The 115,343-nt window shown below is 37.1% G+C and carries 114 protein-coding genes and 6 pseudogenes (2 of these 120 cut by a window edge); 51 read left to right on the forward strand and 69 right to left on the reverse strand.

Annotation, left to right across the window (positions count from 1 at the left end):
* From AC0IWE_RS09450 to AC0IWE_RS09505, 12 genes are all read right to left on the reverse strand, one after another.
* Positions 1-819 carry the 5' portion of an O-antigen ligase family protein gene (locus AC0IWE_RS09450; protein ID WP_471792882.1) on the reverse strand. It extends 399 nt beyond the left edge of the window, so the window shows 819 of its 1,218 coding nt (coding positions 1-819); the start codon lies at positions 817-819; its stop codon lies beyond the left edge, outside the window.
* Positions 816-1,910: a glycosyltransferase family 4 protein gene (locus AC0IWE_RS09455; protein WP_471792883.1), complete on the reverse strand. Its 1,095-nt coding sequence runs from the start codon at positions 1,908-1,910 to the stop codon at positions 816-818. Before AC0IWE_RS09455 ends, AC0IWE_RS09450 begins: the two co-directional genes overlap by 4 nt.
* Positions 1,911-1,916: 6 nt before the next feature.
* Positions 1,917-2,789 (reverse strand): glycosyltransferase, encoded by an 873-nt coding sequence (locus tag AC0IWE_RS09460; protein ID WP_471792884.1) that lies wholly within the window; start codon positions 2,787-2,789, stop codon positions 1,917-1,919.
* A 10-nt stretch (positions 2,790-2,799) separates the two neighbouring features.
* Positions 2,800-3,957: a DegT/DnrJ/EryC1/StrS family aminotransferase gene (locus tag AC0IWE_RS09465; RefSeq protein ID WP_471792885.1), complete on the reverse strand. Its 1,158-nt coding sequence runs from the start codon at positions 3,955-3,957 to the stop codon at positions 2,800-2,802.
* Complete coding sequence (locus AC0IWE_RS09470) at positions 3,954-4,865, reverse strand: oligosaccharide flippase family protein (protein WP_471792886.1); 912 nt, start codon at positions 4,863-4,865, stop codon at positions 3,954-3,956. The genes AC0IWE_RS09465 and AC0IWE_RS09470 overlap by 4 nt, the downstream gene beginning before the upstream one ends.
* Positions 4,798-5,397, reverse strand: a complete 600-nt coding sequence (locus tag AC0IWE_RS09475; protein ID WP_471792887.1) for an oligosaccharide flippase family protein — start codon at positions 5,395-5,397, stop codon at positions 4,798-4,800. Before AC0IWE_RS09475 ends, AC0IWE_RS09470 begins: the two co-directional genes overlap by 68 nt.
* Before the next feature lie 4 nt (positions 5,398-5,401).
* Positions 5,402-6,379, reverse strand: coding sequence for a nucleotide sugar dehydrogenase (locus tag AC0IWE_RS09480; RefSeq protein WP_471792888.1), 978 nt, complete (start codon positions 6,377-6,379; stop codon positions 5,402-5,404).
* Positions 6,380-6,404: 25 nt separating this feature from the next.
* Positions 6,405-6,701 carry a hypothetical protein gene (locus AC0IWE_RS09485; protein WP_471792889.1) on the reverse strand — a complete coding sequence of 99 codons (297 nt, stop codon included), beginning with the start codon at positions 6,699-6,701 and terminating at the stop codon, positions 6,405-6,407.
* Entirely contained in the window at positions 6,694-7,242 is a 549-nt protein-coding gene (locus AC0IWE_RS09490; RefSeq protein ID WP_471792890.1) for a UpxY family transcription antiterminator, read from the reverse strand. Before AC0IWE_RS09490 ends, AC0IWE_RS09485 begins: the two co-directional genes overlap by 8 nt.
* Before the next feature lie 315 nt (positions 7,243-7,557).
* Positions 7,558-9,849, reverse strand: a complete 2,292-nt coding sequence (locus AC0IWE_RS09495; RefSeq protein ID WP_471792891.1) for a GumC family protein — start codon at positions 9,847-9,849, stop codon at positions 7,558-7,560.
* Positions 9,850-9,870: 21 nt separating this feature from the next.
* Positions 9,871-10,251: a polysaccharide biosynthesis/export family protein gene (locus AC0IWE_RS09500; protein ID WP_471792892.1), complete on the reverse strand. Its 381-nt coding sequence runs from the start codon at positions 10,249-10,251 to the stop codon at positions 9,871-9,873.
* 16 nt (positions 10,252-10,267) lie between these two features.
* On the reverse strand, positions 10,268-10,630 hold the full coding sequence (locus AC0IWE_RS09505) for a polysaccharide biosynthesis/export family protein (RefSeq protein WP_471792893.1): 363 nt from the start codon (positions 10,628-10,630) through the stop codon (positions 10,268-10,270).
* A 705-nt stretch (positions 10,631-11,335) separates the two neighbouring features.
* Between AC0IWE_RS09505 and AC0IWE_RS09510 the strand changes: the two genes are divergently transcribed.
* Complete coding sequence (locus AC0IWE_RS09510; RefSeq protein WP_471792894.1) at positions 11,336-12,013, forward strand: acetyltransferase; 678 nt, start codon at positions 11,336-11,338, stop codon at positions 12,011-12,013.
* A 65-nt stretch (positions 12,014-12,078) separates the two neighbouring features.
* Here AC0IWE_RS09510 and AC0IWE_RS09515 read toward each other — a convergent pair whose 3' ends face one another.
* Positions 12,079-12,468, reverse strand: a complete 390-nt coding sequence (locus AC0IWE_RS09515) for a response regulator transcription factor (RefSeq protein ID WP_025144721.1) — start codon at positions 12,466-12,468, stop codon at positions 12,079-12,081.
* Between the two features lie 44 nt (positions 12,469-12,512).
* A pseudogene (locus tag AC0IWE_RS09520) lies at positions 12,513-13,278 on the reverse strand (DeoR/GlpR family DNA-binding transcription regulator).
* Between the two features lie 158 nt (positions 13,279-13,436).
* Between AC0IWE_RS09520 and AC0IWE_RS09525 the strand changes: the two are divergent.
* The 6 genes from AC0IWE_RS09525 to AC0IWE_RS09550 all read left to right on the forward strand — a co-directional run bounded on the left by AC0IWE_RS09525 (position 13,437) and on the right by AC0IWE_RS09550 (position 22,429).
* Positions 13,437-15,029 carry a glycerol-3-phosphate dehydrogenase/oxidase gene (locus AC0IWE_RS09525; protein ID WP_471792895.1) on the forward strand — a complete coding sequence of 531 codons (1,593 nt, stop codon included), beginning with the start codon at positions 13,437-13,439 and terminating at the stop codon, positions 15,027-15,029.
* A 14-nt stretch (positions 15,030-15,043) separates the two neighbouring features.
* Positions 15,044-16,534: a glycerol kinase GlpK gene (gene glpK / locus AC0IWE_RS09530; RefSeq protein WP_471792896.1), complete on the forward strand. Its 1,491-nt coding sequence runs from the start codon at positions 15,044-15,046 to the stop codon at positions 16,532-16,534.
* 34 nt (positions 16,535-16,568) lie between these two features.
* Positions 16,569-17,306, forward strand: coding sequence for an MIP/aquaporin family protein (locus AC0IWE_RS09535; RefSeq protein ID WP_471792897.1), 738 nt, complete (start codon positions 16,569-16,571; stop codon positions 17,304-17,306).
* 924 nt (positions 17,307-18,230) lie between these two features.
* A complete protein-coding gene (locus AC0IWE_RS09540; protein ID WP_055911771.1) occupies positions 18,231-18,905 on the forward strand; it encodes a 3'-5' exonuclease in 675 nt (224 codons plus the stop codon).
* Positions 18,895-20,343 carry a DUF294 nucleotidyltransferase-like domain-containing protein gene (locus AC0IWE_RS09545; RefSeq protein ID WP_471792898.1) on the forward strand — a complete coding sequence of 483 codons (1,449 nt, stop codon included), beginning with the start codon at positions 18,895-18,897 and terminating at the stop codon, positions 20,341-20,343. The genes AC0IWE_RS09540 and AC0IWE_RS09545 overlap by 11 nt, the downstream gene beginning before the upstream one ends.
* Positions 20,344-20,815: 472 nt before the next feature.
* Positions 20,816-22,429, forward strand: a complete 1,614-nt coding sequence (locus AC0IWE_RS09550) for a discoidin domain-containing protein (protein ID WP_471792899.1) — start codon at positions 20,816-20,818, stop codon at positions 22,427-22,429.
* 85 nt (positions 22,430-22,514) lie between these two features.
* On the opposite strand, the gene rplT is transcribed toward AC0IWE_RS09550, so the two are convergent.
* The 11 genes from rplT to AC0IWE_RS09605 form a co-directional block, all read right to left on the reverse strand.
* A complete protein-coding gene (gene rplT / locus AC0IWE_RS09555; protein WP_025144714.1) occupies positions 22,515-22,859 on the reverse strand; it encodes a 50S ribosomal protein L20 in 345 nt (114 codons plus the stop codon).
* Positions 22,860-22,934: 75 nt separating this feature from the next.
* The gene (gene rpmI, locus AC0IWE_RS09560) at positions 22,935-23,135 is read right to left on the reverse strand and encodes a 50S ribosomal protein L35 (RefSeq protein WP_029279105.1); all 201 of its coding nucleotides are present in this window, start codon (positions 23,133-23,135) and stop codon (positions 22,935-22,937) included.
* A gap of 29 nt (positions 23,136-23,164) precedes the next feature.
* Entirely contained in the window at positions 23,165-23,734 is a 570-nt protein-coding gene (gene infC / locus AC0IWE_RS09565) for a translation initiation factor IF-3 (RefSeq protein WP_055911781.1), read from the reverse strand.
* A 17-nt stretch (positions 23,735-23,751) separates the two neighbouring features.
* Positions 23,752-25,677 carry a threonine--tRNA ligase gene (gene thrS, locus AC0IWE_RS09570; protein ID WP_471792900.1) on the reverse strand — a complete coding sequence of 642 codons (1,926 nt, stop codon included), beginning with the start codon at positions 25,675-25,677 and terminating at the stop codon, positions 23,752-23,754.
* 297 nt (positions 25,678-25,974) lie between these two features.
* The gene (locus tag AC0IWE_RS09575) at positions 25,975-27,063 is read right to left on the reverse strand and encodes an acyltransferase family protein (protein WP_471792901.1); all 1,089 of its coding nucleotides are present in this window, start codon (positions 27,061-27,063) and stop codon (positions 25,975-25,977) included.
* 182 nt (positions 27,064-27,245) lie between these two features.
* Positions 27,246-27,701 (reverse strand): hypothetical protein, encoded by a 456-nt coding sequence (locus tag AC0IWE_RS09580; protein ID WP_471792902.1) that lies wholly within the window; start codon positions 27,699-27,701, stop codon positions 27,246-27,248.
* Positions 27,702-27,711: 10 nt separating this feature from the next.
* Positions 27,712-28,143 (reverse strand): hypothetical protein, encoded by a 432-nt coding sequence (locus AC0IWE_RS09585; RefSeq protein ID WP_471792903.1) that lies wholly within the window; start codon positions 28,141-28,143, stop codon positions 27,712-27,714.
* Positions 28,144-29,311: 1,168 nt separating this feature from the next.
* Positions 29,312-30,049: a (Fe-S)-binding protein gene (locus AC0IWE_RS09590; protein WP_471792904.1), complete on the reverse strand. Its 738-nt coding sequence runs from the start codon at positions 30,047-30,049 to the stop codon at positions 29,312-29,314.
* 24 nt (positions 30,050-30,073) lie between these two features.
* Positions 30,074-31,381 carry an MFS transporter gene (locus AC0IWE_RS09595; RefSeq protein ID WP_471792905.1) on the reverse strand — a complete coding sequence of 436 codons (1,308 nt, stop codon included), beginning with the start codon at positions 31,379-31,381 and terminating at the stop codon, positions 30,074-30,076.
* A gap of 207 nt (positions 31,382-31,588) precedes the next feature.
* Positions 31,589-32,527, reverse strand: coding sequence for a RecQ family zinc-binding domain-containing protein (locus AC0IWE_RS09600; RefSeq protein ID WP_471792906.1), 939 nt, complete (start codon positions 32,525-32,527; stop codon positions 31,589-31,591).
* Positions 32,454-33,482: a RecQ family ATP-dependent DNA helicase gene (locus AC0IWE_RS09605; RefSeq protein WP_471792907.1), complete on the reverse strand. Its 1,029-nt coding sequence runs from the start codon at positions 33,480-33,482 to the stop codon at positions 32,454-32,456. Before AC0IWE_RS09605 ends, AC0IWE_RS09600 begins: the two co-directional genes overlap by 74 nt.
* Before the next feature lie 356 nt (positions 33,483-33,838).
* Between AC0IWE_RS09605 and AC0IWE_RS09610 the strand changes: the two genes are divergently transcribed.
* Positions 33,839-37,066, forward strand: coding sequence for an amidohydrolase family protein (locus AC0IWE_RS09610; RefSeq protein WP_471792908.1), 3,228 nt, complete (start codon positions 33,839-33,841; stop codon positions 37,064-37,066).
* 307 nt (positions 37,067-37,373) lie between these two features.
* Positions 37,374-37,637: a hypothetical protein gene (locus AC0IWE_RS09615; protein ID WP_471792909.1), complete on the forward strand. Its 264-nt coding sequence runs from the start codon at positions 37,374-37,376 to the stop codon at positions 37,635-37,637.
* 122 nt (positions 37,638-37,759) lie between these two features.
* Here AC0IWE_RS09615 and AC0IWE_RS09620 read toward each other — a convergent pair whose 3' ends face one another.
* Both AC0IWE_RS09620 and AC0IWE_RS09625 read right to left on the reverse strand, forming a co-directional pair.
* A complete protein-coding gene (locus tag AC0IWE_RS09620) occupies positions 37,760-38,488 on the reverse strand; it encodes a hypothetical protein (protein WP_471792910.1) in 729 nt (242 codons plus the stop codon).
* Between the two features lie 19 nt (positions 38,489-38,507).
* A complete protein-coding gene (locus AC0IWE_RS09625) occupies positions 38,508-39,962 on the reverse strand; it encodes a B12-binding domain-containing radical SAM protein (protein ID WP_471792911.1) in 1,455 nt (484 codons plus the stop codon).
* 196 nt (positions 39,963-40,158) lie between these two features.
* Here AC0IWE_RS09625 and AC0IWE_RS09630 point away from each other — a divergent pair, with 196 nt between their 5' ends.
* Entirely contained in the window at positions 40,159-40,875 is a 717-nt protein-coding gene (locus tag AC0IWE_RS09630) for a hypothetical protein (RefSeq protein WP_471792912.1), read from the forward strand.
* Between the two features lie 112 nt (positions 40,876-40,987).
* Here the strand turns inward: AC0IWE_RS09630 and AC0IWE_RS09635 are convergent, their stop codons facing one another.
* Complete coding sequence (locus AC0IWE_RS09635; protein ID WP_471792913.1) at positions 40,988-42,178, reverse strand: BaiN/RdsA family NAD(P)/FAD-dependent oxidoreductase; 1,191 nt, start codon at positions 42,176-42,178, stop codon at positions 40,988-40,990.
* Positions 42,179-42,232: 54 nt separating this feature from the next.
* Here AC0IWE_RS09635 and AC0IWE_RS09640 point away from each other — a divergent pair.
* A pseudogene (locus AC0IWE_RS09640) lies at positions 42,233-43,371 on the forward strand (5-(carboxyamino)imidazole ribonucleotide synthase).
* Between the two features lie 183 nt (positions 43,372-43,554).
* The gene (gene purE, locus AC0IWE_RS09645; protein WP_471792914.1) at positions 43,555-44,079 is read left to right on the forward strand and encodes a 5-(carboxyamino)imidazole ribonucleotide mutase; all 525 of its coding nucleotides are present in this window, start codon (positions 43,555-43,557) and stop codon (positions 44,077-44,079) included.
* A 372-nt stretch (positions 44,080-44,451) separates the two neighbouring features.
* Here purE and AC0IWE_RS09650 read toward each other — a convergent pair whose 3' ends face one another.
* Positions 44,452-45,015 carry a YqgE/AlgH family protein gene (locus AC0IWE_RS09650; protein ID WP_055911827.1) on the reverse strand — a complete coding sequence of 188 codons (564 nt, stop codon included), beginning with the start codon at positions 45,013-45,015 and terminating at the stop codon, positions 44,452-44,454.
* A gap of 46 nt (positions 45,016-45,061) precedes the next feature.
* Between AC0IWE_RS09650 and pdxH the strand changes: the two genes are divergently transcribed.
* From pdxH to ruvB, 4 genes are all read left to right on the forward strand, one after another.
* Positions 45,062-45,712 (forward strand): pyridoxamine 5'-phosphate oxidase, encoded by a 651-nt coding sequence (gene pdxH / locus AC0IWE_RS09655; RefSeq protein ID WP_055911831.1) that lies wholly within the window; start codon positions 45,062-45,064, stop codon positions 45,710-45,712.
* Between the two features lie 549 nt (positions 45,713-46,261).
* Positions 46,262-46,663 (forward strand): 3-hydroxyacyl-CoA dehydrogenase NAD-binding domain-containing protein, encoded by a 402-nt coding sequence (locus AC0IWE_RS09660; protein ID WP_471792915.1) that lies wholly within the window; start codon positions 46,262-46,264, stop codon positions 46,661-46,663.
* Positions 46,578-47,156, forward strand: coding sequence for a 3-hydroxyacyl-CoA dehydrogenase family protein (locus tag AC0IWE_RS09665; RefSeq protein WP_471792916.1), 579 nt, complete (start codon positions 46,578-46,580; stop codon positions 47,154-47,156). The genes AC0IWE_RS09660 and AC0IWE_RS09665 overlap by 86 nt, the downstream gene beginning before the upstream one ends.
* Before the next feature lie 31 nt (positions 47,157-47,187).
* Complete coding sequence (gene ruvB, locus AC0IWE_RS09670; RefSeq protein ID WP_055911838.1) at positions 47,188-48,210, forward strand: Holliday junction branch migration DNA helicase RuvB; 1,023 nt, start codon at positions 47,188-47,190, stop codon at positions 48,208-48,210.
* 139 nt (positions 48,211-48,349) lie between these two features.
* Here ruvB and AC0IWE_RS09675 read toward each other — a convergent pair whose 3' ends face one another.
* On the reverse strand, positions 48,350-48,733 hold the full coding sequence (locus tag AC0IWE_RS09675; protein ID WP_463494149.1) for a GxxExxY protein: 384 nt from the start codon (positions 48,731-48,733) through the stop codon (positions 48,350-48,352).
* 123 nt (positions 48,734-48,856) lie between these two features.
* Here AC0IWE_RS09675 and AC0IWE_RS09680 point away from each other — a divergent pair, with 123 nt between their 5' ends.
* Entirely contained in the window at positions 48,857-50,365 is a 1,509-nt protein-coding gene (locus AC0IWE_RS09680; RefSeq protein WP_055912022.1) for a bifunctional GNAT family N-acetyltransferase/carbon-nitrogen hydrolase family protein, read from the forward strand.
* A 63-nt stretch (positions 50,366-50,428) separates the two neighbouring features.
* Here AC0IWE_RS09680 and AC0IWE_RS09685 read toward each other — a convergent pair whose 3' ends face one another.
* Positions 50,429-50,635 carry a hypothetical protein gene (locus AC0IWE_RS09685; protein WP_055911843.1) on the reverse strand — a complete coding sequence of 69 codons (207 nt, stop codon included), beginning with the start codon at positions 50,633-50,635 and terminating at the stop codon, positions 50,429-50,431.
* 137 nt (positions 50,636-50,772) lie between these two features.
* Between AC0IWE_RS09685 and queG the strand changes: the two genes are divergently transcribed.
* Positions 50,773-51,708 (forward strand): tRNA epoxyqueuosine(34) reductase QueG, encoded by a 936-nt coding sequence (gene queG / locus AC0IWE_RS09690; protein ID WP_471792917.1) that lies wholly within the window; start codon positions 50,773-50,775, stop codon positions 51,706-51,708.
* A 547-nt stretch (positions 51,709-52,255) separates the two neighbouring features.
* Here the strand turns inward: queG and AC0IWE_RS09695 are convergent.
* Together AC0IWE_RS09695 and AC0IWE_RS09700 are read right to left on the reverse strand one after the other, a co-directional pair.
* Positions 52,256-54,049 carry a M1 family metallopeptidase gene (locus AC0IWE_RS09695; RefSeq protein ID WP_471792918.1) on the reverse strand — a complete coding sequence of 598 codons (1,794 nt, stop codon included), beginning with the start codon at positions 54,047-54,049 and terminating at the stop codon, positions 52,256-52,258.
* A 167-nt stretch (positions 54,050-54,216) separates the two neighbouring features.
* Positions 54,217-55,170, reverse strand: coding sequence for an exonuclease domain-containing protein (locus AC0IWE_RS09700; protein ID WP_471792919.1), 954 nt, complete (start codon positions 55,168-55,170; stop codon positions 54,217-54,219).
* 184 nt (positions 55,171-55,354) lie between these two features.
* Between AC0IWE_RS09700 and AC0IWE_RS09705 the strand changes: the two genes are divergently transcribed.
* From AC0IWE_RS09705 to AC0IWE_RS09720, 4 genes are all read left to right on the forward strand, one after another.
* The gene (locus tag AC0IWE_RS09705) at positions 55,355-56,869 is read left to right on the forward strand and encodes a DUF3857 domain-containing protein (protein ID WP_471792920.1); all 1,515 of its coding nucleotides are present in this window, start codon (positions 55,355-55,357) and stop codon (positions 56,867-56,869) included.
* A gap of 262 nt (positions 56,870-57,131) precedes the next feature.
* Positions 57,132-57,329: a hypothetical protein gene (locus AC0IWE_RS09710; protein ID WP_471792921.1), complete on the forward strand. Its 198-nt coding sequence runs from the start codon at positions 57,132-57,134 to the stop codon at positions 57,327-57,329.
* The gene (locus AC0IWE_RS09715) at positions 57,330-58,058 is read left to right on the forward strand and encodes a DUF3857 domain-containing protein (protein WP_471792922.1); all 729 of its coding nucleotides are present in this window, start codon (positions 57,330-57,332) and stop codon (positions 58,056-58,058) included.
* Entirely contained in the window at positions 58,024-59,235 is a 1,212-nt protein-coding gene (locus AC0IWE_RS09720; protein WP_471792923.1) for a transglutaminase-like domain-containing protein, read from the forward strand. Before AC0IWE_RS09715 ends, AC0IWE_RS09720 begins: the two co-directional genes overlap by 35 nt.
* Before the next feature lie 221 nt (positions 59,236-59,456).
* Here the strand turns inward: AC0IWE_RS09720 and AC0IWE_RS09725 are convergent, their stop codons facing one another.
* Together AC0IWE_RS09725 and AC0IWE_RS09730 are read right to left on the reverse strand one after the other, a co-directional pair.
* On the reverse strand, positions 59,457-59,945 hold the full coding sequence (locus AC0IWE_RS09725; protein ID WP_471792924.1) for a DUF2867 domain-containing protein: 489 nt from the start codon (positions 59,943-59,945) through the stop codon (positions 59,457-59,459).
* Positions 59,946-59,949: 4 nt separating this feature from the next.
* The gene (locus tag AC0IWE_RS09730; protein ID WP_471792925.1) at positions 59,950-60,906 is read right to left on the reverse strand and encodes an NAD(P)H-binding protein; all 957 of its coding nucleotides are present in this window, start codon (positions 60,904-60,906) and stop codon (positions 59,950-59,952) included.
* Positions 60,907-61,118: 212 nt separating this feature from the next.
* Between AC0IWE_RS09730 and AC0IWE_RS09735 the strand changes: the two genes are divergently transcribed.
* Entirely contained in the window at positions 61,119-61,904 is a 786-nt protein-coding gene (locus tag AC0IWE_RS09735) for a murein L,D-transpeptidase catalytic domain family protein (protein ID WP_471792926.1), read from the forward strand.
* Here AC0IWE_RS09735 and AC0IWE_RS09740 read toward each other — a convergent pair.
* On the reverse strand, positions 61,901-62,344 hold the full coding sequence (locus tag AC0IWE_RS09740) for a hypothetical protein (RefSeq protein ID WP_471792927.1): 444 nt from the start codon (positions 62,342-62,344) through the stop codon (positions 61,901-61,903). The two genes, AC0IWE_RS09735 and AC0IWE_RS09740, sit on opposite strands and share 4 nt — an antisense overlap.
* Before the next feature lie 204 nt (positions 62,345-62,548).
* Here AC0IWE_RS09740 and topB point away from each other — a divergent pair, with 204 nt between their 5' ends.
* Positions 62,549-64,402 (forward strand): DNA topoisomerase III, encoded by a 1,854-nt coding sequence (gene topB, locus AC0IWE_RS09745; RefSeq protein WP_471792928.1) that lies wholly within the window; start codon positions 62,549-62,551, stop codon positions 64,400-64,402.
* A gap of 77 nt (positions 64,403-64,479) precedes the next feature.
* Here topB and AC0IWE_RS09750 read toward each other — a convergent pair.
* The 7 genes and pseudogenes from AC0IWE_RS09750 to AC0IWE_RS09780 form a co-directional block, all read right to left on the reverse strand.
* Positions 64,480-64,875, reverse strand: a pseudogene (locus AC0IWE_RS09750) (C-terminal helicase domain-containing protein); the annotation flags it as partial.
* 65 nt (positions 64,876-64,940) lie between these two features.
* On the reverse strand, positions 64,941-65,555 hold the full coding sequence (locus AC0IWE_RS09755) for a DEAD/DEAH box helicase (protein ID WP_471792929.1): 615 nt from the start codon (positions 65,553-65,555) through the stop codon (positions 64,941-64,943).
* Positions 65,542-66,078, reverse strand: coding sequence for an AAA domain-containing protein (locus AC0IWE_RS09760; RefSeq protein ID WP_471792930.1), 537 nt, complete (start codon positions 66,076-66,078; stop codon positions 65,542-65,544). The genes AC0IWE_RS09755 and AC0IWE_RS09760 overlap by 14 nt, the downstream gene beginning before the upstream one ends.
* 20 nt (positions 66,079-66,098) lie before the next feature.
* Positions 66,099-66,392, reverse strand: a complete 294-nt coding sequence (locus tag AC0IWE_RS09765) for a hypothetical protein (protein WP_471792931.1) — start codon at positions 66,390-66,392, stop codon at positions 66,099-66,101.
* Positions 66,393-66,479: 87 nt separating this feature from the next.
* Positions 66,480-66,863, reverse strand: a complete 384-nt coding sequence (locus AC0IWE_RS09770) for a DUF3037 domain-containing protein (RefSeq protein ID WP_471792932.1) — start codon at positions 66,861-66,863, stop codon at positions 66,480-66,482.
* Positions 66,841-67,632, reverse strand: a complete 792-nt coding sequence (locus tag AC0IWE_RS09775) for a HipA family kinase (protein WP_471792933.1) — start codon at positions 67,630-67,632, stop codon at positions 66,841-66,843. The genes AC0IWE_RS09770 and AC0IWE_RS09775 overlap by 23 nt, the downstream gene beginning before the upstream one ends.
* Positions 67,633-67,925: 293 nt before the next feature.
* Positions 67,926-68,114 (reverse strand): hypothetical protein, encoded by a 189-nt coding sequence (locus AC0IWE_RS09780; protein ID WP_025143481.1) that lies wholly within the window; start codon positions 68,112-68,114, stop codon positions 67,926-67,928.
* 112 nt (positions 68,115-68,226) lie between these two features.
* Here AC0IWE_RS09780 and AC0IWE_RS09785 point away from each other — a divergent pair, with 112 nt between their 5' ends.
* The 3 genes and pseudogenes from AC0IWE_RS09785 (at position 68,227) to AC0IWE_RS09795 (ending at position 69,600) form a co-directional block, all read left to right on the forward strand.
* Positions 68,227-68,535 (forward strand): hypothetical protein, encoded by a 309-nt coding sequence (locus tag AC0IWE_RS09785; protein WP_471792934.1) that lies wholly within the window; start codon positions 68,227-68,229, stop codon positions 68,533-68,535.
* A gap of 119 nt (positions 68,536-68,654) precedes the next feature.
* Positions 68,655-68,890, forward strand: a pseudogene (locus AC0IWE_RS09790) (KTSC domain-containing protein).
* 50 nt (positions 68,891-68,940) lie between these two features.
* Positions 68,941-69,600 carry an endonuclease gene (locus tag AC0IWE_RS09795; RefSeq protein ID WP_471792935.1) on the forward strand — a complete coding sequence of 220 codons (660 nt, stop codon included), beginning with the start codon at positions 68,941-68,943 and terminating at the stop codon, positions 69,598-69,600.
* Between the two features lie 319 nt (positions 69,601-69,919).
* On the opposite strand, the gene idi is transcribed toward AC0IWE_RS09795, so the two are convergent.
* The 6 genes from idi to AC0IWE_RS09825 form a co-directional block, all read right to left on the reverse strand.
* The gene (gene idi, locus AC0IWE_RS09800) at positions 69,920-70,462 is read right to left on the reverse strand and encodes an isopentenyl-diphosphate Delta-isomerase (RefSeq protein ID WP_463494113.1); all 543 of its coding nucleotides are present in this window, start codon (positions 70,460-70,462) and stop codon (positions 69,920-69,922) included.
* Positions 70,463-70,572: 110 nt separating this feature from the next.
* Positions 70,573-71,298 carry a phytoene/squalene synthase family protein gene (locus tag AC0IWE_RS09805; protein ID WP_471792936.1) on the reverse strand — a complete coding sequence of 242 codons (726 nt, stop codon included), beginning with the start codon at positions 71,296-71,298 and terminating at the stop codon, positions 70,573-70,575.
* A 4-nt stretch (positions 71,299-71,302) separates the two neighbouring features.
* Positions 71,303-71,932 (reverse strand): cobalamin B12-binding domain-containing protein, encoded by a 630-nt coding sequence (locus tag AC0IWE_RS09810; RefSeq protein ID WP_471792937.1) that lies wholly within the window; start codon positions 71,930-71,932, stop codon positions 71,303-71,305.
* 95 nt (positions 71,933-72,027) lie between these two features.
* Positions 72,028-72,189: a MerR family transcriptional regulator gene (locus AC0IWE_RS09815; RefSeq protein ID WP_471792938.1), complete on the reverse strand. Its 162-nt coding sequence runs from the start codon at positions 72,187-72,189 to the stop codon at positions 72,028-72,030.
* A 253-nt stretch (positions 72,190-72,442) separates the two neighbouring features.
* Complete coding sequence (locus AC0IWE_RS09820) at positions 72,443-73,321, reverse strand: SDR family oxidoreductase (RefSeq protein WP_463494107.1); 879 nt, start codon at positions 73,319-73,321, stop codon at positions 72,443-72,445.
* A gap of 72 nt (positions 73,322-73,393) precedes the next feature.
* The gene (locus AC0IWE_RS09825) at positions 73,394-73,669 is read right to left on the reverse strand and encodes a hypothetical protein (protein ID WP_055911898.1); all 276 of its coding nucleotides are present in this window, start codon (positions 73,667-73,669) and stop codon (positions 73,394-73,396) included.
* A 278-nt stretch (positions 73,670-73,947) separates the two neighbouring features.
* On the opposite strand from AC0IWE_RS09825, the gene AC0IWE_RS09830 reads away from it, so the two are divergent.
* From AC0IWE_RS09830 to AC0IWE_RS09865, 8 genes are all read left to right on the forward strand, one after another.
* Positions 73,948-74,574, forward strand: a complete 627-nt coding sequence (locus AC0IWE_RS09830) for a LytR/AlgR family response regulator transcription factor (RefSeq protein ID WP_471792939.1) — start codon at positions 73,948-73,950, stop codon at positions 74,572-74,574.
* Positions 74,575-74,780: 206 nt separating this feature from the next.
* Positions 74,781-75,869 (forward strand): sensor histidine kinase, encoded by a 1,089-nt coding sequence (locus AC0IWE_RS09835; protein ID WP_471792940.1) that lies wholly within the window; start codon positions 74,781-74,783, stop codon positions 75,867-75,869.
* A 163-nt stretch (positions 75,870-76,032) separates the two neighbouring features.
* Positions 76,033-76,791, forward strand: a complete 759-nt coding sequence (locus AC0IWE_RS09840; protein WP_463494100.1) for a LytR/AlgR family response regulator transcription factor — start codon at positions 76,033-76,035, stop codon at positions 76,789-76,791.
* A gap of 121 nt (positions 76,792-76,912) precedes the next feature.
* Entirely contained in the window at positions 76,913-77,266 is a 354-nt protein-coding gene (locus AC0IWE_RS09845; RefSeq protein WP_055911904.1) for a response regulator, read from the forward strand.
* Positions 77,267-77,276: 10 nt separating this feature from the next.
* On the forward strand, positions 77,277-77,906 hold the full coding sequence (locus tag AC0IWE_RS09850) for a hypothetical protein (RefSeq protein ID WP_471792941.1): 630 nt from the start codon (positions 77,277-77,279) through the stop codon (positions 77,904-77,906).
* Between the two features lie 126 nt (positions 77,907-78,032).
* Positions 78,033-79,406, forward strand: coding sequence for an exonuclease domain-containing protein (locus AC0IWE_RS09855; RefSeq protein ID WP_463494096.1), 1,374 nt, complete (start codon positions 78,033-78,035; stop codon positions 79,404-79,406).
* Between the two features lie 17 nt (positions 79,407-79,423).
* Complete coding sequence (locus AC0IWE_RS09860) at positions 79,424-79,765, forward strand: MmcQ/YjbR family DNA-binding protein (protein WP_463494095.1); 342 nt, start codon at positions 79,424-79,426, stop codon at positions 79,763-79,765.
* A 274-nt stretch (positions 79,766-80,039) separates the two neighbouring features.
* Complete coding sequence (locus AC0IWE_RS09865) at positions 80,040-80,456, forward strand: VOC family protein (protein WP_471792942.1); 417 nt, start codon at positions 80,040-80,042, stop codon at positions 80,454-80,456.
* A 758-nt stretch (positions 80,457-81,214) separates the two neighbouring features.
* Here AC0IWE_RS09865 and bioA read toward each other — a convergent pair.
* Genes bioA through AC0IWE_RS09880 form a run of 3 tightly spaced genes read right to left on the reverse strand, consistent with a single transcriptional unit; the run spans position 81,215 to position 83,879 of the window.
* Positions 81,215-82,516 carry an adenosylmethionine--8-amino-7-oxononanoate transaminase gene (gene bioA / locus AC0IWE_RS09870; RefSeq protein WP_463494093.1) on the reverse strand — a complete coding sequence of 434 codons (1,302 nt, stop codon included), beginning with the start codon at positions 82,514-82,516 and terminating at the stop codon, positions 81,215-81,217.
* Between the two features lie 6 nt (positions 82,517-82,522).
* Positions 82,523-82,975: an NUDIX domain-containing protein gene (locus tag AC0IWE_RS09875; RefSeq protein ID WP_463494091.1), complete on the reverse strand. Its 453-nt coding sequence runs from the start codon at positions 82,973-82,975 to the stop codon at positions 82,523-82,525.
* Positions 82,962-83,879, reverse strand: a complete 918-nt coding sequence (locus AC0IWE_RS09880) for a cation diffusion facilitator family transporter (RefSeq protein WP_471792943.1) — start codon at positions 83,877-83,879, stop codon at positions 82,962-82,964. The genes AC0IWE_RS09875 and AC0IWE_RS09880 overlap by 14 nt, the downstream gene beginning before the upstream one ends.
* A gap of 183 nt (positions 83,880-84,062) precedes the next feature.
* On the opposite strand from AC0IWE_RS09880, the pseudogene AC0IWE_RS09885 reads away from it, so the two are divergent.
* Positions 84,063-85,261 (forward strand): annotated as a pseudogene (locus AC0IWE_RS09885) (pyridoxal phosphate-dependent aminotransferase).
* 564 nt (positions 85,262-85,825) lie between these two features.
* Here AC0IWE_RS09885 and AC0IWE_RS09890 read toward each other — a convergent pair.
* Positions 85,826-87,070 carry an ABC transporter permease gene (locus AC0IWE_RS09890; protein WP_082458834.1) on the reverse strand — a complete coding sequence of 415 codons (1,245 nt, stop codon included), beginning with the start codon at positions 87,068-87,070 and terminating at the stop codon, positions 85,826-85,828.
* 199 nt (positions 87,071-87,269) lie between these two features.
* On the opposite strand from AC0IWE_RS09890, the gene queA reads away from it, so the two are divergent.
* Together queA and AC0IWE_RS09900 are read left to right on the forward strand one after the other, a co-directional pair.
* The gene (queA, locus tag AC0IWE_RS09895) at positions 87,270-88,319 is read left to right on the forward strand and encodes a tRNA preQ1(34) S-adenosylmethionine ribosyltransferase-isomerase QueA (RefSeq protein WP_055912031.1); all 1,050 of its coding nucleotides are present in this window, start codon (positions 87,270-87,272) and stop codon (positions 88,317-88,319) included.
* A 58-nt stretch (positions 88,320-88,377) separates the two neighbouring features.
* Complete coding sequence (locus tag AC0IWE_RS09900; RefSeq protein ID WP_471792944.1) at positions 88,378-89,043, forward strand: 2-C-methyl-D-erythritol 4-phosphate cytidylyltransferase; 666 nt, start codon at positions 88,378-88,380, stop codon at positions 89,041-89,043.
* Positions 89,044-89,135: 92 nt separating this feature from the next.
* Here AC0IWE_RS09900 and AC0IWE_RS09905 read toward each other — a convergent pair whose 3' ends face one another.
* The 6 genes from AC0IWE_RS09905 to AC0IWE_RS09930 all read right to left on the reverse strand — a co-directional run bounded on the left by AC0IWE_RS09905 (position 89,136) and on the right by AC0IWE_RS09930 (position 92,318).
* Complete coding sequence (locus AC0IWE_RS09905; RefSeq protein ID WP_157255466.1) at positions 89,136-89,294, reverse strand: lmo0937 family membrane protein; 159 nt, start codon at positions 89,292-89,294, stop codon at positions 89,136-89,138.
* 185 nt (positions 89,295-89,479) lie between these two features.
* Positions 89,480-89,701, reverse strand: coding sequence for a DUF2795 domain-containing protein (locus AC0IWE_RS09910; RefSeq protein ID WP_010603503.1), 222 nt, complete (start codon positions 89,699-89,701; stop codon positions 89,480-89,482).
* A gap of 85 nt (positions 89,702-89,786) precedes the next feature.
* A complete protein-coding gene (locus AC0IWE_RS09915; RefSeq protein WP_471792945.1) occupies positions 89,787-90,335 on the reverse strand; it encodes a cob(I)yrinic acid a,c-diamide adenosyltransferase in 549 nt (182 codons plus the stop codon).
* Positions 90,336-90,417: 82 nt separating this feature from the next.
* On the reverse strand, positions 90,418-91,176 hold the full coding sequence (locus tag AC0IWE_RS09920) for an ABC transporter ATP-binding protein (RefSeq protein ID WP_055911925.1): 759 nt from the start codon (positions 91,174-91,176) through the stop codon (positions 90,418-90,420).
* 114 nt (positions 91,177-91,290) lie between these two features.
* Positions 91,291-91,581, reverse strand: coding sequence for an Asp-tRNA(Asn)/Glu-tRNA(Gln) amidotransferase subunit GatC (gene gatC, locus AC0IWE_RS09925; RefSeq protein WP_471792946.1), 291 nt, complete (start codon positions 91,579-91,581; stop codon positions 91,291-91,293).
* Between the two features lie 2 nt (positions 91,582-91,583).
* Positions 91,584-92,318 carry a lysophospholipid acyltransferase family protein gene (locus AC0IWE_RS09930; protein ID WP_471792947.1) on the reverse strand — a complete coding sequence of 245 codons (735 nt, stop codon included), beginning with the start codon at positions 92,316-92,318 and terminating at the stop codon, positions 91,584-91,586.
* 248 nt (positions 92,319-92,566) lie between these two features.
* On the opposite strand from AC0IWE_RS09930, the gene trpS reads away from it, so the two are divergent.
* The 4 genes from trpS (at position 92,567) to kdsB (ending at position 95,326) form a co-directional block, all read left to right on the forward strand.
* The gene (gene trpS / locus AC0IWE_RS09935; protein WP_471792948.1) at positions 92,567-93,565 is read left to right on the forward strand and encodes a tryptophan--tRNA ligase; all 999 of its coding nucleotides are present in this window, start codon (positions 92,567-92,569) and stop codon (positions 93,563-93,565) included.
* 92 nt (positions 93,566-93,657) lie between these two features.
* Positions 93,658-94,272 carry a deoxynucleoside kinase gene (locus AC0IWE_RS09940; protein WP_025144984.1) on the forward strand — a complete coding sequence of 205 codons (615 nt, stop codon included), beginning with the start codon at positions 93,658-93,660 and terminating at the stop codon, positions 94,270-94,272.
* Between the two features lie 64 nt (positions 94,273-94,336).
* Entirely contained in the window at positions 94,337-94,540 is a 204-nt protein-coding gene (locus AC0IWE_RS09945) for a DUF5808 domain-containing protein (RefSeq protein ID WP_463494065.1), read from the forward strand.
* 30 nt (positions 94,541-94,570) lie between these two features.
* Entirely contained in the window at positions 94,571-95,326 is a 756-nt protein-coding gene (gene kdsB, locus AC0IWE_RS09950; RefSeq protein ID WP_471793006.1) for a 3-deoxy-manno-octulosonate cytidylyltransferase, read from the forward strand.
* A gap of 45 nt (positions 95,327-95,371) precedes the next feature.
* Here the strand turns inward: kdsB and AC0IWE_RS09955 are convergent, their stop codons facing one another.
* The 3 genes from AC0IWE_RS09955 to AC0IWE_RS09965 all read right to left on the reverse strand — a co-directional run bounded on the left by AC0IWE_RS09955 (position 95,372) and on the right by AC0IWE_RS09965 (position 96,326).
* Entirely contained in the window at positions 95,372-95,596 is a 225-nt protein-coding gene (locus AC0IWE_RS09955; protein ID WP_471792949.1) for a GNAT family N-acetyltransferase, read from the reverse strand.
* Positions 95,597-95,605: 9 nt separating this feature from the next.
* Complete coding sequence (locus tag AC0IWE_RS09960; protein WP_471792950.1) at positions 95,606-95,788, reverse strand: hypothetical protein; 183 nt, start codon at positions 95,786-95,788, stop codon at positions 95,606-95,608.
* 73 nt (positions 95,789-95,861) lie between these two features.
* On the reverse strand, positions 95,862-96,326 hold the full coding sequence (locus AC0IWE_RS09965; RefSeq protein WP_471792951.1) for a MarR family winged helix-turn-helix transcriptional regulator: 465 nt from the start codon (positions 96,324-96,326) through the stop codon (positions 95,862-95,864).
* Between the two features lie 101 nt (positions 96,327-96,427).
* On the opposite strand from AC0IWE_RS09965, the gene AC0IWE_RS09970 reads away from it, so the two are divergent.
* The 6 genes and pseudogenes from AC0IWE_RS09970 (at position 96,428) to AC0IWE_RS09995 (ending at position 106,081) form a co-directional block, all read left to right on the forward strand.
* A complete protein-coding gene (locus AC0IWE_RS09970; RefSeq protein WP_471792952.1) occupies positions 96,428-96,997 on the forward strand; it encodes a DUF3575 domain-containing protein in 570 nt (189 codons plus the stop codon).
* 58 nt (positions 96,998-97,055) lie between these two features.
* Positions 97,056-97,598 carry a hypothetical protein gene (locus tag AC0IWE_RS09975; RefSeq protein ID WP_463494058.1) on the forward strand — a complete coding sequence of 181 codons (543 nt, stop codon included), beginning with the start codon at positions 97,056-97,058 and terminating at the stop codon, positions 97,596-97,598.
* A 404-nt stretch (positions 97,599-98,002) separates the two neighbouring features.
* Positions 98,003-99,621 (forward strand): annotated as a pseudogene (locus tag AC0IWE_RS09980) (CTP synthase).
* Positions 99,622-99,641: 20 nt separating this feature from the next.
* On the forward strand, positions 99,642-101,435 hold the full coding sequence (gene yidC, locus AC0IWE_RS09985; protein WP_471792953.1) for a membrane protein insertase YidC: 1,794 nt from the start codon (positions 99,642-99,644) through the stop codon (positions 101,433-101,435).
* 230 nt (positions 101,436-101,665) lie between these two features.
* A complete protein-coding gene (locus AC0IWE_RS09990; RefSeq protein ID WP_471792954.1) occupies positions 101,666-104,524 on the forward strand; it encodes a S9 family peptidase in 2,859 nt (952 codons plus the stop codon).
* A 276-nt stretch (positions 104,525-104,800) separates the two neighbouring features.
* Positions 104,801-106,081 carry a nucleoside recognition domain-containing protein gene (locus tag AC0IWE_RS09995; protein ID WP_471792955.1) on the forward strand — a complete coding sequence of 427 codons (1,281 nt, stop codon included), beginning with the start codon at positions 104,801-104,803 and terminating at the stop codon, positions 106,079-106,081.
* Positions 106,082-106,162: 81 nt separating this feature from the next.
* Here the strand turns inward: AC0IWE_RS09995 and AC0IWE_RS10000 are convergent, their stop codons facing one another.
* The 6 genes from AC0IWE_RS10000 to AC0IWE_RS10025 form a co-directional block, all read right to left on the reverse strand.
* Positions 106,163-106,402, reverse strand: coding sequence for a hypothetical protein (locus tag AC0IWE_RS10000; RefSeq protein WP_055911951.1), 240 nt, complete (start codon positions 106,400-106,402; stop codon positions 106,163-106,165).
* A gap of 100 nt (positions 106,403-106,502) precedes the next feature.
* A complete protein-coding gene (locus AC0IWE_RS10005; RefSeq protein ID WP_471792956.1) occupies positions 106,503-106,943 on the reverse strand; it encodes a PaaI family thioesterase in 441 nt (146 codons plus the stop codon).
* Positions 106,944-107,290: 347 nt separating this feature from the next.
* Positions 107,291-109,108 (reverse strand): TonB-dependent receptor domain-containing protein, encoded by a 1,818-nt coding sequence (locus tag AC0IWE_RS10010; protein WP_471792957.1) that lies wholly within the window; start codon positions 109,106-109,108, stop codon positions 107,291-107,293.
* The gene (locus AC0IWE_RS10015) at positions 109,098-109,748 is read right to left on the reverse strand and encodes a TonB-dependent receptor plug domain-containing protein (RefSeq protein WP_471792958.1); all 651 of its coding nucleotides are present in this window, start codon (positions 109,746-109,748) and stop codon (positions 109,098-109,100) included. The genes AC0IWE_RS10010 and AC0IWE_RS10015 overlap by 11 nt, the downstream gene beginning before the upstream one ends.
* A gap of 368 nt (positions 109,749-110,116) precedes the next feature.
* Positions 110,117-111,778, reverse strand: coding sequence for an ABC transporter permease (locus tag AC0IWE_RS10020; RefSeq protein ID WP_471792959.1), 1,662 nt, complete (start codon positions 111,776-111,778; stop codon positions 110,117-110,119).
* Positions 111,771-112,508, reverse strand: coding sequence for an ABC transporter permease (locus AC0IWE_RS10025; protein WP_471792960.1), 738 nt, complete (start codon positions 112,506-112,508; stop codon positions 111,771-111,773). Before AC0IWE_RS10025 ends, AC0IWE_RS10020 begins: the two co-directional genes overlap by 8 nt.
* A gap of 393 nt (positions 112,509-112,901) precedes the next feature.
* Between AC0IWE_RS10025 and AC0IWE_RS10030 the strand changes: the two genes are divergently transcribed.
* Positions 112,902-113,360, forward strand: coding sequence for a MaoC family dehydratase (locus AC0IWE_RS10030; protein ID WP_029274701.1), 459 nt, complete (start codon positions 112,902-112,904; stop codon positions 113,358-113,360).
* A gap of 93 nt (positions 113,361-113,453) precedes the next feature.
* The gene (locus tag AC0IWE_RS10035; RefSeq protein WP_055904701.1) at positions 113,454-113,687 is read left to right on the forward strand and encodes a hypothetical protein; all 234 of its coding nucleotides are present in this window, start codon (positions 113,454-113,456) and stop codon (positions 113,685-113,687) included.
* Positions 113,688-113,919: 232 nt separating this feature from the next.
* Here AC0IWE_RS10035 and AC0IWE_RS10040 read toward each other — a convergent pair whose 3' ends face one another.
* The gene (locus AC0IWE_RS10040) at positions 113,920-114,576 is read right to left on the reverse strand and encodes a hypothetical protein (protein WP_157255339.1); all 657 of its coding nucleotides are present in this window, start codon (positions 114,574-114,576) and stop codon (positions 113,920-113,922) included.
* A gap of 540 nt (positions 114,577-115,116) precedes the next feature.
* Between AC0IWE_RS10040 and AC0IWE_RS10045 the strand changes: the two genes are divergently transcribed.
* Positions 115,117-115,343 carry the 5' portion of a DinB family protein gene (locus AC0IWE_RS10045; protein ID WP_471792961.1) on the forward strand. Its footprint extends 166 nt past the window's final position, so only the first 227 of its 393 coding nucleotides appear in the window; it begins with the start codon at positions 115,117-115,119; its stop codon lies off the right edge, out of view.

Below are 115,343 nucleotides of genomic sequence, written 5' to 3' on the forward strand. Positions count from 1 at the left end.
GATTTCGATATTTTCACCCATTAAATCACCACGTTCTTCTTTTCCTTTTGCGTTTTCAGCACTTTTATTTAGAATATTCTGTTGCTTTTTACCTTCCGAAAACTGCTCTATCGAACTTTGGGCTATGAAAAATACCGCACATAAAGCACCAAAGATTAAAACTGACTTGGCTTTGTAATAGCTTAAAAAAAACAGCCCGGTTACTATTGCAAACGCAACCAGAACCGAACGCTGCATGCCAAAGAAAATCAGGCAGAGCGACAACCCAAATAACAACAGGTTAATTAACCAGCTTCTTTTAAATAATATGGCATTAATGACCAAAAAAGGGGTTAAAGCGGCCATTTGATAACCAAAAGTAAAAATGGTGGTAGAAATACCTGCCGGTGCCTGTAATACATCTTCTTGCACCAATAGCGACCTGATGGGTGCCATATTATACTGGTGATCGATAAACATAATTATTCCTGAGAGCAATAAAACACCAAAGAAAAACCAAACTGCAATATTCATGCGTTTTAGATCGGTGCCAATTACATAGTTAAAAAGCAATGCAAAACAACTTGCAACGATTAAAAGGGCAAAAAAGCCTGTTACATCTGCCTGACCAATTAAGTAAAAAAACAGTGCTGCAATAAAGAAAACAAACAATTCTTTGCCGTAACGGAAAGATTTTTCTTCGGTTCGGTAGAAATAGATTAGCGGCGCGAGGAAAACCATAGGCGCCGGGATTCTAAATACACCCGTCATGAAGATGTTGAATGTGGTTGCATAAACATACGCGAACAACAAAAGGAGAAACATTATTTTTTTCGTCATGACATGATGAGTTGTTCCCAATTGGCAGAAATTCTTTCGATTGAATTTGTTTCGTTAATTAACTTTGCTTTTTCAGAAATATTTTTTCTTAATAAATTGTTATTAAGTATTTTAGCTATCGCTTCTGAAAGTGCTGCTACATCTTCTTTATCAACAAGAAGGCCGTTAATTCCATTGTTAATAATTTCTGAAGGACCAAATTCGCAATCCATTGCAACGCAGGCACAACCCATTCCCATTGCTTCTACCAGTGCATTTGGATAACCTTCATTTCTTGATGAAAGCACAAAAACCTCAGCTTGCGTATAGTAATCCTGAAGGTTAGATTTAAAACCAATTAATTTCACCCGATCTTCCAACTTTAAGGCAACAATTTGCTGCGCTAAACTGGCTTGTTCAGGCCCCACTCCGGAGATCAATAGATCCACATCTGTATGCTGCATACGGCTATAGGCATCAATTAATAAATCGAAACCCTTTTGATGATTTAAACGGCCAACTGCCAGTATAAAACGTTTTTGATTTACCATTGCAGCAGTAGCCTGTTTAAAATTATTGACCGGATTATGAATGGTTTTAAAGTTTTTAAGGGTTTTGAACAGTTTGTTGCGCTTAAACCCTTTGCCCATTTCTCCTGCAGGCAATACAATTGCTTTCGATTTGCTGTAAACCTTGAAAGAAATCCACTGCAATAATTTGTTGTATTTGTTTATCGTGTAGTCGGGTGTAATCCTTTCAGAAACGAGATAAGGAAGTCGCAAAATAAGGCAGCATAATCCCGCCCAAAGGTTGGCTGATGTCATAAAACAAATGGTACAGGCAGGCTTTTCTCTTTTTAAAATTAAGATTAACCTATAAAACGTCAACCAGGCATATTTTAACCTATTGTAAAAATTTTGACTGTTTTTCCTGTTTACCAGATTTACGATTTTTACCCCACTATCCATCTTATATTTAACTTCAGCTGTATTGAGGCAAATCATTGTAACAGTGTAACCTTTGATATAAAATTTATTAGCGATATTACTAATTACCCGCTCTGCGCCACCACCTTCTAAACTGTTGATTACGAAGCATAATTTAGTATTCATCAGGCGTCAGTTTACAATGGTTTTAATGGTTTGGAAAGCGTTTCCAATTGTTTTATGTTTCACTTCGAAAAGGAAATATTTTTTGAAATAGAAATACAGTAATTTAACTTTCTGTAACCCGGTATAAGTAAAAATCCTGGCGATGAGATAGAAATCACTCAACTGCATTTTCTTTAACGGTACATACGCAACAGGGCTCCAAATGCCCCCGCCATGCCTGCGGTAACAGCTCATCACCTCAGGTAGCACATAAATCTTTTTTCCGCTAACCCATGTTGCATACAACTTTAAAAATTTGTCGCATGCATGACACTTCAAAAACCACTCGTTTTTATATAATTCCCTAATCGCTTCTGTATTGCGGTAAACAATGGTTGCCGTACTTGTTTCTACCTGTTTATTAATCATTAAATCACTAAAGCTATACGTTAACGGAACGGGGTTAAAGTTCATGTAAAACAGTTCAGTATCATCAAAATTAATTTCGCGTGTATAATGGCAGCACATAATATAATCAGGATTATTTTCTAAAAAATCTACCTGTTTTTGCAGCTTATTTGGATCTGACCAGTAATCATCACCATCACAAGTGGCCACATATTTACCTTTTGTTGCCAATGCAACCCGGATAACATTTTGCGTGGCACCTATATTTTTCGGTGCTTTTAACCTTTTAATTTTACCAGGATGTTTGGCTGCGTAGGCATCAATAATTTCAGTTGTGCCATCAGTAGAGCAATCGTCTCCGATGATGATTTCGGTATTGAAATTACATTGCTGCATCAAAAAACCATCAAGTGCCTTGGCAATAAATTTACTGTGGTTATAGGTTATGCAAAAAATGCTCACCATTATTTCGGTACTGTCTTCTTTCTTCATTGCAGCCTGGTTAATTGCCGTTAACCGCTATGCCTAAGCTGCCATTAACCAAGGTTCCGTAGTCGGCCAGCTTAACAACTTGTTTTTTGCGGTAATTTTGAGTCCTTAAAATAATTCTGACCACAAGATCCTGATCGGAACTTGTTAGGGTATGATACAATGGCAAACACATAATGCGTTTTGAAATTGAATCGCATATTGGCATATTTATTTTATCAATGTAAGGCAGGGCTGATAAAGATGGGTAGAAATACCGCCTGCAATACACCTGTACCAACTCCAGTTGCTTCATGCAATCGAGCATAATTTCTTCAGATCTAAAGATTACAGGAAAATAAGCATAATTAAAATCGGTATCTGGTTGAATAACCTGAAACTGAGCCTCAATCTTATTCAAACGCATTTCGTAATGCAAACACAGCTCTTTTCGTTTACTAAGGATCTGATCGATGTGCTGCAGGTTGCACAAGCCCATAGCCGCATGAAATTCGGAGTTTTTGGCATTTGTACCCACTTCCGAAAAGGTATCAACCCCACTATAACCGAAATTGCGCATCAGGGCCATTTTCTTTAAAATATCGGGGTTTTGCGTAAATACCGCACCACCTTCAATGGTATGAAACAATTTGGTGGCATGGAAACTTGTTGTGCTAACATCGCCATAGGCGAAAATAGATTTGCCTTTATATTTGGTACCAAAGCAATGTGCAGCATCGTAAATCACTTTTAATCCATGTTTTTTCGCAATGCGGTCTATCGCTTCAATATCGCATGGATTTCCAAACACATGGGTAGCTAGTATTGCGGTGGTATCAGCCGTAATAGCGGCTTCAATTTTATTGGGATCAATATTCAGGGTATCTTCATCTATATCCACAAAAACTGGTTTGCAACCCTGCCAAACAATGCTGCTGGTTGTGGCCACGAATGAGAATGGTGTAGTAATTACCTCTCCTTTTACTTCTAAAGCCTGTATGGCCAACTGTAAAGCTATTGTTCCGTTGGTAACATATAACAAATGTGGCAGCTCAAGGTATTGTTGCAACTTTAACTCCAGTTCGTTTACTAAAGGACCATTGTTAGTGAGCCACTGTCTGGCCCAAATGCTGCTTACGTAGCTTTTAAAATCTGCCTGTTTAGGCAAAAAGGGTTTGGTTACAGGTATCATTGTTTAAGGATTAATTGTTTAAAATCAATTAGTGCAGCCAATCGGAAACTGCTGCTTATACCGAGGTAAAAACTTCCATAGATTATGCTTAAAGCAATAATCCGGAGGAGGTTGTGGATGGTGTAGTGCGTTACATACCAATGATCGAGATAAAAGCAGCCCAAACCCAACAGAATGGATAGCGTTAAAGCAGGTGCGATATCCGAAAGCTGTTCTTTTAATGGATAATTAATGAGTTTACCACTGTAAGTTGAATTGATATAGTAGGCGAAAACGGTAAAAAAAAGCTGAAAATATAAGAGTCCCATTATCCCAAAAGGGATAACGCAGATAATCCCGACTACACTTAGCACCTTTTTTACAACTTCGAGTTTTAAAAACTGCCCGCTATGCCCTTTAACCTTTAAAATATTCAAGTTGTAGGCATGTAAAGGATATAAAATGCCTGCTAAGCATAAAATCTGAAAATATGGTACAGATGGCAACCATTTATCGGTTAAAAGCAGCGAAATCAATGGATGGGCAATAAGGGCCAAAAAAATCAGGATCGGTGCATTCCAAAACAGCACCTGTTGCATTAGCCTTTTATATACCATTTTAAGCTTTACATCATCATTGCTGATGGTTGAAAACATGGGATAGGTAACCTTATTGATCGCGGTGGAGATTATACCGATGGGCAACTGACTTAAGCTATCGGCCCTTGCATAAAAACCCAACTGTGCAGCCGCATAAAACCGACCAATAATTACCGTATATAAATTCTGGTAAACAGTATCAAGCAAGCCAGAAAGCGTCATCTTGTAACCAAAATGAAAGTGCCTGCTAAAACTTCTTTTATTAAAAATCAACCTTGGCCGCCAATCCGAATAATACCAGTGCAATGCTGTAGAAATGCTTGCACTCAATAAAGCTCATCCAAACCAGGCTCCAGGTGCCATAACCATTTTTAGCAAGGTAAACCCCTAAACATCCGCCCAGTATAACAGCAGGGATCTGAATAACGGTTTGCAGCTTAAATTTCATTTCCTTGGTTAGCAAAGTACTTTGGATGCTAAAAAAGGCATTAATTAAAAAGGTTAAGCCATAAACCCTAACAATATCGGTAAGTGCGGGCTGTTTGTAAAAGGCGGCGATTAAAGGTGCGGCAACAAATAAAACACCATACACAATGATGCTGCCCAACAGGTTAAAAAAAAATATGGTAGAAAAATCTTTTTGCCCTGCCCTTCTTGTCCTGATTAAAGACGAGGTTAAACCACTATCCATTAAGGAGTTGCCTACGGCAATAAATATGGAGAGCATGGCAATTAAGCCAAATTCTGCCGGACTTAACAAACGGGCCAATACAATGGTTATGAACAGGTTGATGAATTTAACACTAAACTGCTGCCCAATCGACCATATAATGCCCGATCGCGCTTTATATGTTAAACTCATGATGTTACAATCGAACGGTTTCCATTGATGCTGGCAAAACCGATTTAATGTCGTACACCACACATGTCGGTTTACGCAATTCGGCTATATCCAAATCGTTAAAAGCTTTATGTGCTACTGCAAGCACTATACCATCGTATTTTCTGGTTTTAGAGGAGCCATTTTCGCAGATAACCCCATAACTATGACTGGCCTGATCTGCATTTGCCCATGGATCATGGATAACTACCTTTACTTTATAGGCCTCTAAACGCCTAACGATATCGATCACTTTGGTATTACGTACATCAGGGCAGTTTTCTTTAAAGGTGAACCCAAGCACAAGCACTTCGGCACCTACAATGTGGATATTTCTGGCAATCATTTCTTTAATAATCTGATCTGCCACGTACTTACCCATGCCATCATTTACCCGCCTTCCAGCCAGGATAATTTCAGGATGATAACCTGCTTCCTGTGCCTTTTGTGCCAGGTAATATGGATCTACTCCAATACAATGGCCACCTACTAAACCTGGTTTAAAATTTAAGAAATTCCATTTTGTGCCCGCAGCAGCCAAAACCTCGCCAGTATCAATATCGAGCTGATTAAAAATCATAGCCAGTTCATTAACAAAGGCAATATTAATATCGCGTTGCGCATTTTCGATTACCTTGGCAGCCTCGGCCACCTTTATTGATGAAGCTTTAAAAGTTCCGGCTGTAATTACAGAGCGGTATAAAGCATCTATCTTTTCTGCAGCCTCAGGAGTAGATCCTGAAGTAATTTTTAAAATATTGGCTACAGTATGCTGCTTATCGCCAGGGTTAATCCGTTCTGGAGAATAACCGGCGAAGAAATCTTTATTGAAAACCAGGCCCGATCCCTTTTCTAAAACCGGCACACATTCATCTTCAGTTACACCTGGATAAACGGTTGATTCATAAACAATTATATCGCCCTTTTTTAAAACCCTGGCCACAACAGCACTTGCTTTATACAACGGGGTTAAATCAGGTCTGTTGTTTTTATAGAACCGGGGTTGGTACGGTAACAATGTACACTGAAGAACTGCGTAATTTTTCGATTTCATCTGTACAGTATAAGCCCTTTAAAGTTGTACATTCAAAAGTGAGCACATCATTCAGTTCCGCTTCATTAACTTCCAGAGTACTATCGTAACCCGATTTCAATTCCGCTATCCTGGCCTGGTTAATATCGAAGCCAAAAACCTTGTATTTTTTTGCAAATTCCACTGCCAGCGGTAAACCAACATAGCCAAGGCCAATTACCGTCATCTTCAGGTTTTCTTCATTACTATACATAATGTTGTTGGGTATTTGCGGTTAATGTTAAATTACTTAAGGGCACTCTGGTAACTACTGCGCAATCTAAATGATCGAAAGACATCAGCACATGTTTACCTTGAATCTGGATCACCTCTCCTTCCTGGTTATGAAAAAGCCCGTTACTAATGCGAACACGATCGCCTTTGGATACACCTGTTAAACTCACCACATCAACATCATTGTATGATTCCATAATGTGTTTCAGCTTATCTACTTCGCTATCGCGCACTACCGCAGGCTTACCCATATAGTTGATAAAATTTAATACACCAAGTGTATACCTGATTTTATAGCCATCTCTTTCGTCGATTTTTACAAACACGTATCCGGTAAAAAGCGGCAGACTTACTATTTTCTTCCTGTCTGCCCATTGATTTTCCACATTACGCACCGGGCAAAAAGATTCGAAGCCTTGCTCTTGCAGTAACCGGTCTACTTTTTTCTCCCAGCGGGGACGGGTATAAATCACAAACCATTTTTTTGCGAACGAGGGTTTGTAGTTAATTGAGGATTCCATTTTTGAGGGATTATTAATTTAATTTTCAGTCTATTTGGTACAGCTTCGCTATATCACTTACATGGAGTAGGTAACAAGTTTTATGTTTTTTTGAAGGCTAAATTGTTCAATCTGTCCGTTGGATACAGCTTCGCTATATCACTTACATGACGATTGTTTGTTATTATTAAATTGCGGGAACCGGTTTATTGCAACATGCATTTTACGGTAACCAATTAACCGCTTTAAACAGTTAACCAGTTAAAAATTTTAAATCGTTTGGGGACGTTTTATTTGGTATTGGGTAAGGTTATTCTCTTTTAAAACAAGGTGATTTTAGTTTGCCATGGCATAACCGTAACCTCCATAGCTGTATTTTTGGTTTTTTTCCCTTTTGGCGTCGTTAAAAACAACCATCGGGTTTTTAAGCTTATTGTTATCACAAATATCTTTTAATATGGCCAGTTGATACTTATTGGTATAATTATAACGAACCAGGTAAATGCTTACATCGGCGTATTCGGCAAGGCTAAATGCATCTGCTACCTGGCCAACCGGAGAAGTATCGATAATGATGTAATCGAATCTTTCTTTCAGTTCATCAAAGAGTAAATCCATTTTAGGGCTCATCATTACTTCCGAAGGATTTTCGGGCGATTTACCACAGCCAATTACCGAAATATGATCAGAAACAGCAGTTGGCTTAATAATATCCTCTAAAAAAACAGAATCACTGATCAAATAATCTGTAAGCCCTTTAGTTTGCTTTAAACCAACTTTATTTAAAAGATCGGGTTTCCTCAAATCAAATTCGAGCACAACCACTTTCTTATCCAGCATACCCAAAGTAGTGGCAAGGTTAACGCTGAAAAATGTTTTACCCTCTCCTTTCATACTTGAAGTAACCAGCATTACCCTGTTTTCAATATTGTTAGACATCAGCCCTAAATTCATTCTGATATACCTAAACAGTTCTGATATGGTGGAGCGGTTATCTTTTTGAAAAACAATGGTACTTTTATCCAGGTTATGGGAAAGTTCGCCAAGCATTTTGGCCCCGGTTAGTTCGATGGTACTCGCATCCTGAACTTTATTGTTAAACAACCCTTTTACGTAGATTGCTCCTGCTGGTACGAAAAAACCAAAAATAAAGCCACATAAATAGAATAGTGGTTGTTTCGGACTATCCGGAATGGTATTGTAAGCCGGTTTATCCACTACCTGAGAGGTTGGCACTGTAGCAGAAAGTGATAGGGCAGTTTCCTCTCTTTTTTGTAAAAGGTACTTATACAAACCAGATTTTACACTTTGCTCGCGGCTTCTTTCTATCAAACCACGTTCTATTGTTGGCACCGACTTAATTTTACTGTCGAACTGAGAATAATTAGACCGAAGGTTGCTCCTTTCAATAACAAAGCCCTGTTTAATGCTCAATAAATTTTCTAAAATATTGTTTTTTAACGTAGCCAGTTGCTCAGTGAGGTTTAAAACCAATGGATTTTCTGCATTTGCAGTACGCAACATTCTATTTCTCTCCAACTGGAGGTCGTTAAATTTAGAAATCAATGAATTAAGGATAGGATCTTTTAAGCCCATCGCACTTGGTGCGAGCGTAAACTGACTTTGCCTGCCTTTAAAATAGCCTTCTATTGATTGTAATATCCGCAATTGTACAGATGAATTTTCGAGCAACTGGTTATATTCTCCTGAGCGTGCAGCATTCATCTGTGCATCCATATTGATATCCGTAACGCGGTTTTGCTGTTTGTAACTCTCTACATCTTCTTCAGTACCAGATAAATCGGCCACCAGGTATTTTAACCTGTTATCAATAAACTTAATGGTATTTCTGGCAATGGCGTTCTTATTGTTTACATTATTAATGTTGTACGTTTCAATCAGGTCGTTCAAAATATCTATGCCCCTTTGCGGAACCGCATCATTAAGACTGATGGTGATGGTATTGGCATCTTTAACAACAGGAACAATTTTTAACGAAACCAAGCTGTAAGCCTCTGTCATTTTATAAAGGTTTTTAAACTGCAACCTTATTTTACCGAATTCAGTACCAAAAGCTGGTCCTTTATCTATTTTAACCGCATAATTTTTGTTGTGGATGGTATCTCCATATTTTACAATATTGGTACTTAAGCTATCCTGAAAAAGGTAAGAAATTTCATCCAGGTAAGAAACATTGATTTTTCTGGCATAAGCACCGTTTTTTAAACTAATGGCGGTAACCACTATCGGAGCAGTTTTACCATACAACTCTTTCTCTCTAAAACCTTGCTTTTTAAAATAAGAAGTTTCCAGCTTGAGTTTTTTCAGCACCTTAAAAATTAAATCCCTCGATCTTAAAATTTCTATCTCATTATCAACAGTTTTAACCGTTTGGAACATGTTTAGATCGCTAAAGGCTGTGCTGTTAGACATTGCGGCACCGTTTTTATCATCAGAGATCAATAAAGTGCTGCTTACCTTATATTTTGGCGGCGTAATGTACAAAAACGTATATACCGCAGCCATAGAAACCAATATACTGATTAAGAAATAATGCCAGTTTTTGGCAAACCTGGTTATAGTTTCTGCAAAATCTTTTGCACCAACATTTGTACTTTGTTTAAGCATGATATAGTATTTTAAGAGACGTTAGCGACGAAGAACAGCTGTAATTAATACCGCAACGGCAGATATAGAAGCAATTACTACAGGCATAATACGGGTATTCGGACTATATTCGATCGCTTTCGATTTATCTGGTTCTACGTAAACCACGTCATTTTGCTTGAGGTAAAAGAATGGAGAATTCATCACGTCCTGGTTGTTTAGGTTTAACCTTTTCATTACCCTCTGTCCATTCTGCTGCCTAATTACCAGGATATTTTCTCTTTTGCCATACACTGTCATATCGCCAGCCATACCCAATGCCTCCAGTAAGTTAATGTTATCACCCTGCACAGTAAATGTTGATGGCCTGTTAACCTCGCCAATTACCGTTACTTTAAAATTAACCAGTTGTACATCTACCACAGGCTTTTTAACATATTTATCCAGTTCTCTGGAGATGGTGGCCTGCGCCTAGCTCAAGGGTTAAACCCTCCATCCTAACATTGCCTACAACAGGCAGGTTAATCATCCCTTCCTTACTTACCCGGTAACCTTCTATTTTATAATTGTTATCCGAACTTGGGTTTTTGGTATTTACGGCAAAAAGCACATTCGATTCTTGGTTTAAACTGTTAATGGAAACACTTAAAAGATCATTCTGCTGGATTTTTACTTCCTGCGCAAGCAACTTCTCCTCACCACTTTGTTTGGCCAGATTACTAAAATATACCAGGTCTCTCCTTGGGGCACAACCCGTATTGATACATATGTATATGGCGATTAATAGTATTACTTTTCTCATAACTGAAGTAATGTTTTAATTTACGTTTGATTTATTGAGAACTAAGCTAGGGAATTAAGGTTCAATGTTTTATATACTCTCCTAGGTTGTATTTAAATTGTATAAATTATAGGCAGCATGCACAACATTTTAAATAACGCATTAACACATTACACACGATTTGTGAATTTTCCGGAACAAAAGATGTGAAAATTATGCGGCCGATTTTTACTCAGAAAAGAGCAAAACAGTTTTAAAAATTACTGCTGAAAATAAAAAAATGCCGAAAAATGATTTAACATTTAAAAAAGCTGTTTAATACTACATTTTTTCTGGTGTGTAAAATCCTTTTTTCTGATAAACACTAAAAAATTTGTCTTTCCAGTAGACTAATTTGCATTATTTTCTATCCGCTGCTGCATTGTTCACTACTTTCTGCCTTACCTATGGCTCAAATCACCAATTGTTGTGAAAGCAGTTTCACATCGCATTTGCTAAAAAAACAATTGGGAAAGATAAATGTGATATCCTGCCATTTTAGTTAAAAAGGAGAATATTAGGAATATGAAGGTGATAAATCGTTTAACAGGCAGGCGAATATGAAAAGCGGAAGACCGTGTTACACAATTGTAAAGCTGTAAACAGCATTTTCCAAAATAAGTACAGTATGCTTTTAACCGGTTTAAACAGTGCTTTAATGTATAAATTAGTGAAAACCAAAAAAATATGAAAGTTATTATTTATGGAACAGGAAAAATGGCCGAGTTTATTTGCTATTCATTTATGAACGATAGCAACTACCAGGTTGTTGCCTTTTGTGTTGATGATGCTTATGTTCCGCCAGCCGGAAGCATGCTCTTAAAGTTGCCAATACTAAGCCTTAGCCAGGTGATTAAAGATTTTCCTCCAGATCACCACAAAATGCACATTGCCATAGGCAGAAACAGCGCCAGACAGAGCGTATACAATAAAGTAAGTGATTTGGGCTATACCTTCGCCAATTATATCTCATCAAAAGCAAATGTTTGGCCCGATCTGGTAATGGGCAACAATACCTTTATTGATCAATGCTGCGATATACAGCCTTTTGTAACCATTGGCAATAATTGTATGCTTATTGGTGCCCGCATAGGTCACCATTCTACTTTGCAGCACAATGTGCTGTTATCAGGAAATATTTTAGCAGGTAATGTAACCATTGGCAGTAATTCTTTTTTAGGTATTAATTCTGCCGTGAAAGAAGATATCACCATCGGGAGCCACAACATTATCGGAGCAGGGGTATTTATCAATAAGCATACAGAAGATTATGCCATTGTATCCAATGCTTCGGTACCACAACGCGTAGGTAACTCCAAACGCTTTGTGATGTTTAATAAGGCGCAGGATGTGAAACAGGCCTAAAAATTGACTATAAAAAAAAGGGAAGCCAATTAAAGCTTCCCTTTTTTTATGCGTATAATAATACCTTAAACCTTTGTTCTATTCTCTGAACTTCTTTTCAGCTGCGCATTAATACGCTCCAAAACATCATAAATATCAAATGGCTTGCTAATGTAATCATCGGCAAATGCATCAATAGCTTTTTGTTCGCTATTGTTTTGTGCAGACATTACAATAATCGGGATGTGTTTAGTGAAAATATCCGTTTTTAAATCTTCACAAATTTCTGCTCCGTTTCCATCTGGCAACATTACATCCAGTAAGAAAAGATCAGGCATTGCATCCTGTATATTCTTCTTTAATTCTGCAAAAGATGATGAAAGCTGTAATTCAAAACCCTCTTCCTTTAACAGAATTTCAATAACGTTTCTGATCTCCTGATCATCCTCTAAAATGTGTATTCGTTTTTTTTCCATGTTCAAATTATAATGTTTGGGATTTACCGTTGGCGTGGAATGCGCTACACGATAGTAACAGTAACACCTAAACTCTCTAAATGTTTAACAATTTGTTCAGAAATTCCTTTATCTGTAATAATATGATCTATTTCTTCCAATCCGCATATCTTTCCGAAGCCTCTTTTACCAAATTTGGTAGAATCGGCAAGTACAATTGTTTTTTGAGATACACCGATCATTTTGCGGTTTAAATGTGCTTCCATCGCATTTGTAGTGGTTAAACCAAAATCAAGATCAATTCCATCAACCCCTAAAAACAGTTTGTTAAAATAAAAATCCTGCAATACCTGCCTCAGCATAAGCACCCATTACCGATGATGAACTTTTTCTCAGCAAACCACCCAATTGAATCACTTCTATACTGGGCTCACGCATTAATTCCAAAGCAACATTAAGCGCAGAGGTTACCACCGTTAAATTTGTAGCTGGTGTAATATTTTTAGCAAAATACAATACCGTAGTACCCGAGGCAATAACAATAGAGTCATTATCATTCAATAAAGCCGCTGCGGCAATACCTATCTTGTTTTTCTCGGTAGATTGTATTTTTTCTTTCTCGTTAACAGGCCGGTCTACCGTGTACGGATTATTTACTGTAGCTCCACCATGCGTTCTAAACAACAGGCTTTTATCTTCCAGCAGTTTTAAGTCCTTTCTTATTGTAACAGACGACACTTTCAATTCCTTACATAAATCAACCACGTTTATGTATTGATCACGTTGCAGGCGACTTAAAATAAACTGGTGCCTTTCAGCCAAATTCATCATAGTATATTTAATTAACGTGCCGCAAATTAGCAATAAAAACATTCTTTAAAATATTTTAAAGAAATAATTAATAAATTTTTAACATACATATTATATGATTTCGATTACGATTTCTTATAATTGCGTATTGTTTCGTTTTATTACCTTTACAATCAATAATGAAAAGATTACATCAACCACATATCGCGGAAAACACAAACTGGGACTTAATTATCATTGGTGGTGGGGCTACAGGGCTAGGTACAGCACTTGACGCCGCGAGCAGAGGCCTTAAAACCCTCTTGGTTGAGCAATCGGATTATGCAAAAGGAACATCAAGCCGCAGCACCAAACTGGTACATGGTGGTGTACGTTATCTTGCGCAGGGCGATATTGGATTGGTTAGGCATGCATTAAAAGAAAGAGGATTATTACAGCAAAATGCCAATCACCTCGTTAACAAAGAGGAATTTCTTATCCCCTGTTACGATTGGTTCTCTGTTGCAAAATACTTAACCGGACTTACTTTATACGATTGGCTGGCCGGAAAATACAGTTTCGGCAAATCTAAATATTTTTCTAAAAAAGAAACATTGGCCATGATGCCAGGCATTAAAGCGGAAGGTTTGAAGGGAAGCATCAGGTATTACGACGGAAAATTTGATGACGCCCGCCTCGCCATCAATATTGCACAAACAGCAATGGAAAAGGGTGCATCATTGCTTAATTATACAAAAGTTACCGCTTTGCTGAAAAATGGCGAAACCGTTACCGGCATCGAAACTGAAGATGCAATTACTGGTACGGTAGCAAAATATAATGGCAAAGTAGTTATTAATGCCACAGGGGTTTTTGTTGATGATATTTTGAAGATGAATAACCCCAATTCGAAGAAAATGGTTCGCCCAAGTCAGGGCGTACATGTAGTTTTGGATAAAAGCTTTTTAAACAGTGAATCGGCTTTAATGATCCCTAAAACGTCGGATGGCCGTGTTTTATTTGCTGTGCCTTGGCACGAACATTTACTGGTGGGTACAACCGATACCCCTTTGGATGAACACAATCTTGAGCCAAGGGCCCTAAAAGAAGAAGTAGATTTTATTATGGGTACTGCGGCCAGCTATTTCAACCGTAAACCGCTGGAAAAAGATATATTAAGTGTTTTCTCAGGTCTTCGGCCCTTGGCGGCTCCCACAAATGGTGAAGGGAACAGTACAAAAGAAATCAGCAGAGACCATAAACTGATTGTTTCGGCCAAAGGATTAATTACCATTACCGGGGGAAAATGGACCACCTATCGCCGAATGGCTGAAGAAACAGTTAATCTGGCCATTACACATGCCGGATTGGAACCGAAAGCATGCGTAACCAAAAATTTGAGCATCCATGGCAGCCAGGCGATTAAAGGAAATCATTATTTAGACATTTATGGATCAGATCGAAGTAAAATTGAGGCTTTAATTGTACAAAATCCAAGTCTCGGTGTTAAACTCACCACAAACTTTCCCTATACTGAAGCAGAAGTACTTTGGTTTGCCAGAAATGAGATGGCAGAAACTGTAGAAGATATTTTAAGCAGAAGATTCCGCATACTTTTTATTGATGCACAGGCTGCTAAAGATATGGCACCAAAAGTAGCTTCAATCCTTGCCAAAGAATTATCGGCAGATGAAAATTGGGAACAAAATCAAATTGAAACTTTTAATAAATTAGCCGACGGTTACATTTACCAGTCAGCAAATAAAATAACCGATACGGCTTTAGCCCACTAACCAAATTTCCAGTTATGAGTAAATACATCCTGTCTATCGATCAAGGAACCACGAGCTCGAGAGCAATCATTTTTAATCACAATGGCGAGATTGTTGCCATTGCCCAGCGAGAATTCACACAGATATACCCAAAAGCTGGTTGGGTGGAGCACGATCCGATGGAAATCTGGTCTACACAATTGGCTGTGGTAACCGAAGTTATCGTTAAAGCAGGCCTTACCGTAAGCGATATCGATTCTATTGGCATTACCAACCAGCGCGAAACGACGGTGGTATGGGATAAAGAAACCGGAATGCCCATTTACAATGCAATTGTTTGGCAAGACAGGCGTACCTCTGCCTATTGCGACGAAATTAAAGCGCAGGGTTTAGCACCTAAAATTCAGGAAAAAACAGGATTGATCATTGATGCTTACTTCTCGGCCACGAAAGCCCGGTGGATACTTGAAAACGTAGCCGGTGCCAGAGAAAAAGCTGACGCCGGTAAACTGGCTTTCGGTACTATCGACACCTGGTTGATCTGGAAATTAACAGCCGGAGAAAAACACGTTACCGATGTAACCAATGCATCGCGAACAATGCTTTACAACATTCACACTTTAAGTTGGGATGAGGAGTTGCTTACCTTGTTTTCTATCCCAAAATCAATGTTACCAGAGGTAAAATCATCAAGCGAAGTTTATGGTCAAACAGCAGGAAGAATTTTAGCCGCCAAAATACCTATAGCTGGTATTGCAGGCGATCAGCAATCGGCGTTGTTCGGACAGATGTGCACCGAAATCGGGATGGTAAAAAACACATACGGAACTGGCTGTTTCATGCTGATGAACATCGGATCAAAACCCAAAATATCGGCAAACAACCTGCTTACAACCATTGCATGGCAAATTAACGGCGAAGTAAATTATGCATTGGAAGGAAGTATTTTTATTGGTGGTGCAGTTGTACAATGGCTCAGGGATGAAATGGGATTGATTTCCAAATCCGCAGACGTAGAAACATTGGCTAAAAAAGTTAAAGATACGGATGGCGTTTATGTTGTACCTGCTTTTGCGGGTTTAGGCGCGCCACACTGGGACCAGCACGCGAGAGGAACCATTACAGGGTTAACCAGGGGGACTAACAAATCGCATATTGCCAGGGCGGCCCTGGAAAGCATTGCCTACCAAACCATGGATGTTTTAAAAGCCATGGAGGCTGATGCAGGCGTAAACATTACTGAGCTTAGGGTAGATGGTGGGGCCACAGCCAACAACCTGCTGATGCAATTTCAGGCTGATTTGTTAAGTTGTAAAGTAATCAGACCGGAAGTTACTGAAGTAACCGCCATTGGTGCTGCTTATCTGGCCGGATTGGCTACAGGTTTTTGGAAAAGCATAGATCAGATCCGCTCACAATGGAAAATTGACAGCACATTTATTGCCGAAGAAGGGTTAGACAATACAGCCAGGATAAAAGGCTGGAATAGGGCCGTAAAAGCTGCAAGGGTAAATGCAGAAGACTAATTAGCAAAATTTAAACCGATAAGAATTTAATTTTATGAATGTATATCTCGCAGAATTTATTGGAACAGCACTGATGATTCTTCTAGGAAATGGCGTTGTAGCGAATGTTGTGCTTAAAGATACTAAGGGTAATAGCAGCGGCTGGATGGTGATAACAACGGCATGGGCACTTGCTGTTTTTGTTGGTGTAGTGGTGGCCGGCCCCTATAGTGGGGCGCATTTAAACCCCGTTGTTACCTTAGGTTTGGCTATTGGCAAAGGCTTTAGCTGGGCATTAGTACCATATTACATTATGGCACAGCTTGCTGGTGCCATTACAGGTTCGCTATTGGTTTGGCTGATGTACAAAGATCATTTCGATGCCACAGAAGATCCTGGTTTAAAAGCTGCGCCTTTTGCAACTGCCCCGGCCATTAGAAATAAAGTTTCCAATCTTGCTTCAGAAATTGTTGGCACCTTTGTTTTAATATTTGTGATTTTCTATTTTACAGATGCAAGCATGGGCACCAAAGAAACCGTTACCCCTATCGGTTTAGGTTCAATGGGTGCTATACCGGTTGCATTTTTAGTTTGGGTAATTGGTTTGGCCTTAGGCGGAACAACGGGATATGCGATAAACCCTGCACGGGATTTAGGTCCGCGGATTGTACATTTCTTAATTCCGATGAAAGGTAAAGGAAACAGCGATTGGAGTTATGCCTGGGTACCAATTGTTGGACCAATTATAGGATCTACATTGGCTGCAATTGTATTTTTAATGATAAGTAAGTAGGCATGGTGTAATTCGCTTTTAATTTGATTAGGTGTTTTTTGAGCCTGTAGCAACATCATAATGGCAACACGGTCGTCATTCTCGCGCATGCGGGAATCTTAATGCGGTTGCAAAATTTAAGACTTCTGATTAAATGCTACTAAAAATTTAAAAGACTAAAGACTAAATATTATCATCATTGCGAGGCACGAAGCAGTCTTTTTAGCAAGCATATCAGCATGAAAGATTGCTTCGTCGGCTGAAAAAGCCTTCTCGCAATGACGATCGCCCCAAAAACTTTACGAATAGTGAAATAGAAAAGTGATTAGTGACAATCTTTTTTGTGTTTTTTTAACACGGTCGTCATTCTCGCGCATGCGGGAATCATAATGCGTTTGCTGGTACCGATAGTTGTAAGATTGCTTCGTCGGCTGAAAAAGCCTTCTAGCAATGACGATCGCCCCAAAACCTTACATTTAGTGAAATAGAACAGCGATTTAAGACAATTTTTTTTGTATTTTTTTAACTCGGTCGTCATTCTCGCGCATGCGGGAATCATAATGCGTTTGCTGATACCGATAGTTGTAAGATTGCTTCGTCGGCTGAAAAAGCCTTCTCGCAATAGCGATCGCCTCAAAAACTTTACGAATAGTGAAATAGAACAGCGATTAGTGACAATCTTTTATGTATTTTTTTAACACGGTCGTCATTCTCGCGCATGCGGGAATCTTAATGCGTTTTGCTGGTACCGATAGTTGTAAGATTTGCTTCGTCGGCTGAAAAAGCCTTCTCGCAATAGCGTTCGCCTCAAAAACTTTACGAATAGTGAAATAGAACAGCGATCCAGTGGTTTTCAATTCCTATAATTAATCGTTTATCATCACTAATTAATTACCTTTGAAATACGGTCGAACTGAATAGACAAATTAACCTAAGCATTTAAAATTGCAAAACTACTTTCTGGTTGTTGACACTGAAACATCTGGTCTGCCAAAAAACTGGTCTGCCCCCTATTCTAGTGAAAAAAACTGGCCATACATCGTACAGATTGCATGGATAATTTACGACAGTTCACATCAGGAAATTAAAAGAGAAAACCATTACATCAAGAATACAGGTTTCACCATTGATAAAGCAGCATTAAAAATTCATAAAATTACGCCCGAGTATTTAGCTGTTCATGGAGAAGATAAAGAAAAAGTGATGCTGCAGTTTGCTGCTGATATTGAAATGTACAACCCTTTGGTAATTGGCCACTTTATCGAACTGGATTACCACATGGTGAATGTAGAATTATACCGTATTGGCAAGGAAAATACCTTTAAAAACCTCGTTTTCTTCTGTACCATGAAAGCCAGTGCCCCATACATTACCAATACGGTAATCAGTCACTTAAAATTGGATAAGTTTTATACCATTTTATTTAATGAAGTACCAGAAAATATGCATAGCGCATTATCTGATGCTTTAAATACAGCAAAAATTTTCTTTCACCTTTTAAAAACAGGTGCAATAAGTTTAAACACAGTTTATACCCAGGAGCATACTTTTACATTGGAGAAGAAAGAAGAAAAATTTTCGTTTAAAAGAATTTTACAGGAACTTTTTAATGGAAGATAAATTAGCAGATCAAATTTATACCGCCCGCATTGGCGACATAACTTTCAGAAAAATAGTTAGCTGCCCGCCAGGTACACCCATTTTTGAAGCAGCCATAAAAATGGCAGAACAAAAAACCAGTTGTCTCTTTATAAAATATCAAGATAACTACCTGGGCTTTGTAACCGATATTACCCTACGGGATAATGTGATTGCCAATCAACTCGATACCAACCTATCTATCGACCAGGTAATGGATACCAACATTGTAACCATTACGCCCGAAGCTTACGTGTATGAAGCGATATTGATGATGTTCAGTAAAAAATCGCGTTATCTTTTAGTTAATGATCATGGCAATTATGTTGGTTTTCTGAGCAGGAACAGGCTTTTGAGTGAGCAGGCAGAATCTCCACTGGTTTTCATTCAATCCGTTAAATCGGCTGTAAATACGAGTGATTTAAAATTGAAATGGCAAAAAGTGCCGGGTATTGTAGCACAATTATTGGCTCGCGGGGTACATGCTAAGATTGTTAATGAGGTAGTTACCACCATTGCAGATACCATTTCATTTAAAATTATTGAAGATGTAATTGCTAAACTCGGCCCTCCGCCCGCAAAATTTGTTTTTATGGTTTTGGGAAGCGAAGGCAGAAAGGAACTCAGTCTTAAAACCGACCAGGACAATGCCATTATTTACGAAGATACCGCCGAAGATAAAAGAGCGGCAGTACGCTCGTATTTTCTTGATATGGCTACACAGGTTTCCGATAAACTCAACTTTGTTGGATTTGTATACTGTGATGGTGATTATATGGCTACCAATCCTAACTGGACACACTCGCTTTCGCATTGGAAATACAATTACAAAAACTGGATAGAGGAAGCCCTTCCGGAAGCAGCAGTAAAATTTGCGGCATTTTTCGATTGCCGGGCCATTTATGGCGATTTAACCATTATGGATAGCCTGCGGTTATTTGTTGATGAAGAACTGCAAAAACCTATAGAAAAGTTTTATGTATACCTGGCTAAAAATGCTTTATTATATGAACCGCCGCTCACTTATTTCAGAAACATCAGAACCCAAAAGATCCATAAAAAGGAAGTATTTGATATTAAAACGGCCATGACGCCAATTGTAGATCTGGCGAGAGTGTATGCCTTGCAGAACAGGATTTTTCAAAAAGAGAATACCGGCGAACGTTTAAAAGCATTAAAAGAACTGGGTATTTTTAGTGAAAAACAGTTTAATGAACTTTCCCAATCATATTATTACCTTATGGGCTTAAGGTTAAAACACCAGGCCAATCTGATTATTAATGACCAGGCCGTACCCAATAACTTTATTGAAATTGATTCCCTAACAAAAATTGAAAAGGTAACATTGATCGAAATCTTTAAAATTATACAAAACTTCCAAAGTGGCATCAGGATGAAGTTTACCAACAGTTTAGGTTAACTCAAAACAATCTGACTAACATAGTAAAATACCCATTGCAGCATACATACAAACTATGTAAGCATCCGCATACACGCAAATCGCCGTGAACGCACAAAGCAAGCAAACGTTTGCGTGTTCTAATCTTTATTTCCTTTAAATTAAAGCTTTAGCATCCTAAAATCACAGGGCTAAATACCTGAAAACAAACATTTTGATAACCATTGGAAGAAATTTCAATCAAACGTTTGCGCGGAGTTTAATTGAATTAACTTATCCCCTAGTGTGTAACTTAACCATAGAATCGGTAACACACATCGCTCCAATAAACTGATTTCTCTATTAAGGATTTGAATGGCGGCCTGGGCTGGCAAATAATGATGGCATAATCAGACATAATATATCTGATTTATTGGCAAGAGGCTGGGCTCAGCAAAATAATAAAGACAAATAACCAATTGCAATATTATCAACCCTAACCTAAAATTATCTTATGAAAAAAAACAGCCTACTCTTAACAGGCATTGTCTCAGCCTGTTTGCTTACTTTTTCCTGTAAAAAAGCCGAAACGCTAAAAACGGAAGAAAAAACGCCCACCTTAAGCCAAAAGCTGGCCACTACCAACATTATTACCCAAAGCCGCAATGTAAATATTGTGTATTTTGTGCCCAATGATCTTGATACCCTTGCCGGTTATAGAAAAAGATTGAGCGATTTATTATTGTGGACGCAAGACTGGTACAAACAGGAAATGAACCGCAATGGTTATGGAAACAAAACTTTTGGCCTTGTTAATGATGGAGCCGGAGGAGTAAAAATTTTAACCATCAGAGGGAGTTTGCCAAAATCCAGCTATCCTTACTCTGGAGGGAACGGTGCAGTGGCAAGTGAGGTAAATGCTTACTTTGCCGCCCATCCGGCAGATAAAACCAGCGATCACACGTTAATTATTATTCCACGTTATTCTATCGGCACAAATGGCACACCAAGTGGAGGTCCGTTTTATGGTACCGGAAGATGGTGTTATGCACTTGATTACGAAGAAATGGATATTGCCAACCTTGGTTTGAGTACTGCTGTGGGCAACCGTTTTAGCGTTTGGTTCGGTGGTATGGTTCACGAACTTGGTCATGGATTAAATTTGCCGCATAACCGACAAAAAGTTTCCGAAAACTCAACACTTGGCATGGCATTGATGTGGGCCGGTAATGGAACTTTAGGTAAAAGCCCTACCTTTTTAACCGCTGCTGATGCCGCTATTTTAAATGCCAATCAGGTTTTCAACAACAATTCCAATACCTATTATGGTGCAGTAACCAGCAATATTAATAAAATATACGCCAGCTATTCCACTTCATTAGCATCAATTGTTGTATCTGGAAAATTTACATCAACGGGCAACGTAACCAGTATTTTATATTATAACGACCCCAATGTGAACAATGAAGGCACCGGCGTAAACCACGATTACAATGCCATCACCTGGGAATCGAAAAAAATTGGCACAGATAGCTTCAGGGTAGTAATGCCTATTGCCGATTTACAGGAAAAAGCAGACGGCATACCCTACGAGTTGAAAGTAAAGTTGGTACACGACAATGGAACCGTAACAGAACAAATTTATTCCTATACTTTTTCGGGTGGTTTACCTGTATTAACTTTCTCAACCAAAAATGAGCTGAGTAAAACCGGATGGAGCGTTGCCTCATTCAGTTCTGAAGAAACCAGTGGCGAAGGCGCAACAAATGGTAGAGCTGCAAGATTGATTGATAGCAATATAAGCACCTACTGGCACTCGAGATGGAGCAGTTCGGCAACAAGTTATCCGCATACAATCGTAATTAATCTGGGTGCTTCAAAAACAGCTACAGGCTTAAGTTTAACACAAAGAAGTGGATTAAGCAGGGCGGTAAAGAATTTTGAATTGTTAACCAGTACAGATGGGGTAAACTTTACTTCCGTTAATAATTATGTGGCACAAAATGTAAACGGCCCGCAATACTTTGATTTTGGCAGTGCAAAAACATTCCAGTATTTCAAGGTGATTTTAAATACGGCACAGGATGGTTTACAGTTTGCCAGCTTAGCAGAACTGGGATTATATTAGATTTTCAAAAAACTAAGCCACAAAAAAAAGTCCTGATTTACATCAGGACTTTTTTTAAATATGATTGTCGCCGGAGCGAAAATTTCTATTTTACTGCATCAATTACAGCTTTGAAAGCTTCTGGGTGATTCATTGCTAAATCAGCCAATACTTTACGGTTTAAACCGATTTCTTTTGAAGCTAATTTACCGATCAATTGAGAGTAAGAAATACCGTGCTGACGTGCACCAGCGTTGATACGTTGGATCCATAATCCGCGGAATTCTCTTTTCTTAACTTTACGGTCACGGTATGCATATTGCAAACCTTTTTCTACTGTGTTTTTAGCAACAGTATAAACCTTACTTCTTGCTCCCCAATAGCCTTTGGCTAGATTAAGGATTTTTTTTCTTCTTCTTCTCGAAGCTACTGCGTTTACCGAACGTGGCATGTTGTTGTTGTTTTTTGGCAAGCGGCGTTCCGTTTAACCGGAAACTTAAAGCCTGATACCTGGTGAATTAATAAATTACTTTCCGATACAAAGCATACGTTTAACGTTACCCATATCAGCATCAGATACGATACTTGCTTGACCTAAGGCACGTTTACGTTTAGTACTCATCTTTGTTAAGATGTGACTTTTGTATGCGTTGTTTCTTTTGATTTTACCTGTTCCAGTAAGCGAAAAACGCTTTTTAGCACTGGAATTGGTTTTCATTTTTGGCATAACCTGTTTTTTAATTTATAAACCTATTTTTATTTTTTTGCTACTTTAGGTGCAACTGTAAGGAACATCCTTTTACCCTCTAATTTAGGTAATAACTCTACTTTTCCTACATCTTCCAAAGCCTGGGCAAATTTTAACAATAAAATTTCTCCCTGCTCTTTGTATACAATTGCTCTACCTTTAAAATGCACATAAGCCCTTACCTTCTCACCGTTCTCTAAAAAGCTTATAGCGTGCTTCAATTTAAACTGGAAATCATGATCGTTGGTATTAGGACCAAAACGGATCTCCTTAATTACAGTTTGTTTAGCATTTGATTTAATTTCTTTCTGCTTTTTCTTTTGTTCGTAAACAAATTTACTGTAATCAATAATCCTACAAACCGGTGGTACGGCATTTGGAGAAATCTCTACCAAATCCAATTCCAGTTCATCAGCAAGCGCCAAAGCTTTCGCCAAAGGATAAATCCCCGGTTCAACATTATCGCCAGCTAAACGCACTTCGGGCGATTTTATATACTGATTAATGTTATGCTCTGCTTCTTTTTTCTTAAAAGGCGGACGTGGTCCCCTGTTAAATCCTGGTCTTCCTAATGCCAAATTTGTACTATTTTAATTTAAACTGTTATTTCTTTTCTTAATAAATTGTTGAATTCTTCCAACGTCATTTCGCCTAAATCTCCCTCACCATGTTTACGGACAGAAACTTTTCCTTCTGCCATTTCTTTATCACCGATAATGAGCATGTATGGGATCTTTTTAACTTCCGAATCGCGTATTTTGCGACCGATTTTCTCATCACGAAAGTCAATCAGCCCGCGAATATCGGAATTATTTAGTTCATCTAAAACTTTTTTTGCATATTCTTCATATTTTTCTGAAATAGGAAGTACAATAAACTGTTCCGGACTTAACCATAACGGGAAGTTTCCTGCGCAATGTTCAATTAAAACGGCAATAAATCTTTCCAATGAACCAAAAGGCGCACGGTGGATCATTACCGGTCTGTGTTTCTGGTTATCGCTACCAGTATATTCCAATTCAAAACGCTCTGGCAAGTTATAATCAACCTGAATGGTACCCAACTGCCATTTTCTACCCAAAGCATCTTTCACCATAAAATCAAGCTTAGGACCATAGAATGCAGCTTCGCCATATTCTACAACAGTATTTAAGCCTTTCTCTGCAGCTGCTTCGATAATTGCATTTTCAGATAGTCTCCAGTTCTCATCAGAACCGATATATTTTGCCTTATTCTCTGGATCTCTTAATGAAACCTGTGCAGTATAGTTATCAAAACCTAATGATTTAAATACATAAAGCACTAAATCAATTACTTTTTTAAACTCTTCCTTCACCTGCTCAGGCATACAAAATAAGTGAGCATCATCTTGAGTAAAGCCACGTACACGGGTTAAACCATGTAACTCGCCACTTTGTTCGTAACGGTATACGGTACCAAACTCTGCAAAACGGACCGGAAGATCTTTGTAAGAACGTGGTTTTGTTTTGTAAATCTCACAGTGGTGAGGGCAGTTCATCGGTTTTAAAAAGAACTCCTCTCCTTCTTGTGGGGTTTTAATCGGCTGGAATGAATCTTTACCGTATTTTTCCCAGTGACCAGAAGTTACATATAAATTTTTATGCCCGATGTGTGGGGTTACAACTTGCTCGTAGCCTGCTTTAGCTTGTGCTTTAGTTAAGAAATTAACCAAACGTTCGCGCAGAGCAGTTCCTTTAGGCAACCATAAAGGTAAGCCCATGCCTACTTTTTCTGAGAAGGCAAATAACTCCAACTCTTTTCCCAATTTACGGTGATCGCGTTTTTTAGCTTCCTCGATCATCAAAAGATATTCGGTAAGCTCGCTCGCCTTAGGGAAAGTTACGGCATAAATACGGGTTAACTGTTTTTTGGTTTCATCGCCACGCCAGTACGCGCCAGCCACATTCATCAGTTTTACGGCTTTTACAAAACCTGTATTTGGAATGTGCGGCCCACGGCATAAATCAGTAAACGAACCCTGGGTATAAAAAGTAATTTTACCATCTTCAAGGCCATCAATCAAATCGAGTTTGTACTCATCGCCTTTTTCGGTAAAATATTTTACCGCATCAGCCTTGCTTACACTTTCGCGCACAAAAGTTTCCTTTTGCTTAGCCAGTTCGATCATTTTGGTTTCAATGGCTTTGAAATCGTCCGAAGAAAATTCACGGTCGCCAAAGTCTACATCATAATAAAAACCGGTTTCAATTGCCGGCCCGATACCAAATTTGGTGCCCGGATAAAGTGCCTCTAAAGCCTCAGCCATTAAGTGAGCGGATGAATGCCAAAAAGTTGATTTTCCGGCAGTATCATTCCAGGTCAATAATTTCACTGATGAATCGGATTCGATTGGTCTTGTTGAATCCCAAACTTCGCCATTAACCTCAGCGGCTAATACGTTACGGGCTAAACCCTCAGAAATTGACAATGCAATTTGGTGGGCAGAAGTGCCCTTTTCATACTGACGAACGGAGCCGTCAGGTAAAGTAATGTTAATCATCTACAACTATGATTTAAATTTTAAATAAAAAAGATTTAAAGATCACTTACAATGTGATTTTATTTTGTGCAAATGTATGCATTTTCAGACTAAAAAGCAAGGTGAAGATTCTAAAAACACACTTGAACACGGTAATTATAGATTAACTTGACTTCAAATAATTATTTGCTGACTTGATTATTTCACGCCTGCCTAACAAAATTGTCATAAAAGATTGATTTAGCATTTGACCTAAAAACTTACCCTGAAATAAGTTAAGGGTAACGACTGTAAAGATTGAATACTGGCAAGTACCGGCTATAAAAATTTAGCTTTCAAATATTTACGCAATGGAATATCTACAAACCTCATGATCAGATAAGCTAAAATAATTAAAAGCATTACCGATACAGGAATTACCACCCACAAAGTTGACATAGTTGGTTTAACCACGGCAACATACGTGAGGAATACCCAAACAAACGGATAATGGGTCATGTATAAAGGATAAGATATATCGCCAGATAATTTGCAAAGATTTTTTGATCCATGATTTAATGTTGCCCCGGCACCCAAAGCTACCAACAGTGGAAAATAAAACAGTACAATTATAGGTTCGGTAATCCAGTTGTAAGCATCTCTATAGGGAAATAGAAAGGCCACAAGTAAAAGTACAATCATACCTAAAAAGCCAAGTTTATTTTTAATGATCCAGTTAAATCGGTAAACGAGCATTCCGGCAGAGAATGAATAGAGTACCCTAACGCCTCCATCCCAAAAATTTTGTCCGCCCCAGCCGCCACTCAAATTCGAATTGGGAACTTTTAAAGCTACGTAACAAATGCATGCTGCCCCAACCAAAACGAGTGCAAACAACACTTTTTTATTGAGTTTATACAACAAAAGAATGTAGAAGATGTTCGCAATATATTCCCAAAACAACGACCAGGCAGGCGCATTTAAGCAGAAAAGATTGGTGTACCTTTCGGGCATAACCGGATATGGAATTAAAAATGCGGATGTTAAAAACAGTAATAAAGTTTTTCCAAAGCCATAAACAGGATAAAAATCGCTAAAGGGATCGAATAAAAAAGTGAGCAGACCTAAAATTGAACCAATAACAACAAGTGGATGCAAACGGATTAACCTCAGTTTAAAAAATTGCATAAGCCCAATGTGTGGTGCCCGGGTATCGTAGGCATAGGCAATTACAAAGCCCGATAAACAGAAAAAGAAATCGACCGCAAGGAAACCATGTGAAAGGAAATTTTTATTGTAATCGGTAATGGCGATTTCCATAAAATGGTATATTACTACCACAATTGCGGCTACGCCCCGTAATCCATCTAAAATTTCGAAATGTTGTTTAGTTGCAAGTAAGTTGGTCTTGTTTTCCGTTGCTATCACCTTGGTCAGATTATTGTAAGCCCCAATAATAGTTATTCTTCATTTAGCAGCAAAAACTAAAGCCAAGGATTTCAAAAATGATACAAAAAAGCCCTGAAGGCTTAAAACTTCAGGGCTTACGACACCCATCTTACTAAATGATGTGTTGTGCTATTCTAAGTCGTTAAACTTTATAGAATAAATTAATTTATACCAAAAGATCTGATTTGACCTCCACCACCTGGTCTGTTTTGTCTAAAACGTTTCATCATGTTCTCCATTTTAGCTTTGTATTCTTCAGCAGTAATCAATTTTGCTTTTTTAGGTGCAGTTACATCTTTCGAACTTACGTTTCTATATTCTATACTTTTTGCAATCGAGCTATTGCCTCTACCCTCAATCGCTAATACCGCACCTTCTGTCCACATATTTGGGTTGGGAGAAAAATCGAAGCCCAAATCTTTTGTGTACCAAATTTTGGTTTCTTCCACTACATTTTTATCCATATCCAATATTTTAATTGCCCTGGTAGATCGAACAATGGCCTGGTGACAAGTAAAACCAATAATCTGTTTGGTCGAATCTGTTTTAACCACTTCAATTGTTGGTGCCGGAGCAGGCTTTGCTTTAGTGGTATCATTAGGGTTACCACCACCCATTCTAAACGAGCTAATTGGTCCTGAAGCTTGCCAAAGTTAATTTACTTGGCATATAATAAGTGGTATCGTTAAGATCGAATACTTCCGTAAGTCCTTTATCAGCGAATGTATAATAATACTCACGGTTACCACCGCCACCACCAAAACGCATCATCATACGGCCCATGCCACCACCGCCACCACCTGCACCATTACTATCTTCAGTTTCCTCTACTGGCATATAACTCGCGTTTGTAGCCGTAAATAACAGTTCGAAATTGCTTTTGCTTGATGATGGCATCCTCGCCTTCATCTGATCGGTTAATTGTATACCGCTGGCCGAAGCCATAGCCGCCGGATCGATTGTATTTTCGAATTGAATTGCTCCGGAAGTTTTTTTCTGCGCATTTGCATAACCTGCAATGGACATAACTCCAAGTAAAGCGATGAATATTTTTTTCATTATGATTTTGTTTTCTTGTTAGATACGAAAGCTTTTAAAAGGTTTAACAAAGATATTGTAGATTAAGATTTAAATCATGTTAAATTGTGTTAAAATCATGAATCGAATTATCTAAAAAGGGAAATTAATGATATTAATCCGTTCTCTTAGTTTTGTTCAACAGATTTAAATTTTATTCATATATCCCTCGGTCTGTTTCCCCACAGAACTAAATATTAAGTTAATATAGCCGTTTCTCCCCTGGTCTGTGTCCCCACAGAACGAAATATTAAATTAATATAGCAATCTCTCCCCGGTCTGTGTCCCCACTGAACGAAATATTATGAACCAGTAAAATTATTTGGGCGTTACCCAAGCTACGCAAGGGGCGGGCTTTACAGGGCTGCGCTTCGCTACGGTACCGATGAAAAATCGGTACTGAACCCTTACAATCCCTAACGCGGTATAATTGAAGTAATTAAGTTAGAATGAAATTAAAGATATAAATGCGTTTCATTATTCTTCTTCCCTCGGTCTGTGTCCCCACAGAACGAAATGTTAAATTAATATTGCGATCTCTTCCCGATCTGCGTCCCCACTGACCGAAATATTAAATTAATATAGCAGTCTCTCCCCGGTCTGTGTCCCCACTGAACGAAATATTATGAACCAGTAAAATTATTTGGGCGTTACCCAAGCTACGCAAGGAGCGGGCTTTACAGGGCTGCGCTTCGCTACGGTACCGATGAAAAATCGGTACTGAACCCTTACAATCCCTAACGCGGTATAATTAAAGTAATTAAGTTAGAATGAAATTAAAGGTATTAATGCGCTTCCTTGTTATTCTTTCCTCGGTCTGTGTCCCCACAGACCGAAATGTTAAATTAATATAGTAATCTCTCCCCGGTCTGTAACCACAAAGAACGGTATATAATGAACCTGTAAAATTATTTGGGCGTTACCCAAGGGCTGCGCTACGCTTCGGTACCGATGAAAAATCGGTACTAAATCCTTACAATCCCTAACGCGCTATAATTGAAGTAATTAAGTTAGGATGAAATTAAAGATATTGATGCGTTTCCTTGTTATTCTTTCCTCGGTCTGTGTCCACACAGACCGAAAAAGGAAAAATTTTGCTTGGTGTAATAAAACCTCTAAGTTTTCTAAAAGCACAGAGAAGCCAAAATCACTAATATTCTGTACTCTCCAACCAGCCATTACACAATACATCTGCGATATGCATGGTTTTAATGGCGAGGTTATTTTTTTCGATGTAACCCTGAAGGTGTAAAAGACAAGATAAGTCGGTCGAGATAATATAATCTGCTTGTTGTGCTAAAGCATGGTTAACCTTTTGCTCGGCCATAGCAGATGAAATGGAATCGAATTTTACGGCAAAAGTTCCTCCAAAACCGCAGCACATATCCGTATCTTCCATTTCGATCATTTCCAAGCCGTGCACTTTAGCTAGTAGCTGGCGCGGTTCATCTTTAATTTTGCATTCGCGTAATGCACTGCACGAATCATGATAAACAGCTTTTCCTTCTAATTCAGCACCGAAATAATCTTTTTTGGCCACATTTACCAGGAAATCAGAAAGTTCCCAGATGTTGGATTGCAAACTACGGCATTTATTGTGCACAATAGTATTGGTAAAAAGATCGTTAAAACCACCTTTCACCATTCCTACACACGAAGCTGAAGGTGCCACTACATAGGTGTTTTCTGTAAAATCATTCAAAAATTTTGTACCAACTTCCTTAGCTTCATCCCAATAACCAGCATTATACGCAGGTTGCCCACAACAGGTTTGTTTTGAATTGTATGTAACATTACAGCCCGATTTTTCTAACAGCCTTAAAGTGTTAAAAGCGGTTTCGGGATATAACTGATCTACAAAACAGGGAACAAACAATTCTACTTTCATCAACAAATTCTTTAGTCTGCAAACTTACAATTTTGCGGTTTCATTGCGCTCGATTTTTTTCAGGAATACTAAAACCACCAATCCCACTATAAAAAATGATGCCAAAGCGATGATGGATTGGCGCATATTGTGTGTTAAACCTTCGATAAATGCAAAACTAAACAGGCCAATTACAATTGCCAATTTCTCTGTGGCATCGTAGAAACTAAAAAATGAAGCAGTGTCGGTTGTATTTTCCGGAATATGCTTTGAATAAGTAGAACGTGATAAAGATTGTATACCACCCATAATTAGGCCTACAATGGCGGCCAAGGCGTAAAATTGAGTAGAATTAATTATAAAATAGCCATAAATACAGCAAGCTACCCAAACCAAAACTACGATGATTAAAACATTGATGTTACCCATTTTTTTGGCTAAAAGCGACATCATCCATGCGCCTAAGATTGCCACCAATTGAATGATTAAGATAACGGCAATTAAACTGCCCGATTCCATTTTTAAAACCTTGGCGCCGAAACCCGCAGCGGCAAGCATAATGGTTTGTACACCCATCGAATAGAAAAAGAAGGCAATTAAATATGTTTTTAAAAACTTCATTTGCCTTAATTGATTCCACACTTTTACAAATTCACCGAAACTGCTTTTAATAATTCCCTTGTTTACTGCGCCTGGATTAGGCACATCTTTATGCAACGCCTTAAAAGGAATCTGAGCGAATAAAAACCACCAGATACCAACCAGCAAAAATGATATTTGAGCCGGCAATGATTTATCCGTAATTCCAAATAATTCGGGTTTTAGCACAAAAACAAAACAGATTAACTGCAATATCACGCTACCCACATAGCCGTATGAAAATCCCTGGGCGCTTACTTTATCCTGGTTATCGGTTGAAGCAATTATGGGTAAATAGGCATTGTTAAACATTACACCGCCAACATAGCCCATTGCAGCCAGCACAAAGCAAATAATTCCGGCTTCTAAAGTTTCCAGTTTGAAGAAAAATAAACCCATACAGGCAAAAGATCCTATATAGGTAAACAATTTCATGAAGAATTTCTTTTTGCCTTTTGCATCTGCATAGGAAGATAGTACAGGCAGCAAAACTACCATTAATAAGTAAGCGAAAGCAAGCGCATAATTAGAAAGAACGGTATTAATAAAGGTTTTACCAAAGAAAGTTACTTCATCACCATGCGCCTCTGTTGTAGTAATTGCTACGTAATAAACAGGAAAAATGGTCGAAGTAATTACTAAATTATAGGCAGAATTTGCCCAGTCGAAGAAAGCCCAGGAGCGTATGGTTTTCTTATTATCTTTTTCTATCATTTATTTTCGGTTCTCGGAAGACTATATTGATTGTTTGGGTAACACTGATTAAATAGTTCATCACAAAACTAATATTTTATCGCTAACTTGAGATGCATTTTTCTCACATCTCACATCTCACATCTCACATCTCACATCTCACATCTCACATCTCACATCTCACATCTCACATCTCACATCTCACATCTCACATCTCACATCTCACATCTAAAGATAATACTTCTTCCCGTCTGTTTTAATCTTACCGGAATCTAATAATTCTCTAATGGCATTAATTCTTTCTGTTTCAGCTCCATTTTTAACATTGGTAACCAAATCATCAAGATTTAAAGGTTGCTGTTGCAGTAATGAAACAATTTCGTACTCAATTTCATCTCCTATCTGGTTCTGGTTTTCTGCCCGTTTTTCAGCTAAACAAACATCGCAAACACCACATTTTGTAGCATGATGTTCATCAAAATAGTTAAGCAATTGAACGCTTCTGCATAGATGAGAGGAAGCATACCCAACAACCGCATTAATCTGCTTATGTAAAATTTCCTTTCTTAAATCAAGGTATCTCACATCCAGATCAAAATGATCCATATCTACCCTTGATCTAACATATTGTAACTGCGGCTGATCGGTTTGCTGGATGTAAGTTAGCAATTCGATACTTTGCAACTTATTTAATAACGCGACGATTTCTTTATAGGATAATCCGGTTTTCTTCGCTAAATCGGCCTCGTTAATTTTAACAAAACCATCAAAGGCCCCACCGTGCGAACGCAAAATTGTTTTAATGATACCATCATAAACCTTATTTTCAATTTGGAAACGGTAAATATCTTCATGACTGGCAATAAACATAATCCTTGATGGTAAAAAAACACTTTCAGATAAAGTGATGTAACCATCATGCTCCAAGAATTTTAATGCAGAAATTGTTTTTAAAACACTAATGTTAAATCGTTTGCAAAAATCAGCAATATCAAAGGTAAAAGTCAAATCCTCTCCTGCACCAAATGCAAGCTGAAAATAATTACCAAGATAATGATAAGTTTTTCTGATCTCATCTGGTGAAGGAAAACTATCAAGATACCTTGATTCCAGCCCTAAAAACATCAGCGTTATTGGCCAATAGTACAGCATAACTTCGCTTTTCATCCCTGCCTGCCCTACCTGCCTCCTGGTAATACGCCTCTAAACTTTCGGGTAAATCTAAATGCACTACAAAGCGCACATCAGCTTTATCAATGCCCATTCCAAAGGCATTTGTAGCCACCATTATCCGGGTTTTGTTATTCTTCCAATCCTCTTGTTTTGCGAAACGCACATCACGTTCCAGTCCAGCATGATAAAAATCGGCTTTAATTTGGTTGCGGTTTATAAAATTCGATACTTCTGCGGTTTCCCTACGGTTACGAACATAAACAAGGCCTGTACCTTTAACATTTTGGCAAATATCAATCAGTTTTTTATACTTATCTTCATTACCGAAAACCACATAACTTAAATTATCTCTTGCAAAACTTTTAACAAAAATCTGTGGATCTTTCATTTCCAGTTTTTCTACAATATCCTTTCGTACAAAATCAGTTGCTGTTGCTGTAAGTGCCAAAACCGGAACATTGGGAAGAATTTCTCGCAGTTTAGCAATTTGCTGATAAGGGGGCCGGAAATCATAACCCCATTGCGAGATACAATGTGCTTCATCAACCGCAATTAAATTTACATTCATATACGAAATGCGAACACGCACTAAATCAGCCAGTAAACGCTCGGGTGATAAATAAAGAAATTTAATTTTTCCATAAATGCAATTGTCGAGTAAAATATCGATTTCTCGTTTTCCCATCCCTGCATAAATGGCAATTGCTTCAATACCTTTTGCTTTCAGGTTTTCTACCTGATCTTTCATTAGCGCAATTAAGGGCGAAACAACAATGCAGATTCCTTCTTTAACCAAGGCAGGCACCTGAAAACAGATTGATTTACCACCGCCGGTAGGCAACAATGCCAAACTATCTTTCCCCTCTAAAACCGAAGAAATAATATCTTCTTGTAAGGGTCTGAAAGCATGGTGTCCCCAATATTTTTGTAAAATCTCTATTGCTGTCATAAATCGGCGGTATCAAAACTATACATTTAATCCAAAATCGCCATTTTTTATTGCCATAAATTGAAAAAATCATCTATAAAAGATTATAACTTTGTTAAACAAGACAGTTGCATGTTAGAATTACAGTTTGAAAATCATATTCTCTACGGAGTTGCGTCACCCTGTCCCAATTTCCATCAACAAATAAGGGTCTGAAAGCATGAAAATGCTCAGCACAGCCCGGATTAATAAAAAATAATGCTTTACAAAGATCTTTAGCTAATTATTAAAAGAAGTAAAAAACGCTCACAATATTGAGATAAATACATTTTAACAAAACGACCATACAAATTATTCAAATAACTATCCCTTACATAATGAAACATCTCTATTTTCTATCCGCTCTTTCCCTATTATTTTTGTATTCTACTGCCCAGGAAAAAAAGTGGGACATTGAAAAATACCAGGGAACGACAAAAAATTTCACCCTAAACACAGATGAAGGCACCTGGATGAACCTTGATGTAAGTGCCGACGGACAGGAAATTGTTTTTGATTTATTAGGTGATATTTACGTAATGCCGATTACCGGTGGTGGGGCAAAATTAATTAGTGGCGGTGCGGCCTGGGATGTTCAACCTCGTTTTAGCCCGAATGGAAAATATATTTCTTACACAAGCGATAAAAGCGGTGGAGATAACATCTGGATAATGAACCGCGATGGTTCTGGCAAAAAACAGGTAACTAAAGAAAGTTTCAGGTTATTAAATAATGCTACGTGGATGCCCAATAGCGAATATGTAGTTGCCAGAAAACATTTTACAGCAGGCCGTTCATTAGGGGCCGGCGAAATGTGGATGTACAATATAAACGGCGGTGATGGCGTACAATTAACCAAACGTAAAAACGATCAGCAAGATGCGGGTGAGCCCAATGTTTCGCCAGATGGAAGGTATCTCTATTTTAGTGAAGATGTTAGTCCGGGGCCTAATTTCGAATACAGTAAAGATCCCAATGGTACCATTTATGCTATCCGCCAGCTGGATTTAACCACAGGGAAATTAATTACCCTTATTGATGAACAGGGAGGGGCGTGCAGACCACAGGTTTCTCCGGATGGAAATTTGATTGCATTTGTAAAAAGGGTTAGGTTAAAATCTACATTATATGTACAAAATCTTAAAACAGGTGAAGAATGGCCGATAAATGAAGATTTATCACACGATCAGCAAGAAACATGGGCTATTTTTGGCGTATATCCAAATTTCGCCTGGACACCTGATAGTAAAAGCCTCGTTTTTTATGCAAAAGGTAAAATCAGGAAAACCGAAATCGGCACATTGATCAACAGCACCATTCCTTTTCAGGCAAATACCATTCAAACCATTCAAAAAGCCTTGCATTTTGAGCAGCAGGTTTACAGCAATGAGTTTTCGGCTAAGATGTTAAGGCAGTTAACCACTTCGCCCGATGGAAAAGTTGTTGTTTTTAACGCTGCCGGATTTTTATACAAACAAGAATTACCAGCCGGAACACCAGAAAGGTTAACTAATGGATTGGATTTCGAATTTGAACCTGCTTTTAGTCCTGACGGAAAATACATAGTTTATACCACCTGGAGTGATGAACTGCGTGGAGCAATAAAACGAACCGACCTCAAATCGGGAAAAACCATTACGTTGAGTGATGAAAAAGGCTTTTATTATTCGCCACAATACTCTACCAAAGGCGATAAAATAGTTTTTAGGAAAGGAAGCGGAAACGATGTTTTAGGCTATAATTATGGTCGTGGAACGGGTATTTTTATCATGCCAGCCACCGGTGGTGCCAAAACATTGGTTTTAGATAATGGAATCCGGCCGCAATTTAACAATACCGATACCCGGATTTACTTCCAAAGTTATGCAGATGGCAAAAAAGCTTTAAAAAGTATCGATTTAAATGGTGCAAATGAAAGAACGCATTTTACCTCTCAATATGCCAATCAGTTCATCATCAGTCCGGATAATAAATGGTTAGCATTTAACGAATTGTTTAATGTTTACATTACCCCAATGATCAATATTGGTACTGCACAGGATGCATCTGCAGGAAATAAAGCTATACCAGTTACAAAAGTGACCACCGATGGGGGAACATATATTCAGTGGAGTGCCGACAGTAAAAATTTACACTGGACCTTAGGACCAAAATATTTTACTGTTGATGTAAACAGTGCTTTTAATTTTGATGGCACTACCCCTAAAACTGAAGCTTCGGCTATCGACATCAATCTGGTATTAAAATCCGATATCCCAACAGGTATACTGGCGTTAAAAGGTGCTAGAATCATTTCAATGAAAGGTGATGAGGTGATTGAAAACGGAACTATTGTTACGGATGGAAATAAAATTATGGCAATCGGGAAATCTGATGCCGTAAATGTTCCGGCCAATGCCAAAGTAATTGATGTGAATGGCAAAACCATTATGCCGGGCATTGTAGATGTGCATGCGCATTTACGCACAAGTCCGGATGGAATAACCCCTCAAAACGATTGGAGTTATATGGCAAATTTAGCTTTTGGGGTAACCACTTCACACGATCCATCAAGCAATACAGAAATGGTTTTTAGCCAAAGCGAAATGCTTAAAGCTGGTAGAATGGTTGGACCAAGAGTTTTTTCTACAGGATCAATTTTATATGGTGCAGATGGCGACTTTAAAGTAGTAATTAACAGTTTAGATGATGCTTTAGCCAATTTAAGAAGATTGAAAGCGGTAGGTGCATTTTCAGTAAAATCTTACAACCAACCCCGCAGAGAGCAACGCCAACAAATTTTAGAAGCTGCGCGCCAGTTAAAAATGGAAGTGGTGCCAGAGGGTGGATCTACTTTTTTCACCAATATGAATATGGTTGCCGATGGCCATACCGGAATTGAACACAGCATTCCTGTTTTGCCGGTATATAAAGATGTTACTACGCTTTGGAACAATACTGAAGTTGGCTATACCCCTACTTTAATTGTAGCTTATGGTGGCCAATGGGGCGAAAATTATTGGTACGACAGAACTAATGTTTGGGAAAACGAAAAATTGATGACGTATACTCCGCGTTCCATAATAGATGCAAGGGCCAGGCGCAGAACCACTTCAGAGTATAGCGATTATAACCACATAGACATTGCAAAAGCAACTAAACAAATTGCCGATGGCGGTACAAAAGTTAATTTGGGTGCACATGGGCAGATACAGGGCTTAGGTGCTCATTGGGAGTTGTGGATGCTGGTACAAGGTGGTTTCAGTCCGTTACAAGCCATTAGGGCTGCAACGTTAAATGGAGCAGGTTATTTAGGCATGAGTAAAGAAATTGGCTCACTAGAAGTTGGCAAACTTGCTGATATGGTAATCATGGATGCCAATCCTCTGGATGATATCAGAAATTCGGAGAAAATTAAATTTGTAATGATCAATGGCAGACTTTACGATAGTGCTACGTTAAATGAGGTAGGTACCAGAGAAAAGTTAAGGGGTAAGTTGTGGTTCGAAAATAGCAGAGGAAATGGCTATATTATTCCAAATGGAGAATCAGAAACCTGGACTTTTACTGTGCCACATTGTGATTAATCGATAATTGCAAGAAACCATATCATAAGTTTAGTTCAATTGGTGTTAAGTTTAGCTTGTCGAAACGACTTTAATAAACACTATTGATAGGTACAAAATTTACGTTCGTCATTGCGAGGCACGAAGCAATCTATCATGCTAGTAATCCGTGTTGAAAAGATTGCTTCGGCGGCTGAAAAGCCTTCTCAGCAATGACGATGCTTTGAATAATTTATTCCTCTTAATTTTAACATTACCTATATTCCCTCTCATTAAATACGTTAACCTTAACTATCACAATTTTGTGATATACGCACATTAAATCAATATGAAACCCAACAAGCGCTATACCATTGCCAGTGTTATATTTTTAATACTTAGTATACTTGTATTTTCCTATAGCGGCTATTATATTCTGGGGATACAAACTGTAAACTTATTCCTGGCACTGATTGCAATGGCTTTTATCACCTCTTTAATAGCGGTGATTAAAGATCGGAAATCTACGCCATCATGGTTATTGCTGATCTTAAATTCGATTATATTGATCTGCATCCTCTATTTCCTTACACATTTTAAAATGAAGATGTAAGGCTAATGCCATCTTTAAATTATTGATCATCCTCCCTATACCGCAGCGGAATGGAGAGATAGACCTAGATAGATTTGTCGACTTCGTTGCAATTGCTCGAAATGAAGATTTATAATAAGAATTTACAAGACCAATAAACCGTATTCTCTCAAAGTATTAATAGGTTTTGAATACCAAAAAAGTTCGAAATTTTCCATTTCCCGTTCAAAATCTATTTTAACTTCTTGAAAAGTAAGCACCTTTTCATTATCTATCGAAACCTTATCTAAAATGGCATTCAGCCACTCCCCTTCTTTTCTATTGGTTTGTACCGTAAAAGTTTCCTTTTTATCGTGGAAGGTAAGCGATGCCATTTCCCAGGTATGGCCTTTTTTAGATTTTGTAAAGTAACTGGTGGCAGGCTTCCCACCTATCCATACTACTTTTGCAGTTGTTTTGGTGTTAAACTGATCTCCGTTGTTTAAAGCTTTCTCAATAAAATCGGCAGGAATTTTTGTTCTCGGGATTTTGAAATCGAACCAATCCTGAAGTTCGTAATCAAAACATATTCCATGCATGAAGTTAAAAAGTGATTTCTTTAAACCAAAGCTAAATTTATTATGATCGATACCTGTTTTATCAGTGTAGTTAATATCATTATTGGCAAAGGAACCAATTGCTTCAGTATCTTTTACCACGCCAAATTTTTCGGGGTACATCCCCACCGGACTATGGGCCGTCATGGCAAATTGGTGCCAAAAACCCGATTGTAATATCCCAACTTCAAATAACTGGCGCACCATTTCTAAGCTATCAACTGTTTCCTGTATGGTTTGGGTAGGATAGCCATACATTAAATACGCATGTACCATTATTCCTGCTTCAGTAAAATTACGGGTAACTTTTGCTACCTGCTCTCACTGTTACGCCCTTATCAATTAGTTTTAACAGGCGATCTGATGCTACTTCCAATCCACCAGAAACAGCAATACACCCAGATGCCTTTAATAATAAGCACAAATCTTGCGTAAAGCTTTTTTCAAAACGAATATTTGTCCACCAGGTTACGGCCAATTGCCTTCTGATGATTTCCAAGGCAACTTCGCGCATTAACGCGGGCGGTGCAGCTTCATCAACAAAATGGAAGCCATTCTGTCCTGTTTTCGCATATAAATCCTCAATGCGGTCTACAATTAATTTGGCTGCAACAGGTTCATAAACCTTAATATAATCGAGAGAAATGTCGCAAAAAGTACATTTACCCCAATAACAGCCATGTGCCATGGTAAGTTTATTCCATCGTCCATCGCTCCACATGCGATGCATCGGGTTAACAATTTCGATTACTGAAATGTATTTATCCAACAATAACCCCGTATAATCGGGTGTTCCTACATCAGCCTGCTTGTAATCATTTCTGAAGGCATCGTTGCGGTAAACAACTTTACCGTTTTCTAACAAGAAAGTTCTTTTATAAAAATGTGCTTCTGTTGGAAAGGGATGTGTGATATTATGGTATAAAAGTTCAATTGGTAATTCACCGTCATCTAAAGTGATGAAATCGAAAAATTCAAAAACCCTCGCATCCGACAATGACCTTAACTCTGTATTTGGAAAACCACCACCCATAGAAATCTTAATCTCCGGATGGTTTGCCTTAATCCATTGTGCGCAACGGAACGCGCTATACAAATTACCCGGAAAAGGAACAGAAATTAAAAATAATTTTGGCTGAACGGCCTCAATCTTTTCTTTTAAAACTGAAATCAGAATACGATCAATATATGTCGGCTCTTTTATCAAAGCACCATATAATTCATCAAACGAATTAGCACTTCTGCCTAAACGCTCTGCATAACGGCTAAAACCGAAATTTTCATCAATACATTCAACTATATAATCAGATATATCTTCGAGATAAAGTGTGGCAAGGTGTTTGGCTTTATCTTGCGTACCCATGGCACCAAAAGCCCAATCCAATTTTTCTAAAGTTGCAAAACGCGAAGCTTGAGGAAGAAAATCATCACTACAGATCTGCAAAGCCAATGTTGGATTTTTTCCTTGTAAAAAGGCAATTACAGCATCAATAGTTTTTAAATATTCATTTTTGAGTGCAAAAATCCTATTCGAGTTATCGCTTTTTGGAAGAAGATTATCTTCTGTTTGGATAAATAAATCTTGCAGTCCTTTTTTAGAAAAAAGCCTTAAAATAACTTCAATTCCCAAATCTGCCTGTGTAGAACTGATATTTTTAGTGTTTAGAAAACCTTTTATATACGCTGTTGCTGGATATGGAGTATTCAGTTGGGTAAATGGTGGCGTAATTGCAAGTATATCGGTTTTCAAGAAGGATTGTTTTTCTTGCAAAAGTACGGGAATTATTAATAGCGTAGTAACCCTATCCGGATTTTACATCTTGATCAAGGTCTATTCTGCATAAAAGATGCTAAAATAAATTCAGCGTGAATAATCGATAACGCAATTTTAAACTAAAACCGCTATGTAAACGTTTTAACAATACATCAACGCATTTTCTACCTGAATGAAAGTTTTTTGTTTTTTCTTCCTGATGCTCTTCGTGCAAATCAGCTTTGCGCAAAAAGCATTTGTATTTCCTAAAATTAAAGCGCAAGGTGCTTCTGCTGAACAATTTACACCTGCCAACTGGACTGCCATTGATCGGGTTTATGGTGACCTTAACAATGATGCGACAGATGATTTAGCTTTGGTTTTTGAATTTAACAAAACTATAGATGAAACACGCGTTTATGGCGACAATAATACCGATATCATAAAAGAAACGCAGAAGCCGAGAATATTGGCCATTTTTTTTAAAGATAAATCAACAGGAGCGTATCATTTATCTACCCAGAACAATGACTTTATTCTTCGATCGGAAGAAGGAGGTAAATTAGGTGATCCACTACAACAAATTGCCATTAAAGATCAACAACTTTATCTGCGCTTTCAAGGTGGCTCTGAGTGGCGTTGGGAATTGGGCTATACTTTTAAATTCGAAAATAAAGACTGGTTTTTAACAAGTGCAATCAATCTTTATTTTAACCAAAACAGCGGTGATATGACGGAAAGGGTTTACGATTTCAAAACGCGTGAATTATTTACCACCGTTGGCAACTTGCACAGAAGAGATATTGCGAACCGGAGAACGAGTGAGGTTTTATACTTTTCTCAAATGAGGACTTTCAAAACCTTTAAAAAGCCATGGGCATGGGAAGTAATGCCTAATGTTTATTTGTAGTGAAACTAACCTCGCAAGCTTTAGAAACCTACGAAGTTTATTTTAGCTGGCCCTAAAAAACACAAACCACTTCTTAACTTTCTACAGATGAAGCAATTGTAAAATTTTACAATTAAATATTTTGTGCAATTACAAAACCACTCGCCCAGGCCCATTGAAAATTATAGCCGCCCAACCAACCTGTAACATCTAAACATTCGCCACCAAAAAACAAATTTGGAATCTTTTTACTCTCCAGCGTTTTAGAAGAAATTTCGTTCGTATCTATCCCGCCACGCATTACTTCGGCTTTATCGTAACCTTTATCACCCGCAGGTTTAACTTTAAAATGATGAATGGTTTGCTCAATTAAATCGATTTCCGATTTTGTTAAGGCTGCAACAGGTTTATTTAAAGGCAAAAATTTACCTAAAGCATCGGTAAATTTCTTAGTATAAATCCTATTTAATAATGTAGATAATAAGGTTTTACCGTTATTCTTCCTTTCATCATCCAATAAGGAAACAATATTTTGATGAGGCAACAGGTTTAAATTAACTGTTTCTCCCCTTCTCCAAAAGGAAGATATCTGCAAAATTGCCGGGCCACTTAAGCCCCAATGGGTAAAAAGAATATTTTCTTCAAAAGAGATTTCATTATTGCTCACTTCGCAAAAAACAGAATTGCCAGAGAGCTGCGCAAACCATTCTTCATCTTTACCGGTAATGGTTAGCGGCACTAATGCTGGTGCAGTTTCTATAATTTTAAGCTCATGCTTTCTGGCAAATCGCAAAGCGAAATCAGTAGCTCCCATTTTTGGGATCGGCAAACCACCAGTTGCAATCACCAGTTTTTCAGATTTTAAAATAATCGTTTTCCCATTTTTCTCATAGCTTACTTTAAAGCCTTCAGGAAGTATTTCGATATCCTTAACGTCAGCATTACATCTTATTTCCTGTCCGAAATCTGCACAAATGGAAGTAAAAACTGCTACAACATCTTTGGCATTCTTATCATCAGGAAATAATTGACCTAATGTTTTTTCTTTTCCTGTAATCCCGTAGGTTTCGAAAAAACCAATGGTATCATCAACAGTCCATTGTGTAAAAGCCGATTTGACGAAATGCGGATTGGCCGATATAAACTGCTCAGCAGATGCAAATTGATTGGTATAATTGCACCTTCCCCCGCCCGAAATCAAGATTTTAGCACCTGGCTTTTCATTTTTTTCCAGTACAATTACATTCTTACCCAAATAGCCTGCCTGCACCGCACACATCAATCCGCAGGCACCTGCACCAATAATTATTGCATCAGCATTCATCAATAAAATTTATTATGGTTACTTTTGCACAAAAGTAGCATTATTTTCAAGCGCATGGCAAAACAGATTAGCGAATTAAAATTAGGTATTTTAGGTGGCGGACAATTGGGTAGAATGCTCATTCAGCAAGCCATAAATTACAACGTAACCACATTAGTTTTAGACCCGGATCCTGATGCCCCCTGCAAAAATATTTCCAACTATTTTGAAAATGGTTCAATCACTGATTTTGATACCGTTTATAATTTCGGAAAGAAAGCAGACATTATTACCATTGAAATTGAAAAAGTAAATATTGATGCCTTGGAGCAACTTGAAAAAGAAGGCAAAAAGGTTTTCCCACAATCGAGGGTAATCCGCTTAATACAGGATAAAGGCGTACAAAAACAATTTTTCAAAGAAAACGATATTCCTACATCTCCTTTTCAGATTGTAAATACTAAAGAAGATATGGAGAACAGTCCTTTCCATTTTCCATACATTTTAAAATTGCGAAAAGATGGTTACGATGGTAAAGGTGTAATGAAAATTAACAGTGCTGCTGATCTTAATAAAGCTTTTGATGCACCATGTATTATTGAAAAACTTGTTGATTTTGACAAAGAAGTAGCGGTAATTGTTGCCCGTAATGCCAATGGTGATATGAAAACTTTCCCTATGGTAGAAATGGAATTCAATCCTGAAGCCAATCTTGTGGAATTTTTAATTTCTCCATCCACTTTTGCCGAAAGTTTGCAGCAAAAAGCAGAGAATATCGCTAAAAATATTGCCTCAGCCATGAACATTACCGGAATTTTAGCCGTAGAAATGTTTGTTTGTAAAGATGGCGAATTGTTGGTTAACGAAGTTGCTCCCGCCCACACAACAGTGGCCACCAAACGATAGAAGGCAATTATGTTTCTCAGTTCGAACAGCATTTACGTTCTATATATAACCTGCCACTTGGCGATACCAGTAGTATTACCAATGCCATTATGATTAATTTACTTGGCGAGAAAGGTTTTGAAGGCGTAGCTAAATATGAAAATCTAGAAAAAATATTGGCAATAGATGGTGTTTACGTGCATTTATATGGTAAAAAATACACAAAACCTTTCCGCAAAATGGGCCATGTAACCATAGTGGATATTGACAGGGAAAAAGCCATTGAAAAAGCACGCTTTGTACAAAAAACATTAAAGGTAGTGGCATAAGCCCCCTAGCCCCCTGAAGGGGGAACTAATAGCGGGATGGAAAAACAAAAAGTTTAAAGAATAAAAATTAAACGATATACACGAACGTCTAGAACTCAAAGGCCCTGAAGGGGAAACCGATAACAAGGTGGCAATAGCATAAATAAATAACACGAGTAAAAAAAAAAACGATTGATATGAACGATGGAAATTCAAGTTCCCCTTTTAGGGGCGGAGGGGTTTTTGGTAGGAATAATTATGGGTAGTAAATCAGATCTTCCTGTGATGCAAGATGCTGCCGATGTGCTTAAAGAATTTGGAATAAACTATGAAATTACAGTAGTTTCTGCACATAGAACCCCAGAACGCATGTTTAACTATGCTAAAGAAGCACAAGGCCGTGGCCTCAAAGTAATTATTGCTGGTGCTGGTGGAGCAGCCCATTTACCAGGCATGGTTGCTTCCATTACAACATTGCCAGTAATCGGAGTTCCGGTAAAATCATCAAACTCTATTGATGGCTGGGACAGTATTTTATCAATCTTACAAATGCCGAATGGAATTCCCGTTGCTACAGTAGCATTAAATGCAGCTAAAAATGCAGGTTTATTGGCTACTCAGATTTTAGCAACCGCTGATGAATCTTTAACGGTTAAAATGCAGGCCTATAAAGATGAGTTGAGAAGGAAAGTTGAGGAGAGTGCTGAAGAAATGAGTTCTCAGTTGTAAGTTTTCAATTTACAATAATACAAGATGAAAATATTAAAGAAAATAATCAAAGTCACATTGATTATATCAATTGTTTCTTTAATACTTTCCGCTCTATTTTGATAGTTTATGGTGAAATTAATGAATTAAACATCAATAATTTCACCTCAATATTCATTTGGTATTCACTTTTATATACCATGTGGGCAATATCTATATGTACACCTATTTTAATTATAATTTCTCTATCCAGAAAAATCAATAAAGAACCGGCATGGAGTTATGTTAAAGCAGAAGCAACTATATTATTAATTGTAACTGGATTCCCGACGTTGTTAATTCTTTTTTATTACAAGCGATATTAACTCAATACTCCAATCTCTCAACTCAGAACTAATTCAAACTCGGATCAACCGGGAAATTACTGATATGTGCATACTTAGGACCTAAATTTACAACCACATCCCGCCAAAGTTTTTCATCATCATTACTAAAAATAAGATCAGGATTAAAAGTATCGCTCACCATCCATGCATTCTCTTCAATCTCCCGATCCAGTTGTCCTTGGTCCCAACCAGAATAACCCATAAAAAATTTCACTTCATCAGTACTTATTGCATTGGTATTTAAGAGAATTTTAAGGGTTTCAAAATTTCCACCCCAGTACAAACCATTGCCGATAGGTTCTCCGCTCTGTAGTTTATCAAAACTTCGATGTATAAAATGTAAGGTATCCGCAGCTACCGGGCCGCCAAAATAAATATAGTTTTTCGCATCCCATAAATCCTGAATTACGTCGTTAAGGATTAAATTTCCTACCTGGTTAAGAATATATCCTACAGTACCATCATTGCCATGTTCGGTTAATAATACTACAGATCTTTTAAAATTAGGATCGGCCATAAAAGGTTCTGAGATGAGCAGGCGGCCTGTTTTTGGTTTTATATTGTTTAGCATGATGATAATCGTTTGTTACACCGTAAAAGATGCCTATTTTTGTTAAATGCAAGTTACAAATGAATTTCTACAAAACCTGCGCCAAGATTACAAAAGCGCTTCGCTAGATGAATCTGACGTTGATCAAGACCCTATTGCCCAGTTTAAAAAGTGGTTTCAGCATGCTGTTGATGCCCAGATATACGAACCGAATGTAATGACTTTGGCTACGGCTGATAAAGCTGGCCGACCAGATGCCCGCATCGTTTTACTTAAAGGTGTTGATACAGATGGCTTTAGATTTTTTACCAATTACCTGAGCGCAAAAGGAAAAGAACTAAAGCGCAATCCATATGCGGCTCTGGTATTTTTCTGGCCAGAATTAGAAAGACAGGTTAGAATTGAAGGAACAGTAGAAAAACTGGATAAAGAAACCTCAGAAACGTATTTTAACACCAGGCCAATTGCCAGTCAGATTGGTGCAGTAGCTTCACCTCAAAGTCAGATTATTCCAAACAGAGGGTTTTTGGAAGAAAAATTTGAAGCGTTAAAAGCCAAAAGCAATGATGATGGTATACCTAAACCTGCACACTGGGGTGGTTATATCGTAAAACCTACACGAATAGAATTTTGGCAAGGAAGAAGAAGCAGATTGCACGATAGGATAAATTTCGAAAAAGTTAAAGGAATCTGGACCAAAACCAGATTAGCTCCTTAAGGGGTTGATAAAATAAATAGAGATCTGCTATCCAGCAAGATCTCTATTTTAACTAATCATTAACTAACCTAAATTGACTAGGAAGTACCTTTATTAAAGCGTCTCCATTTTCTAAAAATGCCGACGGTTATTTTCTATATTTTAAAGCAATTTAATTCTGTTTTTGTTTTTCTTAATAGCTTAAAAACCCTTAAAAAGACATTAAAATGAAGTAATATCCATGTATATCTACTTTCCGTCAATTCAATAAAAACCTTAAAAGATTAACATTTTATTTAATTAATTTTAAGTTTATTTTTTGTTACTCAGCATTTTAAAAGCTTATAAAGCAATAAAAAATCATTGTGTTAAAGCTCATTTTCATCCTGTAATCTTCATTCACAACATGATAAAAAACTGAGGATGAAAATTTTTAATTAAATTAAAATTTAATACACAAACATTCAAAAATCATCATCATATCAGTTACCCAAGCCAGAATTTTTAATTATAATGATTGATGGAACTCGGCTTCAAATAAGTAAATTCGCTTTTTAAATCCTTTAAAAGATGAAACAAATTGCATTAATCGGATCTGGTACAATGGGAAATGGCATAGCCCATACTTTTGCACAATTCAATTACCAGGTAAACCTGATTGATATCAATCAAACTGCGCTGGATAAGGCTTTACAAACCATTACAAAAAATCTAGACAGGCAGGTTACTAAACGAACTTTAACCGAAGCCCAAAAAGCAGCAACAATTGATAACATTACAACATATACATCAATAAAAGATGGCATTCAAAATGCTGATTTAATTGTAGAAGCAGCCACCGAGAATGTAGATTTAAAATTGAATATTTTTAAAGAGTTAGATCAATTTGCTCCCGCTTCATGCCATTCTTGCGTCCAATACGTCTTCTATTTCCATCACTCAAATTGCTGCTGTAACCAATCGGGGCGATAAAGTAATCGGGATGCATTTTATGAATCCCGTTCCGGTGATGAAACTGGTAGAAGTAATCCGTGGTTATGCCACAAGTGATGAAACAACGAATACAATTATGTCGCTATCACAAAGCTTGGAAAAAGTTCCTGTAGAAGTAAATGATTATCCTGGTTTTGTAGCCAACCGCATTTTAATGCCGATGATTAACGAAGCCATTTATACTTTATATGAAGGTGTTGCCGGGGTTTATGAAATTGATACGGTGATGAAACTTGGAATGGCACACCCAATGGGACCGCTTCAATTGGCAGATTTTATTGGTTTAGATGTTTGCTTAGCAATTTTAAAAGTTTTGAACGATGGTTTTGGTAATCCTAAATATGCGCCATGCCCTTTACTGGTAAATATGGTAGCTGCTGGCAAAAAAGGTGCTAAAACCGGCGAAGGCTTTTATAAATATACGGTCGGCTCAAAAGATCTGGTGGTTTCTGATAAATTTAAAAAATCCTAATTTTTTTAGCATTTAATTTTATATTTGCTGTATGAATGAGAATCTGGATCCTGAAGCAAGCAACCTTACCCCTACCGATCGTGATATTGAAAGGGTTTTAAGGCCACAGGCTTTTGAAGATTTTACCGGACAGGAAAAAGTGATGGAAAACCTGAAGATTTTTGTTCAGGCGGCAAAACTTCGTGGCGAAGCTTTAGATCATGTGCTTTTACATGGCCCTCCGGGATTAGGTAAAACTACACTTTCTCATATTATTGCCAATGAAATGGCAACTGGTATTAAGGTAACTTCGGGTCCTGTTTTAGATAAACCCGGCGATTTGGCTGGTTTGTTAACCGGGCTTGATGAAGGTGATATACTCTTTATAGACGAAATTCACCGCCTATCTCCTTTGGTTGAAGAATACCTTTATTCGGCCATGGAAGATTTTAAGATCGATATTATGCTCGAAACCGGACCAAATGCCCGCTCAGTTCAAATATCGCTCAATCCTTTTACATTAGTTGGTGCCACCACCCGATCTGGATTATTAACTGCACCTTTGAGGGCCCGTTTTGGGATCAATGCCAGGTTAGCTTATTATGATGCCAAATTACTGACAACGATTGTTTTACGTTCTTCGGAAATATTAAAAACTCCAATCAGTGATGAAGGAGCTTACGAAATTGCCCGCCGTAGCCGTGGTACACCCCGTATAGCCAACGCACTTTTACGGAGAACGAGGGATTTTGCCCAAATTAAAGGAAACGGAAATATTGACACCGAAATAGCCCGCTATGCTTTAGATGCCTTAAATGTAGATGAACATGGCCTTGATGAAATGGACAACAGAATTCTGGTAACAATTATCGATAAATTTAAAGGTGGCCCGGTGGGATTAAAAACCATTGCTACTGCTGTTGGTGAAGATGAAGGCACTATTGAAGAGGTTTATGAGCCATTTTTGATTCAGGAAGGATACATTATGCGCACTTCAAGAGGAAGAGAAGTTACCGAGGCTGCCTATAAACATTTGAAAAAGAATTTTCCAGGGCAAACCGGAAAGTTGTTTTAACATCAATATTTTTCCCACAGATTAACTCAGATAAAAAACACAGATCATCAAAGATAGAACATGTAGGATACTGATAAAAAAATATTTTCAATCTGCGGCCCTGATCTGCTAAATCTGTGGGAAAAGTGCCACAAGGTATTTAAAGATCTAATCGGTTAGCTTTTCTGAAAATACTATCCGCGATATTATCCGTATTAAAATTGACTAATATACCTAATTTATAATCTGACAACTTTAAATAAGTTAGCAATTGCTTATGATGAACGTTCATAATAAACTCCACTGATTTCAGTTCAATAACTACCTTATTTTCTACCAAAAGATCTAATCTATATCCAACATCGACTGTAATTTCCTCATAGTGCATAGGTAATGAAACCTGCCTTTTCACAAGTAATCCAGCCTTTTCTATTTCATATTTTAAGGCAGCTTCATAAGCAGATTCGAGTAAGCCTGGTCCAAGTGCATTATAAACTCTAAAAATACTTCCCCGAATGATGTATGATATTTCATTTTCCGTCATTATCTAAATATAATAATTTATTCTAAAAAGGAATATATTAAATCCCGGAACAGAAAACCTGTTTAACAGATTTAAAAAAACATTAAGGCAACTTTTATGTTCAATAATTACAAATCAAACATTATGAATATTGAATTACGTAAGCTAACGCTCGAAGATTACGCAGACCTTAAAGAATCTATGCTCCAGGCATACGACAGCATGGGTGGTTCCATCTGGCCAAAATCAAGTATCGCAAAATTAGTTAATATTTTTCCTGAAGGACAGCTTTGTATTGCTGTTGATGATAAAGTAGTAGCCTGTTCGTTAGCCATTATTGTTGAATATGATGAATATGGCGACAGGCACACCTATAAACTCATTACTGGCGATTACTCGTTTTCCACACACGATCCGAACGGAGATACACTTTATGGCATCGAAATTTTCGTTCACCCCGAGTTTCGCGGTTTGCGTTTAGGAAGAAGGTTATATGAAGCCCGGAAAGAACTTTGCGAAAGCCTGAATTTAAAAAGTATCATTGCCGGAGGCAGAATTCCAGGTTACCACGAATATGCTGAAAAACTTAGTCCGCGACAATATATCGATAAGGTTAAATCCAAAGAAATTTACGATCCTACGCTAACTTTCCAAATTTCCAATGACTTTCACGTAAGAAAGGTATTAAAAAACTATTTACCCGGCGATAAAGAATCAAAAGAATATGCCACCCTAATTGAGTGGAACAATATTTATTACCAGGGTATAGATGCTTCTGCACGATCAGCAATGACTATCCGGTTAGGATTGGTGCAATGGGAAATGCGTTTATTCCCGAATATGGAAGCATTTTATGAGCAGGTAGAATTTTTTGTTGATGCGTTGAGCGGTTACAAATCAGATTTTGTAATGTTTCCGGAGCTATTTAACACGCCATTACTGCAACCTTACAATCACTTACCAGAAATTGAGGCTATGCGCAAACTCGCCGAAAAAACTGAAGAGATTGTGCAAAAAATGCATGAATATTCACTGAGTTACAATACAAATATCATTACAGGTAGTATGCCGCTTATTGAGGATGGCAAGCTTTATAATGCAACCTACCTTTGCCACCGCACCGGCAAAATAGATGAGTACAGAAAAATACACATTACGCCAAATGAACAGAAATATTATGGCATGATTGGAGGCGATAAAGTACAGGTTTTTGATACTGACTGTGGTAAAGTGGGTATTTTAATCTGCTATGATGTAGAATTTCCGGAGTTAAGCCGCATTTATGCTGATCAAGGCATGCAGATTCTGTTTGTTCCGTTTTTAACTGATACACAGAACGGTTATACTCGCGTTCGCCATTGTGCACAGGCAAGAGCAATTGAAAATGAATGCTACGTGGCCATTGCAGGCTGTGTAGGTAATTTACCAAAGGTAAATAATATGGATATTCAATTTGCGCAATCTGCCGTGTTTACACCTTCCGATTTTGCGTTTCCAACCAATGCAATAAAAGCAGAAGCTACGCCGAACACAGAAATGGTGCTGGTAGTGGATGTTGATTTGCACTTACTGGACGAACTTCATCATTACGGAACAGTAAAAGTGCTTAAAGACCGCCGAAAAGATCTTTACCAGGTTAAACTTTTAAAATAACAAGCCATAAAAAATGCCGGTCAAATTAATGAGCCGGCATTTTCATTTTAAATCTAAAGCTAATTATTTTCTCATCACAAACCAGATAATCAGACCAATAATAACTGCTATTGGCAATACCCATTTTAAGGCTTGTCCCGCACCGTTTTCGTCTTTTTCCGTTACAGCAGGCTTTGCTGGTCCTGGATCTTGTTTATGACTTTCGTAATCTTTTTCAATCGGTTTAGGAGCTTCTCCTGATTCCGTATGTTGCGGATCTATATTTTCCATAGCTAATACTCTAAAAGTTCTCCATTCCAGTTGTTATGCCATTCTGGATGAACCATAATCAATTAATTTAGTTTCAGTATTTAGAACAAGCGATTAATGAAAATGTTTTAAATCCTAAGCCTTATCTTTGCAGTTAGGTGTATAACAATTCTGCAAAATATAGCCAATTGATCAAAGATGAAGCCTTGCGTTTGGGCTTTATGGCCTGTGGCATTTCGAAAGCTGAATTTCTTGAAGAAGAAGCACCGAGACTTGAAAACTGGCTGAACCAAAACCGACATGGCGAAATGAAGTACATGGAAAATTATTTCGATAAACGCCTCGATCCAAGGTTACTGGTAGATGGGGCAAAATCGGTAATTTCCTTATCATTAAACTATTACACCAACGAAAAGCAATCAGATCCGGATGCACCTAAAATATCTAAATATGCTTACGGACAAGATTATCATACTGTAATTAAAGAAAAACTGAAGGAACTCACCCATTTTATTGAAGAAAACATTGGAGAGGTTTCTGGAAGGGCTTTTGTAGATTCTGCACCGGTTTTAGACCGTGCCTGGGCAAAAAAATCGGGTATTGGCTGGATTGGTAAAAATTCTAACTTAATCAGTAAAACCGATGGTTCATTTTTTTTCCTTGCTGAATTAATTGTTGACCTTGAATTGGATTATGATCATCCGTACCAGGCTGATTATTGTGGAAGCTGCACCCGCTGTTTGGATGCCTGCCCTACTGATGCAATTATTGCCCCGCAAGTTGTTGACGGTACGAAATGTATTTCTTACCTCACCATTGAGCTTAAAAATGAGATTCCGAACGAATTTAAGGAGAAGATGAGCAATTGGATGTTCGGGTGCGATATTTGTCAGGATGTTTGCCCATGGAACCGGTTTTCAAAAGTTCATAACGAAAACGCCTTTAAACCTGAAAATGGATTACTGGATTTGAATGCAAATGATTTAACAGAAATTACAGATGATGTTTTCAAAAAAGTGTTTAAGGGATCAGCTGTGAAACGCACCAAATTTGCAGGATTGAAAAGAAATATTGATTTTTTGAAGCCAGAATAATTGCATTTTATTCACGTAATACTAAAAATGTCGTCATGCTGAATTCATTTCAGCATCTATAATAAGTTTAATAGTCCTGCGATCAATTTCAAATAGCTGATTTCGCGAAGAACTGTCTTCTTTCCCGCACATGCGGGAATCTTAATGCATCCTGCTAAGGCTTTACGATTCCCAATCGATTTGGGAATGACGTCAGCGGATGTATTATTTTACTTCGATATTTTTATATAAAGATTAACGTTTATTTATTTAATTTCTATAAACAATTAACAAAAACTAATTTCGCTAAGAAGGGGCGTCTTTCCCGCGCATGCGGGAATCTTAATGCATGCTGCTAAGGCTTTACGATTCCCAATCGAGTTGGGAATGACGTCAGCGGATGTAAATATCTACTAAACTTCAAATGCTTTTATAAAACCTTTATTCTCTTTGGATGACGATAGAATAAGTGTTTCCTAAATATGAGATTTTGAAACAAATAACTATAGCTAGGAAGTCGAATTTACTAAGCAAATCGCCTAGGAAAACTCAACTTCCTCAAATCATTCTAATTTACAGAGAAACTATTATCGCTTTTTACTTTATCTGGAGTGTGCGGATTGCCCATTACCACTTTTGATAACTTTTTAGTGGTTTTTATTTCAATCTTAACCTGTTGATTTCCTTTTTCCCAAACACCAATAGTACTGTGGTTATTTTCTGTAGATCCATCTTTATAATTTAAAGTTAAATCGATTGGCAATGGCTTTATGCTTTTATTTTCGATTATAATTGTATAACCATCAGAAGTTTTATCCACTGATTTTATGGCCATATCGGTTACACCGCCCTCAAAAAACCAGGCTTTCCAAAACCAATTCAGGTTTTTTCCACTACCCTCGTTTATACTGTTGAAAAAATCGTACGGCATTGGGTGCTTGCCATTCCAGTTTTTAATATAAGTATGCAAAGCTTTGGTGAATAATTCATCACCCAGATAATCCTTAACAAAAAGATAAGCCAAACCAGGTTTTGGATAAGAGTTGGTAAATGATCCCGATCCTTTTAAATCAGGAGTTAAGGTCATAATTGGTGTATCATCTTTGCCTCCAGATGAGGATGCTGTAGGTTGAACGCCATACTCATCTACAATAGTAGAATCGATCATTGGCGAAATCAACCACTCGCCTATTGTTGCCCAACCTTCGTCCATCCATCCATATTTGGTTTCATTTATACCCATATAGAAAGGAAACATGGTATGAAAAATTTCATGATCTGTTAAGGTAATTGCATCTACGCGATTATCTACTGGATTATCATTTACCATCATTGGATATTCCATTTGGTCTAACCCATCAAATATAGTTTCGTGGTTATAAGGAAAAGGCCATTTCGGAAAGGTGTAACTCATTGATTCTACTGTTTTACGGGCAAAATCGATTACTTCGTAATAATCTTTATGTTTTGGATTAAAAACAGCATCAACACGGGTTCTTCTTTTCGTTTTTGGATCAACAACCAAACTGCTTGATTTCCATAAATAATGGTCGCTAAGGGCAAATACAAAATCCGTTACATTTTTCGCTTCGAACTTAAATGTATTAAAAGCATTGGGCTGCGTTACTTTCTTATCTGCCAGGTCTTTATCTGTGATTACATCTACCACAGCATCATTTTTTTCGGCAGAAAGCATTCTCGAAACAATATCTTTCTGGAAAACTTCTGCAGGATTTTTCAAATCTCCGGTAGCCCAAACTCCATATTCACCGGGTACCGTTATCGAAGCATTAAATTGATCAAAATCATTGTAAAACTCTTCGGCACCGGTATAAGGAAATTTGTTCCATCCATCAACATCATCATAAACTGCAATACGGGGAAAAAAGTAGGCCACAAAATGTGAACCTTCATCTACCTGACCGGTACGCATATGCGAACCCTTATTAAGGGTATAATTGTAATCTATTGAAAAACTAATGGTTTTACCAGGCAATACTGCTGCAACGTTAACAGTCATATTGGTTCCATCTATTTTAAAATCGGTTATTGCTTTGCCGTTGGCAAGCAATTTTTCTATCGCAACACCTTCACCAAGATCAGATTCTGCAAATTTTGATTTCCGAGGTGTTCCTTTTTTGTAGAGATTCGGATAAAGTTTAAACCAGATCTCTTTAAGTGTATCAGGACTGTTATTTGTATAGGTTACCTGTACTTTACCCTTCAACAACCTGCTTGTAGGATTAAAATTTACATTCAGATCGTACTTAGAGCTATTTTGCCAATAGTTTTTACCAGGTTTGCCATTGGCATTTCTGGTTTCCTTTTGATAGGTTTTCTGAAATTCAGATGCTATAGGCAACGTTGTTTGCGCGTTTAAACAAAACGCACTTAATATTAATAAACTAAATATTGATAAGGATTTCATTTTTCTTAGCATAGCGCTTAACGCATGGCGCCTGGCGGTTAATTTATACAAGTAAACATTAACAGTAACCGATTAAGCAGCTTAAACAGTTAATCAAATATTTATTTACCAAACTTCATTTTCAATTGTTCCAACATATCCGTATTAATCGGCTCTGCGGGTTTTTCTTTTTTGGGTTGAGGTTTAGGCTGGTATGGAGGTTTATTTGCAGGTGCAGCATTTTGTGGCTTTGCAGCTCTGTTTTCGTTTTTCTTGGCATTGAATTTTGCCCATTCTTCGTCTAACTTCTTCTTCGTATATAAAGGGAAATCACCATTTTTCATCCATGCATAATAACTTGGCTCTACACTAAATACCTGATGAGTGGTTTTGCCCTTATGCTTTCCAAAATTAAAACACACCTGATCGTTATCATCGTAAACCAAACGGCCGGCAAAATCTACCGGCTTATTAATATTGGTAAAAATATGCAAGGCATCCACATCATTTACAACCGGAATGCTTTTAACACCTTGTTTGCTTTCAAATTCTGTTTCTTTGTACATTTCCAACTGGCCGAGTAAAACTTTATAAGTTGCAATTACATCAGCTTCTGCAGCGTGGGCATTAATTAAATCTTCCTGGCAATAAAACTTATAGGCCGCTTTTAAAGTACGCTGTTCCATCTGGTGGAAAATGTTCTGTACATCAACAAATTTGCGGTTGGCCATATCAAAATCCACCTCAGCCCTTAAAAATTCTTCTAAAAGCATCGGGATATCGAATTTATTGGAATTATAGCCCGCCAGATCACTTTCGCCAATAAATTTGGCAATTTCTACCGCCAAAGCTTTAAATGTTGGCTCATTGGCAATGTCTTCATCATAAATACCGTGAATTAACGAAGTTTGCAAAGGAATCGGCATTTCAGGATTTACACGCCAGGTTTTAACAATTTCAGAACCATCCGGCATGGCTTTTAAAATCGCAATTTCTACAATTCTATCTGCTCCAACATTTATTCCAGTAGCTTCTAAATCAAAAAATGCTAAAGGGCGCTTTAAATTTAATTTCATTTCTTATGATGTGAGATTGGCGACATTAGATTTGTATCGGAATGTCAAATTCATTTTTTTCAAAAGTGCTAAAAAGGTTTCATTAGTTCTCTAAAACAACTTTATTAATTTCTAAATTTAATTGTCAAATTATTTCTGAATGTTAGTTTGTAGGGTTAAATTGCACCAATTTATTATCGCTCAAATGAATAAAACCTTAACCTTACTATTTCTCTTATTTTTATCGCTGGCTGCTCAGGCACAAAATTTTAACTACGGAGCCATTACTTACGACGATTACGAATTGGACAGGAAAAAATTAGATAGTAACGCCAATGCCATTGTGCTAAAAGAATTCGGTACGGCTTCCATCCAAAGAGATGATAATACAGGAAGTATGGAACTGATTTTTGAACACCACGTAAAAATCAAAATATATAATAAAGAAGGTTTTAAAGAAGCCAATATTATTATTCCTACGTATAAAGACGATACCCGCGAAGAAATAATCAGCGAGTTAAAAGCTTCTACATTTAATTATATCCAAAATAATTTTGTAGAAACGGTGATGGATAAAAAAGCTGTTTTTACCGAAAACCGCTCTAAATATACCAGGCTTACCAAATTTACCCTTCCCAACCTTAAAGAAGGTTCTATTATCGAATATAGTTATAAACTGAGATCGCCAAATATGTTTAACTTTAAAACCTGGGAGTTCCAAAGTGATATACCCAAGGTAGTGAGCGAATACCTGGTTTACATACCCGGAATTTACAATTACAATGTTTCTTTAAGGGGATTTCAGAAACTTACTGATCAAAAAGTAGAATTGAGCAAGGAATGTCTGCGTTTATCTGGCACGGCAATAGATTGTTCGAAAATTACTTACCTGATGAAAGATATTCCTGCATTTATTGAGGAAGATAACATGACGGCGCCCAGCAATTTTAAATCAGCCATTTATTTTGAGCTTTCTGATGTTCAGAGTTTAAATGGAAGCAAAACTTCTTATACCAAAACATGGAAAGATGTTGATTATGAATTATCAACTGATAAATCATTAGGGGCGCAGATGAAAAGAAAGGATGTTTTTAAAGATCTTATCCCGGTAATTACGAAGGGAAGCAATGATGATCTGGAGAAAGCAAAAGCCATATTTAATTACATTAAGAAGCAGATTAAGTGGGATAATTATTACGGAAAATACGCTGTAGACAATATTAAAAAAGCACTCGAAAACCGATCTGGTAATGTTGCGGATATCAATCTGAATTTGATTGCAGCCCTCTCCGCAGCCAATTTAGATGCCGAAGCGGTGATTCTCTCTACCCGCGACAATGGAACTGTAAACAAACTTTATCCGGTAATAAGTGATTTTAATTACCTTGTTGCTAAAGTAAATATCGGGGATAAAAGTTACCTTCTAGATGCCACTGAGCCACTTCTTCCCTTTGGTTTATTGCCATTGAGGTGTATTAATGATCAGGGCAGGGTAATTAACCTGAAAAAACCTTCTTACTGGATCGATTTAACAGCAAGTCAGAAAACTGTTAGCAGTTACATTCTGATCGGAAAAATGACGCCAGAAGGAAAAATTCTAGGTACTTTGACTACCCATACACTGGGATATGCAGCATACAATAAAAGAAAAGATATTTTGCGTTATAATTCTGTAGATGAATATGTAGAAAAGTTCAGACGAGCGCTTAACAAGAATTAAAATACTTGAACATAGTATAATAAATATTGATAGTGTAGAACATCCGCTTACAGAAAAATACGAAGTTGAATTTACGGTAACTGATGGCTCAAACGCGAATCAATTCTATTTAAGTCCGTTTTTTATTAATACCATTTCTAAAAATCCATTTAATTTAAATGAGCGCACCTACCCTGTTGATTTAGGCGCAGCATCAGATGAACGCATCATTATCAATGTTACTTTACCCGAAAAATACCAGCTGATAGAAAAACCAAAAGATTTGGCCATTGGCTTACCAAATGCCGGCGGAAAATATATACTAAATACAAATTTAGAAGACAATACCATTTCTATGAACCAGGTTTTGCAATTTAACAATGCAATTTACCAACCAGAAGAATATTTGTTTTTGAAAGAATTTTACAGCAAAATTATTCAGAACCAGAAAACAGAATTTTTATTAAAAAAGGCAAATTAAATGAAATTTTTATTCAGTGCGGCTTTCCTGCTTTTGGTATCGGTTTCTGGCTTTGCGCAAGATAATTATGATGTCGATTTAATTCCTGCCAATTTACGCAACCGGGCTAATGCCTGTATCCGAAATGAAGAAACTATCGTTGATATGCGTTCTCCGGATAATGTAATGCTGAACGTTAAAAAGGCAATTACAGTTTTTAATCAAAACGGCGATGAGGAAGCGCGTTTAGTGCTTTATTACGATAAAAACATAGCAATTAAAGGGATAAAAGGTGAAGTTTACAATAGCGTAGGCAAGCTCACCAATAAATTCTCCCAAAACGATTTTTCTGATATGAGTGCTGCTGATGGATTTTCGCTTTTTGTTGATAGCCGTGTGAAACACTACCTGCCAGCTGTAAACCAATATCCCTACACCATCGTTTACAATTACGAAATCAGAAACAAACAAAACCTCATTATACCCGATTGGAACCCAAAACCGGCAGATGATGTTTCTGTTGAAAAAAGCACTTATACTTTTATTTGTAAACCTGCAGACCAGGTAAGAATAAAAACGCAGAATTATAGCGGAACTCCTGAGGTTACAACTGATGAGAAGCAAAAAAAAACCATTTGGAAAGCAAATAATATATTAGCAGTTAGAACTGAACCTTATAGCCCATCGCACGAAACCTATAACACGAGTATACAGATTGCCCCTACAGGATTTTTATTACTACAACCATAAAGGCACTTATACCAATTGGCAGGAACTGGGCAAATGGATTTATGATGATTTGTTAAGAGAACGCAAATCGCTGCCGCCTACCACAATACAAACCATAAAAGACCTGGTTAAGAACGAAAAAACTGAAAAAGATAAAGCCCGCAAAATTTATCAGTACCTACAGGATAAAACGCGATACATTAGCGTTCAGATTGGCATTGGTGGTTTTCAGCCTATTGCTGCCGGCGAAGTAGACCAACTTGGTTATGGAGATTGTAAGGCATTGGTAAATTACATGCAAAGTTTACTTAATGCTGCAGAGATAGATTCTTATTATTGCGTGGTAGAAGCCGGCTCAGAGAAGAAAAGCATGGACCCAAAATATGCCAGTATGGTACAAGGGAATCACATCATTTTATGCATGCCGTTAAAAGGCGATACCACCTGGTTGGAATGCACCAGTCAGAAAATACCCTTTGGCTTTTTAAGCGACTTTACCGATGATAGATTGGTACTGGCCTGTACCGCAGATGGAGGGAAATTATTGCATACCCCAAAATTAACCACTGCGGAAAACCTGCAAACACGCAATGCCGACTTAACTATACAAAAAGATGGAAGTATTGCCGGACAAATGAAAACGGTTTATGCAGGTTCTCAATACGATAATCAAGAATCACTGATCGGAAAATCCATAACGGAACAGCACAAGTTGTTAAAAGAAACTTACAACATTGATAATATTGATTTTGAAACAGTTTCTTTGGCGCAGAAAAAAGAAATAAACCCAAAATTGATAGAAGATATTTCCATCAACATCAGGAATTACGCACCTGTAAATGGAAATAAAATGTTTTTGCAGCCCAATGTTTTCAATGTTAAAAGATCAATACCTGAAATGAGGAACAGAACTTTACCTGTTTACATTAACCGTGGCTACACTGATGAAGATACCATTATTTATACCCTTCCTGATAATGTAAATACCGCACTAATTACACCCCAGGATAAACATTTTAAGAGTGTATTTGGTGAATATGTTTGCAAAGCAGCTGTTAACGGAAATAAACTAACCTATTACCGCAAACTGGTTTTAAATGATGGCACATTCCCTGCTGATCAGTATACTGAATTTTCGAAATTTATTAACGATGTTAATGCCTCAGATTATTTAAAATTAGCACTTAGCTTGAAATAATTACTACTTTAAAAAAAACGCAAGAAACACATTTGTGCTATTTTTGTGGGAGGAAAATAGGTTTAGCTTAAAAAAATGATCCCTAATCCGATTCCAATAATCATAATTAGGTACATTAGGATTTCTGTTGAGGCAAATCTTTTGTATTTGGTCCAGAATGAGTAATCATTTTCTTCGTTTGGCATTTTTATATTCTATTCGGCAAAAATAAGCAAATAGATTTAATTACCCGGTTTGTAAGTTGTAATCTCTTTAGCCATACCTTTAAAAAGCACAATGTGAAATGGCCACATGGCATACCAGTACATCCTGCCCCATAAGCCCTTAGGCCTGAAAGTTGCGATTTGCGATAAAAATGATTTGCCATGAAATTCTACCAGTTTAAGCTCCAGCCATGCTTCGCCTGGTACTTTCATTTCGGCATATAACAATAATCTTTTACTTTTTCTATCTGCCAGCAATACCCGCCAAAAATCCAGCACATCACCTGCCTGAAGATCAATGTTACTAGTTCTTCCCCTCCGCGTGCCAACCCCACCGAACATCTTATCCAAAAACCCGCGCAATTGCCAAAGCCAATCCATAAAATACCATCCCCTGCTGCCGCCAATGCTCCAAATATTCTCGAAAACTTCTTCAGCTTTGCGCTCAAATGGCATTTTTACTTTATACTGCAAGGTTCCGTTTTGGGGAACTTTAATCTGATCCATAAAATTAGAGTTCAGGTAACCGCGGTTTAAAGCATCTTTCCAGCTGGAAACGATAGAATTTTGATCTATTTTTTCGAAGGCCAGGTGCAGAGATTCTGCGTATGTTAAACATTTCCGTGGTACCACTTAGCTCAATACGGTTATCCTTACACACCACTTCATTCTTCATGCTATCAACCAAACTTCTCGCCAGTGAATAAGGTACTGGGGTAATCATGTTTAACCATAACGATGATAATCTTGGTGTTAAAACCGGAACAGTGATAATCCATCTTTTCAGTCCGCGTTCCCTGGCATAACCTAAAAGCATTTCACGATAAGTAAGAATATCAGGTCCACCAATATCAAAGGTTTGATTATAAGCTTTATCATTGTGCAATACCCCGATTAAATACGCCAAAACATCGCGGATACCAATTGGCTGACAACGGGTTTCTACCCACTTGGGCGTAATCATGAAAGGTATTTTTTCAGTTAAATCCCTAATAATTTCGAATGAAGCACTACCAGAACCAATAATAATGGCCGCCCTTAAAATGGTACAGGCCTTTCCTGATGATTTAAGTTCTTCTTCTACGGCGAGTCTCGAACCCAGGTGTTTAGATAAATGTTCGTCGTTCGCTATACCCGTTAAATAAATAATCTGCTTACAGTTTGTTTTCTGAATGGCTGCTGAAAAATTCTCAGAAGAAGCTTTTTCCATATCAGAAAAACCAGTTTGACTGGATGACATAGAATGTACCAGGTAATAGGCTGCATCAATATCTTCAGGAATTTCATTTAACGTATCTGCTTGGAGTAAATCGCCGGTAATAATTTTAACATGATCACTCAATTCAGATTCAGCAATAAACCTACGCTTATCGCGCACCATACAAACAATTTCATGCGATTCCTCGAGCAGCAAAGGAATTAGCCTTGTACCGATGTAACCATTTGCACCGGTTAATAGAATTTTCATAACGCCTGGTTTTCCTATGATAACACGGAAAGAAATGCTTTGTTAGAATAAATAACGGAATAAAGCTAAAATCATATTCCAAAAAGCTATACTATTAAAGCTAAGTCATTAAATTGTAAAAACAATTTGTATTTTTAGCACTACAAACCAACTTGGGCAACATAATGCCCAATCGAACGTATAAATTACTCAATATCAATAAACCATACTGAATGAAGAAATACACCCTGGGCATTGCTGCGATTTTATTAGTGGGTATGAGCATTGTCGGAACAAGTTGGAAAGCCGTGGAGCATCCAAACACTCAACAAGAAGCAGTTAAAAATATTGCTGCAGACAGTATTTACAATCAATACATTTTAAATATATATCATGAAGTTCATCTGGATTCGGCAGGGTTAAGTGAACAGGTTTTTGAAAAGGCACTTACCGGATTTTACAACATGAAATATTCGGGCTTAGTGAGTGCCAGGTCCATTTTAACCATTGCCGATTTTGATCAGGAAAGCTGCAAAAAACGTTTGTACATTATTGATCTGGAAAATAAAAAACTCCTGTTAAACACTTGGGTAGCTCATGGGCAGAATAGCGGTGGAGATAAACCTTCATCATTTTCGAACAACCTCAATTCCAACCAAAGCAGCTTGGGGTTTTACTTAACCGGCGAAATTTATTATGGCAAACATGGCCGTTCGCTCAAATTAGATGGTATGGATCAGGGTTTTAACAGCAACGCCAGAGAGCGGGCCATTGTGGTACATGGTGCAAGTTATGTGAGTCAGCAAAGTATTGATCAGTTGGGCAGACTGGGCCGAAGCCAGGGTTGTCCGGCCGTTCCTGCTAAACTGGCCGATAAGGTAATCAATACGATATCAGATCATACGGTACTCTTCATCAATAAATCAGATCAGCAATATAATTCGGCATTTTTAAATGAAACACTTGCAGCCAGCGTAGCCTTAAACAAGGAACAGATTTTTGCTGCACAGATGGATTAATAAGTTTTAATGTTCCTGTAATTAAGGTTTTTGGGTAAAATGGCAATAAAAAGCGATTTGCTGCCTGCAAGTAAATCCCAAACCCAGCGGTTGCTATCTACCGATTTCTCTCCGCAATCTACCACTTCGGCACGCGTGAGCAGTTTTTTTACCAAATTCTGAATCCATTTTATGCGAACTATGCGGTTAAACGATAAGCCAAGGTAATCGCAATATACATGCACCAATATCTCTACAATTAGCGAATCATTCGAGATAGCCAGTTCTTTACCAAAATGTTCTGCGTAATCGGCTTTAATTGTATCCACCATCAGTTCAAAGCGTGCGTTTGCCTTACCATCAAGGTAGGCCCAAAGTGATGCATTACTGTACACACGGATGAGCTGAGGTTCAATACCGACTTTAATATGATAACCTGCTAATTCGTAAACTTTATCCATTCATTTAATAAACAATTATTGCTGTTAGATTGATCTACTACCGATTTGTTAGTCAATTCGATATAAAAATTTACACCACCAATCCTGTACAAAGTTACCTGATAATTGTTTTTGAAAACGAAAGGCAAATGGCATTGTGAGTAATTTTTTTAAGCCGTTGATAATTTTTTAATCATCTTTGAGGTTGAAAAGATAAGCCCATTCATGAAGATTGTAATTGCAGAAAAGCCCTCTGTTGGCCGCGAACTTGCAAAAGTTTTTGGCGCCACCACCAGAAAAGATGGATACATTGAAGGTAAAGGATATTCTTTTACCTGGGCATTTGGGCATTTGTTACAATTGGCACCCCCACAGGATTATGGCTTTATAGGCTGGAGAAAACAGCATTTACCCATGCTTCCGCAAAAATTTAAGCTCGCCATTAGAAAAATAAAAACTAAAGATGGCTTTGTAGAAGATCCTGCTGTTAGGAAGCAACTCGATACCATTAAAAAACTTTTTGATGAAGCTTCGGAAATTATTGTAGCAACGGATGCGGGGCGTGAGGGTGAATTAATTTTCAGGTACATTTACTACTATTTAAAATGTAAAAAACCTTTTAAACGGCTCTGGATTTCCTCGCAAACGGATGAAGCGATAAAAGATGGTTTCAGGAATTTAAAACCAGGAACAGATTATGATACTCTGTTTAATTCCGCCCATTGCAGATCAGAATCTGATTGGCTTGTGGGGATGAATGCCACCCAGGCTTTAAGTATTTCGGCCGGAAACAGAACCGTATTATCCCTAGGGAGAGTACAAACACCCACCCTGGCCATGATTTGTGCGCGCTTTTTGGAAATCAAAAACTTTAAACCACAAACCTATTACCAGATCAGCATTATGCTGATTAAAGATGAGCAGGTTTTTAAAGCCATATCTACCTCGAATTATAAAGATAAAGAAGAAGTAGAAAAACTATTTGCCCTGGTAGAAGATGTAGCCTCAGGTTTTGCTACAGGAGGAAATATTACCGCAGTAGAGGCCAAACCCAGAAAAGAACCACCACCTTTATTGCACGATTTAAGTAGTTTACAGCAAGAAGCCAATAAGAAAAAAGGCTATACTGCCGATCAAACCCTTAACATATTGCAGAATTTATATGAGAGCAAACTGGTTTCTTATCCACGTACCGGATCGCGCTATATTGGTGATGATGTTTATGCCGGCGTACCAGATTTGATTTCGAAATTTACAACGCATCCTGATTTTGGAAAACAGGCACAGTTTCTGCAAACAGTGGCCTTAAATAAACGAAGCGTTAACGCCAAAAAAGTTACCGATCACCATGCGGTTTTACCTACAGGAGAACAGGCTTATGGCTTGAGCCCAGATAAACAAGCGGTTTATGATATGGTTGTGGGCAGAATGATAGAAGCTTTCCACCAGGAATGCCTTAAGGAACTGACAAAAATTACCATTCAATCAGGACTTACATTTATTGCCAACGGAACGGTTATCCGATCAGCAGGCTGGCGCGCAGTATTTAATGACCCGGAAGACGATAAAAAAGATGAAGACAATGCAGCTTTGCCAAAGGTTGCTGTTGGGGAGTTGCTTCCAATAACAGAAAAGACTTTGTTGGAGAAGCAAACAAAACCCAAATCGATGTACAATGAAGCATCGTTGTTAAAAGCCCTCGAAACCTGCGGTAAGGAGATTGAAGATGAAGAGTTGCGTTACGCCATGAAAGATAGTGGCTTGGGTACTCCTGCTACCCGGGCATCCATCATAGAAACGCTAATTACAAGAGAGTATATTACCAGGGAAAAACGGAACCTTGTGCCCACAAATAAAGGTTTGGCTGTGTATGAAGTGGTTAAAGATAAACAAATTGCACAGGCAGAACTTACCGGACAATGGGAAAAAAGGCTCGAAGAAATCCGTTCAGGTTCATCGGTAAAAGATTTCAAATCTGAAATTACTGAATACACCAAAACCATTACTCATGAACTTTTAATTGCAGGTGCAAGTATATCTGGCAAGCTTGAAGAAGAAAAGAAACTGGAAAAGGTTTAATTATATTTTAGGATTAGGCTTTAAAACCAAAGCTGCTATTAAAAATTACGTAGTAGGATGCTGCAGATAGTGTTTAATTATAAATCCACAAATTCCCAGGCACTGTGGTAAGCATTAAGGTTTTCGGTGTACTCTATAAACCCTGCATAAAATTTAGATTTCGACAAGGTAGAACTGTCGCCAATTACCACTAACTTTTTCCTTGCCCTCGTCATCGCAACATTCATTCTCCGTGTATCTGATAAAAAACCGATGCTGCCCTCCGCATTACTCCTGGTTAAACTGATGTAAACCACATCGCGCTCCTGCCCCTGAAAACTATCGATTGTATTTACCGAAATCTGATCCTGGTATGGATTCAAAATTTCACTTTCCTGTACCAAAGCATTCAAAATCTGTACCTGCTGTTTGTATGGCGAAATAATGGCGATAGAAGGAAAACCGGTTTGTAGTGGATCACTGATTAAACGTTCTGCTAAATGTGTTAAATGCTTAACTAAAAATGCGGCTTCATCCGGGTTGGTGGTACTTGTACCATCTAATTTTCATCGTAACTGCAACCGGCGGTATCAATAAACTGAATGGCTTTTTCGCCGGGAAACAAAACACGATCTGCAACCGAATGGTGCGCTTTTAATGCATTATTGTAAAATACTGAAGAGGAATAACCCATAATATTGGTATTCATCCGATATTGCTCCTCAAGTAAAACCACCGATTCTGGATGAAGCTTTACAATTTTTTCCAGTAAAGTATTACTTAATCCATTTTTAGCGGCCTCGTTTGATTTAATGGTTGGCGAAAGTTGAAAATGATCACCAGCCAATACTACTTTTTGTGCTTTTAAAATAGGAATCCAGCAGGCAGGTTCCAAAGCCTGCCCGGCCTCATCAATTACAATGGTATTGTATTTCAAATTCCGAACAGTATAATGGTTTGCGCCAACCAATGTTGCCGTAATAATCTGCGCTTTTGTAAACAGATTATCCATGATGTACTGTTCGGTTTTTTCTACTTCTTTTCCAATTTTGTGTGCTTCATCAAAAAGGGCTTTACGTTGTTCCCGTTCCGCCCTGCCAAAACTCCTTTTGTACTTATGCGCCATGTTTTTATATTCATTGGCCTGTTTTTTAAGGGCTTTAATGGTTTTCATTTCCGGATGATCGGCCATTTGATGATACGAGCGTAGCAGCCAGTAACTTTTCCGAAACCCTGGCAGGATTACCCACTCTAATCACATTTAAACCTGCTAAAGCCAGTTTTTCAGTCAATAAATCAACAGCCGTATTGCTCGGTGCCACCACCAGTATTTTCTGATTACTGTGTTTTGCCAACGATTTTATGGCATGAACAAGCGTAGTGGTTTTTCCGGTTCCGGGCGGACCATGCACCACTGCTAAATGATCTGCAGCAATAATTTTGTTAACCGCCAATTGCTGCGAATCATTTAAAGTATTTGGGATGATAAACTTTTCTTCTCCTTGAAAAGATGGTTTTTCACCCTTCGTCAATATTTTGATTAATTTATTCTCCGAATCATTTTCTGCCAAATGCGTTGCCTGTTTAAGTGCATTTTGCATCTCATCGTAACTGTTATTATCAAAAAGTAAATCAACACCAAGCTTTCCATCCTTTGTCCAATCAGGTAATTCATCTACCCTGAAGTTGATTTTCATCCTACTCGCACTTTGATGGGTTATAATTCCCTCAACACGGTCTTCTTTTGCATCGTGGTTAGAAAATAGCACCACGGCAGAACCAAAACGAAACTGATGAGAAAAATCCTGATGGGTTGTTGATCCAATTCTACCGTTAAGTAATCGCCCAGGCCAATTTCCGTATTTCTGATCGCTATCGGGTACCAGGTTAAACCTAAAGCTCTGCGATCTGCGGCTGAAGTATTTTCAGTAAGTTTTAAGTACGATTGCAGGTCTTCTTCACGCTCTATGTTGAGCAAATCCTGCAGTTTTTTAAAATATTCTTTAGGCAAGGAATAAGGGGTTTATTGTTATTTTGATAAAAGGTAAATTGATTAACTGTTTAATGGTATAAACTGGTTAATTGTTGTTGAAAAGGATCAAAGAACCAGCTCCTGGTGTAACCGCAACATGGTTGTTTCAGCATCATCGCAAAAACCGGGATGCACTTTTGAGCATTGTACAACAGTACTTCGGGTTGCGGTGAGCCATCTGAACCGCGAAGCCTGATCGTATTGACCGATAGGCCCAGATCCTTTTGCAGCAGTACTGATCCTTTCGAATGCAGCTAGATTTTCTTTCAGTTCCACTAAATCAACAGCAGCAGAAAATGCTTTTACCCTGGGTTCATCCAAAACAAAAACACTTTTTAGAAACTTCTGCTTAGCACAAAATAAAATTATACCCACATTAATAAACTCCTCGCGTTCTACCCTCGGCATCACGCGGATTACAGCATACTCAAATAAGAATTTCCCTTGCATGCTGCGCTTCTTTTAAAAATATATCCGAATGTGATAACCGCTCTGTTAAAAAATAGGTATAGGCTTTTCGATGTTCATCTTTGGTTTCGAAATTTGTTTCGCCTTCCAACCAGTCATCAGGAATTAATTTAATTACGGACTCAATTTTCTCTGCGGTTAGCATTTTAGTAAACGCTTCGTGTACGCTTTCCAATTCGGTGGCCCAGGGCAGTAGTACATGATCTTTAACCAAAAAGAAGGGTTTAACGGCCTGTTCTTTCCAGTTTTGCCATGAATGATGGAAATATAGCGCTGCTCCATGATCAATTAACCAAAGTTCTTTATGCCAAACCAGCATATTGGTATTTCGGCAGGTGCGGTCCATATTGGTTAAAAAGCGATCTAACCAAACAATCTGCGAGGCAAGTGTGGCATCAACAGTGGTAACCGTTGGATCGAAAGTAATTGCTCCTGATAAATAATGTAATGCCAGATTAAGGCCAACACTCGCTTTTAGTAAATCCTGAATTTCTTCATCCGGTTCGGTTCGTCCAAAAGCTTCGTCTAAGTTGGCGAAAACCAATTCTGGTACCCGTAAACCAAGTAAGCGGGCAATTTCACCACCAATTAACTCGGCAATTAAAGCCCTTGTACCCTGGCCTGCTCCCCTAAATTTAAGTACATATAAAAAATTATCATCAGCCTCTGCAATAGCTGGCATAGAGCCACCCTCACGCAAAGGCGTAACATACCGGGTTACATTTACTGTTCTAAGTTGTAAATCGTTCATATTTGCAATTAGAATCGCCGTTTACATTGGGCACAATTCTAAACTTGCAGCAAATTTAGCAGAATTCCGACAATAAAACCGTCAAAGTTCCAGTCGTAAAGCATGTGATGGAATTATGTAGGTAGATGTTTATCAGCTTCTGAAAAAGTCTAAATAAATCAGTCCATTGCGAGAAGGCTTTTTCAGCTGACGAAGCGATCTTTCTAGCAAGAATTACCAGCATTAAAGTTACTTCGTTGTTCCTCCTCGGCAATGAGGATGATAATAAAAAACCCTACTCTAATTAAAATCGCCTAGTCGTGCCCTAAATATGCATTTCCGGCAGGCGTCATCGCCGACGACCATTGTACCGATTCGCGGTTGATTGTGATTAATCCCATGCTTTCTAATTCCTCATACTCTTCTTCCATCCCACCTAAAACCGAAGAACTAACCTGTTGATTAATAACCTCTAATAGAGATATAATTTCTGATCTTTCCATAACAATAAGTGATTAGGTTTATTTAATCTAACATAAATATACTTAAAATGTTTATTGCTTAACTAAACATTTTAAAGGGTTTAAGGTTTGTACATATACAGCAATTAAATCAATGGAACTACACATCTATTACCTCTTCGTTATGGCATTACCGGTAGCCTGTATTGCGTGGACGGTTACAAAAGAAGAAATATTCAGAGAGGCACGCGAATTTTGTGTAGACCGGTCAAAAAACTGCAACAAACTGGTTAAACGTAAGTTTTTTTATGTTTTTACCTGCGAGTACTGTTTCAGTCATTACGTTACCGCACTTTTGCTGATCATTACCAAATTCACATTAATTTACCCCGATTGGCGTGGTTATATTATTTCTTTCTTTTCCATCGTGTGGATTGCCAATGTTTACATGAGACTTATATAATATCATTAGGATTGACCTTAAAAAGGAAAAAATTAAAGTCGCAAAAGAAGAGTCGGAGCTGAATAACGATTAAAACCATTCTCAACAGGAGCTGTTTTTAACGCATAAACTAAAAGGTTATGCCATCATCGGTAATTAAACATTTCAGTTATGATTCAGCTAAAAAATTACTAAAGGTAGTTTTCGTTACTGATATGGTATACGTGTACAAAAATGTGCCGAAAAGATTTATAAGATGTTAAAAGCCTCCGGATCAAAAGGGCGTTATTTTAACAGCTACATAAAAGATAAATATAAATTTCAGGAATTTAGAAAACGAATAACATGCCCGAAGGCCCATCTATTATCATATTAAGAAGATTTAATTGAAGAGCTACATTTGACAAGCCAGAAGTACTGGAGGTAGTGGGCAACGCAAAAAATTTCGACAAAGACAGGCTTCTACACAAAAAGATCCAAAGCTTTAGGAGCTGGGGCAAACATTTCCTGATCTGTTTTGATGATTTTACCGTCCGCATCCATTTTATGCTTTTTGGAAGCTACTTAATTAATCAAAGTAAGAAAATACCACTTAAGCTAGGACTTATTTTTAAAAAAGACGAACTGAACTTTTATACCTGCAAAGTAGATCTCTTAGAAGGAAACGTTAACCAACATTACAATTGGGAAAATGATGTTATGGCCGATGAATGGAACAGCAGTGCAGCCATAAAAAAGTTAAATAGCGTGCCCGAAGCCCTGGTTTGTGATGTTTTACTGGATCAACAAATTTTTAGTGGAGTGGGTAATATTATTAAAAATGAAGTTTTATACCGTACCCGAATCCATCCTTTAACTAAAATTGCCAACTTAAAACCTGCAAAACTAAAAGCCCTTGTTAATGAAGCCAGAAATTACAGTTTCGACTTTTTAAAGTGGAAAAAAGAAAACACCTTAAGTAAACACTGGGAGGCGTATAACCAAAAAGAATGTCCGCTTAAGCATGTGATTGAGAAAAAAGAATTGGGCAAAACTCATAGGCAAACTTATTACTGCAACAAATGCCAAAAATTATACAACTCATAAATGAGGCTGCTGCAGTAGTTAATATGTTAGTTAGGTTTTCTCAAATAACGTTTTGTGATTCTCAAACCACTCAGCATCGGGCTTAAAAATATTTGCAGATAAGGAATGAAAATTGGATTTACTGAAAATTATTTTATTCTTCCAATTCTTAACGTAAATACATAAACCGCTAAAAATTAATAGCTTATTCTCTTTATTAACAAAAACCCAAACAACCAACTATAATCTTAAAGTAAAAGAAATGTTAATCTTTTAGGAATTTTGTAAACTAGTCCTATATTTGTCCTCGAGAGCGTTAATTTAGATACGGGTATACGACTTAGGTTGTATGCCCGTTTTTTGTTTTAGCAGTTGAGGCATGTTTCACAACCTCATTTAAACAGATTCTCAGCCACGGTGTATACGCTTCAGGATTACGTTCGATATCCTTAGCCAAAGCTTCCAAATCCATATATTTAAAGGTTTCCACTTCATCAGGGTTAATAACGGGCAAATCATTGCTCAACCCAAAAAACACATGGTCTACCTCATGTTCAGTTAAACCATCTGCAAATTCGGCACGGTAAGTAAATTTAAAAAGGTAACTGATATCACAATCCATCCCCATCTCCTCTTTCAATCTTCTTTTAGCGGCTTGTAAATTGCTTTCGCCAATCCGGGGGTGACTGCAGCAGGTGTTGGTCCATAAACCACCCGAATGGTATTTACTTAGGGCCCTCTGCTGCAATAGCAGCTCGCGGTTGCTGTTAAAAATAAAAACTGAAAAGGCCCTGTGCAATAAACCCTTTTGATGCGCTTCCAATTTGTCCATCTGTCCTTTGGGCACATCTTCCTCATTTACAAGAATAACTTGTTCTTCCATTTAAATTGCATTTAACTTATTTCGGATAAGCGAATCGAACATTAAACCAACCTTTCGAGTGTTGGAAATCCTGATCCTTTCCGTCATAATTTTTTCGGCACTTAACCGCTTTATTTTAACAAATAATTTTCTATAATATACGTAAGATAAGTATACCCCGTTTTAGAGGCTGCAGGCAACATTTTAATTCCTTTTAAGGCATAAGCAAATTCTTGCTCAATCTCATCTTCAATTTCCTTTTTTTGGCGATCGCAGAATACAGCTAAATTCACATTTGGGAAGTAAGTGCGGTTTAACCCCTGGTGGTCGGCTTTAACATCACGAAGAAAATTTACCTTTTGAAAGGCCGAACCGAGTTTCATTGCATAAGGCTTTAACCGTTCATATTCTGCCGGGTCGCCATTTGCAAACACCTTTAAGCACATTAAGCCCACCACCTCTGCCGAGCCTAAAATGTATTCGTTGTACAGTTCGGGCGTGTATTGCTGGTCAGAGAGATCCATTTCCATACTTTTAAAAAAGCAATTAATTAACTCATGATCAACCTGATATTGATTGATAGTGCGTTGAAAAGAGTTAAGGATTGGATTTAAACTGATGCCCAGATCGATGGCTTCAAAAGTATCATGCTTAAATTTATCAAGTAAAAATTTCTTATCAAAGTGATGAAAACTATCCACAATTTCGTCTGCCAACCGTACAAAGCCATAAATAGCATGAATGGGCAAACGCAGTTCTTTACCCAAAAAATAAATACCCAGCGAAAAACTTGTGCTATACTTTTTGGTGGTTAGCCTGCTACAATCGGCCGATAATTGATCAAAGATTTCTTTCATGTAACTAGGGATATTGGAGTAATTTTTCAAATTCATCAAGGGTTTTAAACCAATTGATGTGACCGATATTTTTTAATTTACCGATTACCTGGCCGTTTCCGGCGAGATGAATTTTAGCGGATGAGCATAGGGATGATAATTGATCTATATATTTTTGTGATGCGGTTTCTGATCTGGATTTTACCATAAAAAGTAAAACATGATCCACATTTAATGTTGAGAATACTTTTTCAATTGAATCTAAAGGAACTTTACTTCCTAAAAAAATAACCTGATGATGGTGCATTTTAAGCATATAACTTGCAAAAAGTAATCCGATATCGTGGTCTTCATCTTCAGGTAAAAAAAGAAGCCAGGTACCACTCGACGATTTTGCCAGTGGGAGATTATTAATGTGGGTAAATATTTTCTGCCGGATGATGTTTGATAAAAAATGTCCGTGTGCAGGGCATATATCGTCTTTGCGCCACATCAATCCCAACCTTACCAGTAAAGGATATATTATTTTGCGGTAACAATCAGAGAGTCCGAATTGGGCTATCCCATCATCAAGTAAACGATTAAAAGATAATTCATCAAAAGCTAAACCATGACTGATAAGTTGGGAAATATAATATTCCAGATGCCTCATCATCCGACGGGTAAGAAAAATGTTCGTTTAAAAGTTGGTCAACATCCTGCTCTGAAAGACTACAGATTTTAGAAATTTTTAAACCGCTTTTATTTAAGCTAGCGATATTTAGCAGTTTTTTCAAGCTGTTTATCATCATATAAGCGGGTATTGCCCTCCGATCGTGAAGGCGTTAAGGCATTATAACGTTGCTCCCAGATCCTGATGGTATGAGAATGAATGCCCGAAAGCTGTTCAAGATCTGAAATGGAATAATTCATTATTTTGTTTAAATATATTCAATAAAATATAAACAAAAAGAATACTGGAAAGTTTTTTCAACAAGTGCACTTAAATGTTTTGCCAGATTTTTTAAATAGTGATGTGTGATGCTGATCGTTATTGGCAGGCTTAAAGCAATTTTAAAACGAAGGCTAGTTGCTATCGCTTTAAAATTACTTAGTTAGCTGAAATAGCCTTTAAACAATGGCATGGCTATATATCGACAAATAAATCTGCCATTACTAAAAATAATTATTCGAAATATGATTTATAATCTTCAACAAATTCTGAGAACTTTCTTGGCAATTTACCGGTAACATCCTTAACTGTGTCGGTTACAATAGCCGCTTCACCGCGTGCATAATGTGCATAATCTTCTATTAAACCTTCGGCCTGCCATTCGGGAAAACCAAAATGAAGTAAGGCCGATAACATCTCCTGATCAGCAACATTAACATAGTTAATTTCTTTTTGCAGTACTTTTGAAAGCACTTCTGCTATTTTATTATGACTAATGGCTTCAGGTCCGGTAATGGTAAAAACTTTACTCTCCTTGTTGCTCGTAATCAACCTTTCTACTGCAATAGCGGCAATATCCCGAACATCAACCAAACTAATTTTTGCATCGCCAGCTGTGGCAAAAAATTGCTGCTGGTATTTTATGGCATCGGCAAAGCCAAGTAATCCCTGCATAAACAAATTGGGCCTTAAAAAACTGTATTGCAAACCCGTGCTTTTTATCTTCTCTTCTACAACTGCATGGTAGCGAAGAAAGCGAACAGGCGAATGTAAATCTGCCGCAAACTGCGAAAGTTTAACTATATGTTTTACACCACTTTTAACAGCTGCATCTACAAAATTGCATTGTAAATGCTCGGCTTCATCAGACGAGTTACTTAACAAAAAAACATTTTCTATTCCTTTTAAGGCGTTTAAAATGCTTTGTTGATTGTTAAAATCGCCAACTATCAGCTTCACACCTTTTAAATGTTTTAGAGCTTCTGCTTTATCTAACGACCTTACCAAGGCGCTGAAAGGAATTTCTTTAGCTGCCAGTTGTTTTGCCAATTCTAATCCTACACTTCCCGTTGCTCCGGTGATCAGTATAGAGGGGTTTATTAAATCTGTCATGCTTTTATATTTAATTACACCACAAATTTCAACCCTTGCATAGGAATAAAATTGTAAGAAAACGAAAACCCGTTAAAAAGCTTTCTCGGTTAATAACACCCCTTTTTCGCCATTACCGGTTTCTATGGTATGCACGTGTTTATACGAATGGCTAAAAAAATCGTATCCATGTTCCATCTGTTTAATGGCTACAGTATTTAATGGATAATTAAAATTGGTTTGCATGCATAACAAGTTTCCATTGGCCAACAAAAGAAAGTCGCAGTCGTAACCCCGCTCTTGTAATTCAATTACTTTTTTTGTGATGGAAACATTCAATCTATTGGTGGTTCGGGCAATATTTTTCATGGGACACTGGTTTAGGGATGATTTAAAGGTTATTCAATGTAGGTATTAATAATTACGAATCAAAATGCAATATATTGTAATACAAGCGTTTAAATCAGTTTGTTTTGTTCATTTTTTGCCGAATATATGCCTAAGTGTCGCTGATGCAGTTATTTAGCACACAAATCATATTTGTATCATATTCTTTACCAATGCAACTAAAAATCAATACAAAGCGGAATTTAATTTCATTATTTAAAATGCAAGCCATAATTTCGTGAATCTTAACATCACACCTAATGAAATTAAAATGTATCGTAATAGACGACGATATCCATGCCGTAAACGGTATAAAATCTTATATTAACAACCTTTCAAACATCCAGCTAATCAAATCTTATACCGATCCGATACTGGCACTTAATGAGATTACAGCCGGCAATGCGGTTGATATTGTTTTTATGGATGTAGATATGCCAATGATTTCGGGCATTGAATTATCGAAGGCAATCAGGCATAAAACTGATAAACTCATATTTACCACATCGCACTCCAAATATGCTTACGAAGCTTTTGAGATGTATGCAAGTGCCTATCTGTTAAAACCTTACACATTTGCCCGCCTGGCCGAAACCATTAACAGACTTTTTCCACATAGCCCCGGCACTCAAAGCGTAAGCATTAAGCAAGAAGATGATTATTTTTTTGTGAGGAATAAAAGCGAAAAAAACAACTTAATTAAAGTAAGGTATACAGATATCGTTGCAATAGAAAGTCTGCAGAATTACGTGCGCATATTCACTTTAAACGAAACCATTGTTTCTTACATCGCATTATCTGAAATTAAAATTATATTAAAAGACTACCATAATTTTGCACCAGCTAACCGCTCATTCATTGTTGCTAAAATTACATTGAAAAGGTAGAAGGCAATAGCTTAAAAATGATTAATAACCTCACCATAAATATTGGCAATAGCTATCGTGAGAGCATACAGGAGTACATTAAAGAAAAAACGATTAAAACAAATCGTTCTTAAAACTAAATTTTTAGTATTTTCGTTATCAGAACATTAAAACATATGTTTTTTTGTTAACCATATTTTATAGCCGTTCCCCCATTTACTAGCCAAATGAGTCGTATTAACGAAAAAGAGCATCAAAAAAAACGCAGCATTCTGGAATGGATTGCCAGCAAAAAACTTCACATCATCATTTGGATCATCTTTATTTTTTACGAATCCATCATTGTTGGTTTAATAAATGGAAAATTTGGTCAGCTTGCTTCCTATATCCTTTATTATTCGCTCAATATTATTACTTTTTATGTACATGCACATGTTGTGCTTTCAATAGGTTTACAAAAGCCAAAGCAAACGGCCTGGAAACTTCCTTTGCTCCTTGTTTTGGAAATTATAGGGTATTTAATTTTAACCATCATCCTTGATTATACCATTATTCACCACACTAATTATACCGGAACAAGAAAGATTACCCTTGATTTACAGTATTTTACACCATCGCTTTACCGCTGTATCTACTTCATGTGCTTTTCTACGGGTTATTATTTTTTAATGCGATACATCAATGAAAGAAAAAAAACCGAAGAATTAGAAAAACAGCGTTTAAATAACCTGATACAAATTGCCAGATCGGAAAATGCGTTTTTAAAAGCACAGATCCAGCCTCATTTACTGTTTAATACGTTAGATTTTATCTATCAAAACGCAAGAGAATCTTCTCCAACGGCTGCAGAAGCCATCCATTCACTTTCCGAAATGATGCGTTATTCTGTAGACAGCAACAAAGACAGGGAATTTATTTTACTGGATGAGGAAATTAATCAGGTAGAAAATTTAATCAATCTACACCAGCTCCGCAAAGATCATGGTGTACAGCTTCGATTTTGGTATGAGAATGAAATCCGCGGTATAAAAATTATTCCTATGGTACTGATTACCTTGGTTGAGAATATGTTTAAACATGGCGAGTTGCTTAAAGAATCGCACCCGGCAGAAATTTCACTGAAAGTAGATCAGGGAGAACTGATTATAGAAACAGCTAACCTTATTAAAACCTTAAAAAATACTTCAGGTTTAAATGCAGGAATGGAAAATATCAGAAAACGTTTAGAATACACCTATGGAAGCAATGCAACGTTTAAATATTTCAGTGATACGGAGCATTACTTTAAAGTTTTATTAACAATCAAGCTCTCATAAAACAAATAATTTTAACATCTTTCTTTCAAAATATTAAATTCTTCATCGAATTTTAAATAAAAAGATAATTTTCCTTGCCGAAAATACAAAAATCCGTTTCGAACTTGTTTTTTTTTCTTTTTATAGGCCGAAATAGTAATTTGCATTAACTAAACCTATAAAAATGTCAATAAGTTGCATCGCTATCGATGATGATCCGCATGCGCTGGAAAGTTTAATCGCATATATGGATAAGTTGCCAGACTTAAAACTTGTTCAATTTTTTACCGAACCGCTCCAGGCATTAGCTGAAATATCTGTTTCCAACCCTGTCGACATCATTTTTATGGATGTAGAGATGCCTTCAATCTCAGGTATCGAACTTGCCGGATTACTGAGACAAAAAACAAAACACCTGGTTTTTACCACAGCACACCCCCGGTATGCCATTGATGCCTTTAAGGTTGATGCTGATGCTTACCTGCTTAAGCCATATTCTATATTACATTTTGCTAAAACGATAAACAATTTATATCCTACAGGAAAAAATACACCAAATCTTTTTTCAGTTTTTGATGAACATTTCTTTTACATCCCTTTACAGGAAGAAAACGGCGATTTAGTAAGGATAGACTTAAATGAATTAATTGCTGTTGAGGATTTTGAAGTGGATATTAAATTTAAAACGACCAAGAATACCTTTTTAAGTTCTAAATCGAATTTTATTAAACTGCTTAACATGTTTAAAAAGCATGAAGCATTTATTCAAATCAGTGATAATGTGATCATTTCCAAACAACACATAAAAAGTGTTTTAGGAGATAACATTTTACTTTCCGGCGAAACCGCTTATACGGTTTCTGAGGCTTATAAAGAGCGTTTTGAAATCTTTATTAAAAATAATCTGCTAACCGACAGGCCCAAACCCGGGGCTATACAATAAACGAATTTACCATCCAACACCTACGGTTTTAGGCTTTTTTATCTCCTTTAAAACATTAACGTTAATTTTTTGTATTAGGATAGTCTATTTTATTACTAAATGATTATCCGTTTTGAAAAGAGTGTTGGTTGTAGATGATGATCCCGATGTATTAGAGGTTTTTCAAGAAGTGCTGGAAACTGAAAATTATAAAGTTTTCCCTTTATTATCACCGAGATACATATTTAAAACCATTAAAGATTTTAATCCTGATCTGATTATTCTAGATATTATGTTGAATGGAATGGATGGACGTGCTGTTTTTAAAGAGTTGAGGCTAAATCCTGATACAGAAAATATACCTGTTATTTTAGCTTCAGCCAGATATGATGAAAATTACATCACCTCCCAAAAGTACCATCCCAATGATTACCTGGAAAAACCATTTAACATGGTCGATTTATTAAATAAAGTAAATGCTTTAACAGAAAATTAAAAAATCAGATATGAAATTAAAATTACTAACACCAATTGTATTACTGTGCGCAGCAATATCATTTAAAGCAAATGCACAAGGCAGACCAGATAAACTTTACTCAATGAGTGGAATTGGATTTGCATTCCCCGTAGGTGAAACTTCAGATTACTTTAAGCCAAAATTTTCTACTTCTTTAGGTTTAAACCTGGGTTTAGGAGATGGTGGTTTATTTTTATACCCTAAAGTTAGCTTGCATGCCTTTACCTTTAACCAAATTACGCCAGATAAAGGTTACACCTACACCCTGCAAAAAGGACGGGCTACCACCTACTTATTAAATGTTGCATTGGGCTATCGTAAAATTGTAAACAAATGGGCCTTTTATGGTTTTGCAGGTGCAGGAGGCGGATTTATCCTTACTCCACAAGCTGCCGTAAACAGTACAACTTTACAGGTTACTCAAGATAATAAATCAAACAGTTTAGGCATTGCCGAAGGCGGCGGAGGTATAGAGTATAATATTGGAGGTGCCAATTTATTTGTGGAAGCCAGCTACATGTACGGTTTCAGCAAAATCCAGAACAGGGCTTTCAATACCGTTCCAATCAATATCGGAATTAAACCTAACCTGAGTAAACTTTTAAATAAACTTAAATAATATTTGCATACAAAATGCGCGAGCGGTTACGTTAAATACGTAATCGCTTTTTTTGTGCTAAAGAAATAATCAAAATTATTTTTATACTAATTATTTTAGCATAGATTTGTATTTCAAATTGATTTAATGTTATACGCAGTTGTAGATATAGAAACCACTGGTGGTCATGCCTCAGCAAATGGCATTACCGAAGTTGCCATTAATATTCACGATGGCAATCAAATCGTAGAATCATTTACTACACTAATTAATCCAAGGCAATCTATCCCTCCATATATCACAGCACTTACAGGCATTGATAACGACATGCTTAAAAATGCGCCTGTATTTGAAGATGTGGCATTACAGATTTACCAACTATTAAGCGATAAGGTATTTGTAGCACACAATGTAAATTTTGATTATTCTTTTTTAAAACACCACTTGGCTGCTGCAGGATTTGATTTACAATGCAGAAAACTTTGCACGGTAAGGTTGAGCAGAAAATTAATTCCTGGCAAAACATCTTACAGCCTGGGTAAATTGTGTATCGCGCTCCAAATACCGATACAAAACCGGCACCGTGCAGCGGGCGATGCGGATGCAACAAGTATTCTTTTTAACTTATTATTGGATAACGACCTGGATGGTGTAATTGCCGAAATGCTAAAGAAAACCTCAAAAGAGCAGGTTTTACCGCCGCATTTGGATAAAGCCTGCATTTTAAGATTGCCAAACCAACCCGGTGTATACTATTTTAAAGATAGTAAAGGTAAAATCATATATGTGGGCAAAGCAAAAAACCTTAAAAAACGAGTTACAAGCCATTTTACAGGAAACACTCCAAATAGGCAACGTCAAGACTTTTTACGCACCATACATCATGTAGATTTTGTGATTTGCGGTACCGAACTGATGGCTTTAATTTTGGAGGCCAACGAGATTAAACGTTTGTGGCCCGAAAATAACCGCGCCATGAAACGTTATGAACATAAATATGATTTATACGTTTTTGAAGACCAAAACGGCTATTTACGCCTGGCCATTGATAAACATAAAAAGAATAACAATGCCCTGCAAAGTTTTAACAGTTTACTGGAAGGCTATAATTTTTTAAATCAACTGGTTGATAAATACCAGCTTTGCGCCAAACTTTGCTATCTCCAAAAAACCGCAACCAAATGTTACGCCCATGAAAACGGACAATGTTTCGGTGCCTGCAGCGGGATAGAAACGGTAGCTGTTTACAATAAAAAGTTAAATGCAGCACTTCAGGATATTCAACAACAACAACCAAGTTTTGCATTGGTTGATGAAGGCAGAAAAGATGAAGAATTTAGCTGTTTACTTGTAGAAAATGGTAAATTTTACGGAATGGGGTACTTTACTGATAAAAATTACCTTTCCGATGGCCTTGCTCCTGTTAAAAATGATTTAGCAACCTATCAATCTAACAGTTATATTTTGAATTTGATTTTAAATCATGCGGAGCAACACCCACAGAAATTGTATAAACTGTAAGCTACTTATCCCACAAAATGGAAGCACAAACTTTTATAAGCCATTGTCTATCTTTTGAAGAAGTGAGTGAAGTGCCGCATTTTGAAAAACGATCTTTCCGGGTAAATAAAAAAATCTTTGCCACATTAGATGTTAAACAAAATAAAGCCACATTTAAATTATCCGCAATCGATCAATCGGTTTTTTATGATTTTGATCCAAACAGCATACAGCCCGCTACAAGTACCTGGGGCAAACAAGGATGGACCATTTTTAATCTAACAGAGCTTAAAGATGAAATGATTATAGATGCGCTCACCCTTTCATACTGCAACGTGGCGCCAAAAAAGCTTTCTGAGAAATACAAAAATCAAATATAATTCCTAACCTCATAAGCGGAAATGCACTTAAATGCCTAACATGGTAAAATATCGAGATAGCCTTACTTACCAGAAGTGATAAAAAATAACTAATAACACGATGCTTTATATAACGCAACATTACCATAATGCTTTAACTATTTTAAGAATAGGAGAAAAATAAGCTAATCAAAATAACTTAAATTGTCTCAAACAGCCCTGTAAATTTTCTTTTTTGACAAGTACAACTCTCCCATCGCTTTGCTATCTTTACCTATAACAAATATAAAACCTTATGACAAAATCACTTTGGATCAATCTTCCAGTAAAGAACATCAGTAAATCAAAAGAATTTTTTACACAATTGGGCTTTACGCTTAACCTGCAGTACGGTGTACGCGATGATTCGGCCTGTTTTTTAGTTGGTGAAAGCAATTTAGCCATCATGCTTTTTGAAGAATCTTTATACGAAGGTTTTGCCGGAACTGGCATTGCAGATCAACGCGACGGTGCTGAAGTTTTATTCTCTTTTGATGCCGAAAGTCCGGAAGAGGTGGATGAGTCTGCCAAGAAAGTAGTTGCTGCAGGTGGTACGCTCTACGGCGAACCAGGTTACAAAGATGGATGGATGTATGGCTGTGGCTTTATTGATCTGGATGGACAGAGATGGAGCATTTTGTATATGGACATGACTAAAATGCCATTAGGCTAAAATAATGAGTTGAGTGGTTTATTTAACCACACATTAAAGGGATGGACTCAGATAAAGATCCGTGTTTATCTGTGTGCATCTGTGGTTATTAATAAAGCCTAATTATAGTTTAACCACAGATTAAAGGGATGGACACAGATAAAGATCCGTGTTTATCTGTGGGAAAAAATGCTTTTTTGTTACCTCAGCGTAATCTAAGGACAAACCTATCGGTTGGTGCCGCACCGACCGAAAAGTTGTTCAGCCTCCGCATTGGGATTACTTCGTACCTCGCAATAACGACCGCTTTATAATATTGGTCGGTAAAACATCGACCAGTAGAGCAAAGTATACGCTAGTAGCGATCGTTGTAAGATTGCTTCGTCGGCTGAAAAAGCCTTCTCGCAATGACGATAATTTAAACCTATCGGTTGGTGTTCTCACCGACCGAAACGTTGTTCAGCCTCCGCATTAGGATTGCTCCGTACCTCGCAATAACGACCGCTTTATAATATTGGTCGGTAAAACATCGACCAGTAGAGCAAAGTATACGCTAGTAGCGATCGTTGTAAGATTGCTTCGTCGGCTGAAAAAGCCTTCTCGCAATGACGATAATCTGAGGAAATTAATCCTTTTAATTGAAAAGGATGCACACAGATATAAAAATCCGTGTTTATCTGTGTGCATCTATTGTTAAAAATGATTTATTAAGAACCTAAATAGCGTCTTGTTACAACCACACTCTTAATATTTGCTTTAAAACTCTATTTACCAACAAATTAAACCTCATCCAAAGCTAATTTTATAGCTTCGTATATATAATTCAAATCTTCATCACTGATCACATATGGAGGAAGAATATAAATAATATTGCCAAGTGGCCTCAGTATAATTCCTTTGTCTAAGAAATAAGAATACAGTAAATTACGGAGGTTACTTAAATATGAGGTTTCATTTCCTGTTTCCCACTCAATTGCGATGATCGTTCCAGTTTGCCTAACTGCTTTAACTTTTACATGTGATTCGATTTCTTGGAGAAAAACAGCATGTTTGGCTTCTACACGTTTGATATTTTCGAGGGTTTCGCTTTTTAATAAAATATCCAAACTCGCTAAAGATGCAACGCAAGCAATTGGGTTGGCTGTAAATGAATGGCCATGATAAAGTGTTTTCAGTTTGTCGTCACTTAAAAAAGCTTCAAAAATTTCATTTGTGCAGGTGGTTACGCCTAAAGGCATGGTTCCGCCGGTTAAACCTTTGCTTAAACAGATGATATCGGGTTTATGATCTAACTTATCGCAGGCAAAATAAGTTCCGGTCCGCCCGAAACCTGTCATCACTTCATCGGCGATCGCGAGAATTTCTGCTTTTTTACAAGCGGCCAAAAGCTGATCTAAATACTTGGCTTCATACATCAACATACCACCAGAACCTAAAATAAGCGGTTCGAAAATGAAACAAGCAGTATCTGTTAAATTTGAGATATGCGATGTTAGCGCTGAGATGTTATCCTCGTTCGGAAGATCAATAAATTCTACATCAAATAACAAGCTGTTAAAAGCATCAGTAAAAATACTCCGCCCACTAACCGACATTGCCCCGAAAGTATCGCCATGGTAGGCATTTTTAAATGCCAGTATTTTAGTTTTAGGTTTCCCTTTGTTATCCCAATATTGCAAACACATTTTTAGGGCTACCTCTACTGCTGTAGAACCATTGTCGGTATAAAAAACCTTTTCCTGCTTTCCTGGTAAAATTGGTAAAAGCCTTTCGGCCAATAATACAGCAGGTTCGTGCGTAAAACCAGCAAAAATAACATGTTCCAATACATTGAGCTGTTCAGCAACTTTTTGAGCAATATAAGGGTGAGAATGGCCATGTATATTTACCCACCATGAGGAAACTGCATCAATATACTTTTTTCCGTTTTCATCAAAAACATAAACACCTTCTCCCCTAACAATCGGGATATGCGGCAATGCATTTTTCATTTGGGTATATGGATGCCAGATTACTTTTTGATCGCGTTCAGTTAGATTAGATTGAGCGTTTGCAGTTTGCAGTTCGGAGGTATCTGACATAAATAATTATAATTTGACTGAATATTGTTCTTTTAAAAGTTGAGCCACGGTTTTATCGGTTTTGAAAGTGATGTCTTCGATATTTAAATCCTGAATTTTCACCCACCTAAAAGCCTGGAGAATTTCGCCCTCGCCATCAAAATCATAAATAACATCTTTAAATGCCAGCTGTAAGGGTGCTTTTTCTTTCACTAAATAATATACACTAATTACCTGACTATCATTAAATGAAGATTTTTCGTAGAAATCCGTTGTATAAAAATGAGATAACACCTCAATTTCTGCATCACATTCTTCTACAAATTCGCGCTTTAATCCATCAATTAATCCTTCACCAAGTTCTAAACCTCCGCCCGGAAATTTACTGAAACGGAATCCGTATTCTTCTTCGTCGCTAATCAAAACCTCATCATCGGTATTAATTAACAAACCATAAACCCTTACATTAAAGTAGCTCATCTTCGAAATGTTTTTTATTTTTAATTACTATTTCTGGTGTCCACACAATTTCTTTTTTAAAGGCTTCAAACCTAACTGAACACGCACTCATGTGGCAATAATTGCAACACTTGGGCAAACATGGGTCAGCGTGAATGAAGAGTTCGGCCTTACGGAAACCATTTTTATTGATCAGTTCATCAATTTGGGAAATCTCTTTATGTACTTCGTTCAAATTGAAATAATAGGGTAAAGTTACATGGCAATCGATATGAAATTCAGGTCCGTATTGCTGTGTACGTAAATTATGTACATCAATCCAGGGATTATGCCTGTTTTTTTGCAATACTTCCACCACCTCCTCAACAAGTGTTAAATCGCTTTCATCCATCAAACCTCCCACTGAGCCACGGGTGAGTTTATAACCAGAATATACAATGTAAAAGCCCACTAAAACAGATAGTAAGCTATCCAGCCAAATAATATTTGTAAGTTGGATCAAAATTAACCCCGAAACAATTGCTGCACTTGTGTAAGTATCTGTTAATAAATGCTTTCCATCTGCCTGCAGGGTAACAGAATGTTCATTTTTACCTACATTAATCAGATAAAGGCCAGCAACAAGATTAATCAAGCCGGTAATGCCAATAATCAGCGTTCCTGTTAGCAGTTCGTTAACTGCATGTGGATAGATAATGTTGTATGAAGATTTAAAAATAATAACCACACCAGCTATTAAAATCAGAATTCCTTCTACAAATGCAGAGAAAAACTCAACTTTTCCATGTCCATAAGGATGGTTTTCATCGCGTGGCTGTGTGCTTAAATAAATACTGTAAAAGGCAAAACTTCCTGCAATTACGTTTACAATACTTTCTGCTGCATCGGTCAATATCGCATTTGAACCTGTGACTGAAGTAAGCAACAAATTTGGCCAGCATTAATACAACACTCAGCAACAGAGAAATGATTATGGCCTTCTTTTTTACCGACACAAGGGGATTTTTTTCAAAAATACGCTTATCGGATAAATTAAATGATAAAAACTATCTCTTTTTTAGTGCAGAATAATATTTGGTTTATATATTTGCGCTCAAAGTAATTAACCATGAGCACCTTATCGAAAAGAATCAACAGTTTATCAGAATCTGCAACCCTTAAAATGACCAAACTTGGCCGCGAACTAGCGTCTAAGGGCATTAACATCATTAGTTTAAGTGTTGGCGAACCCGATTTTAATACACCTGATCACGTAAAAAATGCTGCTAAAAAAGCATTAGACGAAAATTACACGCGTTACTCGCCGGTACCAGGCTATCCTGATTTGCGCCAGGCGATTGTTAATAAGCTAAAAACAGAAAACAACCTTGATTATGATATTTCTCAGATCGTGGTTTCAACAGGTGCAAAACAATCCTTATCAAATGTTATTTTAACGCTAATTGATCCTGAAGATGAAGTAATTATCCCTACTCCTTATTGGGTTTCTTACTCTGAAATGGTGACTCTTGCTGAAGGAAAATCTGTTTTTATTGATACTGATATTGAGAGCAATTTCAAAATCACACCAGCTCAATTAGAAGCCGCCATAACACCGAAATCAAAACTTTTTATGTTTTCTTCTCCATGTAATCCAACTGGTTCAGTTTACAGCAAAGAAGAATTGGCAGCATTGGTTGCAGTTTTTGAAAAACATCCTGATATCTATATCTTGTCTGACGAGATTTATGAGCACATCAACTTTGTTGATCAGCATGAATCTATTGCGCAATTCGACAGCATTAAAGACCGCGTAATTATTGTTAACGGTTTCTCTAAAGCTTTCGCAATGACAGGTTGGAGATTGGGTTATATAGCCGCTAACAAAGAAATTGCTGCTGCAAACGATAAATTACAAGGACAAACTACTTCAGGAACATGCGTTCTATTGCACAAAGGGCCGGGATTGTTGCCTATGAGCAAGGCTTGGCAAGTGTTTTGGAAATGAAAGAAGCATTTTTACGTCGTAGAGAATTGGTTTACAATTTATTGAACGAAATTCCTGGAGTAAAAACAAACCTTCCTGATGGTGCTTTTTACTTTTTTCCTGAAATCAGTTCATTTTTTGGTAAAAAAGATGCTGATGGAAATGTAATTAAAGACTCTTCAGATCTTGCTTTATATTTATTAAATGTTGGTCACGTAGCAACAGTAGGTGGCGATTCTTTCGGTAATAACAACTATATCCGCTTATCTTATGCAGCATCAGACGAGAGTTTGGTAGAAGCATTAAGAAGAATTAAAGAAGCTTTAGGCAAATTATCATAATGGGTTTGCCGTTAGCGGTTTTCAGTTAACTTATAAAAAATCCTCCGTTAATTATATTTAGCGGGGGATTTTTATTTACTTTTCAATACCAATTGTCACCCTGAATTTGTACCAAATCATCGTCTTCGTTTGTAACGAGGATGAATGAGAAAGGCGGTTTTATCGCCAAAACCAATCGTACTCTTAAAGTTTATGCTATAACGAGTTTGCGAACTGCAACTGAAAACTAACTTCTATTGCAAATGATTTAATTTCTAATGTTTGCTGTCGTATCGGCCAAACCCGAATATTTTTTGATGATTTGGAAATGAAAGGCAGCATTTCATCGGAGAATCTAGTCCTTCTTTCCGTTACAAGTCCTCGCTACGCTGTGGGCTTTACACTTCAATAAGGTTTATAAACTACGGTAACTGAAAATAACAACCGGTAACCATATCATCGAGAAATCATCGTCCTCGTTTGTAATGAGGATGAAAGAGAAAGGCGATTTTATCGCCAAAACCAATCGTACTCTTAAAGTTTATGCTATAACAAAGTTTGGTAACTGCAAATAATAACTGAAAACTAACTTCTAATCGCTTCCACAGGATCTAATCTTGATGCTGAATATGCAGGCCAAAAACCTGATATTGTTCCAATAATAATCGAAATACCAATACCTAAAGCTATGTTATTTAAACCCAAAATAATATGAAAATCTGTTATAGCACCAATACCCAGTGCGAGTAAAAAGACGAGCAAAAGCCCTAATAACCCACCTAAAATGCAAAGTGAAATGGACTCAAAAATAAACTGAAGTAAAATAAAGTAGTTTTTTGCACCAAGTGATTTTTGAATCCCAATAATATTGGTACGCTCTTTAACCGATACAAACATAATGTTGGCAATACTAAATCCACCTACCAAAATAGAGAATCCTCCGATTACCCAACCCGCAATATTCACCATTTTAAACATCGAATCCAATTGGTTAGAAATAATGGTTGTTTTATTCAGTGCAAAATCCTCTTCCTGTCCAGGCCTGATTCTGTGAATGGAGCGCATTAAACCTTTCAATTCGCTTTCTACTTCCTCTAAACTCACATTATCTTTACCACGTACGGTAATCTGCGGACCGTAGCGTTCATTTTGAATATCTAAAACACCTTTTGCAAATGAAATTGGAATATTAACATTTTTATCAAGCGAAGTACCCAACATATCTTCCCCCTCTTTTTTGAAAACGCCAACTACGGTTAGTCGTCGCCCCAAAATCTGAACCTGCTTTCCAACAGCTTTATCTCCGTCAAAAAGCCCATCGGCAATATCAGAACCTAAAATACAAACTGGTGAGCCGTTTTTACTTTCATTTTCGGTAAAATACCGGCCATCCTGTAGTTCGAAATTCCATGTTTTATTAAAATCGTGAGATGCTGCCCAAACCGAAATACCTTCAACAGAGCTACTTCTGTATTTAATTGTTCTATCATTGGTGGATATTTCGAAGGTAACTCCTTGTGCATTCTCGATTCTTTCTCTAAGTGCTTCAAAATCACGTAATGATGGCTGAGGGCGGTTCATGTATTTCCACCAAGGGTAATTGTCTCCAAAACTCCAGGGCCATTTTTGAACATAGATGGTATTGGAACCTAATTTATCTACACTTGCCTGCAATTTACCACGAAAAGTATCTACTGCAGAAAATACAGCGATAATGGTAAAAATACCAATAGTTATTGCCAGTAGCGATAACATGGTACGCAGTTTATTCTGGCGCAACGCATCAAATGCAAAACGGAAACTCTCGCCTATTAGCCTAAAGATTATCATAATTATGGTTTAGATGCACAGCCATTAAAAAGGTTACACGATCATCAAAACTAATTAATTTTACAGCTATAAAAGCATTTAAACAAGGTATTATTTGATTTAAAATGAGGTAAAACATAATACACCTAAAATGCGTTTGATAAAATAAGGAAAAGAAAAATTAAATTCGTATTTTTGCACCTCAAAAAATTCATCAAGAATGAAATTATCACAATTCAAATTCAACTTACCAGAATCATTAGTTGCCAACAATCCGGCAGAACAACGCGACGAAGCTCGCCTAATGGTTTTACACAAAGACAGCGGTAAAATTGAGCATAAAATTTTCAAAGACGTTTTAGGTTATTTTGATGACAAGGACGTAATGATATTAAATAACACCAAAGTTTTCCCTGCCCGTTTATATGGCAATAAAGAGAAAACAGGTGCCACAATCGAAGTTTTTTTATTACGCGAATTAAACAAGGAATTACGTTTATGGGATGTTTTAGTAGATCCGGCACGTAAAATCCGCGTAGGAAATAAATTATATTTTGGTGACGACGATTTATTGGTTGCTGAAGTTGTGGATAATACTACATCACGTGGCCGTACCATCCGTTTCTTATTTGAGGGTACCGACGAAGAGTTTAGAAAAAACGTTGAGATTTTAGGCGAAACACCACTTCCTAAATACATTAAACGTAAAGCTACTGCTGAAGATAAAGAACGTTATCAAACCATTTTCGCAAAACATGAAGGTGCAGTTGCTGCTCCAACGGCAGGTTTGCACTTTAGTCGCGAGTTAATGAAACGCCTTGAACTTAAAGGTATTGAGTTTGCTGAAGTAACATTACATGTTGGTTTAGGCACATTCAGAACGGTTGAGGTTGAAGACTTAACCAAACACAAAATGGATTCTGAGCAATTTATCATCGAGCCAAAAGATGCTGGTATTGTAAACAAAGCTTTAGAAGAAAAAAGAAAAATCTGCGCAGTGGGTACTACTTCAATGCGTGCTATCGAATCTGCAGTTTCTGCAAACAGAACATTAAAAGCAGCTAACGACTGGACAAGTAAGTTTATCTTCCCTCCATACGATTTCAGTATTGCAAATTCAATGATTACCAATTTCCACACTCCAGAATCTACTTTATTGATGATGGTTAGTGCATTTGGTGGTTACGAAAATGTAATGAATGCTTACGAAGTTGCAGTAAAAGAAAAGTATAAATTTTATAGCTATGGCGATGCCATGCTGATTATATAAGTTTCGCGGTTGGCGTTTAGCAGTTTAGTGCTAAACGCCATACCCTAAACGCTCAAACATGAAATACTACGCTATAATTGTAGCAGGCGGTTCTGGAAATCGGATGCAAACGGAAACCCCAAAACAATTTCTACTGCTAAAAAACCTTCCGGTTTTAATGCACACCATAAAAGCTTTTGCGCAAAGCGATACTCAACCTAAAATTTTATTGGTTTTAAATAAAGATCAGCAGGGATATTGGGGCAGATTATGCGAAGAATTTAATTTCTATGTTCCGCATCAGCTTATCGACGGCGGAACTGAACGCTTTCATTCGGTAAAAAATGCCATTCACGCCATCGAAGAGGAAAGTTATGTAGCCATACATGATGCCGTTCGTCCACTGGTTTCGAAATCATTAATTGATAGCTGTTTTAGTGCGGCACAAACACAGGGAAATGTAATTGCAGCTGTTCAATCGAGTGATAGCGTTCGCATGCTTAGAAACGATAAAACGTCAGCTTTAAAGCGCGATGAAATTTACCTGGTACAAACACCTCAAACTTTTAGTCTTAACACCCTGAAAGAAGCTTATAATCAGGATTTCGATAGTCGTTTTACCGATGATGCCAGCGTGGTAGAATCAATCGGCCAGGAGATCAATATCATTGAGGGCGAAAGGGGTAATATTAAAATTACCTATCCTATAGACCTGGAACTTGCAGAGTTGCTATTGAAAAAATAAAAACATAAAAAAGGAGTTTCGTGATGAAACTCCTTTAATAATACATCCATTTTAAACTATATCGCTAAAAATGGATGACGGCGCGATATATCTTATGCTGCCCTGCCGATAACTTTAAGCAGAATTGCAATTACTGCGATTACCAATAAAACGTGGATGATTCCGCCTACTTCGCCGAAGCCGTGAAACACAAATCCTATTACCCATAGTATTACCAATACTACTGCGACTAAATACAATAAATTTCCCATAGTGTTAATTTTTTTAGCAATGTTATATTAATGATCTATTAACACACATGTTTTAGGTTTTGTTTAAAAAATGTAAAGATTTTATAAGTTATTGTTATAAATGCACTGTGAATGAGCGTTATGAAATTACAGCACATAAAAAAAACCTTCCAGTTGAGCTGAAAGGTTTCTTATCATTTTTAATTTTAGTATTCATCCTCATTAAAGAAGAAATCTTCTTTAGTTGGATAATCAGGCCAGATTTCCTCAATTGTTTCATAAGGTTCGCCATCATCTTCTAATGCCTGTAAGTTTTCAATTACTTCTACTGGGGCACCAGAACGGATACCATAATCAATTAATTCGTCTTTAGTTGCAGGCCATGGTGCGTCTTCCAAGTGCGATGCTAATTCTAATGTCCAATACATATCGTCAATTCAATTAAATTCTTGTTCTTATTATTGCGCAAAGTATATTAAAATTTTTGAGCAAAACAAACTTATTTTTCCACTATTAAACACGCGGAATCCAAATGTTTTCTTCTGCCTTATAATACATGGTCAGTTTTCGTGCCAAAACGAATAAATAATCGCTTAAGCGGTTCAGGTAAACTGTTACATGCTCATCTACAAAGCTATTTTCTGCAAGTTCAACTGTCAGTCGTTCTGCCCTTCTACAAACACATCTTGCAATATGGCAGTAAGAAACGACAGTATTTCCGCCAGGCAAAACGAAATGCTTTAAAGCTGGTAAGGTTTCATTTATGACATCCATCTCATTTTCAAGCAGGGTAATATCATGATCATGAAGATCAGGAATTTTCATTTTCGACTTTCCGGGATCCGCAGCTAGTGATGCACCCACTGTAAAAAGCCTGTCTTGAATTTCTTTTAACAACTGCTGATCATGTAATTCAATATCCTGGCACATGATTAAACCTATATACGAATTTAATTCATCTACAGTTCCATAAGCTTCGATACGCAAATGGTATTTAGGCACACGCGTACCGCCAATGAGTGAGGTTTGGCCTTTATCGCCTGTTTTTGTGTAGATTTTCATTTAGAAAGGTTTAAAAAGAAGGTTTAAGGTATTGAGGTTTAAAAAGCTTTAAACCTTACGCCCTCCGCCTTACATCTTAGTGCTAGTTAATTTTTTCCCAGTCGCTGCCATTGTCTTTCAATGCCTGCAAGCGTGGAGATACATTTTTAATGTCGGTATTTAAGTAATCGTTTTCAATCAATCCATCACGCATACGTACAATTCGGTGTGCATGCTGGGCAATATCTTCCTCGTGTGTTACTAAAATAATGGTATTGCCCTTACTGTGAATTTCTTCAAGCAAACCCATAATTTCTACTGATGTTTTGGTATCGAGGTTACCTGTTGGCTCATCAGCAAGTATAATGGAGGGGTTATTGATTAAAGCTCTTGCTACAGCCACACGCTGCCGCTGCCCACCTGATAATTCGTTTGGTTTGTGATCCATACGGTTACCCAAACCAACATTTTCCAGGGCTTTGGCAGCCCTTGCATCCCGGTCTTTTTTGCTGGTTCCGGCATAAATTAGTGGTAAGGCAACATTATCTAAAGATGTGGAGCGTGGTAATAAATTAAACGTTTGGAAAACGAAACCAATTTCCTGGTTGCGCACTTCAGCCAAAGCATCATCGCTCATGTGGCTTACATTTGTTCCATTTAATATATACGTTCCGCTTGAAGGTGTATCCAAACAACCTAAAATATTCATTAAGGTTGATTTTCCTGAACCGGATGGCCCCATCAATGCTACAAATTCACCTTTATTGATATCTAACGAAACTGATTTTAAAGCATGAATCACTTCAGATCCTATAACATATTTACGGCCGATTTCTTTTATAGTAATGAGTGGTTTCTCCATGTTTTTTCTTTTTTAGACAAGCGTTAAGGGCTAGATGTTACAAGAGGGATTAAAATTAAGTACAAACTTAATCTTAAAGGATGCTGAATTAAACTCAGCATAACGATTACAGCATTATTTTTCAATAATTTTTGGCACCATAAAAAATTGTTCGGTATGTTTTGCGGCATTTTTCAAACCATCGGCTGTAGAAATTTCTTGTTTAACCACGTCCTCACGCCAAACATTTATGGATTCGTTCATATATACCAAAGGCTTAACATTTGAAGTGTCTAACTCATTTAATTTTTCCATGAAAGATAAAATTTTATTCATTTCAGGAATTAAAGTATCCACTTCTTTATCATCAATATGAATTCGGGCCAGATCGGCTATTTTATGAATGGTTTTTGCGTCTAAATTCATATTTATACTAATTTACTGTCAATCAATTTAAAAACCTTTTCTTTTAATACATCAGAATCAATATCAGTCAAGGTTGAGGTATTAATTGGTTTGTGGACGTAAATATCGCAAATTCCGGGCTTACTTCCATACTTTGCACCATCATCCCAGTTAATTTTCCAAACATCGGTGATACTTACGGGTACAAGCGGAATATTTTTATCAATGGCCAGGCGGAACGGGCCATTTTTAAATTCGCCCAGTTTTGGAGGATAATGATCGTCTATTTTACCTTCCGGAAAAATGACAAGACTCATGCCCTTTTCTAAATTTTCGCCTGCTTTTTTAAAAGCTTTAAAGGCAGAGATTTTGCTATCACGGTTTACGGAAATATCAATGGTTCTAAAAAAAACGCCTAAGACAGGATTATTCAGCAATTCATCTTTTCCCATAAAATGAAATTTGCCGTGCCCCATGATACAGAAAATCATGATATCCAAGTTGGAAGTATGATTGGCACAATAGATATAAGTTTGTTTTGTATTTAGCGGCTCTTCATATTGATACCGGAAAAATACACCTGAAAAAAAACTACATAGAAAGCTATTGGCTTTTCTACAAAAATTGAGGATACCATAGTATTTCTCATTACGTGATGTAATGTAGTATAGAGGATAAAACAGAGCGAAAAAAAGAGTATCCAGAATAAAAACCAAACCCGGTGTACTTGCCTCAGAAAGTGAATCATAGATAACCAAAAATATAAAATAGTTTCATATTTCAAACTACTGATTGCATTCGGCAAAGTTGTGGTTGTATTACATCAACACCAGAAAAAATAGTTGACGGAACGCTAACCGGTCATTGTTCAAAGATCTCTCCGCTACGGTCGAGATGACGACTATAAACATAAACCGTAGGTCATACCGGTGTTAAAAAAAATCTTCCCATTAAAATTAGTACGATTTATGATTTGCTTGTATTTTATTTTTAATTTCGTGCCATTATGAAAGAAACAGTGGTGAGCGGCATCCGCTCAACAGGAAAATTACATTTGGGTAATTATTATGGTGCGGTTAAAAACTTCGTTCAAATGCAGAACGATTACAATTGCTACTTTTTTATTGCCGATTTACACTCATTAACTACACACCCTACTCCTGCCGACTTGCACGGAAACATTAAACACGTTTTGGTTGAGATATTGGCAAGTGGCATAGATCCAGAAAACAGCACCATATATATACAAAGTGATGTTCCTGAAATTGCTGAGCTTTACTTATATTTAAATATGAATGCCTATATGGGCGAGCTTGAGCGCAGTACTTCTTTTAAAGATAAAGTTCGTGCAAACCCTGATAACGTTAATGCTGGTTTACTCACCTACCCGGTATTAATGGCTGCTGATATTTTGATCCATAAGGCTACAAAAGTACCTGTAGGGAAAGACCAGGAGCAGCATTTGGAAATGGCCCGTACTTTCGGAAACCGTTTCAACAGATTATACAATACCGAATATTTTCCTGAGCCATACGCATTTAGCTATAGCGACAAGCTGGTTAAAGTACCTGGTTTAGATGGTAAAGGTAAAATGGGTAAATCAGAAGGCGAAGCAAATGCCGTTTACCTTTCGGATGATCCTGAAACAATCCGCAAAAAAGTAATGAGAGCTGTGAGCGATGGCGGTCCGACAGAGGAAAACCAGGTAAAACCTGAACCTATTCAAAACCTTTTTGATTTAATGAAAGTGGTTTCGAGTGCTGATACCCATGCCCATTTTGAAGATTTGTACAGCAAAATGCAGATCCGTTATGGCGATTTTAAAAAGCAATTGGCAGAAGATATGATTATTGCTACAACGCCAATGCGCGAGCGTATTCAGGACATTGCCAAAGATGATTCTTATTTAAGGCAAGTTGCTAAACACGGTGCATTAAAAGCACGGGAAAGTGCACAGAAAACCATCAGGGAAGTTCGCAGTTTAATCGGGTTTAAAAGTTTTTAATTATTTTAATAGATTTGAGAAGTGGACATTAGATTGAGACACTACATTTCTCATCTCACATCACACATCTCAAAATCTCATAGCTAAAGGAAATGCACATAGCAATTGTAGGAAATATAGGTGCCGGTAAAACCACTTTAACAGGTTTATTGGCTAAAAATTATGGATGGGAAGCTTTATACGAAGCTGTGGATAATAACCCATATCTGGAAGATTTTTACAGCGACATGAAACGCTGGAGCTTTAACCTTCAGATTTATTTCCTGAATAGCCGTTTTCAGCAAATTACAGACATTGAGGTAAATAAACGTAATGTGATCCAAGACAGGACCATTTATGAGGATGCACATATTTTTGCAGAAAACCTGCACGATATGGCTTTGATGACCACCCGCGACCACGACAATTACCGTGCGATTTTTGACAACATTACTTCTTTTATTAAACCGCCTGATTTATTGGTTTACCTGCGCGCATCAGTACCTACCCTGGTAAACAACATTCAGCGCCGAGGCCGGGAGTATGAAGCGGGCATCCGTATAGATTACCTTTCTAAGCTGAACGAAAAATACGAAGCCTGGATAAAGGGATATAACCTCGGTAAATTATTAATTTTAGATAAAGACAAATTGGATTTCACGAATAATCCGGAAGATCTGGGTACTGTTATCCAATCAATAGAGGCTGAGATTAACGGTTTATTTTAGCTTCGAGCCAAATAAAAGGAGGTTGAAACAGCGATAAATGGTTTGAAAATTTAAAGTGATCAATATGAAAAAAGATTTCGAGCACGAAAATCCTGAAAACTGGAAGTGGGGTACTTTTTATTTCAATAGAAAAGATTCCAGATTAATTGTTCCTAAACGCGTTAAATTACTCGGCTGGACATTAAATTTCGCGCATCCAATAACTTACATCATTATCGCGGTAATTTTCCTCTTTGTTTTTTATCAATTTTATCGAAATAACATATGATTGATGAAAAATCAGGTTCATTTGTAAAAGATCCTAAAAATTATCGGCATTATCCCGGCGAGATATGCCTCTACCCGTTTTCCTGGAAAACCTTTGGTTGATATTGCCGGAAAAAGCATGATTCAACGGGTGTATGAGCAAGCAACTAAAGCTGAAAGTTTATCAAAAGTGGTTATTGCCACTGATGATGAGCGGATTGCGGATGAAGTGAAAAGGTTTGGCGGCGAATTTATTTTTACCTCTTCCGATCATCAAAGTGGTACCGATCGGTGTGCTGAAGTAATTGAGAAGCTGCCAGGTTTTGATATTGTGATTAATATCCAGGGGGACGAACCTTTTATCGAACCTGCGCAGATTGAATTGCTGGCGAGTTGCTTTGCGGAAGAAAAAGTTCAGCTTGCTACGTTAATTAAATCTATCCAAAGCCAGGAAAGTGTGTATAATCCTAACAGTCCGAAAGTAGTAATTGATGTTAATGGCCGTGCAATGTACTTTAGCCGTAGCCCGATTCCTTTTATCAGGAATGGAGAACCGGGTGTGTGGGCAGAAAAGCATCAGTTTTACAAGCATATCGGTATTTATGGTTACCGTACCGAATCATTAAAGGCCATTACGAAACTTCCTCCATCCTCTTTAGAGATTGCTGAAAGCTTAGAGCAATTGCGCTGGATTGAAAACGGGTTCTATATCCAAACTAAAGTGACTGATTTAGAAACGGTTGCAATTGATACACCAGAGGATTTATTGAAGCTTAATAAATTACTTAAGGCACTGAAATTGGAATAATTGGTTTTTTTTAGCAAACACCAACCCTAACCACTATCCCCTAACCTACTTGATTACCAGTTCCATCTGGATATTACACCTTGTGTAAGGCGTAGGCTTACCTGCCACTTTTTGAAAGCCCAGTTTATGATAAAGGTTAATTGCAGGTTTTAAAATGGTGTTGCTCTCTAAATAAATTTTAGATGCTCCTAATGACTTCGCTTTTTCAATAATGGCATCAGCCAGTAAGAAACCTACATTTTTACCTTGTGCTTTTGGTGATACTGCCATTTTAGCCAGTTAGAAATCATATTCTCCATCATTCATCTTAATCATTGCACAAACACCCAGCGGTTCACCTTTGTATAGTGCAACCATTATAAAACCTCCTTTATCTAAAATATATCCCTGTGGATTATCCAAAGCTTTATAATCAGATTCTTCCATGGCAAAATACTGCGAAATCCATTCTACATTTAGCAATCTGAATATTTCCTGGTATTTAGGGTCATAATTTACAATCTCAACTTTTAAACTGTCGCGCTGCTTCTTTTTCTCAATTACCCTCCTGGAGCAATGTTTTCTGTTCCAATAAAAATTCCCACTCCGCTATTGCTTCCCACAGATTATTTTGGGCCTGAGCAGAAATTTCTTCTACAGCTGCATTAACATCAATTAACTGATCTTTTATCTTTTCTGAAATCTCCAATCCTTTTTTAGAAAGACTCACAACATTTCTGCGTCCATCGGTTTTGTCTTTACTTTCTTTAACATAACCCTTTTTAAGCATTTCACTAATAATTTTACTTACTGATGGATGCGAATGACCGATTTCTTTAGCGAGTTCGGTTATGGTTTTTTCCTTATCTTTTGTTAAAGCATAAAAAACAGGAAACCATTTTGGTTGCATATCTATATTGTAAAGTTTGTAAATCTGTGCACCATCTTCTGTTACCTTATCGGTTAACATTCTTAACCTACTGCCAATAGCCACCTTGCCTGCCTGTTCAAAAAAGTTCATATAATATTAATTACGTAATCAGTTACGCAAATATAAAAACTTATTTAGAACATTCAATAAAATTAATTGCAAGGAATAATATTTAGTATTTTAGATGATCTATGAACAAGAAAACGCTCTTAATAACTTTACTTTTATTCGGATATGCCGCTTCTGCACAAGAACCTGCCGGATTAATTGTTAAAACAAACCTTTTAAATTTGGTGGCTAAAAGACCGAGTATTTCTATAGAAAAAACTTTTTCCAATCTCTATGGATTGGAAATCGCTTATACTTTTGGCGAATTTAAAAACATTAGTTATCGTGATTATTACCATTACGATGGTTTTTTGTTTCGGGCTAAAAAGTATATTGTACCTATCAGAAAGCGCGAAGCAAATGCTTTTTACGGTGTTTATTTTGGAAACCTTAATCAAACATTAATCTCGCACCGCTCTTATGATGAAACTGGTATTTTCAGTATAGGCCGCGACAGGGATTTCACAGCCAGCTCTTTGCGTTATGGCGGAACTTTTGGGGTATCATTTATACCAAAAAACCATTTTCTTATAGAGGGGCTTACTGGCGTGGGTTATGGCAATTACTATAATGTTCGCAACAATTTAAAAGCTAAATTGCCTGCTGGGTATTTCGATTTACAATTATGGTTATCTATTGGCTATTCGTTCTAAATTGGCGAAGATTATAAATTCAAATCAGAACTAAAACATAAAATTTGTAGTTTTGAATATGAGAAATATACCGCTCTTCGTTTTGATGTGCTTTTTAGCACTTGTTGGCTGTAAATCTAACGGTAAAAAAGAAACCAATACCATTGAATTTAAGAATGTGAACCAGCGCATTGCCAAATCATTTTCTGATTTAAAGCGATTGGATACTTTTAAAATAGAACTTACCGGCCGGAAACCTGAGGAGATGGTATTGACCTTCAGCATCAAAAATTTTGATGGAAAAGAAATTTACAATACCAAAATAAAAGGCACTGAATTATTGGGCAGTACCGACCCTAATGTAGATTTATCAAAAGAAAAAGACCAGGTTATTTTTTTAAAAACAATTGCTGATGATTTTTTTAGTGATGATAATTTTCTTGAACCTGCGGTAATGCCTGAAGATAAGGCAGATAAGTATACCCCTGATAAAGCACTTTACGAAGAATTAAAAAAATCGGGACTGAATGGCTTTAAATATCGTTTAGGTAAGGAAAACAACATTTACATTGCCTGGAGTGAGAAAGAACAGAAAGTGAAAATTTATTATAACTGTTGCTAAACTGATTATCAATATATTAGATAATCAAAGATAGAATGATTTGATTGTCAATAATTAGAAATTTCCAATATCAACGTTTCAGGGATTTTTATAATTTTTATGTAAAGCAAATACTTTAAGGCAAAAAACTGATGATGAAAAAGATTTAAAAAAATGTTCGATCTCTACACGCGTTATGAGGATAAAAAGAATCTCAGAAAGATCGAATAGATTAAAAAAGAACTTTTTACCTGGGTATTTTAATTCGGCAATAACTTAAAACATTCAATATCAGCGCAATCTTCACCTTAAAAAATATTCTTGCAACTATCTAATCGAGCGATAATTTTTCGTACCTTTGTATCCCGTACAAAAACAATTAACAGGGCTATAAAAAGCCTGGTTAATTCCACAAATTATCAATCATGACAAAGTATATTTTTGTTACGGGCGGTGTAACTTCCTCTTTAGGTAAGGGCATCATTTCCGCATCTTTAGCTAAACTTTTACAGGCACGTGGCTACCGTGTAACCATTCAAAAATTCGATCCGTACATTAATATCGATCCAGGAACTTTAAATCCATACGAACATGGCGAATGCTTTGTTACCGAAGATGGTGCAGAAACCGACTTGGATCTAGGTCATTATGAGCGTTTCCTTAACGTTCCAACTTCACAGGCAAATAACATTACCACCGGCCGTATTTATCAAAACGTAATTAACAAAGAGCGTAAAGGCGAATATTTAGGTAAAACCGTTCAGGTTGTGCCACACATTACCGATGAAATTAAACGCAACATGCGTATTTTGGGCGATAGCGGTGAATACGATATTGTAATTACTGAGCTTGGCGGAACTGTTGGTGATATCGAATCTCTTACCATTTATTGAAGCTGTGCGTCAGTTTAAATGGGAAGAAGGCAGTACAAATGCCATTGTAATTCACCTTACTTTAGTGCCCTATCTGGCAGCGGCAGGCGAATTAAAAACCAAGCCGACACAACACTCTGTTAAAGCATTATTGGAGTATGGCATTCAGCCTGATATATTGGTTTGCAGAACCGAGCACCACATTAGTCCCGAAATCAGAAAAAAAATCGCTTTATTTTGTTAACGTTAACATCAATGCGGTAGTCGAATCGATGGATGCATCTACTATTTATGATGTGCCATTGTTGATGTTAAAAGAGCAATTAGACAAAACTGTTTTATCGAAATTAAAACTGCCTACTAAAAACGATCCGGATATGGAAAGCTGGAAAGATTTCCTTGGCCGTTTAAAAAACCCAACAGCTGAAGTTAAAATTGGCTTGATTGGTAAATATGTAGAATTACCAGATGCTTATAAATCAATTATCGAATCTTTTGTACACGCAGGTTCGAAAAATGAATGTAAAGTAAGGGTAGAATATATTCACTCTGAAGGCATTTTTCCTGATAATGTTAAAGAGAAATTAAACCATTTGCAAGGGGTATTAGTGGCACCTGGTTTTGGTAGTCGTGGTATTGAAGGTAAAATCGACGCAATTAAATATGTGCGCGAGAACAATATTCCTTTCTTCGGAATTTGTTTGGGCATGCAATGTGCAGTTATTGAATTCGGCCGTAATGTTTTGGGCTTGAAAGATGCCCATACTACTGAAATAGAAGAAAATGCTGCAAATCCGGTTATCAATATGATGGAAGAGCAGAAAAAAGTAACAAATAAAGGTGGAACGATGCGTTTAGGCTCATATCCTTGTGATATTAAAAAAGGTACAAAAGCATTTTCTATTTATGGAAAATCGCATATCAATGAGCGTCACCGTCACCGTTACGAATTTAATAACGATTATTTAAAGCAATACGAAGAGGCTGGAATGATTGCATCGGGCATGAACCCGCAAACCAATCTGGTAGAAATTGTTGAGCTAAAAAATCATCCATTTTTCGTTGGCGGACAGTTTCACCCAGAATTAAAATCAACAGTTGCTAATCCTCACCCACTTTTTGTTAAATTTGTCGCCGCTGCGATGGAGTTTGCGAAAAAGAAAACGAATTAAAAGCAGTACATACATAAATAATGGATAGAAATACCTTTACAGGACTGTTCCTGATTATGATCATTTTGGCAGGATCATTCTACTTTTTGAAGCCGAACGCGGCTGAATTAAAAAAAGCCCAAGAAACGGAGCATCTGGATTCTTTGAAAAAAGCTGGTATTAAGCCAGTACAAAAAGATACAAGCAAAACCGCTGCGATTGCAAATCCGGTTGTAGATTCTTTAGCCTTAAAAGGCCCTTTTGGTACCGCAATAACAGGCACTGAAGCCAATACTGTTTTAGAAAACGAAAATTTATTAATTAAATTAAGTAATAAAGGTGGTAAAATCACCTCTGTTGAAGTAAAAGGTCAGAAAACCTTTACCGGAAAACCGCTTATTTTATTTGAAGGAAACGATAATAAATTTGGTTTAAGTATTAACGCAGCCGGTAAAGTAATCAACACAAACGATTTATACTTTACACCAACAAAAGCTGGTAATACGGTTACCATGCGTGCCAATTACGGTGCCAATGCTTACGTAGAATATGTTTACGACTTAAAAGCATTAAGCAATAAAGTTGGTTTTAATATTAACCTTGTTGGTTTACAGCAGGTAATTGAAGGTAACAACATCGGCCTTAACTGGCAAACTACGTTGTTACAGCAAGAAAAATCGATTGAAAGTGAGCACCGCTACTCTGCACCTTACTATAAATACTTGGATGGTGATGTAAACCATTTAAGTGTGTCTAAAGATGAAAAAGAAGAGTTATCGAAAAGTAAAATTCAGTGGGTATCTTTTAAACAACACTTTTTCTCCGCTTCATTAATTTCGAAACAGGGTTTCGAAAAAGGAAGTTTAGAAGTTAAGATTCCAACAGCACCAGGTTTGGTTAAGTTTTATGATGCCAATATGCAATTGCCTTATGCCCATACGGCTAACCAGGTTTATGAGATGGAATTCTATTTCGGAACCAACAAATTCTCTGCTTTAAAAGCACAGGGATACGATTTAGAGCAACAGGTTGATATGGGTTACTGGCCGTTAAAATACATTAACCGTTTCATTGTACTACCTGTATTTAACTTCCTGAACAGCTTTAACTGGAACTACGGTGTAATTATCCTGGTATTAACTATTTTGTTAAAACTTGCATTATCGCCACTTACCTACAAGTCATACCTATCAATGGCTAAAATGAGGGTATTAAAACCAGAAATGGATGAAATTAAGGCTAAAGTAGGTGAAGATAATCCAACATTGGTTCAGCAGGAATATTTAAAGCTCTATAAGAAAGCCGGTGTAAACCCACTCGGTGGATGTTTGCCAATGGTATTGCAATTGCCGCTGGTAATGGCTTTCTTTTTCTTCTTCCCTAACTTGTTTGAGTTGCGTGGTGAGAGTTTCTTGTGGATGAAAGATTTATCAACTTATGATGAGTTTATCAAGTTTGGTGTTAAAATCCCTTTCATTGGCGATCACTTAAGTTTAATGTGTGTATTGATGACCATCTCTACATTGATTATGACTTACTTTAATAACCAGGTTTCTGGAGCAACAGGCCAGATGAAATACATTGGTTATATTATGCCGGTTATTTTCTTAGGTGTATTAAACAGCTACCCTGCCGGATTAAACTATTATTATTTCTTAGCCAACTTAATGACTTTCGGACAGCAGTTCTTAATCCGTAAGATGGTTGATGATGATAAAATCCATGCTTTAATTCAACAGAATAAAGCCAGACCAGCTGATGAGAAAAAGAAAAAATCTAAATTTCAACAGCGTTTAGATGATTATATGCGTCAGCAACAACAAGCTAAAAAATAATTTAGCATATATTGATACGAAACCCCCGATTGCTTTTAAAGTGATCGGGGGTTTTTGTTTTAAGGGAGAGCGATCAGCACATGCATTAGCCGTTAAACTTTAGTGCCGATACCGCTAATTCTTAAACTAAATGCTTTTAATTGTAATATTTGGCATACAAGTTTCTTAATAAGCTAAAAAATTCCAATTTTAGAAGATTAAATCTCAACCAACAAATTAATTCTTTTAAAATGCAAAAGAGACTAACTATTATTCTGTTTTTCGTTGTCAGCTTTGCCTACGCACAAAAAAAACCTTTAGATCATACCGTTTATGATACTTGGGAATCAGTAGGTACTAAGCAATTGTCAAATAACGGTACTTGGGCAATGTACAGCATCTTACAGCAAGAAGGCGATGCACAGCTATACCTAACCAATATTAAAACCAATGCAAAGCTTACCTTTGCAAGGGGAATGAACTCGCAATTTAGCAACGATTCTAAATTTGCGGCTTTCAATATCCGGCCGTTAAATAAAGATTTACGTCAGGCTAAAATTAAAAAGAAAAAGCCCGAGGAATCACCTAAAGACTCATTGGGTATTGTTAACCTTACTACAAATGCAATAACCAAAGTACCAAGGGTAAAATCATTTAAATTTCCGGAAGAAGGTGCTGGTGTATTGGCTTATTTAACTGAAAAGCCAGATACAGCAAAGAAAACAGTAAAACCTGTCGATAAAAAAGACGGAGAGAATGATTTTGCCGATGATGACCCTGCTGCTAAAGCAAAAACGGATGAAGGAACGGATTTAGTGGTAAAAAATCTTTTAACGGGTACAGATAAAACCTACAAATTTGTTACCGATTATTATTTCAGTAAAGATGGTAAACAACTTGTTTTTGCTTGCAGCGGGTCAAAAAAAGATAAAACTGCTCCACAAGGTGTATTTTTATTAAATACAGAGAAAGGCACACTTAAAACCTTAATTAAGGGCAAAGGAAGTTTTAAAAATTTCACATTCGATGATGATAGTGAGCATGTAGCTTTTGTGGGCGAACAAAGTCCGGAGAAGCAGGAAATAAAAGATTATAATGTTTATTACAACTCTTTAACGCTTGATACTGCGCAAATATTGGTTGATTTTGATATGCCAGGTTTGCCAGCAAAATGGTCGGTTAATGGTGACGGAAAAATAACTTTTAGTAAAGATGGAAAAAAACTGTTTTTTGGAATTTCTCCGGTTAAAAAGCCAAAAGATACCACTATTGTAGATTTTGAAGTGGCAAAAGTTGATGTTTGGAATTATAAGGATGATTACTTACAGCCGATGCAGCTTAAAAATGCAGATAGAGATAGTAAGAAAAGTTATTTATCAGTAATTGATGTATATAGTAGTGATCCTAAAGTAATTCCACTAACAGATTTACAATTGCCCGATGCCAACCCAATTGCAGAAGGCGATGCAGCAATGGTGCTTGCTTCTACCGATTATGGCCACAGAATCGAATCACAATGGAGCGGATCAACTTCTAAAGATTATTATCTGGTTGACACTAAAAACGGACAAAAAAAGAAAATTATCGAAAACCTGAATGGTTACGCATTGGCTTCTCCGGCAGGCAATTACATTTTATACTTTGATAGAAAAGCAGGCAGCTGGAGTACCTATAATGTAGCCACTGGAAAGGTTACCGTTTTAACCGCTGGTTTAAGTGAAAAATTTGTTGATGAAGAAAATGATGTGCCAGATTTACCATCAGCATATGGTTTAGCTACCTGGACGGAAGGCGATAAAGCTGTTTTAATTTATGATAAATATGATATCTGGTCGTTCTCACCTGATGGAAAATCGGCTCCAAAAAACATTACTGCCGGATTTGGAAGGGCAAACAACCTTACTTTCCGCTATGAAAGGGTAACGCAGGATAATAGATTTGAAAGAAATGCCGACAGTAAATTTGTTAAAGCAAACGAATTGGTTTGGTTGGATGGTTTTAATAATGCAACTAAAGAAAATGGTTTTTACCGCACAAACGTAGGTTCTGTTAAAGCACCCGAATTGGTAATAATGGGTAAATTTAAATATTCGAACCTGGTAAAAGCTGAAGATGCAGATGTTTATATTTACGATAAAGCTAATTATGTAGAATCGCCGAATGTTTACATTACGACTGATTTTAAAACTGAAACCAAATTAAGCAATACCAATCCTCAGCAAAAAAACTACAATTGGGGTACTGCCGAACTGGTTAAATGGACCACTCCAAAAGGTTATAAAGCAGAAGGTATATTGTATAAGCCTGAAAATTTCGATCCCAATAAGAAATACCCAATGATTGCTTATTTCTACGAAAAACTTACTGATGGTTTATATACCTATCAAGCACCTGCTCCTACTCGATCGCGCTTAAATATTTCTTATTTCGTGAGTAACGGATACTTGGTTTTTGCACCTGACATCAGTTATGAAACTGGTCATCCGGGTAAATCTGCTGTAGAGTTTATCAATTCGGGTGTAGAAAGTTTAAAGAAAAACAGTTGGGTAGACGGCAGTAAAATCGGCATCCAGGGTCAAAGCTGGGGCGGCTATCAGGTTGCTTACCTAATTACCCAAAATAACATGTACGCAGCAGCATGGGCGGGTGCGCCTGTAGCCAACATGACTTCTGCTTATGGTGGTATCCGTTGGGAAACCGGGATGAACCGTCAGTTTCAATACGAAAAAACACAAAGCCGTATCGGTGCAACCCTTTGGGAAAAACCAGAATTATACATCGAAAACTCTCCGTTATTCATGTTCCCGAAGGTGAATACACCAGTGGTGGTAATGGCCAACGATGCAGATGGAGCTGTGCCTTGGTACCAGGGAATTGAAATGTTTACTGGCTTGCGCCGATTGGGTAAACCAGTTTGGATGCTTAATTACAATGGTGAAGCGCACAATTTAGTGCAACGCCAGAACCGTAAAGATATCCAGATCCGCGAACAACAATTTTTCGATTATTATTTAAAAGGTGCAAAAGCTCCTGCATGGATGACAAGCGGGGTTCCTGCTACTGAAAAAGGGAAAACCTGGGGTTTTGAATTAACTGATGATAAACCTTAAATGAGTCTGGAGTGTTGAGTTGGGAGTTTGGAAGCCATGGTGCAGAAGCAACAGTTCATCGCAGATAGATAAAATATTTAAATCCATAATAGATAGCCTAACTTTTTATTATGGATTTTTTCAGTATTAATATTAAAAAGCAGTTATCCCTCTTTAATATTATGGCTATGGGTAATGACTCATAACCCCAACCTCTCAACTCCAAACTCTTTTCTATGATCTTTCGCTTAAAAAAGGTATTTTAACCCCTTCAAAGCAAAACATTAAACATTCCTAATGGCATTAAGCAGAATTTGGTCGGCATTTATTATTGTAGCTATCGTTGTAGCCTGTATTAAGTGCTTTTTTTTCGGGCAAAGCGATATTTTTAACTGGATGGTGATCGGTAAATCGTCTGATCCTGCAAATCCATTAAAATTGGATGGAATTATCGAAACCTGCTCTATTGCCGTTAAACTTTGTATTGAACTGGTGGGCACTTTGGCTTTATTTATGGGTTTTATGAGTATTGCCGAAAAAGCTGGAGGAATCCGTTTATTATCAAAGATCATTGCTCCTTTCTTCTCCAAACTGTTTCCTGATATACCAAAAGGGCATCCTTCTATGGGACACATGATTATGAATTTTTCTGCCAATTTATTGGGTTTAGATAACGCAGCAACGCCGTTCGGAATTAAAGCAATGGCAAGCCTTCAGGAATTGAACCCAAATAAAGATACCGCCAGTAATGCACAAATTATGTTCTTGTGTTTGCATGCGGCTGGATTAAGCTTAATACCAGTGAGTGTTATCGCGATCAGATCTACACAAAATGCCTCTGATCCTACTGATATATTTATTCCTTGCATGATTGTAACCTTTATGGGTACCATGGCTGCTATGCTGATTGTTTCTTTTAAACAGAAAATAAATATTTTTCAGCCTGCAATCATTACCTGGGTTTTGGGAATCTCGGCTGTAATTGGTGCGCTGGTATGGTATGTAAGTAAATTGAATGCAGAAAGCATAAAATCATTTTCTGGCTTATTAAGTGGCGGTATTATCCTGCTGATTTTTCTACTCATTGTATTGGGTGCACTCTATAAGAAAATTGACGTTTTCGATTCATTTATAGAAGGTGCCAAAGGTGGCTTTGAAACAGCAATAAAAATTATCCCCTACCTTGTGGGCATACTGGTAGCCGTTTGTATGCTAAGAACGAGCGGAACTTTCGATGTAATTATGAACGGAATTAAACAGGCTTTTGTTTTATTCGGCGCTGATACCCGCTTTGTTGATGCCCTTCCTACAGCATTAATCAGACCATTAAGCGGTGGGGCAGCAAGAGGCATGATGGTAAGTACCATGATCTCTAACGGACCTGATTCATTCGCCAGCAGACTTTCGGGAGTTTTTCAGGGGGCTTCTGATACTACTTTTTATGTAGTAGCCGTATATTTTGGATCAGTTAGTATAAAAAATACCCGTTATGCAATTGGTTCGATGTTATTGGCCGATTTGGTAGGCGTAATTACTGCAATTACAATGGCCTATTTGTTTTGGCCGGGATTAAAATAATTTACTAACGAAAAATCCCTGTCTGATATAACACCAAACAGGGATTTTTTTATGAGCATTAGGTTAAATGTGATTTTAATTTTACGAAACCTGTGGAATTGAAATTCGGTGAATAATTTCGTCGATCGCATCCGGATCGATTGCCACATTTTTAGAGGCACACCATTTTTCACTTTTGTTATCTAACCAGATACAAAAGGAATGATATCCATCTAAAACAACGGCATAAGTTTCATGAAAATCATCTTGAATACGCATGCAAAATCCCTTAAAAATTTTGCCTCTGACAATAAATTGCAAGGTTGAATAATTTTCTAACATGGCTCATTATATTTTTGGTTAAATTACAACAAAATATAAACGAGAATGTTTGGTTAATTTTAACAAATTAATAATTAATTCTTAAATGCTGCTTAATGGCTTAACCTATGTTTAACATGTTGGAATAACCTTTGGCAATTAAACGTTTTTTCGAGGGCAAATATAGCTCACATTGCAGGTTTAGAATAGTGCGTCCTCGCTTTACAATTGAGGTTTCGGCTATTACCTCATCTCCTTCATTTGCAGACGCAAAATAATCAATATAGTTACTTACAGTAGTGTAACGCTCATTTAATCCCATCGTAAATACCGTTGCCCCGATTAAATCATCAATAATACCTGCGGTTACGCCACCGTGCAAAATCTGATAAGGATTTGTCATTTCTTTACGGATGGTATACTGGCAAATTAAAATTCCATTTTCCGCTTTAATTAAAACCGGCGCAAGCCAGTTCATAAAATTAGATGGCGAATCGGAAATTACTTTACCTATTGATTGCCTTAAAATTTGGAGTCGCTTATCGCTTAAAGATTCTTCCATATAATGTGGGATGTATTGAGGGATAAAAATAGGGAAAACAGTTGGGAGTTGGAGGGGGTGGAGGAGTTGGGAGTTTGGAGTTGGGAATCTATGGTTGATAGTTTATGGTTGATAGTTGATGGTTGATAGTTGATGGTTCATGGTTGGGAGGTTAATAGTTGATGGTTAATTGTTGATGGTTATAGTTCATGGTTCATGGTTGGTGGTTAGGAGTTTAAAGGGCATGTATCAAATGGGCTTTAATTAACAGAAAAAAAATGGAAGATAAATTAATTACCTTCCATTCTTAAAACGAAACATTTAACACTAAAACATGGAAATTTATCCTACAATAATCTTTTCAACTCCTAAATTGGAATAATGACTTTAAAACTGAAATTTCTGCCCATATTGTAAATTCCAGATCGACCGTTGGCAGACTGTTTGTAATATTCAAAATATTTTAGCCTGTTTAAATTAGATTGGTAAGCGATATTGAAAATGTTATCTGCCTGAATAAAAATATCACACAAAACTTTTCCCTTTTTTGATTTTAAGGTTGATCCAATGCCACCATTAATTAATGTATAACCGGCGGTAAAAGTCTCCGTATCATCCAGGGCATAAAATTTATCTTGATCTGCAAAAAAAGCAGCATCAACCTTTATATAAGGCTTGTCAAAAATGCCAATCGGTTTTTGTGAAGTTGCCTTAATCTCTGTTCTAAATTGCAAAGGCGGAATAAATGGTAAATATTTAGCTTCCCTACCATATTTGTTCAATAATTCCTGATTTTGATTTAACCCCACTACATAAGCCAGACTATTGTTGAAACTTAACCATTTTATGGCAGCAGGATGCAGGTTTACTGAAACTTCAGCACCGTATAACCTGGCTTTCGATTGTTGATACTGGTAAGTTAAATTTCCCGGAACTATAACTACCGGATTCCCATTTGCATCGGTTAAACGCGATTGATAGATGTAATTCTGAATATTGTTGTTAAAAACTTCCAGGCTAATTTCTGCATCTTTTAAATAAGCAATAACCCCAATATCCTCCTGAAGATTAAACTCTGGCTTAAATGTTCTGTTGCCTAAATATACAATGTGGGCACCTGGATCTAAACCATTAGAACCTATTTCGGTAATATTTGGTGCGCGGTAACCCCTTGCAATATTGGCCTTTACAAGTAATTTTTCGGAAATATTATACGTTATACCCAAACTTCCTGATAAGCCGTAATAATTTTTATTAAAAGCAGGAAACTGTAATTTTCCTGTAACATCAGTTATATTAACCTGTTTACCAAATCCGGTTTGAGCATTGGTGCCTACGTAAAAATCGTTCCAGTTTATGTTTCTTCTATCAATTCTGATTCCTCCCGAAACTGCTACCTTACCCATCGATTTCTTTGCAAAATAAAAAGCACCAATATCAAAGAGGTCGTAATCAGGGATCGGAAAGTCGGTGGCCGCCTTACTCCTATTGCCCTGGTACATTCCGTTTATGCCAATGGTGCTTTCGATACCACTAAAATCTGGCAGATTATATTTAAGATCGTAATTAAAAGTATTGAGCACCACATAAAGCCCAGCCTGACTTGCCAACGTGGGGTGATTGTATTCTCTCCTTACACTTTGCTGTCCGCCGATTAGCAGGTTAAGATCGCTGGTACCAAATTTAAACTGACTGGTGTTGTAAAACCGGTAATGCTGAATGTGCTGATGCAGTGGATTAATACTATAGTTGTTCAAATCGTTCTCCGCAACAATTGGTCTGTTTTTAATGTCATCACCCTCATCCAAAACCTGGCGTGTAAACTTTCTTGATAAAGAATCTCTGCTGCCATCGGGTATTTCCATTAAATTATCATAATAGGTTATAGCCGTTTTAGAAAAACCCCAATCCTTATCTACCCTTGCGCTGGCTGATAAATTATACTCTCTAAAGGCTGTTCCATAAACTAAACCATCAATTTTATTCTTGTAGTTGTGCGCCGTTTTCCCTGTAGCCCTAAAGGTATATTTCCAGTCGTTTTTTATATAAGCAATACCCAAAGAAGAACCAATCATCCCATTATTGCTTTGGTAATTTGCTGTAAAATCACCTTTTAAATTTTTATTTTCGAAATTTGGGCTAAATGGAATCATGTTTATTACCCCTGCCAGGGCATCAGAAGCCATAGGTTAAACTGGCCGGACCTTTTACCACCTCAGCCCTAACAATACCATATTCATCTACTTCAATTCCATGTTCATCACCCCATTGCTGGCCCTCCTGCCTTAAGCCATCATAAAGTGTTAAAACACGGTTGTAACCCAAACCGCGAATAAATGGCTTTGAAACGTTTGGTCCGGTGGTAACTGCAGTAATGCCAGGAACACCTTTTACAATGGCTTCGATGAGGTTGGTATTGACATTCTGATCCATTGATTTTTTAGAAAGCACTGCAATTGGCACAGGGCTTTTACGCAGTTGTGTTGCCCGGTTAACGCCGGTAATTACCACATCACTTAAATCGGATGTTAAACTTAACAAATCAGCATTAACCTGAACACTATCCTCTTTAAGCAAAATTTTGATTCTTTTAGATTGATAACCTATGCCGGAAAAAATAAGGTCGTAATTTCCGGATTTGATGCCAATCAATTGATAAATACCGGCATGGTCTGATTTGGTCGATAAGGCTGATCCAACAACTTTAATGTTAATGTTTTCTACAGGTACATTTTGTGAGGTGACCAGGCCTTTAACCACAACTTTTTGTGCAATGGCATTTAGCGAGATAAAGAAAGTGAAGCAAAATAGAATTAAAGATTTCATGAACGCAATAGATTTATCTAAACATAATTTTAGACAAATCTAAATTTTAATTTAAATAAATCAAATAAAATATTTAGATAACATTTAATTGCAGGTAAATTTACGTTTAGTTAAAGGCGAAAAGTGATGACTAAAACAGTGCAAATACCTGTATTAAAGTTAAATACAAATAAATATTTTAAATGATTTCATAATCGTTTTGTGCTGATTTTCTTAAGTCGGCAGGAAATTAATAGCGAAATACTTGCGCAGATTTTATGAATCAACACAGCGTTATTATTTAATTATGCAAATTTTATTAGATCCTGAAACAAGTTCAGGATGACGAATGGCTTGAGAACACAATGCTAAAGATGCTCTACATTAATTTACTCATATTTAAGCGCATCTACAGTATTTGCCTTTGCTGCGCGGTATGATCTGAAACTGACTGTAATTAGCGTAAGCACCATTGATGCAACCATGGCCAACATAAAGGGCCAAATACCAGGCGAAACACGATAAGCAAAACCTGATAGCCATTTACTTGTTAAAATGTAAGCCAATGGCCACGCAACGAGGTTGGCAATAAAAACCATTTTGATAAAATTCCGATTCAGCATTTTAACCAGTTCAGCTGTGGTTGCGCCAAGTACTTTTCTGATCGCCATTTCGCGCGTACGCTGAGCTGCAACAAAAGAAATTAATCCAAAAAGACCGATAAAGGAAATAAACATAATCACACCTGCAAAAATTTTAAACAAAAGGCCTGTTATATGTTCCGACTCGTAATAATTATTAATGTCATCATCTAAAAATCTTGCATTATACACCTCATTAGGAAAAGTACTTGTCCAAAGATTTTCTATTGATTTCATGGCATGCATCATTTCCCTTGCGTCTAATTTTATTGCCATATTATAATATTGCCTTTTTTCCTGGTAAAAAACCATAGGCGAAATTTTTTCTTTGAGTGATTGATCATTAAAATCTTTAATAACGCCAACTATCGGACCTGTTCTTCCATTTTGTGCAATTACTTTTCCAAGGGCCAACTGAGGGTTGGCGATACCTATCTTCTTTACAAAAGTTTCGTTGGCGATGTAAGCATTAGCGGTATCACTCTTTTTGTAAACACTTCCGGCAATAAACTGTAGCCCGAACAGATCGAAATAGTGTTCATCACTCATACTCAACCGAACCTCAAAATCTTTATTCTCTCTACCATCAACATAAAAATTTGTGGTATTCATAATTCCTGAAAGTGGCGGCCGGGCAAAATAACTTTGCTTTTCAACCCCTGGTATATGAAGCAATTTTTCTCTAAACAGTTGCTGATGGCTTAAGCTCGCACTATCTCCAGGGAATCCAATCATCACTACCGCATCCTTCTTAAAACCAAGTGGTTTTTCTCTTACGTATTGCATTTGTTTAATCACAACAAAAGTGGCAATGATGAGCACAATGGTAATAGTGAACTGTATTACAATTAATATCATTCTTAAACTCAAATTGCCTGATTGGACAACGATTTTGTTTTTTATGGCTAAGGCCGGACTAAAACCTGAAATAATCATTGCGGGATAAAAACCGGCTAAAAAAGTAACCAGAACGACCATCAACAACAAAAACACAAAAACTGCCGGACTTGTAAATAGCGACAGAACAACTTCACCTTTAAGGAGATGCGACAATGAAGGCAAGAGTAATTCGGATAAGATACAAGCAAATAGCATTGAAATTAATACAATTGTTGTTGTTTCTGCCAAAAACTGAAATAAAAGTTGCTTGCGCATTGCCCCCATAACTTTACGTACCCCTACTTCTTTTGAGCGGTTTATCGATTGTGCGGTAGCTAAATTTATAAAATTAATACAAGCCGTAATGATTAAAAAAATGCCGATGATGGCCAGGCCATACACTTCTTTTTTAGTAACCGATGTTTCGGAAAAGTTACCATAACGTTCGCTGAAATGAATATCTCTTAAAGACTGTAAGTGACTATTTTGATTCCCTGCAAGCTTTTTCAGTTTAAGGTATTTCTCATTCATTCTTTTTAGCGACTGCTCCAAATGCAGCCACAGTTACACCGGGCTTTAGCAAAGTAAAACACTCATTATAAGTGCTTACAGAATCCCAATCTTGATTATTTTTCCCATAAAATGTTGGGTAGCTAATCATAATTTCCATTGGAATACTACTGCTGCCTGGTAAATCGGCAAATATCCCAACAACTCTGAGCGAGATGGAGTTCCAAAAGGTGAAACTTTTTCCCATGGCCGTTTCTGCAGAACCAAATAAAATTTTAGCTGTTCTTTCTGAAATAACCACCGTATTGGGTATTGAAAATGATTGGGTTGGTTTTCCAAGAAGCCATTTAACCTGTAGCACATCAAATAATTCCGATTCAGTGAAATATACATCCTTAACGGCTTTGAAATGTTCGGTACCATCATCATTGCGTACCAGTATAACACCACTATTACGCGAGATTCTGGCTATTTTTTCTATACCTGGAAGTTCGGCTTTGGCGGCAGGACCAAAAGGTAAAGGAACTCCGGCCGAGTAATCGTCAAAGCTATTGTATTTCCAATCGGTTACGAACCTGAAAATCCGGTCGCTATTTTTGAAATGGGTATCGTAACTCAGCTGAAATTGAATAAAAATAAAGATCAAAATACAACTGGTCATACCGATAGATAAACCAAGAATATTAATCAAGGCATATGACCGATTCCGCAACAGATTTCTAAAAGCAATCTTCAGGTTTAATTTGAACATAATTTATTTTTAATGACCAATGCGATTCTTATGCCAAATATAACCAAGCGTATTGAGCTGCATACAAAGGGATTAAACAGTATTTTAATCAATTGTGCTGTTCGTTAATGAACAGCATTGTGCGTAAACGAACAGCAAAGATTAAAACATTTTGCTATAATAATCAATTGGTGACGCATTGCATAAGAAACAAACAAGCTGTATATTAATGCATTATCAATAAAACCCAAATGAGTAAAAAAAATCTTTAAAAGATTTTTATACGTATAGGCTTAAAGGCACCGTTATTATCGCTATAATTGGAAACAGAAGAGTGAAACCAACTACATAGCGGAAGGATTGCTGTACCTAACGGAGTTGTTAAAATAGTAATAAACAGATAAACAGAATTACATGTTGGTGATTAATAATTTTGAAGAGTATGAATCGCATTTAGGGAAAGAATTAGGCGTTTCCCAATGGCATACCATAGATCAGGAACAGATTAATAAATTTGCTGATGCAACATTAGACCATCAGTGGATCCACACTGACCCTGAAAAGGCGAAGAACGAAGGACCGTTTAAGGCTACAATTGCACATGGTTACTTAACCCTTTCTTTAATTCCTTATTTATGGAAACAAATTGCTGATGTACGCAATATTAAAATGGAAATTAATTATGGTATAGAGCGTTTTAAGTTTGGCCAGGCCGTTTTGGTAGATAGCGAAGTACAGCTGAAAGCAAAATTGAATTGCATTAGTAACCTTAGGGGAATTACTAAAGTAACTATCCAGGCTACTCTTGTTATTAAAGACCAACCCAAACCTGCTTATGTAGGCGATGTGGTATTTTTATATCATTTTATTTAATTTCTGGTTTTACCAAGTAATTTTACTGGGTATCCATTTGGCACGAATCCATCAGGATAAAAACCAATATGGGATAAGTTTGTTAGTTTAAGTATGGAAAATATCATCACACCTGATCAATTAATCAGCAACCATGCCAGCAACGGCAATAAGGCAACATTAAAAGTGGGAAGTAAATTTCAGTGGGATAGAAAACACGTTTCGAAAGAAATACCTACGCTAGAAGCATTCAAAAATGAAATCGATAACTTTTACGATTATAAATTGATATTGGGTTACGACGGTGCAGTTGGGCAAACGGTTTACATGGTTACTGCTATTAAATAGATCATTTTCTTTGCTCAAAGTTGCCTAAGTTACGTGTATGTAACCGGACAAATGAGGTATCTTGTTATTTAAAGAAGGCATTTACGGGCGATGAAGCAAGGCAATCAGCATGAAAGATTGCTTTTGTTTATTTTTACGAAGACGATTATTTATCGTAAACCTGTTTAATTGATGTCAAAAACGCTAAAGAATAGATTCAATCTGTAGCTTTTAATATTATACGCCTAATTGCTTAATTAACTTCTGCAACATAACCGCCTTTGTAATCGGTTTTTGTTTCGATAATTTTGATATCAGGGATTCTGGTTTTGGCAACGGCAGTTTCTATGGCGAAAGATGCGTTTGATTTGGTGGCTAAGTCAGCAATATTTTCAGTAATTAACCTAATGGCTCTTAAAGCTGCAAAGTACTGGCGATCTAGCGTTTTTATGGTATTAAGATCTCGTTTTTCGCGTTTATTGGCCAAATTCGCCTGTGCACAGCAATACTGCTGCATCTGATCTAACTTTACTACTTTTTCGGTAATGGTTGCTAAAGCTGATGGCGAAAGTTCGATGCCATTAACACCGATTACCTTATTTTTTTTAACCAAATAATCAAATCCACTAAACGAAACGATGCTTGCCGGACCATTATTTATAATTGACGTAATTTTTGGAGATTCTATTTTAGCATCAAAACCATTTTTGATGATTGACTTGTTAAAATTAAACCTTTGTAAGATTAATGTTTCAATCAATTGATCGCCATCTACCTTTTCCAATTTTGCCACTGGTAAGGTCTCATTCAGCTTATTACCTTTGAAAATCAGATTTTTATCCGACCGGAATCCCATACTTAAAGTAAGAATTACTGAGAGTCCTAAAGATAGTGAGATAGCGTTTTTCATGACCAAAATTTTATTTCGGTGCAAATTAGGAAAATAAATTCATGTTACAATTCACAATTTTTGTATAACTGGGTTTACAACTTTTACACATTTTTGTTCACAACCCATTTATAATACTTGATTATTCTGAATTGGTGTTTTGCCTAAAACTTAATAAAACCTGTTTCATTATATTTTAGATATATAGATAATCTATGTAAATCTTTAGTAAATAGCAGTTAAAACAGTTTAATGCTATATTTAACATATACAGTTCCCATTACCCCTCATTTATAAGGGTTTACATCGATTGGTAAAATGATGAATTTTGAACGTAACCATCTAACGAAATAAATTGCCAACCAGCAGATTGTAATCAATCACATTCTATCGTATCTTTATCATTACAAACAAAACAGATTATGAAAACGATTAAATTATTTTTAAGCCTGGCCTGCCTTTTAGTGATGTTCAGGCACCGCGAAGGCGCAAACTGCAGCCAGTGTTAAAATTGCTGAATGGGAAAGAGCAAAAGCTTATACAAAAGAGTACCTGGATGCCATGCCTGAATCTGGTTATGCGTTAAAGCCAACACCCGAAATGCGCTCTTTCGCTGAGCAAATGCTCCACCTTACAGATGCCAATTATGGTTTTACGGCAACGGCAACTGGCGAGAAAAGTCCTTTTGCATTGGGAGCAGTAGAAAAAATAACCGACAAATCGAAAGCAAACGTTACCAAAGAAGTAATGGCCGGTTATGATTATGTGATTGCAGCATTAAAAAAGAT

The sequence above is a fragment of the Pedobacter sp. AC402 genome, assembly GCF_979252805.1.

What these genes read in the sequence shown, in the direction of transcription:
- AC0IWE_RS09850 (WP_471792941.1), top strand. Translation starts at nt 77,277, where the DNA reads ATGAAATTAAAATTACTAACACCAATTGTATTACTGTGCGCAGCAATA.
- AC0IWE_RS09945 (WP_463494065.1), top strand. Translation starts at nt 94,337, where the DNA reads ATGAAAAAAGATTTCGAGCACGAAAATCCTGAAAACTGGAAGTGGGGT.
- AC0IWE_RS09700 (WP_471792919.1), bottom strand. Translation starts at nt 55,170, where the DNA reads ATGAAATTAAATTTAAAGCGCCCTTTAGCATTTTTTGATTTAGAAGCT.
- AC0IWE_RS09730 (WP_471792925.1), bottom strand. Translation starts at nt 60,906, where the DNA reads ATGAAAATTCTATTAACCGGTGCAAATGGTTACATCGGTACAAGGCTA.
- AC0IWE_RS09465 (WP_471792885.1), bottom strand. Translation starts at nt 3,957, where the DNA reads ATGATACCTGTAACCAAACCCTTTTTGCCTAAACAGGCAGATTTTAAA.
- AC0IWE_RS09775 (WP_471792933.1), bottom strand. Translation starts at nt 67,632, where the DNA reads ATGAACGATTTACAACTTAGAACAGTAAATGTAACCCGGTATGTTACG.
- AC0IWE_RS09735 (WP_471792926.1), top strand. Translation starts at nt 61,119, where the DNA reads ATGAAGAAATACACCCTGGGCATTGCTGCGATTTTATTAGTGGGTATG.
- AC0IWE_RS09475 (WP_471792887.1), bottom strand. Translation starts at nt 5,397, where the DNA reads ATGAGTTTAACATATAAAGCGCGATCGGGCATTATATGGTCGATTGGG.
- AC0IWE_RS09965 (WP_471792951.1), bottom strand. Translation starts at nt 96,326, where the DNA reads ATGAACTTTTTTGAACAGGCAGGCAAGGTGGCTATTGGCAGTAGGTTA.
- AC0IWE_RS09510 (WP_471792894.1), top strand. Translation starts at nt 11,336, where the DNA reads ATGAAAGTTATTATTTATGGAACAGGAAAAATGGCCGAGTTTATTTGC.
- glpK (WP_471792896.1), top strand. Translation starts at nt 15,044, where the DNA reads ATGAGTAAATACATCCTGTCTATCGATCAAGGAACCACGAGCTCGAGA.
- AC0IWE_RS09825 (WP_055911898.1), bottom strand. Translation starts at nt 73,669, where the DNA reads ATGAAAAATATTGCCCGAACCACCAATAGATTGAATGTTTCCATCACA.
- AC0IWE_RS09505 (WP_471792893.1), bottom strand. Translation starts at nt 10,630, where the DNA reads ATGAGAAAAGTAATACTATTAATCGCCATATACATATGTATCAATACG.
- purE (WP_471792914.1), top strand. Translation starts at nt 43,555, where the DNA reads ATGGAAATTCAAGTTCCCCTTTTAGGGGCGGAGGGGTTTTTGGTAGGA.
- rpmI (WP_029279105.1), bottom strand. Translation starts at nt 23,135, where the DNA reads ATGCCAAAAATGAAAACCAATTCCAGTGCTAAAAAGCGTTTTTCGCTT.
- AC0IWE_RS09680 (WP_055912022.1), top strand. Translation starts at nt 48,857, where the DNA reads ATGAATATTGAATTACGTAAGCTAACGCTCGAAGATTACGCAGACCTT.
- AC0IWE_RS10020 (WP_471792959.1), bottom strand. Translation starts at nt 111,778, where the DNA reads ATGAATGAGAAATACCTTAAACTGAAAAAGCTTGCAGGGAATCAAAAT.
- AC0IWE_RS09725 (WP_471792924.1), bottom strand. Translation starts at nt 59,945, where the DNA reads ATGGATCAGATTAAAGTTCCCCAAAACGGAACCTTGCAGTATAAAGTA.
- AC0IWE_RS09515 (WP_025144721.1), bottom strand. Translation starts at nt 12,468, where the DNA reads ATGGAAAAAAAACGAATACACATTTTAGAGGATGATCAGGAGATCAGA.
- AC0IWE_RS09770 (WP_471792932.1), bottom strand. Translation starts at nt 66,863, where the DNA reads ATGCAAGGGAAATTCTTATTTGAGTATGCTGTAATCCGCGTGATGCCG.
- AC0IWE_RS09785 (WP_471792934.1), top strand. Translation starts at nt 68,227, where the DNA reads ATGGAACTACACATCTATTACCTCTTCGTTATGGCATTACCGGTAGCC.
- AC0IWE_RS10000 (WP_055911951.1), bottom strand. Translation starts at nt 106,402, where the DNA reads ATGTTAGAAAATTATTCAACCTTGCAATTTATTGTCAGAGGCAAAATT.
- AC0IWE_RS09970 (WP_471792952.1), top strand. Translation starts at nt 96,428, where the DNA reads ATGAACAAGAAAACGCTCTTAATAACTTTACTTTTATTCGGATATGCC.
- AC0IWE_RS09840 (WP_463494100.1), top strand. Translation starts at nt 76,033, where the DNA reads ATGTCAATAAGTTGCATCGCTATCGATGATGATCCGCATGCGCTGGAA.
- AC0IWE_RS09615 (WP_471792909.1), top strand. Translation starts at nt 37,374, where the DNA reads ATGAAACCCAACAAGCGCTATACCATTGCCAGTGTTATATTTTTAATA.
- AC0IWE_RS09705 (WP_471792920.1), top strand. Translation starts at nt 55,355, where the DNA reads ATGAATAAAACCTTAACCTTACTATTTCTCTTATTTTTATCGCTGGCT.
- thrS (WP_471792900.1), bottom strand. Translation starts at nt 25,677, where the DNA reads ATGATTAACATTACTTTACCTGACGGCTCCGTTCGTCAGTATGAAAAG.
- queA (WP_055912031.1), top strand. Translation starts at nt 87,270, where the DNA reads ATGAAATTATCACAATTCAAATTCAACTTACCAGAATCATTAGTTGCC.
- AC0IWE_RS10035 (WP_055904701.1), top strand. Translation starts at nt 113,454, where the DNA reads ATGGAAAATATCATCACACCTGATCAATTAATCAGCAACCATGCCAGC.
- yidC (WP_471792953.1), top strand. Translation starts at nt 99,642, where the DNA reads ATGGATAGAAATACCTTTACAGGACTGTTCCTGATTATGATCATTTTG.
- AC0IWE_RS09835 (WP_471792940.1), top strand. Translation starts at nt 74,781, where the DNA reads ATGAGTCGTATTAACGAAAAAGAGCATCAAAAAAAACGCAGCATTCTG.
- AC0IWE_RS09805 (WP_471792936.1), bottom strand. Translation starts at nt 71,298, where the DNA reads ATGAAAGAAATCTTTGATCAATTATCGGCCGATTGTAGCAGGCTAACC.
- ruvB (WP_055911838.1), top strand. Translation starts at nt 47,188, where the DNA reads ATGAATGAGAATCTGGATCCTGAAGCAAGCAACCTTACCCCTACCGAT.
- AC0IWE_RS10015 (WP_471792958.1), bottom strand. Translation starts at nt 109,748, where the DNA reads ATGAAATCTTTAATTCTATTTTGCTTCACTTTCTTTATCTCGCTAAAT.
- idi (WP_463494113.1), bottom strand. Translation starts at nt 70,462, where the DNA reads ATGGAAGAACAAGTTATTCTTGTAAATGAGGAAGATGTGCCCAAAGGA.
- AC0IWE_RS09910 (WP_010603503.1), bottom strand. Translation starts at nt 89,701, where the DNA reads ATGTATTGGACATTAGAATTAGCATCGCACTTGGAAGACGCACCATGG.
- AC0IWE_RS10025 (WP_471792960.1), bottom strand. Translation starts at nt 112,508, where the DNA reads ATGTTCAAATTAAACCTGAAGATTGCTTTTAGAAATCTGTTGCGGAAT.
- AC0IWE_RS09580 (WP_471792902.1), bottom strand. Translation starts at nt 27,701, where the DNA reads ATGGGTGGTGGTAACCCTAATGATACCACTAAAGCAAAGCCTGCTCCG.
- pdxH (WP_055911831.1), top strand. Translation starts at nt 45,062, where the DNA reads ATGCAAGTTACAAATGAATTTCTACAAAACCTGCGCCAAGATTACAAA.
- AC0IWE_RS09830 (WP_471792939.1), top strand. Translation starts at nt 73,948, where the DNA reads ATGAAATTAAAATGTATCGTAATAGACGACGATATCCATGCCGTAAAC.
- AC0IWE_RS09600 (WP_471792906.1), bottom strand. Translation starts at nt 32,527, where the DNA reads ATGAAAAGCGAAGTTATGCTGTACTATTGGCCAATAACGCTGATGTTT.
- AC0IWE_RS09715 (WP_471792922.1), top strand. Translation starts at nt 57,330, where the DNA reads ATGAAATTTTTATTCAGTGCGGCTTTCCTGCTTTTGGTATCGGTTTCT.
- AC0IWE_RS09460 (WP_471792884.1), bottom strand. Translation starts at nt 2,789, where the DNA reads ATGAAGAAAGAAGACAGTACCGAAATAATGGTGAGCATTTTTTGCATA.
- AC0IWE_RS09490 (WP_471792890.1), bottom strand. Translation starts at nt 7,242, where the DNA reads ATGGAATCCTCAATTAACTACAAACCCTCGTTCGCAAAAAAATGGTTT.
- AC0IWE_RS09820 (WP_463494107.1), bottom strand. Translation starts at nt 73,321, where the DNA reads ATGACAGATTTAATAAACCCCTCTATACTGATCACCGGAGCAACGGGA.
- AC0IWE_RS09875 (WP_463494091.1), bottom strand. Translation starts at nt 82,975, where the DNA reads ATGAGCTACTTTAATGTAAGGGTTTATGGTTTGTTAATTAATACCGAT.
- AC0IWE_RS09685 (WP_055911843.1), bottom strand. Translation starts at nt 50,635, where the DNA reads ATGGAAAATATAGATCCGCAACATACGGAATCAGGAGAAGCTCCTAAA.
- AC0IWE_RS09585 (WP_471792903.1), bottom strand. Translation starts at nt 28,143, where the DNA reads ATGAAAAAAATATTCATCGCTTTACTTGGAGTTATGTCCATTGCAGGT.
- AC0IWE_RS09990 (WP_471792954.1), top strand. Translation starts at nt 101,666, where the DNA reads ATGCAAAAGAGACTAACTATTATTCTGTTTTTCGTTGTCAGCTTTGCC.
- AC0IWE_RS09550 (WP_471792899.1), top strand. Translation starts at nt 20,816, where the DNA reads ATGAAAAAAAACAGCCTACTCTTAACAGGCATTGTCTCAGCCTGTTTG.
- AC0IWE_RS09525 (WP_471792895.1), top strand. Translation starts at nt 13,437, where the DNA reads ATGAAAAGATTACATCAACCACATATCGCGGAAAACACAAACTGGGAC.
- AC0IWE_RS09915 (WP_471792945.1), bottom strand. Translation starts at nt 90,335, where the DNA reads ATGAAAATCTACACAAAAACAGGCGATAAAGGCCAAACCTCACTCATT.
- AC0IWE_RS09675 (WP_463494149.1), bottom strand. Translation starts at nt 48,733, where the DNA reads ATGACGGAAAATGAAATATCATACATCATTCGGGGAAGTATTTTTAGA.
- AC0IWE_RS09620 (WP_471792910.1), bottom strand. Translation starts at nt 38,488, where the DNA reads ATGGTACATGCGTATTTAATGTATGGCTATCCTACCCAAACCATACAG.
- rplT (WP_025144714.1), bottom strand. Translation starts at nt 22,859, where the DNA reads ATGCCACGTTCGGTAAACGCAGTAGCTTCGAGAAGAAGAAGAAAAAAA.
- bioA (WP_463494093.1), bottom strand. Translation starts at nt 82,516, where the DNA reads ATGTCAGATACCTCCGAACTGCAAACTGCAAACGCTCAATCTAATCTA.
- AC0IWE_RS09650 (WP_055911827.1), bottom strand. Translation starts at nt 45,015, where the DNA reads ATGCTAAACAATATAAAACCAAAAACAGGCCGCCTGCTCATCTCAGAA.
- AC0IWE_RS10030 (WP_029274701.1), top strand. Translation starts at nt 112,902, where the DNA reads ATGTTGGTGATTAATAATTTTGAAGAGTATGAATCGCATTTAGGGAAA.
- AC0IWE_RS09485 (WP_471792889.1), bottom strand. Translation starts at nt 6,701, where the DNA reads ATGTATAGTAATGAAGAAAACCTGAAGATGACGGTAATTGGCCTTGGC.
- AC0IWE_RS09455 (WP_471792883.1), bottom strand. Translation starts at nt 1,910, where the DNA reads ATGAATACTAAATTATGCTTCGTAATCAACAGTTTAGAAGGTGGTGGC.
- AC0IWE_RS10010 (WP_471792957.1), bottom strand. Translation starts at nt 109,108, where the DNA reads ATGGCTTCTGATGCCCTGGCAGGGGTAATAAACATGATTCCATTTAGC.
- AC0IWE_RS10040 (WP_157255339.1), bottom strand. Translation starts at nt 114,576, where the DNA reads ATGAAAAACGCTATCTCACTATCTTTAGGACTCTCAGTAATTCTTACT.
- AC0IWE_RS09760 (WP_471792930.1), bottom strand. Translation starts at nt 66,078, where the DNA reads ATGAAAATCAACTTCAGGGTAGATGAATTACCTGATTGGACAAAGGAT.
- AC0IWE_RS09495 (WP_471792891.1), bottom strand. Translation starts at nt 9,849, where the DNA reads ATGCTTAAACAAAGTACAAATGTTGGTGCAAAAGATTTTGCAGAAACT.
- trpS (WP_471792948.1), top strand. Translation starts at nt 92,567, where the DNA reads ATGAAAGAAACAGTGGTGAGCGGCATCCGCTCAACAGGAAAATTACAT.
- AC0IWE_RS09635 (WP_471792913.1), bottom strand. Translation starts at nt 42,178, where the DNA reads ATGAATGCTGATGCAATAATTATTGGTGCAGGTGCCTGCGGATTGATG.
- AC0IWE_RS09940 (WP_025144984.1), top strand. Translation starts at nt 93,658, where the DNA reads ATGCACATAGCAATTGTAGGAAATATAGGTGCCGGTAAAACCACTTTA.
- AC0IWE_RS09900 (WP_471792944.1), top strand. Translation starts at nt 88,378, where the DNA reads ATGAAATACTACGCTATAATTGTAGCAGGCGGTTCTGGAAATCGGATG.
- AC0IWE_RS09860 (WP_463494095.1), top strand. Translation starts at nt 79,424, where the DNA reads ATGGAAGCACAAACTTTTATAAGCCATTGTCTATCTTTTGAAGAAGTG.
- AC0IWE_RS09610 (WP_471792908.1), top strand. Translation starts at nt 33,839, where the DNA reads ATGAAACATCTCTATTTTCTATCCGCTCTTTCCCTATTATTTTTGTAT.
- AC0IWE_RS09660 (WP_471792915.1), top strand. Translation starts at nt 46,262, where the DNA reads ATGAAACAAATTGCATTAATCGGATCTGGTACAATGGGAAATGGCATA.
- AC0IWE_RS09755 (WP_471792929.1), bottom strand. Translation starts at nt 65,555, where the DNA reads ATGAAAACCATTAAAGCCCTTAAAAAACAGGCCAATGAATATAAAAAC.
- AC0IWE_RS09545 (WP_471792898.1), top strand. Translation starts at nt 18,895, where the DNA reads ATGGAAGATAAATTAGCAGATCAAATTTATACCGCCCGCATTGGCGAC.
- AC0IWE_RS09855 (WP_463494096.1), top strand. Translation starts at nt 78,033, where the DNA reads ATGTTATACGCAGTTGTAGATATAGAAACCACTGGTGGTCATGCCTCA.
- AC0IWE_RS09955 (WP_471792949.1), bottom strand. Translation starts at nt 95,596, where the DNA reads ATGGCAGTATCACCAAAAGCACAAGGTAAAAATGTAGGTTTCTTACTG.
- AC0IWE_RS09920 (WP_055911925.1), bottom strand. Translation starts at nt 91,176, where the DNA reads ATGGAGAAACCACTCATTACTATAAAAGAAATCGGCCGTAAATATGTT.
- AC0IWE_RS09605 (WP_471792907.1), bottom strand. Translation starts at nt 33,482, where the DNA reads ATGACAGCAATAGAGATTTTACAAAAATATTGGGGACACCATGCTTTC.
- AC0IWE_RS09975 (WP_463494058.1), top strand. Translation starts at nt 97,056, where the DNA reads ATGAGAAATATACCGCTCTTCGTTTTGATGTGCTTTTTAGCACTTGTT.
- AC0IWE_RS09815 (WP_471792938.1), bottom strand. Translation starts at nt 72,189, where the DNA reads ATGAATTATTCCATTTCAGATCTTGAACAGCTTTCGGGCATTCATTCT.
- AC0IWE_RS09865 (WP_471792942.1), top strand. Translation starts at nt 80,040, where the DNA reads ATGACAAAATCACTTTGGATCAATCTTCCAGTAAAGAACATCAGTAAA.
- AC0IWE_RS09535 (WP_471792897.1), top strand. Translation starts at nt 16,569, where the DNA reads ATGAATGTATATCTCGCAGAATTTATTGGAACAGCACTGATGATTCTT.
- AC0IWE_RS09595 (WP_471792905.1), bottom strand. Translation starts at nt 31,381, where the DNA reads ATGATAGAAAAAGATAATAAGAAAACCATACGCTCCTGGGCTTTCTTC.
- AC0IWE_RS10005 (WP_471792956.1), bottom strand. Translation starts at nt 106,943, where the DNA reads ATGGAAGAATCTTTAAGCGATAAGCGACTCCAAATTTTAAGGCAATCA.
- AC0IWE_RS09890 (WP_082458834.1), bottom strand. Translation starts at nt 87,070, where the DNA reads ATGATAATCTTTAGGCTAATAGGCGAGAGTTTCCGTTTTGCATTTGAT.
- AC0IWE_RS09995 (WP_471792955.1), top strand. Translation starts at nt 104,801, where the DNA reads ATGGCATTAAGCAGAATTTGGTCGGCATTTATTATTGTAGCTATCGTT.
- AC0IWE_RS09905 (WP_157255466.1), bottom strand. Translation starts at nt 89,294, where the DNA reads ATGGGAAATTTATTGTATTTAGTCGCAGTAGTATTGGTAATACTATGG.
- AC0IWE_RS09780 (WP_025143481.1), bottom strand. Translation starts at nt 68,114, where the DNA reads ATGGAAAGATCAGAAATTATATCTCTATTAGAGGTTATTAATCAACAG.
- topB (WP_471792928.1), top strand. Translation starts at nt 62,549, where the DNA reads ATGAAGATTGTAATTGCAGAAAAGCCCTCTGTTGGCCGCGAACTTGCA.
- gatC (WP_471792946.1), bottom strand. Translation starts at nt 91,581, where the DNA reads ATGAATTTAGACGCAAAAACCATTCATAAAATAGCCGATCTGGCCCGA.
- AC0IWE_RS09810 (WP_471792937.1), bottom strand. Translation starts at nt 71,932, where the DNA reads ATGATGAGGCATCTGGAATATTATATTTCCCAACTTATCAGTCATGGT.
- AC0IWE_RS09740 (WP_471792927.1), bottom strand. Translation starts at nt 62,344, where the DNA reads ATGGATAAAGTTTACGAATTAGCAGGTTATCATATTAAAGTCGGTATT.
- AC0IWE_RS09590 (WP_471792904.1), bottom strand. Translation starts at nt 30,049, where the DNA reads ATGAAAGTAGAATTGTTTGTTCCCTGTTTTGTAGATCAGTTATATCCC.
- AC0IWE_RS09630 (WP_471792912.1), top strand. Translation starts at nt 40,159, where the DNA reads ATGAAAGTTTTTTGTTTTTTCTTCCTGATGCTCTTCGTGCAAATCAGC.